Source organism: Cohnella sp. GCM10012308 (genome assembly GCF_042649185.1).
In the GTDB taxonomy this organism is placed as follows: Bacteria; Bacillota; Bacilli; order Paenibacillales; family Paenibacillaceae; genus Cohnella.
Genome location: NZ_JBHRYU010000006.1, coordinates 1 through 115,343, shown reverse-complemented (window position 1 = coordinate 115,343; position 115,343 = coordinate 1). Strand labels below are relative to the sequence as shown.

Below are 115,343 nucleotides of genomic sequence, written 5' to 3'. Positions count from 1 at the left end.
GCAGCATCCGGTAGCCCGCGAAGGGAAAGATCGCCTGCACGGCGCTGTTTTCGAGCGCCCCTTCCAGGGCTCCGCTCAGAATGCCGTGCAGCACCTCCCTCGACCTGTTATAGCTGTGATTCCGGTTCATATCCAGCAGCTTGAGCAGCACTTCGCGCAGCGCCGTCGTATCGACCGGCTTCAGCAAATATTCCACCACGTTCGCCTTCATCGCTTCACGCGCGTATTCGAACATCGGGTAGGCGCTGATGACGACGACGTGAACGGAAGGCCAGCGAATTTGAATCGCCTTGGCCAGCTCGATGCCGTTAACGGAGGACATCTGGATATCGGTGAATACCGTGTCCGGATTCGTCAGCGGCATTTGCTCCAGCGCGGATAGCCCGCTGTAGCATTCGGAGACGATCTCGAAGACGGTGCCGAGCTGTTCGCTGAGCTGCAGGATGCGCGCTCTGAGCTTTTCAATAGAAAAAGGATCGTCGTCAACCAGCATGATGCGCATGAGCATTTCTCCTTATGCCGGGTCCGAAGCTGCAGCGGGCTTACCGTCTTAGAGGCCCTTGCAAGCGGATGCGGACGCCCGAGACGTCCTCCCGGTTTTCGATCTCGTACATAAAATGATCCTTGAACATGAACTTCAGCCGGCCCATCGAATTGGCGACGCCCATGCCGCCTTGGGACATCCCCTCTCCTTCCGCGCTGGAGAGCATTTGCTTGAGATAATCCTCCACCTTCGCGATGACCGCGGCCAGCCGCTGCTCCGTAATGCCGACGCCGTTGTCCTCGATCTGAATGACCCAGTGGGCGGCTTCGACATAAGCGCTGACGACGACCTCCAGGCTGTTCGTGGATTCATTGAAGCCGTGCTGTATGCTGTTCTCCACGAGCGGCTGCAGGATCAGCTTGGGCACGACGAGATTGGTCAGCATCGCATCCACCTCGATCCTGTACTGGAGTTTATCCACGAAGCGGATTTTCATCAGCTCCAGATACTGAATCGTAAAGGCGATCTCCTTCTCCAGCGTAATGATCGGGGATTGCGTGGAGATCGAGTAGCGGAAAAAGCCGAGCAGATTTTGACTTAGCGCGCTTACCTGGTCCAGATTGCGATCCTCGGCGCTGGACTGGATAAACCCGAGCATGTTGAACAGAAAATGCGGGTTGATCTGCGCCTGCAGCATATCGAAATGCGCTTGCAGCTGCAGCGTACGAAACCGGACGGTATCCTCCAGCGAATTTTTTAACCGCTCGCTCATGTTCCGGAAGGAACGGTTGATCAGGTGAATCTCGTCCATCTCGTATTTATTGTCCATGTTAAGCTGCTCGTCGCTCTCGTCCAGACTGATCCGGTCGATCGATTTTTTTAATTCCTTGAGCGGCCGGGTCAGGATTCTAGACAATATATAGAACAGCGCGACCGAGATCAGAATGAGAAGGAGCATCGCCGCGATCGCGACGTTGCGGAAGTTGACCAGAGATGCGAACACGACCTTCTTGGGAACGGTCAGCATGACGGTAAAATCGGATTGCTCGTTCGATTTATAGAAAACATACTGCTTGTTGCCGAACGACGTCGACATGAACGGATAATTTTCCGACGGGGATTGCTGCTTCAATCGTCCGTATTCCCGCTGCTGCGCCTGCGTAAGTCCGTTTTCGCCGCTGTCGGTCGAATAAATGATCTCGTCTCCGAAAAACAGGTTCAGCTGCGCGCCTTTGATCTGGCTAAGCGTCTCCAGATCCACGAGCGCATCCGCCTTCACCATGACCTCGAGCATGCCCGCCCTCGTCTCCCACGGCAGCAGCATCCGGCTGAAGACGAATACGGGCCATGCGTTCGCCGCATTCCAGGGATCTCGCTGCTCGTAGCTTAGAAGCGTCTCCCCGTTGGTCGCCGCGATCCGCTTCAGCTCTTCGTATTGCTCGTAAGGGCCGACGGAGGTGCGGTCGTCCTCGCTGTCGGATATGAGATCGCCCTCCGTCGTGAATATGCGGATATTGACGGCGTCCGGGTATACCGTCGACAGCATCGTGACGAAGCTCTTGAGCGAGCCCCGCAGCTGGTAGCGCTCGTAGAAGTCCTGAGAGCTCGCGAGCCCGTTCAGGTAGTTGACCGCGGGACTGTCGTTCGTGATCGACGACCAATAGAGGAGCTTGCTCAGGACGTCGAACTGGTTGACGCGCTCGTCCAGCCGATCCTTGATTTTCGAGACCGTCTCGTCGAATCTGGAGATCGTATTTTTCTCGATATTATTTTGCAGGTATACGTACATCGGCGTGCAGACCAGCAGAATGATCGCAACTACAATGAGCGAATACGTCAGGAAAAACTTCGTGTGCAGACTGTTCCAAAACCGCATGCCGCTGCATCTCCCCCCAAGCTCGCTTCACCGTGCGGTTCGTATGGAATTGCGCCCATTCTATCACGCCGATGCCGGGTTGCACCACCTCATCCGTTCGTCAGGTTCATATTCCGGATTTATGCGGTCTCATTTCACTCAAGGCTTCAGAAAGATTTTGGAAAACGGGCTTTTTCCTTCGGCCAGCTCGCGGAATGCGGACGGTCCTTCGTCCAAAGGACGGGTCTGCGTCCAGCCCTCGATGGCTACGTTCCCGCGAATTAAAAGAGCGACGGCCTGCCGGAAATCTTCATGGGAATACGTATACGAGCCGATCAGCGAGATCTCTTGCCTCACCAGATGATTCATCGGCAGCTCCGATTTGCCATGGCCCAGCCCCACCATGATGACCGCGCCGCCCGGATCCACCAGGTTCATCGCTTGCTCTCTTGTCGCCTGCACGCCGACGCAATCGATGATGACCGGCATCCCCTGCGGGAACAGCGCCTCGCGCCGATCCTCGATCTCCCGGGGAGAGAGCCCGATCGCGCCTAACTTCTCGGCATGCGCCAGCCTCGCCGGCTGCAGATCGAGTACGACGATGCTGCCGGCCCCCATCTGCCGGGCGGCCGCCACGCACAGCAGCCCGATCGGTCCCGCTCCGTAAATGAGCAGATCGTCAAGCGGCTTGAACCCGAGCTTGACCGCATGGATCGCGACGGCTAACGGTTCGGCCAGCGAGGCCAGGGAAGCATCCATCTCTTGCGGCACCCGGATCGCGTTTTCAAAAGGCACCGCGACATAATCCGCAAAGGCGCCGGGCCGGTGAATGCCGACGATCTTGCGGTTGCGGCAGATGTTGTATTCTCCCCGCATACAGCTCGGGCAAGCACGGCAAGCGATGAGCGGGTTAACGACGACTTTGTCCTCGAGCGACAGCCCGTTAGCCTGATCGCCCAGCGCGGCGACTCGACCGCAAAACTCGTGCCCCATAACAAGCGGCGGCACGCGAACGCTGCTGTGGCCCAGATAGCCTTCCAATTCGCTGCCGCAGATGCCCACGCTTTCTACTTTGACGAGCACTTCATGCGGTTCAATGCTCGGCACATCGACTTGTTCGATCGCCAGCTTTTCCGGTCCCTGGTAAACTAATGCCTGCATGCTTCACTTCTCCTGTCTGTCTGGGCTATTTAGCCAGATATCCGCCATCGACCATCAAATCCTCGCCGGTCATGAAGGAAGCGTCATCCGATGCGACAAATGCCACGACGCCCGACACCTCTTCCGCCGTTCCTTGCCGGCCCAGAATATGAAGCTGCGAGATGCGCGCGTTCTCCTCTTCCGGGTCGATGCCCAGCTGGACGCAGCTGTTCTCGAATGCCTCGGTCCGGATGTAGCCGGGGCAAACGCTGTTCACGCGAATTTGGAAGGGGCTCAGATCGATCGCCCAGCATTTCGTTAATCCGCGAATCGCGAATTTGGTCGCATTGTACGTGGCAAAGCTGCTCTGCCCGACAAAGCCGCTGACCGAAGACAAATTGACGATGGCGCCCGCGCCCGCCTTCTTCATGAGCGGCAAGCAATGCTGCGTAACGAGCGAAGTCCCGATGACGTTGACGTCCAAAATGGCTTTCCATTCCTGTGCCGTCGCATCGATGCCCTTTAAAATAAAGCGGGCCGCGTTATTGACCAGAATGTCGACCTGATCCGACACTTCCGCCACGCGCCTGAAGGCAGCCTCGATCTGCTGCTCGGAAGCGATATCCGCCTGGACAAAATAAACGGGATTGCCAGTCTCTTGCCCGAGGCCGGCCGCCGTTTCTTCGCCGTCCTGCTTCAGATCGAAAATCCATACCTTGCAGCCTTCCTCGCTCAAGCGCCGGGCGATCGCTTTGCCAAGCCCCTGCGCCCCGCCGGTCACGACGGCCGTCTTCCCTTTTAGTCCCCGCACGCTGCTTCCCCTTTCTCCCGGTTATTATTCCGGCGATACGATCTCAAGCGTTGCCTGACCGGAAAGCCCCGAAGGCAGCGGCGCCTGAACCTGCTGTCTTTCTTTATGGGCGTACAGGCGTCTGTCGCGAATCTGCTTGATCTTTTCCGTAAAGTAAGGCCAGTTTTCGGACAGCGGACTGCTTGGCTTCGGCTCCTGCAGCGCCGGATCGAGCATATGGTTGATCCATACGTTCGTGACCTTGATGCTCAGCTCGTTTTCGCCCTCGGCCAGCCGATCCGTCACGTCCAGCCGCCTTGGCGCTTTCCAGAGCACGCCGGCGCTGCGGCCGTTCACGAACACCTCCGCCACCTCGCGGACGTCCTCCAGCTGCAGCCATACGCGCTGACCGGGCAGAAGTACGGGTATCGTTACCTTTTTCTCATAGAGAGCGCTGCCGCAGTAATATTGCACTTCCGCGAACTGCTCCCAGGTTTGCAGCCGGTCCAACGCTTGCTCGAAGCCTGCTTCGGAAATGCGCAGCGTCCAGCGATCCGAGATGTCCAGCGAGCTGGCAACCTGCCGCGCTTGCGGCAGCTCCCCATTGTCCTGCACGCCGTTTGCTTCCGCTTCCGCTGACGCTTCATCGAATACCACCAGCAAGGACTGGAACGGCTCGAACGCCAGCTCAAGGCTTGCCGTCCCGCTCTCCTGGGAGAGCTGGATGCGGCGAAGCGTGTTGCGCGTCATCGGATCGAGCACCGTCGCGGATCGGCCTCCGAATTTAAAGCGAATGCGCGCCTGCCGTTCTTCTTCGCTCACATTCGCCAAGAAGTAAACATGGCCGTCCTTTTGAACCCGATGCACATAACCGATCGATTGCGCAGCCTGGTTCAGCCCGCTTGCCTCGCCTATGGATTCGATCTCGACGTCGGGAGCTTCGGCTTCGTTAAGCCGTGCCACCAGTTGGTCCTCATGCTCGATGACGATCGTCTTCCCGTTCCCGACCGTCTTCCAGACGCCGTCCTCCCGATCGAACAGATCGTCCAATACTTCGCCGAGACGCCGGTTGTTCGCTTCTCTGTCCTTATAACCGGGCGCCGAGCGGGGACGCTCGTCGACGGCGATCAGCGTGCCGCCTGCGGATACGTATTCGAGCAGCTTGTCTGCCGTATCCAGCGGCAGCCGGGTGACGTAAGGCAGGATCATCACTTTGTAGCGGCTTGCGCCCAGTTCGAGCCCCGAGGCGGTCGCGCGGGACAGCTGCGTAACGGCTTCGTCGTTGAGAAAATCGAAATAATAGCCCGACTTCTGCACGGCATTGACCAGGGGTTTGCCGATATGCTCCTCCAGCTTCATCGCCATATGCAGCTCGGCGAGCGGCATGGCGGACCAAATGTCGGCCTGCGGCAAGTAGATACCGACCTCCGCATAGCTCTCCCCGGCCTGCAGAAACGCGGACACCGTATGAATGTAAGAGGACAAAATCGGATAGTATTCCCACCACGTATTGTTATGCGAAATAAAGGAAGAAGCATAAAAGGCCCAGCCCGGCTTCCCTGCCGATTCCGGCGAGTAGGAATAGCCATGGTTAACGATCTGATTGATGCCGTCGAGGAAAACCGCATCGACCGCCGCTTTCATCATCTCCAGCGTCTCCATGAAACGCGGCGAACGGAGCCAGGTGAACGTTTCGTTCGTGATCACGGATCGACCGTACACGTGACCGGCAGATGAAGCCAGCCTGCGATGCACCGTGTTCACCTCGTACTTGTCGTTCGCGCCGAACGTCTCGCCTTCCGGATAGTCGGCAGCCGCGTAGGCCTGCAAAATATCGCCCCAGGTGCCGTGCGCCTGGATTCTGGTTTTGACGCCCCTGGCATGGCTCCAGTCGGTGAAGTTGCGGAAGAAGTTATCGATCGTAAGCTCCGAAAACGTCTTGTAGTAGTCATAGCGGATATCTGCCGTAATCTCCCCGATATTCCCCCATAGCGCCGGCATAAACGGCGTCAGCTCGTAGCCTCTGCGCGCCGCGAATTCCGCGGGCAATATCGATGTCCAGTTGTTGCCGCCGAGCTCGATCGAGTCGCAGAAGAAAGCGCGGATGCGTCCGTGCCCCAGCCGCTCCAGCAAAGGCTCGCCCAATTGCGCGAAGTAGAAGTCGGATACGTCCTTGCGGCAATGGTCGATCGCGTAGCCTTCCATCCCCGGCGCGGGTATGCCCACCTGCTGTTTGTACATATTCGTAATAAAGACGTAAATCTTCCAATGCCCTTCCGGGATCATCACCTTGTTCATGCAGTGGCCCCACTGCCAGCCGTGCAGCCAGGTCGTGCCCAGATGCTCCGTAATATCCCGCAGCGTGTCCGGGAGCAGCGCGCCGTTCTCGAACTTGCCCATGACCGCCTTGATCGGCTCGCCGGGAAGAATCGTCGTGAAGTCCTGCGCGAATTCGGACGGTCCGATGAGATCGATTTGATACGGAATGAGAATTTCCGGCGCCATATCGAACGGAACGAACGGGCCGCCGAACGGCCAGCCGGAGCATAGCGTGATATCGACGAAAAGTCCGAGTTGCTCGGCAGTCGTAAGCGTATAATCGAGAATGTCCATAAACTCCGGCGAGTAATAAGCGCGGTTTTTGATGCCCTGCGCTTCGGAATCCTCCTGAAGGGGGTAGGTAATCTGGATCTCTACCCCGCCCAGGCCGGCCTCTTGCATAAAAGTAAGCTCGCGGCGAACTTCTTCCTTGGTTACGGCCGCGCCGTACCACCACCAACGCGTGAAGCCCTTCGCTTCCGTCGGGGGATTATGCAGCAACGTGAGGCAATCGTCAATATGTGAGATGATAGGCCACCTGCCAGTCGTTTAGTTTGGATGCGATTGCCGGCGTTATTGGAACAGCTTTTCGTCCAGCCGGTCCAGGTCCGCGCGGAGAATCTCGAAATGCTTGCGCATGAAGCGCTTCGCGGACTTCACGTCGCCGAGCTTCATCGCGTCGAGAATCTGCCGATGGAGTGGTTCCGTATCTCTGCCGAATATGGGCGCGTCGACCGCGTCGATGACGTGAACGGACCACAGGTTTTCCAAATCCTCGATCGATTGGAACAGCTTCAGCAGAAGCCGATTGTTAGCGCCTTCATACAACGTTTTATGAAATAAATAATCCTCTTGCCGGGGGATTTCTCCTTGATTCCGTTTTCTGTCATATTCTGTTATAATTTCTTCTAATTGTTCCAGACACGCATTTTGACCTTGACTCACGATTTGCTCAATGGCGTACTGCTCCATCATTTCCCGCAAGTCCAGCATTTCCAGCAGCGATCTTTTCTCGTTCGAGACGCGCAGCTTGAGATCCGCGATTTCGCCGAGAATGGTCTTCTCCGCCCGGAGATACATTCCGCTGCCGGGCTTGATTTCGATCATTCCGTAGCTCTCCAGCTTCTTCATCGCTTCCCGGAACGAGGCTCTGCTGATTTGCATCTGCTCGCAAAAAAAACGTTCGGGCGGCAGGCGATCTCCCGGACTTAGACCGTTATCCACGATGTACCTCAGCACTTCCTCCGATATCGACTCGTGCAGCTTTTGCCGCTTTAAAGGTTTAAGCAAGAAACCGTAGCTCCTATCTCGTATAATTAGTAAGTTGTCTGACCAATTTATTGATAACATATTTGATTTTCGATGAAGTGTCAATCGTTTTATGTGCGTTACACACAAAAAGAGGGAACTTTCCAAGATGGAAGTTCCCTCTCTTCGGTTACCTGAATGGCGCAGAAACCGTATGTCCGATATCGCGCAGCAGCGTCGCTACGTCCTCGGAGAAGTTGCGAACGGGATGCCCGTCGAGCGGCACCATTTGCGAATTGAGCGTTTTAATGCGCGCGTGATATTGCTTGTCGGACGTTACGTGAACGGTATAGCCCGGCTCCGACCGCGCCACCGTTTCCCGTACTTGGTTTTCGACGGCTTTCGCATTTTCTCCTTGCTTGACGTCAATGCCGACAATCGCATCGCGGTTGTGTACGATGACGGTGGCTTTGCTTACGCCCTTGACCTTGTATACGTGTTTGGCGATTTTATCCGAAGCCGCCCGATACGAAGAAGAATTTGCGCCTTCTTTCAAGACGTTGTGATCGGTAGAACCGACGTTGTGTTCGTACGGCTTCACCGACTTCGTTTTCATCTGCCCGCAACCCGTCATCGACAAGACCAGCATCGCCGATATTAAAGCGATTCCGTATGTTTTCAACAAGCTGTCTCACCTCCTGGCCTTAATATGCGCCGTGCTGGCGCCATTCATGCGGCAAAGGTGGAATCATTTCTCGCTTATCTCCCCTGGCGCCCTTGGACATTTTAAATGGCGGGGCGAAAATCCCCATCAAACACTCGGGAGGTTCGACATGAAAAAAACAGTCGCCGCCGTTTTGACTGCATGCATGGTACTGACTGCAGGTTCGGCTGCATATGCTGCAGCGCCTGTTGCCGAGAAAAAGCATGAGCAAAAAATGCACGCGAAGTCGCTTCACGAGAAAAAGATGCACCACAAAAAAATGCAAGAACACAAGCTGAGGGCCAAGTCCGAAAAAGGACACCTCATTACGCCTAAAGCAATGGATAAGGCCAAGAGTCTTCATTCTAAAAGCTTGCGCGCAAAAGATGTGACGGAGCTGCCAAAAACCGGCTTCGGCGGCGCCAGCGAGCAAACGGAATAGAAATAAGGAGGGGTACGCCCTGCCCCTCCTTTATCATTTATGAAAACAATCCTCAAGCTTGCGGTCGTCATCGCGTGCGTAGTGGTCATGGCCGGTTGTTCAGCCGCTAAAGAAAGCCAAGAAAGCCCATCTACTGATCGTCGTGATAATCCATTGCAGGAAATGAAAAACAGAAACATGAATTCAACCGATGGAACTGAAGGCAACGACGCAAACGATGGAACCGAAACCGATATCATCCATAAACCGTTAGACTTGCAAAAACCCAAGAAAACAATCGTTTCAGAAGGCATTGTCCCGGCCAGAATTTATATACCGGCGATCGACCTGCACGCAAACGTCACAGTCGTGAACGTAAAAGATAACGGGCAGATGGACGTACCCAAAGACGACAAAACCGTAGGATATCTGTTAAATGGCGTTTACCCCGGCGCGATCGGGAACGCGGTGATGGATGGACATTATGATAATTATAAAGGCGCCGCCGTTTTCTTTCATTTGAAGCGGCTCAACAAGGGAGATCTGGTTGTCGTTAAAAATACAGACGGAGCGATGGTCGAATTCGCCGTTGAATCCGTACAATCGTTTAAAACCGCGGAAGCGCCTGTCTCGCAAATCTTCGGAAAAACGGACGAAGCCCGTTTGAACTTAATCACCTGCTCAGGAAAATACAGCCGCTCGAAGAAAGAGCATCAGGAGCGATTGGTTGTTTTTGCGAAAAGGGTGGCGTAATTTGGAGAACTCCGGCGTTTGTTGGCCGGGGTTTTACTTTGATGGCAAAACTATTATACCTAAAGGGCTTTGCGCAGGTTCATACTCATCAACATCGAATTCCGGCTGTCGGTATGGCATTCGCTTCGTTGGAGTTTTCACTTTCACCGCCTGCATTTACTTCAGTTACTAAGTAATAATACTGTGAGCGCTTGATAGTTAATACGCCATATATATCGGACTCTTTCATAAAACCAGGACTTCTCTATAGACAAAGTGCGGGAAGGTCCCTAAGAAACTGCCCCTTCAAAGGGGGACTCCCGCACCCCCTAGTTAAGTAAGAGTTTAAATCATTTTTTTAAGCTGGCTTCTAACTTATCAAGTGCCTCCAGAAGGTGCACTGCCGCTTCTCTGGAATTACGAAACGCCAATGTTACCTCATGATCAAGCTTATTCGCCTCTTCTACTGCTATCGCTGCGGCTTCCGTACTTTCTATAGCTTGCCGTATGGCTTCCCGGCTTGCATTAGCCAATTTAGAAACTAATATGTTATCGCTAGAGACAGCAAGCATTTCAGCCGCCAGTGCAGCCATATCCGCCGCGCTGTTCGCATTGTACTGAAGTCTAATAGCTTTTTGTCTCGCCTCGAAAGCCCTGTCATTAATCTCATCGGAGACTTTTCGCGCTCTATTCATAACAGCCATCATTTGATTTAATTCTTGGTAGATACGAAACACCTCCTGCGATAATAACTTTAATTTTAAAATCAAAATAGTAAAAAAGTCAAAAAAAAGGCCGAGAGCCGATGCCCGCGGGCAAACTATGGGTAACAAGAATGTGAAGTTATTAAAAATTTAACGGGAGCGAATTGCCATGCCTCCTTATGCCAGTACCCTTCAACAAATGCTAAATCATGCGGAGGATTTGCGTAAATGGATTACTTTTTACCAAAAGTCCCATGACGAATATAGATTAAAGCAATACGAGAAGTACCTACATGATACGATGACGGCTATCCATAAATTAAAATCCTCTTAAATAATACCTTTACGATGCAGAACGGTAAGTAACCGGTAAAAGTCGAATCTGCCACTCGAATGCATGTCGATCAGCTTGGACTTAACGGCAGATTGTACGTCTGCAGCGGCCTATGCGGGCGGCTCCGCTTCAATCTGCAGTGTTTCCACCTACGCAAGCCGATCGGCGAATACCTTGATCTGCCCCGCCTGTTCCTCTCCAGTTTTTGTAACGTCTCGAATTCCACGCGTTTTTCCTTCGTCATCGGTTCATCAAATCATTGTTCAAACTCGCGCTTCCCCGCCAATATTACAACCTTAATATTCCAACCTTTGTAGAAGAATGGCGCGAGAAATTTGCAAAGAAGGAATTTTCAGCTCGGACATACAAGAACTACGTTGGGCATGTAAATAAACACATCATTCCTTATATTTGCGCACCGACCAGATTAAGACGATGCAAATTGTTAGCTTCGACAACAGCCGAATTCTATGCGCACGTCACAAAGAAGGCGAGCCGGGCGACTGCCGATAAATTTAATCAGTTTGACCTAAGGCTAGAGACAGGCAATTAAAAGTTCGCTCCCACGCCTCGAAACAAGAACAGACAGTCCCCAACACTCGAATCCTTTCCGCTTCGATACAAATAAAAAAATCCCTTATCTCTAAGGGATCTCGTCATTTAAGTTATGGTGCGGTCGAGAGGACTCGAACCTCCACGGTATTGCTACCGCCAGCCCCTCAAGCTGGTGCGTCTGCCATTCCGCCACGACCGCATATTAAAAGTGTTGCTGTTCTCCAAGCGGCAGTGCCGGGGAACTTCTTGAAGCAATCTTACTGCAATCCGTCTTGCTAACCGAAGGTGGTGAGCCATGAAGGACTCGAACCTTCGACACCCTGATTAAAAGTCAGGTGCTCTACCAACTGAGCTAATGGCTCGTACTAAAGTTGGTGACCCGTGGGGGAATCGAACCCCCGTTACCTCCGTGAAAGGGAGGTGTCTTAACCGCTTGACCAACGGGCCGCATTAGCATCGATTCGTTCGTTTACCGCGTTCCCTCTCGGGCGACAAAAATGATTATATAACATGGTTAGCGGATTCGCAAGTACCTTTTTGCAATTTCTTAAAAGTTTTTTTGTGGTGTATGCTAAGGCCATGAAAGGAGCGCCAAACATGACTCAAATGCTTCTATATAATGAATCGACGCAGCGCGTCGAAGAGACCGACATTCGGGTGCCGATCGAAGGCGAAGTCGCCTGGGTGCCGCTGATCGCCGCCTCGCAGGAGGAGATCGAGCGCGTGCTGCGGGACGTGTTCTGCTGCCATCCTCTGATCGTCGAGGACTGCGTCAAGCTGAACCAGCGCCCCAAGCTCGATCGCTACGACAAGCATCTGCTTCTTACATTCTTTGAGGTCGGACAGGACCTGACGACGATCGAGATGGAGCATGTCATCGGCCCCAACTACATCATTACGGTCGCGCCGCAATCCGCAAGCTCTGTGGACGCAGCCGAGCGGGACTTCCGCGCCGCGCCCGAGCGGTTCATGACCTTTTCCGGCGTCATCCTCTACCGCCTCCTAGACCGCTGCGTCGACGACTATGCGGACCTGACGGACAAGGTGGAAAACGTGCTCGACAAGCACGAGCGCGCCGTATTCCGCAATCCGCACGTCAGGATCGCGGGGGACGTCTTCCGTCTTAAGCGGAAGCTGCATACGGTCAGGCGCATTATGGCGGACGAAAAAGCGGCGCTCGCGCAGCTGACCCATCATCAGTTCCCCTACACCAGAGCGGAAGCGGACGTATACTTCATCGATATCTACGATCACGTCTCGCGCGTGCTGGATTCGATCGACGGCTTCCGCGAGTCGCTGTCCGGTCTCCTCGAGCTGCAGCTCAATATGAAGTCGGATCGGATGAACGAGATCATGAAGACGCTAACGATCGTCAGCTCCATCTTCCTTCCCCTCACCTTCGTAGTCGGTCTGTACGGGATGAACTTCCGTGACATGCCCGAGCTGCGCTGGAAATACGGCTATCCCGCAGTCCTGCTCGTCATGGTTGTGATCGCGGGATCGCTCTGGTGGTTTTACAAACGAAAAAAATGGCTGTAACGCTCGCGGCGCCCCTCGTTTCAACGATCCTCGTATCCGGTTAAGCACTAAGTAATATACGGATTCGACAAAGGGGCTATCCGCCATGAACGATCAAAAGCTGCACGACGGTTCCTTATACTGGCCGAAAACGATGTCCTTCTTCCCTACATATCCTTCCCTTCGCGAGCGCACGATGACCCAGGTCGCGATCATCGGCGGCGGGATGAGCGGCGCGATCTGCGCGGCTACCCTCGCAGAAGCCGGCATCCCCGCCGTACTGGTCGAGGAAAAGCGCGTCGCTTCCGCCAGCACGGCGGCCAATACGGGCCTTATCCAATTTTCCAGCGATATCATGATGAGCGAGCTGTCCGACCGGATCGGCGAAAAGGACGCAGCCGCGTTCTACGCGCACTCCCGCAAAGCCGTGAGCGATCTCGGCCTTTTGTCGGCAGCCATTCCCCAGGACGGCGGCTATCGCGTCCGCAGCAGCCTCTACTGCGCCTCCTCGGACGACGACGCGCCAAAGCTGCGCCGGGAATACGAGATGCTCCGCCGACACGGCTACGCGACAGATTGGGGCTTCCCTGAGGGCGTCGGCCGCGACTTCATGGCGCGATATCCGGCAGCCTTCGTAACCCATGGCGACGCCGAGATCAATCCCGTGCGGATCGCCCACGCTTTTATCGCACAGGCTGCGCGGAGCGGTGTCCGCGTGTATGAGCATACGGGAGTAGCGAACGTTCGCAGGAGAGGCGACTGGTTCGTCCTGGACTGCGAGGGCGGCGAGATCCTCGCGCGGACGGTCGTACGCGCGACGGGCTACCTCCCCGGCATCGAGGGCGCTGCCGGGAGCGAGCCGATTCTCCGAAGAACGTTCGCGCTGGCGACGTTGCCGAACTCGGTTCCCGCGGAATGGAACCAGGACCATATGATGTGGGAGACGGCCCGTCCATACTTCTACTTCCGTACGAGGCCGGACGGCCGGATTATCGCAGGCGGGCTGGACGAGGACTCGCCGGATCCCGTGACAGGCGAGGCCGTGCTGCAGGCGCACACGGCCAAGCTGCTCGGGGAGCTAGGTAAGCTGTTCCCGGGCAGCCGTTTCGAAGCCGAGCACGCCTGGTGCGGCGCGTTCGGCGAATCGCCGGACGACCTCCCCTTCATCGGCGAGCATCCGGAAGCGCCAGGTCTCTTCCATGCGCTGGGCTACGGCGGCAACGGGACCGTCTATGCGATGCTGGCCGCAAGCATGCTGGTAGCGCGCATACGAGGGGAAACGCACCCGCTAGCCAGCCTGCTGCGGCCGAGGCAAGTCAACCGGGCAGCATGCGGCAAGCCGGCTGTCAGAAAGGCTTATGGGGTTTAGGTTTAGGTGCAAGCGCATCGACCTCCTCCATAACAAAACAAGCGCTCCGCTGTAATTGTGCGGGGCGCTTGTTATGTGCGGAGCGCCTGTTTATGCGCAGGGCGCCTGTTTCTGTGCGGGGCGCTTGTTTATGTGCGGAGCGCCTGTTTCTGTGCAGGCGCATGTTTATGTGCGGGGCGCTTGTTTATGTGCGGAGCGCCTGTTTCTGTGCGGGCGCATGTTTATGTGTGCAAGTGAAGTTTGTGTTTTGCCGTTCATGCGGGTTGGCCAATCGCCGTCCACGTTGCGCCTACGTCGTACGTTCGCGTAGTAATGCCTGCAAATATACATCTATTTCCGCCGAGATCGGCCCTTTTGGACTGGATTGATGCAAAAACGCAGTTATTTTCCTCCAAGATCCGAATTTCAGGCTTGCGCTTTGAATTTACCTGCATATTTGCATGCATTTCATCACGTGCCGTCGGTCGGCAGAAAATACATGTACAATTGCAGGTTTTTCGGTCCGCAAACATCCGACCAGCTCCGACACGCCAAAAGCACCTTTACCGGTCCACGAGATCTATACATAAAACAAAAAAGGACTGCCTATTCGGCAATCCTTGATCATGTCGCTGTAGTGGCGGAGAGAGAGGGATTCGAACCCTCGCACCACTTGCGCAGTCTAACCCCTTAGCAGAGGGTCCCCTTGAGCCACTTGGGTATCTCTCCATGTTGGCTCCCCGAACAGGACTCGAACCTGTGACAACTCGATTAACAGTCGAGTGCTCTACCAACTGAGCTATCAGGGAACGTTTTCTTCGAAAGCGACATGAATTAATTTATCATACGTGCTTAAATGAGTCAAGCCTTGTGCCAAACTTTTTTTAAATTAATTTTGCGCAGCCTGCCCGGCCAACGAATAGGCCTTGTCCGGCGCGGCTTCTTCGAGCCGAAGCTTGCCCTTGCATCGGCCGCAAACGTACTTGCGCGGGTCGGTCTTGCGCTTGCGCGGGTAGGACATGCCGCAGGCTCCGCATACCAGATGATAACGAACCGGCAGGCTGCGGCGCGCGCCCGGAAGCGCCTGACAATAAAGCGTGGCGCCGACCTGGGCGAGCAGCGTCTTAAACTCGGCGTCGCGGTGGCGGTAGCCCCGTCCGAGCAGATGCAGGTGGTAGTGGCACAACTCGTGCTTAATGATGCGCTCGGTCTCTTCCGCGCCATTGATCTCGAGTTGATGCGGGCTGATCTCGATATGATGGCTCTTCGTAAAATAGCGCCCTCCCGTTGTCCTCAGCCTGGCGTTGAACGCCGCCTTGTGCAGGAAAGGCCTGCCGAACCATTGAAGAGACAAAGCCTCCACCCACTGCTGCAATTCCCGGTTGTCCATTTACGGAGCCTGCCTTCCTGTTAAAGCCTTATTCTACTTGAATTGTAGCCACGGGTTGGGCTACACTGTCAAGTAGAATTTGCCGAGGGGAGACCATCTGACCCATGCCCGACATGACCCACGTATTGCTGCAACGCGCCGACGGCAGCCTCCTGTTCGTCGAGATGCCCGCGTCTCACGCTTATCAGCTTACCGCACTGAATCTAAGACTTCATAAGGAACTGTCCAAGCTGACGGCGGACAACGTCCCTGCGCTGCCCAGAGCCGTGGCGGAGATCGCCAGCCTGGAGCTGGTTGAGGGCGCGGCCGACCGGATCGGCGGCATGGACTACGTCAACGAGCTCGAAGCGACGTTCGCCGCCGTCCGGGAAGGCGCGTACCCGCTCGTATCGCTGCTGACGGAGATTCGCGCCCTGCAGGCGCAGCTTGAGCAGTGGTACGAGGAAGAAGGACTGCTCTAATCGCCAACGATCGACGCGCGGCCCAATTTTTGCCCGCCTTTCGGCAGTCGGACCTGCACGGTTCGCCTTTCCGCTCCATAAGGTATTAGTACAGCATGACAGTGGAGGAGGACGACGGCTATGCCGCAATGGCTGTGCAATCAGATGATGAGGGCTTACCAGAAAAAGGACCGCCGCCAGATCAAGATGCTGAACGACTGCTGGTTTTTCTATTATCGCCAGCCCGCCAAGGATGCGGCCGCAGGCCCTCGCCCCTAACCGACCGTCCCGGTTTGAATCATACGATCTCTAATCATAACAGCCGCCCCGAATGCGGACGCAGCATGCTGCGCCGCATTCGGGGCGGCTGTCTGTCTAGCGTTAACGGCAGCATTAAGCCTCCGCGGGTCCCTTCATCGTCAAGCTGACGCGTCCTTTTTTCAGATCCGCGCTCATGACCCACACCTTGACCGTGTCGCCGACGGCGACGACTTCCGTCGGGTGCTTCACGAACCGGTTGCTGATCTGCGAGATATGCACGAGACCGTCGTTCTTAATGCCGATGTCGACAAAAGCGCCAAAGTCTACGACATTGCGAACCGTCCCGGTCAGCTCCATCCCCGGCTTCAGATCCTCGATATCCAGCACGTCCGTGTGGAAGATCGGCGCCGGCAGCTCGTCCCGGGGATCGCGTCCAGGCCGCTGGAGGCTGTCCAGGATGTCGCGCAGCGTCGGTACGCCGACGCCCAGATCGGCCGCCGTCTCCGCGACGTCCAGGCCGCGCAGACGCTCCTTGACATCGTCGGTGCCGATACGGTCCAGCTTCACCCCGAGCGCCTTGAACAGCTTGTCCACGAAGCCGTACGACTCCGGATGGATCGGGGTACGATCGAGCGGATGCGCGCCGTCCGTAATGCGCAGGAAGCCCGCGCATTGCTCGAATGCCTTCGCGCCGAGCCGCGGCACCTTCTGAAGCTGCTTGCGATCGGTGAACTTGCCGTTCTCTTCGCGCGCCTTGACGATATTTTTGGCCAGCGTGGCGTTGATGCCCGATACGTACGACAGCAGCGAAGGCGACGCCGTGTTGACGTCTACGCCGACATGGTTGACCGCGGATTCCACGACGCCCCCGAGGCTCTCGTCGAGCCGCTTCTGGGAGACGTCGTGCTGGTACTGCCCGACGCCGATCGCCTTGGGCTCGATCTTCACGAGCTCCGCCAGCGGATCCTGAAGCCGGCGCGCGATCGACACCGCGCTGCGCTCGGCGACGTCGAGATCGGGAAATTCCTCCTGCGCGAGCTTGGACGCCGAATACACGCTGGCTCCCGCTTCGTTCACGATCAGATACTGCAGCCCGCGCTCCGGCATTCCCTTGATGACCGAGACTACGAATTGCTCCGTCTCGCGCGAGGCGGTGCCGTTGCCCACGACGATCAGCGTCACGCCATACTGCCCGATCAGCCTGCGGAACAGCGCCTCCGCCTCCGCCTTTTTATTGTGCGGCGGCGTCGGATAGGACACGGCCACTTCGAGCAGCTTGCCGGTATCGTCGACGACGGCCAGCTTGCATCCGGTACGGAAGGCAGGGTCTACGCCGAGCACGACCTGTCCCTTGACGGGCGGCTGGAGCAGCAGGTTGCGGAGGTTTTCGGAAAAGATGGAGATCGCGTGCTCCTCCGACTTCTCCGTCAGCTCGCCGCGCAGCTCGCGCTCGATCGACGGAGCAATCAGCCGCTTGTACGCGTCCTCGGCCGCAGCGGCGAGCGCGTCGCGAGCCGGGGAAGGCCCGCGCAGCGTACGTCTGTGCAGCTCGGCCACGATCCGCTCCGACGGCACGTCGAGGCCGACGCCGAGCACGTCCTCCCGCTCGCCGCGGTTGATCGCGAGCACCCGGTGCGGAGGCAGCCGCTTGACCGGTTCGCTATATTTGTAATACATCTCGTAAACGGATTCCGCCTCCGTGTTTTTGGCCTTGCATTGCAGGACGCCCTGGTCCCAAGTAAAGCGGCGCACCCACTTGCGGATGTCCGCGTCGTCCGCAATGCCCTCGGCCACGATGTCCATCGCGCCCTGGATCGCTTCCTCCGCGCTGCCGACGCCCTTGGCGGCGTCGACATACCGGGCCGCTTCGTGCAGCAGATCGCCCTGCCGCGGCTGCGACAGCAGCCAGTTGGCGAGCGGCTCGAGCCCCCGTTCCTTCGCCACGCTGGCCCTCGTCTTGCGCTTTTGCCGGTAAGGCCTGTACAGATCCTCAAGCTCCTGCAGCTTCACCGCGGCGCCGATCGCCTTCGCCAGCTCCGGCGTCAGCTTGCCCTGCTCGTCGATCAGGCGGAGCACCTCGCCTTTGCGATCCTCCAGCTGCTTCAGGTAGCCGCGGCGCTCCTCGATGGCCCGAAGGACGTTCTCGTCAAGCTCGCCGGTCATCTCCTTGCGATAGCGGGCGATGAACGGAATCGTGTTGCCCTCGTCAAGCAGTCCAGCTACCGTGCGCACCTGCGCAGGCTTAAGCCCCAGCTCGGACGCGATCTGCGCGATCATGCGCTCCGCCGCCAGCTTCGCGTCCGGCAATGTCGCTTCATTCATGGTACGTCGGCTCCCTCTGGTCAAGTCTTGTTCCATCATAACAAAAGACGCTTCCTGCAGGAAGCGTCCCCAAGACTTGCGTTATAACGCCACCGAAGGCTCGTCCAAGTCCGGACAGCGCAGCGCGGCGAGGACAAAAGCCGTCATATCCTCGCATAGCCGCTCCGAATCGGGCACGGGCTCCGACAGCACCGGATCGAAGAAGCTGAATTCGCGCCTGTACGTAATGCCTCCCCATAAATAAAGGAAAGCGCTATCGAGCGAGCGATAGTGAAAGACGCCGCGACGCTTGCCTTCGGACAGCAGCGCCCGGATCTTCTCCCAGATCGGCATCAAATATGCCCGGATGAAATCTCGCCTGCACGTCTCGTTGCCGATCTCGTTTTGAATAACGCGAATAAGGTCAGGGTCCTCGGATTGAAACTTTACGATCTCGCGGATTACGACCTTAAGGCCCGCAACCGGCTCCATCGGCGCGGCGATCGTCTCCCTCACGAGCTCGATCGGGAAAAATTCGTCCATCAACGCTTCGAAAAGCTTGTCCTTGCCTTGAAAATAATAGGACACGAGCGCGGGATTCGTATCCGCCTCGAGACCTAGCGCCCGAACCGTCGTCCCTTCAAAGCCCTGCCGTGCGAACAGCCGCTTGGCGGCCAGCAATATGCGCATCCTTGCATCCAGCTCGTAGGTACTCATGATCCCTCCATACACAAAAAAAGCTTTAGCGCTTCACCGCATTATCTCTATTATGCAGCACAGGACCTAGGTGAAGCAAGCATGCGTTTGTCGAAAATACGGTGTATTTTGTGCAAAAAAAATAGCGGTTCCTCCCCCAAGAAGGAACCGCTCTTAAAAATCGATCAGACCGACGCTGATTAGCAGCGCCTCGTCTACTTTCCTCATCATTTCCTCGTCCAAATGCGTGATCTTGTCCGTGAGACGCTGCTTGTCGATCGTCCGGATCTGCTCGAGCAGCACGACCGAATCGCGCTCCATCCCGTGCTCCTTGGCCTCGATCTCCACATGCGTCGGAAGCTTCGCCTTTTGGATCTGCGCCGTAATCGCCGCTACGATAACCGTCGGACTGAACCGGTTGCCGATATCGTTCTGAATGACGAGCACAGGGCGTACGCCGCCCTGCTCGGACCCGACGACAGGCGACAGGTCCGCGTAGAACACATCCCCGCGTTTGACGATCAATCGCTACACCCCGCTCACGAGCCGTCCGAGCGTGCTCTCTGCGTCTTCCTCGGCATGGAACGCTTCAGATGCCATGTTCAGGTTGATCTTGGCCATCTCCAGGTATCCCCGCTGCATCGCGTCGCGGATCAGGCGTTTCTTTCTGTCGACCAGATACTGCTTCATCGCCTGGCGGACGACTTCGCTGCGATTGGAATTCTCGTTCGCCGCAACATAGTCCACCTCGCGCAGCAGATGATCGGGCAGACTGATCATAATCCGCTTCGTATTGTGCAAATTGGCCACCGAACACGCACCCCCAAAAAATGTCCATCCTGCAATAATTCCCAGTATCTCGTTACGTGAAAAGAAATATACGAATATCATACCATTCGCGCCTTACGCGCGTCATTCCTGCTTGACGACATCAAAAATGTCGAAAGCTTCGACCGAATGCTACTGCTGCAGCAGCGGGTTGACCACGCCGACGACCTTGCCCTCGCTGACGTACACCCTCGGCACGCGGGCCGCGATCATGCAAGTAATTTCGTAATTAATCGTGCCTAGCTTATCGGCAAGCTCCTCTACCGGCAGCACCGCTTCTCCCTGACGGCCGAACAAAACGACTTCCTCGTCAGGCATCCAAGGAGACTCGTCGCCGGAAGACCCTCGTTCCAGACGCACCATGCACTGGTCCATGCAGATCGAACCTACCACGGGATGCCGGCGCCCTCTTGCGAGCACCTCGGCATGCCCGGACAGCATCCGGCTGAAGCCGTCGGCATAGCCGATCGGCAGCGTGCCGATCGACTCGTTCTTCTCCGTGAAGTACCGCGTGCCGTAACTGATGCCTTCGCCCGCCGCGAGCGTCTTGACATGGGCGAGCCGCGTACGCAGCGACATGACCGGCACGAGCGGAATCTCGTCGTGCCGGACCTCGTCGCTCGGATAAAGACCGTACATGCCGATGCCCAGACGCAGCATGCCGCCGACCTGCGGCGGCAGATCGATGCCCGTGGCAGTATTGCCGGCATGCACGATCTGAAGAGGCAGCCCCGTCCGCCGGACATAATCGACGACCGAGGCGAAGCGCTCGGCCTGCATCATCGTATAGCTCTTGTCGTTCTCGTCCGCTCGCGCGAAGTGCGTATATATGCCTTCGACCGCCAGCTGCGGCAGCCTGCAGGCTCGCTCAAGAAAGCGCTCGGCGGCAGGCCCCGGCATAACGCCGAGTCTGCCCATGCCGGAGTCGACTTTGACGTGAGCAATGAGCTTCGCCCCTTTTACGGGCATTCGTTCGATCGCATCGAGTTGATCCTCGCGATACAAGGTCACGGCAATGCCGCGTTCGCGAGCGATCGGAAAAGCGTCGGACGGCGTGAGTCCCAGCACGAGCGCGGGCGTCTCGACGCCCGCGTCGCGCAGCTGCAGCGCTTCGTCCAAAAAGGCGACGCCCAGATAGTCCGCGCCGGCCTCTGCCGCCGCTCGCGCGGACCAGACCGCGCCGTGGCCGTATGCGTTGGCCTTCACCGAGGCGAGCAGTCTCGTGCCCGGCGCGAGCCGCGACTTGAACGCGGTCACGTTGGCACGCAGCGCGTCAAGCGAGATCACGGCAGCCGTCGGCCTGTAATACCCTTCCACGTACGTCACCTACTTTTGCCAGAAAACAGTTTGCTTCCTAATAAGGTAATGTTACCGGGCGCAGACCGTACTGTCAACGCAAGAGCGTCAGCCAAAGCTTGGCTATCCGTCTCTCGGATGCCAAAAAGCCGGTCTTGGGACCGGCTTTTGGCTGTAAATGAGAATTTAATGAGAGAAGGAATTACTTGCCGGATTGGTCGACGAGCGCCTGGGCGACGCGGACCATCTCCTCATGCGGCAGATCGATCGTCGTCAAGCGATAATCCACGCCGTCATACGTCCAGGCCAGCGACTGCGTATCGTCTTCGGTCAGGAAGCCGACGGTGAAGCCGAGGTCGAGCGCCTTGGTCTGCGCGAGCGCCGAGACGGCACGGTCCTTGGACTGCGACTCGATGATCGAGAAATCGTAGGTGCCGCTGTAGCGGAGCATGACGCCTTGCGCTCCGTCGCCGAGCTGCACGTCGAACGGCGCTTCCACCTGCGTCACGCCTTGCGGCAGCATGAGCGGGTCGGGCTCGATCGCCGCCATCTCGACGGCCGGCTCGGCGGTCTTGCCGTCCGTGCCGTCTGCCGGATCTGCGGTCGCCGGGTCTGCGGCCGTACCGGTCGTACCAGTTGCGTCCGGCGAGGCGCCGTCGATCGGCAGCGCGCCGGTCGTGCTGGCATCGCTCTTCGGCGTCGCGAGGTTCTGCTGCATGTCAAACGCGGACTTGTCGAACTTTTTGCCGAACTCGAAGCTGTCGAACTTCACGTCCACCAGCACGTTCGAATTCGTGTCCGTCACCTCGACGAGCTGCGGCGAGTAGTCGCTCTTGTCGAGCCAGATCTTCTGGCGGGCGAACGAGCCGTTCTGGTAATTGCCGGCCATCACGTTGAAGACATAAGAGTCCTTCTCCGCCGCGAACTGGCGCGAGTTGTCGACGGTGATGCTGTGCAGGAGCGTCTGCAGCAGGTACACTTGGCCCTGGTTGTCCGGCCAGTCGCTCTGGAAGCGGTAGCTCTTATTGAGGCTCGGCGTCAGGACGAACACGCCGTCGTCGTTGCGGAGCACGATCTGCGTCACGTCGCGGCTGGCGCTCGTCAGCGCGACGCGGTAATAGTTAGGCTTTTGGTACCATACCTCAACCTTGTAAGCCTGCGGCTGCTGCCCGGTGTGCAGCGTCATGACGCCGCTCCCCTGGTAGCTGTCCATCTTGTCCGACAACTTGGTCAGATCCTTCACGACCGAATCGGCGTTCTTGCCCGCGCCGCATCCCGACAGCAACGTCGCGACGAGCACCAGGGCAGCCGCGATCCACGGCAGCTTGCGAAGCATCACATCAACCCCTCTTCGATTGGTTAGTCCATGCTTCATTCCTATGAGGGGACTTGACCAAATATGCGGACGAGATTGACGAGCTTGGGGGGGCCGACGATCCATCGTGCATTTCTACTATATAATGGACAAACTATTCGGGCGAGCGGCCGCAGATCTTGCTTCGCATGCGCTCGATTAGTTCCGCCGCCGTCATCTCCTCCGCCTCCCCGTCGCCCCGCCGCCTCACGGACACCGTGCCGCGCTCGCGTTCTTTTTCGCCGACGACCAGCATGTACGGCACCTTCTGCAGCTGCGCCTCGCGGATCTTGTAGCCGAGCTTCTCGCTGCGCAGATCGGCTTCGATGCGGATGCCCGCCTCGGCCAGCTCGCGCTTGACCTGCAGCGCGTAGTCGGCGAACGGATCCGAGACCGGCAGCAGCTTTGCCTGCACCGGCGCCAGCCACAGCGGGAACGCGCCGCCGTAGTGCTCGGTGAGCATTCCGATGAACCGGTCGATCGAGCCGTAGATCGCCCGGTGAATGACGATCGGCCGATGCTTCAGGCCATCCTCGCCGACGTACGCAAGATCGAATTTGTCCGGCATCTGGTAGTCGAGCTGGATCGTGCCGCATTGCCAGCTGCGCTTCAGCGCATCGAGGATATGGAAGTCGATCTTCGGCCCGTAAAAAGCACCGTCGCCTTCGTTCAATTGGTATGGCAGTCCCAGCTTCTCCAGCGCGTTCTGCAGACCTCGCTCGGCCTCGTCCCACGTTTCCGCCGTCCCGAGATAGTCGTCCGGTCGCGTCGACAGCTCGATTTTGTAATCGAATCCGAACACGCGGTAAATCTCGTCGATCAGGGAGATCGTCCGTTTGATCTCTTCCTCGATCTGATCCTGGCGCAGGAAAATATGCGCATCGTCCTGACAGAAAGTACGCACCCGCATCATCCCGTTCAGGGCGCCGGAAAACTCGTGCCGGTGAACCTGGCCGAACTCGGACAGCCGAATCGGCAGCTCGCGGTAAGAATGCAACTCGTTTTTGTAGATCAGCATATGGCCCGGGCAGTTCATCGGCTTCAGCGCGAACTTCGTGTCGTCCACCTGCGTGAAGTACATGTTGTCTTTATAATGATCCCAGTGGCCCGATTGCTCCCAGATGCGGTTGTTCATCATGAACGGCGTGCGCACTTCATCATAATCCCGCTTGCCCTGGATCTCGCGAGAGAAGTTCTCGAGTTCCGTCCGAATCGTCATCCCCTTGGGCAGGTAGAACGGCATGCCCGGCGCTTCTTCGGAGAACATGAATAGCTCGAGCTCCTTGCCCAGCTTGCGATGATCGCGCTTCTTGGCTTCCTCCAGCAAGCGCAGATGCTCAAGCAGATCGGCTTCCTTGGGAAAAGCAGTGCCGTAAATGCGCTGCAGCATCTTGTTGTTCGCATCTCCCCGCCAATAAGCGCCCGCCAAGCTCATCAGCTTAAATGACTTGATGCGCCCCGTTGAGGGCAAATGCGGCCCTCGGCACAGATCGGCGAATTCGCCTTGCTCATAAACCGAGATGACGGCATCCGCAGGCAGATCGCGGATCAGCTCCAGCTTCAGCGGGTCTGCGGCGAATCGACGCTCCGCATCCGCCCGGCTCACCTCATGGCGGACGATCGGCAGATCTTCGCCGGCGATACGCGCCATCTCGCGTTCGATGTCGGCCAGATCGTTCTCAGAGAGCGCCCGCTCCAGCTCGATATCGTAATAAAATCCGTCCCGAATGACCGGACCGATGCCCAACTTAACCTTTTCCGCGCCGCCGTATAAGCGACGGATCGCCTGGGCCATCAAGTGCGCCGTGCTGTGGCGGTAGATCTCCAGGCCTTCCTGCTGTTCCAAAGTCAAGATCTCGACCTGCGCATCGCCTTCGATCGGAGCTTCCAGGTCGACCGGTTTGCCGTCGATCTTGCCCGCGATCGCTTTCTTGCGGAGGCTCGGCCCGATCTTTTCCGCCAGTTCGCCGACGGTGGTACCGTCAGCCACCTCTCGCATTTTTCCATCCGCCAACGTTACCTTAACCATTGCACAAGCCTCCTTAGGGTGAATTTGAACGCAAAAAAACGCACAATCCCTCAAGGGACGAGTGCGTTCAGCTCGTGGTTCCACCCTAATTCGACCCGCTCGCGCACGCATCGGCAGCAAGCCGACCCATGACGGGCAAGGTCCTCATCGGTATCCGGTAACGGGGATAAGACGGTATCGCCTACTGGCGGAGCGCTAACGGCCCACGGGTTCGACGCTACGGCTGCAAAGGGGTAATCCGCTTCCGGTCTCCGCAGAGGCTCGCACCTTGCACCTCTTTCTCTGTCCGGTCCATGAAGGGGATCGTGTCTTTGGTCAATGCCTGAATAGATGGGATTGCTTGGCGTTTATTATAGTGCCCAAGGCGGCTCAGGTCAACCGCCAGTCTGCCGGCAAGGTCAAGTTTAAGCTTGTCTTAAGAATTGCCGGAGCGGCTTATATGCTATATTGAGGTTAACGGAATCATGGAAAAGCTTGTTGCGCGGGAGGAAAAAACGGCTGTGAGAGGAACAATACTGCTGGTCGACGACGAGAAGGAAATCATCAAGCTGATGGAAATATACTTCGTGAACGAAGGCTATTCCCTGCTTCGGGCATCGGACGGGCTTGAAGCGCTCGACCTGCTCGAACGGCACCCGGTCGACCTGATCATCATGGACGTCATGATGCCCCGGATGGACGGCATCGAAGCGTGCATGCGCATCCGCGAGACGCGCGAGCTGCCGATCATCCTGCTGTCGGCCAAGAGCCAGGACATCGATAAGATCGCGGGACTTAGCATCGGCGCGGACGACTATGTCGCGAAGCCGTTCAACCCGCTGGAGCTGATTGCGCGCGCCAAGTCGCAGCTGCGGCGGTACAAGCAATTCGGCAGGTCCGGTGTCCGGGACGAAGCGCAGATCGAGATTGACGACCTTGTCATTAATACCGCCACGCACAAGGTCACGGCCGACGGCGAAGAGATCAAGCTGACGCCGCGCGAATTCGCCATCCTGCGGCTGCTCGCCGTCAATCGCGGCATCGTGCTCAGCATGGACAAGATTTACCAGGAGGTATGGAACGAACCGTTCATGGAGTCCAAAAACACGGTCATGGTCCATATCCGCAAGCTGCGGGAGAAAATCGAAAAAGACCCGCAGGCTCCCCGTTATATCAAAACTGTGTGGGGCATCGGGTATAAGATCGATCCGAACGGATAGGCGGCCCGCGCTCGTTCGTCCACTCCAGTACAGAAAGAAGCGTGCCTGGCGTTATGCCCTCCACCTCCGGATCCAAATGGCTGCACTCGGTCCGCTGGAAGTTTCTCGCCGCCGCGTTGGCGAGCGCAGCCCCGACAGCCGCGGTTTTATACGCCTTTTATTTGCTCTCGAAATATTTAATCCGGCATCCATTTTTTGCCGTGCCAATGGCGCCGATCATTAACGGTTTTGGATCTACGCCCGTGCTCGTCGTAACGGGAGCCGCCTCGTTCCTGTTTTTCTACTTTCTGTTCAGCCGCGGCACGATCCGCCGGTTGGAACAGCTCGACGCTTCCCTGCGGGACATGGAAAACGGCGATCTCGGCACCGTGGCGCAGCGCCCCGCGACGGACGAGTTGGGACAAGCCGCGGACAGCATCGACAGGCTGGCGAAGAAGCTGTCCGATTATATGGAGCGCGTTACCGAAGGCTTGCAGGCGGTGGCAAGCGGCCGGCTCGAATATCGGATCGAGATCGATCGCTCTTATGGCGACTTCGCGCGCATCGCCGAGAGCATCAACGCGATGGCGGAGCAGCTGGACCGTTCGATCCGGGATGAGCGTCATGCCGAGAAAACCAAAAACGACCTTGTCACCGGCGTCTCCCACGATCTTCGAACGCCGCTGACGTCCATCTTGGGTTTTTTGGAGGTTATCGAGCAGGATCGGTACAAAGACGAGGTCGAGCTGCGCCATTACGTCAATATCGCCTATGAAAAGGCGCGCACGCTGAAGAAGCTGATCGACGATCTGTTCGAGTATACGCGGATCGGGGGCGGCATGCCGCTCGCGCGGACGGAGCTCGATCTGACCGATCTGCTCCGGCAGCTCGCCGAAGAGTTCGTACCCAGCCTGGACAAGGCATCGATGACCTGCCGCCTCGCCGCGCCAGATGAGCCGCTGGTTATCGAAGGCGACGGCAACCTGCTGATGCGAGCCTTCGAAAATTTAATGTCCAACGCGATTTCCCACGGCGAAGGAAGTCCGTATGTGGACATCGAGATCGAGCGCCGCGAAGATATCGCCTGGATTCGCGTCGTAAATTACGGCGAGCCGATTCCTGCCATGGATCTCCCGTTTATATTCGACCGCTTTTACCGCGGGGACCGCTCCCGCACCTCTGGCGGCACGGGACTTGGACTCGCCATCGTCAAGAGCATCGCCGAAGTGCACGGCGGAAGCGTCCGAGCCCGCAGCGACAGGAGCCGGACCGCGTTCGAAATAGCGCTGCCTGCCTTGCGCAGCTCATAGCTTTGTCAGCGTTTGTTAAGGGAATGGTAAGCATTCGTGCAGGCTGCCGTTAAGATTCCTCTTTTATACTTGCTAGCAATAGCAAAGAAATGATGAGGAAGGGAAGCATCGGCATGAACACCCTCCTGCTCTTGACCAATATCGCCCTGCTCGCCGCAGGCCACCTCTTTTGGAAAAAGGCGCTTAAGATCGTCGGCGGCTTTAGCCTTCAGCGCTTGCCCGGACTGCTTATGTCCCCATTGTTCTTAATGGGCGCGATCTGCTATGGAGCCGCGACGCTGTCCTGGCTCTCGGCGATGTCTTGGTTGCCGCTCAGCAACGCTTAATCGCTCAGCCGTCCCGCTCTTCTCCCAGCGACGCTGCATGCAGCCCGATCCGCTTAAGCACCTCGGCGAGCGTATGCTTCTCTTCCGGCGAGGCGACGGACAGATTGCGCGAGATCATGGCGACATGCTTGGGGAAAATATCGTCGAACAAAGCGCGGCCTGCGGCCGTCAGCACGGCGTTCGAAGTCCGGCGGTCCTCCTGGCTCTGCCTGCGCTCGACGTAACCCTTTTTCTCCAGCTTGTCGATGACGTACGTGATGCTCCCGCTTGGGATCCCCATCCGTTCGCTGATCTTCTGAATCGGCTGCGGCCCCTTGTTGTACAGCAGCTCGAGGATCATGAAGTTGTCCGGGCTCAGCCCATGGCTCTCGATATCCCGCCCGACATTGCCGAAGATCGCGCGCGAGGCGCGCAGCCAGATACGGAACAACCGCAGATCGTCTGCCGTCCCGTCGTCCGGGGATTCCGTAGGTTCTAAATGTTCTGTTGGCTTCGTCGGCTCAGTCGTTTGCGCCGGTTCTTGCGGCTCAATCGGCTTTGTCGGCTCATTAGACTTCTTCGGTTCAGCCGGCTTCGTCGGTTCGGTCAGCTTCTTCGAATCAGTCGGCTCCATCGAGTTTGTCGGTTCCATCGATTCGCCCTCCTTCCGTTCGCTGAACGTTCGTTATAGGGAAATCCTATTCTTAGGATAATTGAAAGTCAAGCTGCAGAGAGATCGACCGGCGCATGCGTAATCCGAAAAAGGCGTACAAACGCAAAAAGAGCAGCGACGATAAATCGTCTCTGCTCTTGAACTTTAGAGGTGGTAGGCCCTGTGGGGATCGAACCCACGACCCGTTGATTAAGAGTCAACTGCTCTGCCAGCTGAGCTAAGGACCTGTAAAGAACTTTTATAATATAACACAGCCCGAACGAGAATGACAAGCTTTTTTCAAAAAAAGTTTTCTCCTCTCTAACCCTGCTGCGAAGCAGCTAAAGCGGAGCCGAACCGGGAGCGAGCCGGGTGCAAGCCGCGAACGAAGTCCTACCTCAACGACGAACTGCGGACTAGGGAGCAACACCCATTCGCGCAGGGCAATCGGGCACTCTAACGATAATATCGCATCATTCTTGCCACACGACGCTATCCGCGCCTGCATGTAACAAGCACACTCGCCGACATAAAATTTATTTCAGAGGTAAGCGGCCATCAGGGACTCATTAGCGATGTGCCACATCCTTATTTCGCACCAAACGCTCCCCCAGCGCCGAAATAGCGATGTGCCACATCCTTATTCAGAGGAAAATGGCCCTTAGGGACACATTAGCGATATGCGACATCCTTATTTCGCACCAAACGCTCCAATTCGCCGACATAACGATGCGCCGCATCCTTATTCCATTATTTTGCGGCCAGCATACCTTGATCGACCGGTTTCTGCCCCGAAAACGAAAAAAGAGAACGGTGCGAAATTCGCCGCCGTTCTCGTCGTTTACGGGATGGTAGGCCCTGTGGGGATCGAACCCACGACCCGTTGATTAAGAGTCAACTGCTCTGCCAGCTGAGCTAAGGACCTGTAAAGAACTCTTATAATATAGCACGCCCTTCTCCCCCAATGCAAGTCCAAATTCAAAAAATTTTCGGCAGCCGAGCAGACTAAGATTTAGGCTGAAAAAGGACGGCCGGTATGCAGCGAACGCAAGGAGTGAGCAGTTGTTACCGGGAGTGAAGCGTCCGTCGTCACGAATATGTTATGATACGTTTAATTCCTGTCATCTCCTATATAAATATAAAGCGAGTGGTAACGTTCATGGCGACGATTCTAACGGTCGAACATTTGACGAAAACTTACGGGGACAAGGTCCTCTTTGAAGACATCTCCTTCGGTATCGAGGAAGGCGACAAAGTCGGCATCATCGGCGTAAACGGGACCGGCAAGTCCAGCCTGCTGAAGGCGGTCGCGGGCATCGAGCCTGCCGATGCCGGACGGATCAGCGCGGCCGGACGCACGCGCATCCGCATGCTCGCGCAGGATCCGGCCTTCGCGCCCGGGGAGACGGCGCTCTCGCACGTGCTCGGCGGCGATTCGCCGCAGCTCGCCGCGCTGCGCGCCTACGGGGCAGCGCTCGAAGCGCTGGAGCGCGAGCCCGAGCGGGCCGGCCTGCAGGAGAAGCTGATCTCCGCCAGCCAGAAGATGGACGAGCTGGACGCTTGGACGATGGAGACCGACGCCAAGACCGCGCTGGCCAGGCTGGGCATCACGAGCTTCGAGATGCCGGTCGACACGATGTCCGGCGGCCAGCGCAAGCGCGTCGCGATGGCGGCGGCGCTGCTCCAGCCGTCCGATCTGCTCATTCTGGACGAGCCGACCAACCATATCGACAACGAGTCGGTCGCCTGGCTGGAGAGCATGCTGCAGAAGCGCCGCGGCGCCCTGCTCATGGTCACGCACGATCGCTACTTCCTGGATCGGGTGAGCAATCGCATCCTGGAGCTGGACCGCGGGCGCGCCTTCTTCTATGAAGCGAACTACAGCCGCTTCCTGGAGCTGAAGCTCGAGCGCGAGGAGCGCGAGGCCGCCTCCGAGGCGAAGCGCAAAAACCTGCTTCGCAACGAGCTCGCCTGGATCCGCCGCGGCGCGCAAGCCCGCTCCACCAAGCAGAAGGCGCGGATCGACCGGTACGAGGCGCTGAAGGCCAACGCTCCCAAGGCATCGGCCGGCAAACTCGACATTTCGATCGCCTCCTCCCGGCTCGGCCGCAAGATCGTGGAGCTTGTCGAGGTGTCGAAGCGCTACGGCGACCGCACGCTGATCGACGGCTTCAGCTACACGGCAGTGCCGGAGGACCGCGTCGGCATCGTCGGCCGCAACGGCACCGGCAAGTCGACGCTGCTCAAGCTGATCGCCGGCCGGCTGCGGCCGGATGGAGGCTTGGTGGAACTCGGCGATACCGTCAGGATCGGGTGGTTTTCCCAGGAGCAAGAGGAAATGGACGAGAACCTGCGGGTCATCGAATATATCCGCGAAGGCGCGGAGCAGATTACGACGGCGGAAGGCGAGCAAATCTCGGCCGCGCAGATGCTGGAACGGTTCCTGTTCCCGCCTTCGGCGCAGTGGACCCAAATCTCCAGACTGTCCGGCGGCGAGAAGCGTCGGCTGCAGCTGCTGCGCGTGCTGACCGAAGCGCCGAACGTGCTGCTGCTCGACGAGCCGACCAACGACCTGGATATCGCGACGCTGTCGGTGCTGGAGGATTACCTGGACGACTTCCCGGGTGTCGTGTTCGTCGTCTCGCATGATCGCTACTTCCTCGACCGGACGGTCGATCGTATATTCGGGTTCGAGGGCGGCGGCGTTATCCGGCAGCATACCGGCAACTACTCGGATTACCAGGCTTACGCGGAAAAGCAGCTGGCGCTCGAGGCGGCGGCTCAGAACGCGGCGACGGCGAAAAAGCCGGTGACGACCGCTTCGGCGGATTCGGTTTCAGGCAGCGCTGCTGCCGACGCGCGCGCGAGCGGCAAAGCGCTGAAAATGTCCTACAAGGACCAAAAGGACTACGAGCAGATCGACGGTTGGATCGCCGAAGCCGAGGAGCGAATGGCCGATCTGAGCAAGCAGATGGAGGACGCGGCGAGCGACTCTTACCGGCTGCAGCAGCTCACGACGGAGCTGGCCGAACAGGAGGCCAAGCTGGACGGCCTGCTCGAGCGATGGACGGAGCTTAACGAGCTCGCGGAAGCGATCGCGGCGCAGAAGAAAAGCTAAAGGAAACACACGAAGGACCGGATCGATCGGAAGATCGCCGGTCTTTCTTTGTATGTGCGAGGATCTGTCAGGCGAACTTAGTCCAGCTCGACTTTGACTGCCGTATAGGACAACAATCTTAGGCCAGCTACCCAAGCCTTCAAGTTTTTCCCGATCATCTCTTCAGTAAACACGCGCTCCACTTCGCTTCCGTCCACGAGCAGCTTCGCATCCTCAAAAAGGGAGATAGTTAGTGGGTATTCCCTCGCCATGCCCCGGAACTCCCCCGACACTTCGATCATTTTGCGGGCCGTGTCCACTTTTGTCACGACGCCCTTAATATCCGGATCGCGCGTGCAGCACTCGGCGACATCGATCTCCAATGGAAACGCCTCGCCTGCGATGCGGTAGATTGCAGCCCTGACGGCGGCAAGCTCCCCATCGCCAAGCTTCCTTTCCACGTCTCCATAGCTTCGGATCTGCAGCAGCACCCGACGGTTTTCCGCGCTCCCGCCCATCAGCATCACGCCCTGTCCGTCCAAGAGCTCGGCACGGCGTTCGGCGACGGCATCCATCAATTGCGCGAGCCGCTCGTCGGGCCATTCCTCCGTCTCCTCTTCGACTCTCTCGTAGTTTACCCGCACGGTTAACGGAGATCCACCCATCGCGATGCGTGCGCCGAGCGGCAGGCTCATCGATCTGAGCGGGACATAAAGCGTGCCCGCGCTCATTGAAGAAGGCTGGCTTAACAGATATTCCTCGCCGTTAAAGACGAATTTGGAGGCGCCCGCCGTAATCGCCGCTGTATCGCCGTCTATCGTCGCGGTCGCGACATTCGTCCCGTCGTCCCATTTCACCTGTCCGCCAAGCGCGGCGAAAAAGGCGCGAAAGGGTACGAGCGTACGCCCTTGCCGAATCTTCGCGGGAATCTCGACGCTTGCTGCATCGCCGACGTTCACGATCACCTTGACAGGAGTCTGCGCAGCCTTGGCGGCTACGGGTATTGCGCTTACCGCAAACGAGGGAGCGCCAGTAGCCGAAACCGCCCCCGGCACTCCCGGCAACGCCAGCAGCAGTGCCGCCATCATCATCAAGTACGCCCGCTTTCTCATCACCCTCATCCTCCCTCCAACACAGGTTATCTCCACAGCATAGATGGAATTTTTAAACAAAACAAGATGTCGTTTTCCGTTTATGTTCTCAAGAAAGACAGGACAGACCCTTGCGTGCCTCTTGCGAAAATACGATATTATTCAACATAAAGCAGATAAAAAGACTCAGAATTTGCATGCGTTTGCTGCGTCCGACGGTTCACAAAACCCCGGGCAGACGGTAAAATAAAGCTATATTTGGAAGGAGCGGAGAACTCGGATGACGATTCGAACAATACTGCCGTTCGGCGATGAGCTGCTGCGAAAAAAGGCGAAGCCTGCCGATGGCATCACGCCGCGCATCGAAAAGCTGCTGGACGACATGGCGGAGACGCTATATGCGACGGACGGACGGGCCGGACTCGCGGCGCCGCAGATCGGAATTTTGCGACGGGTGATCGTCATGGATTGCGGCGACGGGCTGATCGAGCTGGTGAACCCGGAGATATTGGAAATGAAAGGCGAACAGGTCGGAGCCGAAGCGTGCCTGTCCTTTCCCGGCTATGCCGGCATCGTGAAGCGCGCGAACGAGATCACGATCACGACGCTGAACCGTCAGGGAGAGACCGAGACGATCCGCGCCGAGGGCTTCCTGGCCCGCTGCATCCAGCACGAGATCGATCACCTCGACGGCATCCTCTTCATCGACCACGTCCACGGCGCCACCTTGTACCATGAGGAAAACGGAGACAAAATCTCGATCCATCAAGTGAGGAAAATCGCAGGTCCGGCGCTCGCCGTTCGCTAGTTTTTACCGAATTCTATCCCATGTCGTCCAAAGGGGAATACCCGTCTGATTGCCAACAAACTCAGTTCCATGCTCGGCCGGTTCGCCGGCCAAGGAGCGGGGAACAGCGGCGAGTACACGAAGGTCGCGCTGCTGTTCCTCTATTTTTTCTGCACGGTAGCCGCCTCCATCCTGGGCAGAACGGCCGCCGACGCGCTTTTCTTAAGCCGCTTCGACAACGCCGCGTTGTCGGGCATGTATTTGCCGCAAGCGGCGACGATGATTCTCACCAGCCTCGTCTTCCAGCGCTATGCTCACCGCATCCGGATCGAACGCCTGCTCTTTGGACTGTTGCCTGCCGTCGCCGCCCTCATCCTCGTCTCCCGCATCGGCGTCGGCCTCGAGCTGAATTGGGTTTTTCGCACGATTTATATCGGATACGACGTATTTAATTTTCTGATGATCGTCTGCTTCTGGCAGTTCGCCACGTCCGTGCTCGATCAGCGCAAGGCGAAAAAAATGATCGGTCTCGTCGCCAGCGGCGGCACGCTCGGCACGGTGGCGAGCGGCTTCGGCATCCGTGGCATCGTTCCGGTCATCGGCACCTCCAACCTGCTGTACGTGTTCGCAGCACTTGTCGTTGCCAGCCTCGCTTTTGCGATCGCGATCACCGCGCTCCGCGCCCGCGGCGTCGACAAGGCGGCGAGCGCGAGCGCCCCTTCCGCCGTTCCTTCCAAGCCGGCCGGCGCTCCCGCCGGAAGAACGGACGGTTTGTTTAAAAACGTTCCCCATCTGAAATACATGGTCCTGCTTGCAGCTTCGGTCACGCTGTCGCTGACGCTGATCGACTATCAATTCAAGGTATTGCTGAGAGAGACGCTGCAAAACGAAGCGCTGGCGGGGTTCATGGGCAGCTTCCAGGGCATATCCGGGATCGTCGGCCTGCTCGTTCAGGTCACTGTCTCCGGCTGGGTGCTCACGCGGTTCGGCGTCACGACGGCGCTGCTCGTCTTCCCCGTCACACTCGCGGCCGCCAGCCTCGGCCTTATTTTCCTGCCGGTGCTCGCGATGTCGGTCGTCGCCAAAGGCAGCGACAAGGTGCTCGGCGATACGCTCTACTCCTCCGCCAACCAGCTGATTATGTTCCCGGTGCCGCCGGCTTGGCGTTCCAAAGCCAAAAACTTCATGGAAGGCATCGTACGCAACGGCTCCAAAGGCCTCGCGGCGCTGCTGCTGCTCGTGCTCAGCCATTGGCTCGCGCCGTCGCAATTCAGCTACATCGTCGCGATCTTGCTCGGAATCGGGATCGTCTCCGGCCTTAAAATCAAAAAAGCTTACCTGCAGACGCTGATGTCGACCTTGAAGACCGGGCAAGACGATCCGCAGCGGGCCGAGCTGGATTTTATGGACCCCGCGAGCCGCGCGCTGCTTGCGGAAGCGCTCCGGCAGCCCGACAAGCAGCAGGCGCTGTACGCGCTCCGTCTGTTGAAGGACATCGATGCGTTCGATCTCCGGCCGTATCTCCCCGGGCTGCTGGCTCATCCGCACCCGGAGGTGGTCGGGGAGACGCTGGCATATATCGAACAGCTGAGGCCTGCCGGCCTGGAAGCGCGGCTGCTCGAGCTGCTCGGCGCGGAGAGCGAGCCTGTCCGGGCCAAGGCCATTCTCGCGCTGGCGGCCTATATGGACGAAGCGCATCTGGATGAGATCACCCGCCGGCTCGAGGACGGCTCGGCCGATGTCCAGGCGGCTGCGATCGCCGCGCTGGTCAAGTATTTCGGAATCGAAGGGATGTACCGGTCGGTAGGCGTGCTCAAGCGGCTGACCGAGAGCGAGGTCGAAGCCGAGCGGATGGCCGTCGCCTCTTTGTTCGGGCAGATCGGAGTGCCTAGCTTCTACAAGCCGTTGCTCGGTCTGCTGCGGGATCCGTCGAGCCAGGTCGCCGTTCGCGCGCTTGATTCCGCGGCAAAGCTGCGCGTGACAGCCTGTATCCCGCCGATCGCGGATCGTCTGGCGGACGGCGGCGCGCGGCGCCACGCTATTTTGGCGCTCGCAGCCTACGACGAGTCGGTCATCGTTCCCGCGCTCCGCGCTTACCTCGGCCGCGAGGATATCGCCGTCCATCTTCCGGCCGTATTCGAGCGTATCGGCACCCAGCTGGCGAGGGACACGCTGCTCGACATCTACGAATCGGCGGGCTATGCGCTGCGCGACCGTATACTCGAATCGCTGCTTCGCATGCAAAAGGACCTGCCCGCCGTGCCGGCTGCCCAGGCGGAGCGATACGCGCGCCTCGAGCTCGCGCTCGACGAGCAGTACGGCGAACATGGCGCCGCCGTCGTCGCCCAAGCTGCCGGCTCCGAGTTGTCGGGCAGCATAGCCGAGATCCGCTCGGGCATCGTCCGCCGGATCTTCCAGCTGCTCTCCCTTCTCTATGACGAACGCGCGATGCAAGCCGTCTACGCGAATTGGACCGAGGGCGACGGCCAGCGGCAGGCCAATGCGATCGAGGTCGTCGACCAGACGGTCCAAGGTCAGCTGCGCGGGCCGCTGATCAAGCTCATGTCGGCGTCCCGGGAATTGAGCGCCTCGAAGACAGCGAATGCCGCCCCGCACTGGGCGTGGCTCGCTGCGCAAGGCGACGCTTGGCTCTCTCAGCTCGCGGCGTACGAACGAGCCAAGCAGGAGGGCATGCCCGCAGATCCCGGAGCGGCGCTGCAGGCCGAGCAGGTTCGGCTGCTCAAGAAAATCAGCCTGTTCCAGGGCGTGCCGCGCGCCGAGTTGGCGGCGTTGGCGGATACGCTTCAGCCGGTGACTGCGGCAGCCGGCGACGTAATTATCCGGGAGGGCGAGCCGGGCGACTGTCTGTACATGATCGAGAGCGGCAAGGTTGGCGTGTTCAAAGGCGACGCGCGCGTGCATGAGCTCGGGAGCGAGGAATATTTCGGCGAGATGGCCGTGCTGACCCACGGCGCGAGGACTGCCACGATCGCGGCCGAGGCGGATGTGAGGCTGTGGAAGCTCGACTCCGACGTCTTCTACGAGCGTATGATCGACCGGCCGAGCATGGCGGTCGAGATGATGAAGCTGCTGTCCAGGCGGATCAGGGACGCGCTTGGCGCAGCGGGTGCGGGCGCGGCTGCGGCTGCCACTGTCGCTGCTACTGAGCCAGGTTCCAATCACGCCTCTGCCTCGTCCGCATCAAGCGCGGACGAGGCAGAGCGCGAAGCGGCTGCCGCCGGTACGGGGCGTACCGGCAATTCGAACGCGGACGGCGCTGGTAAGGGACGCTCAAGCGATCCGAACGCGGACGGCGCCGAGCCGCTGGCTGCCAACGAGACGCTGCCCGGAAATGAGGCGCTATCCGGCAACGCGACGATCGTCAGACGCGTGCTGGTGCTTCAGCAAGTGCCGCTGTTTCAGCATTTGAGCACGGAAGGCTTCCTCGATCTCGCGCAATTGGTGCAGGAGGAGGAATACGGACCGGGCAAGACGATCTGCAAAACGGGCGAGTACGGAGATACGCTGTATGCCGTCGTCGAAGGCGCCATTGGCGTTCGCCGGGACGGCCGCGAGATCGCGAACCTGGGGAAGGGCGAGTATTTCGGAGAAATGGCGATCATCGACAGCGGCCCCCGCTCCGCGGATTGCGTCGCGATCACCCGCGCTTCCCTGCTCGCGCTGCGGAAGGAACAGCTCCAGGCCTTCTGCTTCCGTGATGCGCAGGTACTGCGCGGCATGATGCGGGTGCTCTCGGAGCGGCTGCAAGGCATCGCATAAAAAGAGCAGCCGGGCGATCGATCGCCCGGCTTTTTGCTATTCGCTCTGCTATTTGCTGTTAGAGAAATCGATCGGGGCGCCTGCAATCCAAGGCGCGCTAAAACACAAAAGGGATGAAGCAGAACGATTCCTGCCTCATCCCGAGATATCCGGCAAAACCGGCTAACGTACACGCCATCCCGGCCTTCACGGCCCAGTTAGCCGGAAAAACCGGTTAATGCACACGTTTTCCCGCCAGCGCGGCCAAATTAGCCGGAAAATCCGGCTAACTCACACGCTTTCCCGCCCGCACAGCCGACTTAGCCGGAAAAACCGGCTAACTCACACGCTTTCCCGCCCGCACGGCCGAGTTAGCCGGAAAAACCGGCTAACGAACATGCCATCCCAACCCGCACGGCCGAGTTAGCCGAAAACCTGCGATCACTCCGGCAGCTTGATCTCGACCTCGCGGCGCTGATCGGAAGAACGCAGTACGCCGTCGATGATCGCCTGCTGGATCAGGATCTGCTCGGCCGGGATCGGAGCCGGACGGCCGTCGCGCACGGCTTCGGCGAAGTCGCGGACCTTTTCGTAGAACAGGTCTAGCGAATGTCCGATCAGCGGTACCGCCGTCGAAGTGTGTCCGCCGAAGTCGTCGTGATACAGCGTCATGCTGCCGATCGCGCCGTCCCAGACGCCGGACCACGGGCCGGAGCCTGCAGGCGTGACCTTTAGGCCGGCATCGGTGCCGAGGAACATCGTGGCGCCCAGCGTATCCATATGCATCGCCCAGGAGATCTTGAACTGAAGCACCAGGTCGTTGTCGAAGCGGACCATCGCTACGCCGAAGTCTTCGACCTCGAACTTCGAAGCTTCCTTATGGTAGAGCGGGTTCGTGCCGAAATGGTTCGACGTGAACGCGGATACCGATACCGGACGCGGATAACCGAGCGTGTTCAGCGCCATGTCGAGCGAGTAGCAGCCGATGTCCGCCATCGCGCCGGCGCCCGCGAGCGCCTTGCTGATGAACGTGCCGCCCGGCATGCCGCGCCGGCGTCCGCCGCCCGTTTCCGCATAGTACACGTTGCCGAGGCGTCCGGATTGGATAATATCCTGCAGCAGCTTCATGTTCGGATCGTAGCGCGGCTGGAATCCGATGGACAACATGCCGTCGTGGGACTTCACCGTTTGCACCATGTCCAGCGCTTCTTCAAGCGTGACCGACATCGGTTTTTCCAGCAGCACCTTTTTGCCTGCGCGCACCGCGTCGACGCTCGTGCGGTGATGGGAAGCGTTCGGGGTACAGATGCTGACCGCATCGAGATCGTGCGCGAGCAGCTCGGTATGGCTGTCGTATGCGCCTGCGCCGACGAGTCCTTCACGCTCGGCGAACTCGCGCGCCCTGCCCGGCAGCACGTCTGCGACCGCCACGATGTCTACGAACGGCAGCTTGCGGTAAGCCATGACGTGGTAACGCGCGATGCCGCCCGTTCCGATAATGCCGACTTTAATTCTCTTTTCGCTCATGATGTTCCGTCTCCTCTTCCGGCGCGCCGGGCTGCCTTATGCCGTGCAAACGGCGATAAGCCGATGGCGTCATGCCGAATTTATGTTTGAATACCGGGTATAAATAGTTCGGATTGCCGTAGCCGTGACCGGCCGCGATCGACTCGACGGGACTTGACGAGCTGAGCAGCTCCTCCGCGATCCGCTGCAGCCGGACATGCTCGACCCAGTCGCGGAAGGCGGTCCCGCCCTCGCTTCGGAAAATCCGCTGCAGCTGGCGCGGACTGACCTGCACCCGCTCGGCGACTTCGTCGAGCGAGATCGGCCGGGCCGCGTTGTCCTCGATATACTGCACCGCGAGACGAAAACGATGGTCGTTCATGTCCCGCGCGGGAATGCTGCCCGCGGCTTCGGGCGCGGCGTGCGCGCGGGCGGCGCGCAGCAGAATCTGCACGATGTGCTGCTTGAGCGTCGTGTAGAAGCCGACCGGCTGGTCTTCCCAGGCCCGGTAAGCGTCCAGAAACGCGTTCATCCCGTGATAACGGTCCAGCGCCGGCACGGCGGGCATCGTCTGCAGCAGCGCCAGGCACTCGTCCGCGTCGTTGCGCTCCAGCGGGTCGCCCCAGCCGTCCTCCGACGCGGCATCGTCCAGCCGGTTGATCTCGCAATGCAAGCACAGCTCATACATCTTTTCTTCGGGATCGGAGCGCTGTTCGTGCACGACGTCCGGCCCTGTCAGATAGAAGAGGCCCTCGTGCAGCGGGTAGGCCGTATCTCCGACGATCAGCGTGCCTTTGCCTTTGGGAATAAAATGAAACTCATATTCGGAATGCTTATGCGGCGGGATCACCTGACCCGGCGCGAACTTCGTCAGATGGCAGCGCAGCACCCGAATGCCGAGGCCGCCCCACCGGAACCGAAGGTCCAGCCGATCCAGCGCGTCCCAGCGTCGTTCCATGCGCGCGAAGGCGAACAGCGGCTCGCCGGTACGGCGCTCGGTCTGCGGCGCTTCGGTCCGGTTCGGGGCTTGGCCGCTCATCGGCGATTAGCCCTGCAGATCGGACAAGCGCACGGATTTGCCTTCGACCGCCGATTGGTTCGCAGCTTCCATTATGCGCGTCAGATCGAGCGCGAACGCAATATTTTCAGTCGCCTCGGTGTCCGATTCGATATGGCCGACCCATTGCTCGAACGCGAACGGCAGCCGATCGCCTACGGGAACCTCCGTCCATACCTTTTCCGAATCTTGATTGCTGCGCACCAGAATCTTTTCCTCCGGGAATCCGTACAGCAGCGTGCCTTCGGTACCGTGGAGCTCGATGGAGAACGGCGAGTGGGCGTTCACGAAGCCGGCTTCCGCGATGCCGACCGCGCCGTCCGGATAAGCGAACACGGCAACCGCGTTGTCCTCGACCTCGCGGCCGCTGACGAAGCCGAAGGTAGCGCTTACGGACTCGGGCAGGCCGAGGAATTTGCGTACCAGGTATACCGGGTGGCAGCCCAGATCGATGAGCGCGCCCCCGCCGCATTGTTCCTTCGAGTAGAAATGCGCAGGCAGCCAGTTCGCGGTAGATCCGTTGTGCGACAGCCTGACGCGCGCCAGCGTCAGCTTGCCCAGCTTGCCGGATTGGATCACTTCCAGAATCGATTGCGTATAGCCGTCATAAAGACGGGGCAGGGATACTGCCAATTTAACGCCGGCATCGCGTACTGCGGAAGCGATCTCGCTCGCTTCGGATACGGTTGCGGCAACGACTTTTTCGGTGAAAATATGCTTGCCAGCACGCGCCGCCTTTACCATGACGTCTCTGTGCATATTCGTCGGCGCGTCGACGACGACGGCGTCGATATCGTCACGCGCGAGAAGTTCGTCCAGATTCGCGATAAAAGGAACGCCATACTTGGCGGCCTTCTCTGCGCCTCGATCAGGCAACTCGTCCCAGATCGCTGCGATCTCCGTATTCGGATGGCCCAGCACCTGCTTCGTGTAATCCTCTGCATGTACGTGCCAATAGCTTAGCATCCCGATTCGAATCATTTTGACTGCTCTCTCCCTTCAAATATACGACACTACCACAAGATATCATGGACCAATACCTTATTTAAATGCAATTTGGTGTCATCATGACTATAATTATACGACATAACACCTCTTCATTTTAACTGAAGTCCCGATTGTGTTAAACTTCGCGGTAGACGCCTTTTATATGGAAAAGAGAGAAGGAAACCAGATGAGCGAGCAGTTGTCGCACGATAAAACGCGAATCCGCGATGCCATAGACGCCTATTCCCCCAAGCTTCGCGAGCTGGCCGCTTTTATCGCGGCGCACCCCGAGCTCGGCCACGAGGAGAAGCTGGCCTCCGCCCGCCTGACCGAAGCGCTGGAGGAACTTGGCTTCGCCGTACAGCGCGGGACGCTCGGTCTCGAGACGGCGTTCATCGCGGAGTACCGGTCCGCCAAGCCGGGACCGACGATCGCCTTGCTGGCCGAGTACGATGCGCTGCCGGAGATCGGTCACGCCTGCGGCCATCATCTGATATGCACGATGGCGCTCGGCGCGGCTGCGGGGCTGGTCCCGCTGCTGGCGGAGACAGGCGGCATTCTCCGCGTCTACGGCACGCCGGCCGAGGAGACCAAGGGTGCCAAGGTTGACATGGCCGCGGCCGGGCTGTTCGACGACGTGGACGCCGCGCTTATGGCGCACCCGTACTTTGGCTTCGAGCGCTCGGGCTCTTCGCTTGCCATGGACGCGCTGCAATATGAATTTTTCGGCAAGGCGGCGCATGCCGCGGCTAATCCGGAGGACGGGATCAACGCGCTGGATGCGGTCATCCAGCTATTTAACGGCGTCGGCGCGCTGCGTCAGCAGACGCGGAGCGACGCCCGCATTCACGGTATCGTGTCGCACGGCGGCGTAGCGCCCAACGTCATCCCCGATTACGCCGCCGCCAAGTTCTACGTCCGCGCGAAGAGTCGCGCCTACACGGACGAGCTCGTTCGCAAGGTGAACGCCTGCGCCGAGGCCGCCGCGCTCGCGACGGGCAGCAGGCTCGCCGTCAGCAACTACGAATATTCGTACGACGAGCTGCGCACGAACGAGGCGCTGTCGGACGCGTTCACCGCCAACCTGATCGAAGGCGGGGTCCCTGCGGCGTCCATCCAGTTCGGGCAGGACCACGGATCGCTCGACTTGGGCAACGTATCGCTACGGTGCCCGGCCGTTCACGGCTACGTTCAGGTCGTCGACGCCCCCTACGCGCTGCATTCGGTTGAATTCAGGGACGCCGCTCAGCTTCCGCGTGCGTACGACGGCATGGTATTCGCAGCCAAGACGCTCGCCCTTACCGCTTACGACGTGCTGACCGACGGCGCGCTGCTCTCCCGCGTACGCGCGGAGTTCGCGGCGGCCCCGCAGAAACAGTAACGCTGCACAAAGAATGTTGATACGTTAGAAAAATTCGCGTCCCAAGCGTTACCGAGGCAGGCTCGGCCGCGGTTGGGACGCGTTTTTGTTTGGCTAATTTTCACGTTGTTTGTAAATTTATTATTATAATTAAGGATATAATTACTAATTTTTAGCTATATTTTAATAATTATTTTACAAACCCTCTTCTCATTCGACCGCACATTCCCGATAATTACAAAGCAGGGTTTTAGGCTGCTCATTTACATCAGGGAAATAAGGAGCGATCGACGATGTTTGTCTCAGTAAAGGTCCGTTTAATTTTGCTTTTCGCAGTACCTTTGCTGCTGTTTGCCAGCACGGCCGTGTATTTGCTCCAATTAATCGGCTCGAACACGAATCGATTGTCCGAAACGTTATACGAGACCGCCTACCGTTCGACGGTATCCGTACTCGGCTCCGACCGGGATATGCAGCAGGCGCTGTCCGATTATTTGCAGCTCCGCTACGCCAATCTGCCGCCCGAAGACGAAAAGGCGACGCTCGCCGATTACCGAAACAAAGTAAAAACGATAAACACGGCAATCGCCGGAGCGCTCGATATCATCAAACGAGGCGGCTTGGAAAACCTGGCGCATCCGCAGACCGGCCAGACGATTAGCGAGATTATGGTGAATTTCCAGAACGGATTCCGCGTCTGGTCGCAGCAAGCGTCGGTTACGCTGCAGCAGGCTCAGATCAAGCCCGAGCAAGAGACCGCGCTGCTCGCCAAATTCCGGCAAGGCCGGGACAGCGTCGGCGCCTTCGGGGACATCATGACCCGATATGCGGAAGACGAGACCGGCGTTATTCGCAAGGATACGCAGTCGACGTCCACCTCCGTCTACACAGCGCTCATCGTGCTGTGGATCTTGTTCATCGGATCGGGCGCTTACCTGATCCTCACGCTTAACCGGACGATCCGCAACGTGCTGCGCAAAACCCGTTCGGTCGCGGAAGGCAATCTGGCATTCGCGCCTCTCGAAAAGTACGGACGCGACGAGCTTGGCCAGATCGACCAATCGGTCGACGCCATGATCGCGCAGATCCGCGGACTCGCGGAGAGCATTTCCTCGTACACGCGCGTCGTCGAAGCTTCCTCGCATACGCTGGCAACCGGTGCTGCCGAATCTGCCAAGGCCACGCATGAGACGGTCGCCCACATCGGCGAGGTGCGGACGCAGACGCAGGTTCAATCCGCCATCGCGGAGGAGACCAGCAGAGCGATCGAGGAAATGGCGCACGGCGTCGGACGCATCGCGGACAGCATGGGGACGATCTCCGGACATACGTCCGAGGCCGAAGACATCGCCGAACAAAGCAGCGTCAAGGTGCGGACGCTCAGGCTTCAATTAGAAGAGGTCCTCGCCTCCGTCAGAGAATTGTCCGAGATCGTCGAGCAGCTCCGGGACAAGTCGGGGCGCATCGGCACGATCGCGGACGACATCACCGGCTTCGCCGGACGGACGAACATCCTCTCGCTCAATGCGTCGATCGAAGCCGCCAGAGCCGGCGAGCACGGGCGCGGCTTCGCCGTCGTCGCGGAGGAGATCCGCAAGCTCGCCGCAAGCTCCATGGAATCCGCGCACGGCATCAACGCGCTGATCGCTGATACGCAGCACGGCATTGCCAGCGCGGCCGAGCACATGGACGCCACGCTCGCACGCTCGGAGACAGGCGGCGCGATGATGGACGAGGTCGAGCGGAACTTCACGGAGATCGTTCGCTCCGTCAAGCAGGTGGCAACGCAGGTGGCCGAAGCCTCCGCTATCACCGAGCAGATGTCCGCAGGCTCCGAGGAGGTCGCGGCCAGCATGGAGCAGGCTTCCCGCTCGGCGCAGGACAACGCGAGCAAGACGAATCTCGTCGCGGCCGCCGCCGACCGGCAGCTCTCGCTCAGCCAAGAGATCGCCAGCGCCGCGGCTTCGCTGCAGCAAGTCGTGGGCAGCCTCACGGAGGCGGTCGGCAAGTTCAAGTGGTAGTCGCTGTTCAGCAACAAAAGAAACGTTACTGTGTGCGACAGTTGCTCCAAGCTAGAAATACAACGTTACAACGGCGCGGTTCAAGTTGGGACAGTCTGCAAGCGACAAAAGCAACGTTACTCTGTACAGCAGCTGCTCCAAGAGGGGATTGCAACGTTACAACGGCGCGTTTCGGGTTTGGATCGTCTACAAGCAACAAAAGCAACGTTACTGTATGGGCAACTGCTCCAAGCGGGAAAATGAACGTTCCAACGAACCAGTAACAGCGCGAAAAAGCGGGACCGATCGGAGTTATCTCCGTTTCGGTCCCGCTTTGCATCCATGTATATCTATTCCCTCGCAACCTCGTCCGCATAAGCTCTCGCGAGCTTGGCCAGCGCCTTGAAGTCGCCGTCCGCGACGAGCTTCTTGTCCACCAGATTGCCGCCCAGGCCGACGGCTACCGCGCCGGCGTCCAGCACGGACCGGATGTTCTGCAGGTTCACGCCGCCTGTCGCCACCATCGGGATGTGGTTCAGCGGCGCGCGGATTTCCTTGAGATAACCGACGCCGAGGCTGCCGAGCGGGAATACCTTGACGGCGGACGCGCCGGCCTTGTAAGCCGCCACGATCTCGGTCGGCGTCATCGTGCCCGGCCACACCTCGATGCCCTGCTCGACGCCGAAGCGGACGACCTCAAGGTCGAGGTTCGGCGAAATGATGTACTCGGCGCCCGCCGCGGCGGCTTCCTTGGCTTGGCCCAGGTCGAGCACCGTGCCGGCGCCGATCCGCATGCGGCCCTCGTAGCGCTCGCGGAACCGCGAGATCATGCCGAGCGCGCCGTCGGTGTTCAGCGTCACTTCGAGGAAAACGACGCCGCCCTCTGCCAGCGCCTCCGCGGTCGCGTCTCCCTTATCCTCCGGAATGCCCCGGATAATGGCGACGATCTTGCTCGCCGCCAGCGACTTCATCAGCTCGCTCTGCTCTCTGCCCGTCGTCATCGCGCCAGCCAACCTCCGTCCACGCACAGCACATGGCCGTTCAGATAGTCGGACGCGGAAGAAGCGAGGAAGACGACCGGTCCCTTCATGTCCTCCGGCTGGCCCCAACGTCCTGCCGGAATGCGGTCGGTAATCGACTGGTAGCGGGCCTGGTCCGCGACGATCGGCGCCGTGTTGTTGGTCGTCATGTAGCCGGGCGCGATCGCGTTGACCTGGATGCCTTTGCTCGCCCATTCGTTGGCGAGCGCCTTGGTGACGCCTGCGACGGCATGCTTGCTCGCCGTGTAGCCGGGTACGTTGATGCCGCCCTGGAACGTCAGCATCGAGGCGATATTGATGATCTTGCCGCTGCCGCGCGCGATCATATGCCGGCCGGCCAGCTGGCTGAGGAAAAAGACCGCGTTCAGGTTCAGATCGATGACGTCGAACCAGTCCTGGGCCGCATGGTCCGCTGCCGGCGTGCGCCGGATCGTGCCCGCGTTGTTCACGAGAATATCGATGCTGCCGAAAAACGAGAGCGCCTTCTCGAATACGCCTTCCAGCCCGTCGAGCTCGCTCAGGTTCGCGGAGATCTGCTCGATCGTGCCGCCCGCCTCGCGGACGGCCGCTACGGTCGCATCGCAGTTGGAGGACGCGACCGCGACGATCTTGGCGCCCGCTTCCGCGAGCCCGAGCGCCATCGCCTGTCCCAGTCCGCCGGAAGCGCCGGTGACGAGCGCCGTCTTGCCGGTTAAGTCGAACAACATGGCTATATCATTCCTTCTCTTGGTTGATTAGTAATCTGACGCCGGCTTGCCTGTATTGGGAAGCCACTTCGGGCGAGAGCCCGGCATCGGTAACGATCGCCTCGACCTCGGTCAGCTGCGCGAAGGTGAACAGCGCGCCCTGCCCGAACTTGTGATGGTCCGCCGTCACGAAGGACTGCTGGGCCGTCTCGATGAGGGCGCGCTTCATCTCGCTGAACTCCCCCGTGTAGATGGTAAAGCCGGAGTCCGGCTGAACCCCCGTCGCCGCGAGAAACGCCTTGCGGATATTGAGCTTGCGCACGTAAGCGACCGCATCGGCCCCGACCAGCATATTGCGCACGCGATAGCCGCCGGGCACGACGAGACGAATGGCCTCTTTGCGGACGAGCTCGCTGATGATAATGATGTCGTTGGTCACGACGGTCATCGGCTGGTTCGGCAGCTGCCGGGCCATCTCCTGCATCGTCGTGCCGCCGTCGAGCGCGACGATATCGCCTGGCTCGATCAGGGACACCGCCAGCTTCGCGACCTCCGCCTTTTCGGCGGCATGGCGCGCGATAGGGTTTTTGAGCGACAGAATGCCAAGCTGGTCCGCTTGCGCGAGCATCGCACCGCCGTGCATGCGCTGCAGCAGTCCCTTTTCCTCGAGCTTGGCCAGGTCCTCGCGGATCGTTTTTCCCGTCACCTCAAGCCGTTCGCTGAGCTCGGCCACCGTCACCTCGTTCGCGGCCAGCAGCATCTCCATGATCATCTCGTGTCTGCGCAGAGGGTTCATTGCCGAATCTCCAATCCTAGCGATTTCCTTCTATTTTATATCCTTCATGGCGACCGGATCCATATCCTCGAAAATTTGATTCTCGCCCGCCATGCCCCAGATGAACGTGTAGCTTGCCGTGCCGACGCCGCTGTGAATCGACCAGCTCGGCGAGATGACGCTCTGCTCGTTGCGCACGGCCAGGTGGCGCGTCTCCTGCGGCTCGCCCATCATATGAAAGACGACGCCGTCTTCGGGCATGTCAAAGTAGAAGTAAACCTCGGAACGGCGGTTGTGCGTGTGGCTAGGCATCGTGTTCCACATGCTGCCGTCCTTCAGCAGCGTCATGCCCATGACCAGCTGACAGCTCTGGATGCCGCCGGTGTGGATGTAACGGTAGATCGTGCGTTCGTTCGAATTGGTCAAGCTGCCCAGGTGGTTCGGCGAAGCTTCGCTGATCGCCGCCTTCACCGTCGGGTACGTCTTGTGCGCCGGCGTCGAGTTCAGGTAGAACTTGGCCGGCTGCGCGCCGTCATCGCTTGCGAACAGCACTTCCTTGGCCCCAAGTCCGATATAAAGGCAATCCTTGTTCGCCATCGCGTAGGTCTCGCCGTCGACCGTCACGCTGCCCGCGCCGCCGACGTTAATGATGCCGATCTCTCTGCGCTCCAGGAACGTCGCCGCGCCGATCGCCTTCGCATCCGCTTCGAGCTTGACGGAGCCCTTCACCGGCAGCGCCCCGCCGACGATGAAGCGGTCGACATGCGTGTATGTCAGCGTCAGCTGGTCCGGCTTGAACAATTCTTCGATCAGGAACTCCTCGCGCAGGCGCGCCGTGTCGAATGCCTTAACTTCGCGGGGATGGGATGCATAACGGTTTTCCATCGTTTTAAAAACCTCCGATTGTTTGTTTGTGTTCATATAAGTTTGTATATGTTTATATTAAATCAGGATGCGTTCATTTACAACCTTTATTCCACATAAAAAGTCATAACAAAAACAGGGCTGCCCCTCAGATCATAGGAATGACCTGGGGACAACCCCGTCTATTCTTCGAACACGCTAACGCCGTTTAATGCGACGTCCAATTCTCAATGCCGCTCTCGAACACCTCATAGGCGTGCGGTACGGAAGCTTCCATAACCGCATTGTAGCCCCAGTAGTCCGGCGCGACATCTGTCCACTTCTGCACAGCCGGTACGGACCAAGGCTTGCGTCCGGTCAATTGGTTGAAGATGACATCCGCTTCAACGCGCTTGATCGGCGCATTCGGACGGAAGGTGCCGTCCGGATAGCCCGAGATCAAGCCTTGCTGCTGCAGAATGCCGATCGCCTTTTCAGCCCAATGTCCCTTGGCATCCGCAAAGGCGTTTTCCGATTCGTTACTCCACTTCTTCACATTCAGCAGAATTTGCGCCAGCTCCGCTCGCGTCACTTGCTGGTTGGGACGGAACGTTCCGTCCGGATAACCGACCATCCACTTCTGCTTCGTGACAAACGCGATCGCCTTCGCCGCCCAGTGCGTTCCCTTTACGTCAGAGAACGATGCGGACGTCGTTTGTCCTGCCGCATCGGCGAACAGGCGGCTTAGAATAGCAGCCGTCTCCGCTCTCGTCATGCCGCGCTCCGGAAGGAAGGACCCGTCCGGATAGCCCACCATGTACGGCTTGTGATTGCCGGAGTCGACGACCGTCGGCTGCATCGCGAAGCTGTAATGCACGATCGACTGACCGACGTGAATATTGCCGTTCTTGATATAGCTGTCGTCTCCTTGCTGTTCGTCCCGCGTGTCCTTGCGGCTGTCGAACGTGTCGTAGCCGTCTTTCTCGGCCAAGATGTAATAATCTCCTTCGGGGAAAACCATCCAGCCGTATTGACCGCCGTTGACCGTCGATTGCGGATCACGGTTTTTGTTCGGCGCAAAGTCCGGCAGCTCGGGCAGCACGACCATCGTTCCGGGCGTCCTTCCCTTCGAACGGTTCAGCTCCGTGTCCGCCCAATACAGCGTGACTGTGGCGCCGTCGATCGTTTGTTCGGTCACCGAATCCGTCACAATGCCGTACGGATCGATGAGTCCCGCTTCAAGCTTGGCGGTTCCGTCGTTGTTCACCGTCAGCTTACCCGCGCCTCCGACCAGCTTCTCGCCTGTCGGCGCCACGAGGTTCAGGTTGACTTTGTACACGCCCGCCGGAACATTCGTCAGGTTGAAGGATCCGTCGGCGCCGATCGTAATGTCCGGAATGCTCAAAGGCTTGCCGTCCTGCGTCTTCAGCGTCGCCGACAGCGACAGATTGGAACCTACGATGCGCGTAATCGCAGCTTTAGCCGATTGATTGATCTCGCTGGGGTTGGAGTCCAGAACGAGCGTCGTCGTGGTCGTCGCAGGTGCCGGATTATTCACGACCGGCTGTGCCGCATCGCGAATGATCTTGACTTCGTATTGCTCCGGACCGCACGCGCCCGCCATCGTAGCCGGCCCCGTGAATATCGGGGAAGCTACGCAGACCGTCGTCGTGTCCGCTGCGATGGCGACCTGATGGGTCGCAGTCCGGCTTGTGCCGCTCGACACCCACGATTCGGCAGTCGTGTTGCCGTCTACGCCGAAATCAAGTTTCATAACGTCCATTGCCGTCCCCAGATCTACAGTCTGGACTACGCTAACGCTTGTCGTGCTGTTCGGAACATGTACTTCGTATGTCGTCGTACCGTAGCTGAACGCAGCAGGCGACTTCGTCAGCACCGTACCGCCGGCGTCCTTCACGTCAAGGGCGGTGATGGTCGCCGTCTTGAACGTTTGCGTATTCCCATAGACTTTCGTTCCGGCTACTTCGGCATAAGCGCGGAAATAGTAAGTGGTGCCGCGTTCCAGATTCAATACCGATCCATAGATGGAGTTGCTCGACTGCTGAAGTTCGCGCTCTTCGGTCGTTGCGTAATTCGCGAAGTTCGCTTCCTTCGAATATTCGAATCCGACCGGCGTAAGCGCGGCTGCATCGTACACCGAGCCCGTAAAGAAGGCTTCCGTATCGGTATTGTACGCGTTCGCGTTCGTGGTCACCGTTGGCGGTACAACCTGCGCCGCATCGCGAATGATCTTGACTTCGAATTGCTGCGGATCGCATGCCCCCCCGCTCGCCGCTCCCAGCCCCGTAAATACCGGATAAGAAACACAGACCGTCGTCGAATCCTTTGTGATGTCGACTTGGCGCGTCGACGTCCGGTTCGTGCCGCTCGACACCCATGGTTCGGTAGCCGAGTTGCCGTCTACAACGAACTTCAGATTCTGAAGAGCCGTTGCCGTCCCTAAGTCGACAGTCTCCGCTACGCTCACGCTTGTCGTGCTGTTCGGAACATGCACTTCGTAAGTCGTCGTGCCGTAGCTGAAAGTAGCCGGAGACTTCGTCAGTGTCGTGCCGCCTTCGTTCTTCACGTCAAGAGCGGTGATGGTCGCCGTTTTGAACGATTGCGTCTCGCCATAGATGGTCGAGCCGTCAACCTTGGCATAAGCGCGATAGTAATACGTGGTGCCACGCTCCAAATTTTCTGCCGATCCATGGATATCGGCACTGAGCGGCAATGGTAATTCTACGGTCGTATCGAAATTCGCGAAGCTCTCATCCTTCGAATATTCGAATCCGACCAGCGTAAGCGCAGCTACATTGTTTGCCGTACCCGCGAAGAAGGCGCTTGTATCGGTATTGTACGCCTCCGCGTTCGTGGTCACCGTCGGCGGAACCACCTGCGCCGCGTCGCGAACGATCTTAACCTCGAATTGCTTCAGACCGCATGCATTCGGTATCGTTGCCGGCCCCGTGAAACTCGGGTAAGCGACGCAAACCGTCGTCGTGTCCGCAGTAATGCTGACCTGACGGGTTGACGTTTGCGTCGTGCCGCTCGGCTCCCAGGACTCGCTAGCCGTGATGCCGCCTACCTTGAAGTCTAGATCCTGAACGTCCATTGCCGTCCCTAAATCTACAGTCGCGGCTACGCTCACTGTCGTCGTGCTGTTCGGCACATGCACTTCGTACGCCGCCGTATCGTAGCTGAACGCAGCCGGAGACTTTGTCAGCGTCGTACCGCCCGCGTCCTTCACGTCAAGCGCGGTCATGGCCGCCGTCTTAAGCGATTTGGTCTCGCCATAGATGGTCGTGCCGCCGACTTCGGCATAAGCGCGATAGTAGTACGTGGTGCCACGCTCCAGATTCGATACCGACCCATAGATGGAATTGTTCGACTGCGACGTTTGATGCTCTTCGGTCGTTTCAAAAGTCGCGAAGCTCGCATCCTTCGAATATTCGAATCCGACTTGCGTTAGCGCTGGCGAATTATTCGCCGCACCCGAGAAAAAGGCGGACGTATCGGTATTGTACGCGTTCGCGTTCGTGGTCACGGTTGGCGCCGCATCGCGAACGATCTTGATTTCAAATTGCTTCAGACCGCATGCATTCGGTATCGTTGCCGGCCCCGTGAAACTCGGGTAAGCAACGCAGACCGTCGTCGTGTCTGCAGTAATGCTGACCTGGCGGGTTGACGTTTGCGTCGTGCCGCTCGGCTCCCAGGATTCGCTAGCCGCGATGCCGCCTACCTTGAAGTCAAGATCCTGAACGTCCATTGCCGTCCCTAAATCTACAGTCGCGGCTACGCTCACTGTCGTCGTGCTGTTCGGCACATGCACTTCGTACGCCGCCGTACCGTAGCTGAACGCAGCCGGAGACTTCGTCAGCGTCGTACCGCCGGCGTCCTTCACGTCAAGCGCGGTCATGGCCGCCGTCTTGAGCGATTTGGTCTCGCCATAGATGGTCGTGCCGTCAACCTTGGCATAAGCGCGATAGTGGTACGTAGTGCCGCGTTCCAGATTCGATACTGATCCATAGATGGAATTGTTCGACTGCGACGTTTGATGCTCTTCGGTCGTTTCGCTATTCGCGAAGTTCGCATCCTTCGAATATTCGAATCCGACTGGCGTTAGCGCTGGCGCATTATTCGCCGTACCCGAGAAGAAGGCGCTCGTATCGGTATTGTACGCGTTCGCGTTCGTGGTCGCGGTCACGGGTACGGATGCGAAGCGAACCTTAACGAGAATCTTTTCAAGTCCCGGTCCATTGCCCATTTGGAAGTAAATATCCTGCGCCGTACCGTCTTCAATATCTAAAGAAGCGTCTACGCTGCGTGGCGAGTACGAACCCCAGGTCCAGTTCATTGAACTCGGCTGATCGCCAACATGCTCCACCGTCTGATAACCGGGAGCATCTTCGCTTGTAAGGCTGCTATTCGTATCATTTTGATAATAGATCGTCACGGTAGAACCGCCGGGCACCAGCGTGTACACGCCATTGCCGTCATCTGTCAGATTACCATTGGAGACGGATAGTTCAGATCCGAGCGCGGGCGTTGTTACCGATTGTACCGGACCGGGTTGGCCCGCTAAGGCGTTGTTGAGCGGAAAACCGGTCAGGAGCATACATGCTGCGATGACCAAGCGCAATGCGGCGCTTAATGTTCGTCGATTCATAAATAGATACCTTCCTCCAATGATGTAGTAGGGCTCCTGCTGCTTAATTCGCCAAACCAAATGCAATTGCCATTTCCAGCGTATTCACGCTTCCCAGTCCTGCTGTCATAGAATAGGAACCACCTCCCTCAACGACAGCTTCCTCGGAGCTCGAATCTACGCGGTTAAATGCCGGCTGACCCATCAGACCGTAAAGCGTCTCATGAATATCGCCAAGTCCTCGCTGCAGCCCTCCGGCGATGTTCGCGAAAATGCCTGCCATATAAGGCGCGGCGACGCTTGTCCCCGTGGCCGGTACCCAGGATCCCTCTCCTGTCTTCGGGTCGGTGACGAAGATCGGCGGACCGTCTTTATCCGCAGTCGGCGATCCGGCTGCCGTCACGATCGATGGACCGACGATATCAGGCAGCATGCGGTATTTTCCGCCATCCGAATTCCCCTTTAACGAGGCTGCAGCAGCGGACTGATAGCCGGGAGAGGGATAAAGGGTACTCCAGCCGCCTACCGACAGCGGCCATTCGCGTTCGGATACGCGCTTGGACGTCGGATCGGCAGTTATTACAGTTCCGCCGACGGCTACGACATTCGGGAAATAAGACGGAGACGCCACACTCGAATTGTCATCGCTCGGACCGTTGTCTCCCGTATAAGCAAAAACGGTCGTTCCCCGTCTGCCCATCTCTTCAATAATCGCGTAGGAGAGCTCGTCATCCCGCGGGTTCGGCGCTCGCCCCCACGAGAAAGTAACAATCCGGGCTTGTCCGTCGTCCAAAATTTTCTGCAAGACAAGATTGAAAGGTACTGCGGGTGGTACGGAATACACATCGATTACCGCATCCGGAGCAACTGCGTGCACCACGTCGATGTCCAGCGTCGACTCCACGTGTCCGATGGCCGACGCGCCTTGATGCACGGCACCGCCAAAGAGAGGAATAACGTTAATGGTGGGTTTGGGCAGATTGAACTGTTTGGAGAACACTTCGATGTCTGTGAGCTCGAATGTATCAAATGTCACGATGGCTACGTGGACGCCGCTCCCCGTGTAGCCCCGCTTATGCAATTCGGAAACGCGGTAATAATCATTGATCGTCGCCCATTTGTTCGCCTCGGCCGCATCCGGTCCAAAAGGCGGATTATTGTGAGAGCCCGGCTGACAGGAGGTCAGAATACATAGCGCGATAACAACAATAAAAATAAACTTTTTTCCAGCCTTGCCGTATGTCATTCCCATCGTCTCCATGTATTTGAGTTAACTAATAATCTGACATAATTCGACATGGTATATAATGGATTTTGATTCTTGAGGACTATTTACATTTTTCGACATTTTCATCATAGAGAATTGGGACATTTATGTAAAGATAAATTTGCAATTTGCTTCAGTAGCGTCGTTACTCGAGGAAAAATCGTATTTTTTACATGCCCATGCCGAGCATGCACAAAAAAGAGAGGGCAGTTGGATTGCCCTCTCCTAAAGCGACCTTATAGAATCGATACAAACCTCTTAGTCTCTGGCCGTACGCTTTTCAATCGCGTCCAGCCTTCGCCGCAGCTCCACGTTCTCAAGCCGCAACCGATTCAACTCGGTTTTGTTCGCCTCCACAAGCAGCAGAAGCGCTAAACCCGCGGTAAAACCGAAGGGGCCGATCCAAGCCGCTTCATGCGAGGTTAAAAGTCCGACCAAAAAAAAGACGAGGCCTGCGATCATTAAAAGGATGGCAACGACGTTCGTCTTGCGAAACGCCTCAAACATGCGGAACCTCCTCCTCCTCTCCGAGCTTTGCGGCAATGTATTCGCGTCCCAACCTCCGTACGAGCACGATCAGCCAGATGCCCGCCGCAAGCTGGCCTAAGCCTGCAAGCACCGTCATGAACGCCGCGAATCCGGTATAGCCGTTCAAGCCGAACGGCAGAACGAACAGCACGACGATGCCCGTCGCGAGACTTAAATTCCATGCCGAGCGTAAGGATCGGGCCAAGGCTTCGAGGCCGCTCGACGCCGCCGTGCGTGCGAAGCCTTCGCACAAGCCGTACAGCAGCGCGAGCGTGCAAAGCACCGAAAAGCCGATTGCCGTCAAAGCGGGCATTGCGTATAAACGATCCGTCTGCGAGATCGTCATTGCGGCCGGCATCGCTCCCGCAAGTTCGGCGATCGACAACACCAGCATAACAGCCGCCGCCAGCTTGGCGATCCCGAATCCTTGTCGGCGATCCGGGAAGCCGTATAAACCGAGCAGGATCAAAATGAATCCAAGCGCATCCGGCAGCACGTCGAAGCTGTTGATCCGAAAATCGAACAGCATAAGGCCCAGTCCCCACGCAATCTGCGAGCAAGCGGTCCTCATTCCTTCGACCTCCTCTGCGCCTTGACGTATTCGCGAATGGCCGTCTGCGTCGGATAAGGCTGCCGCTCCGTCGGCATCATTTGCTCCCGATGAATGCCTGCCTCATCCGTATATTCGAGCAGAAGCCGCATCGCGACGGGCTGGAGGTAGAGCTGCGAATTCGGCGGAACCGGAAAAGCCATGTTCAGCGATAACGACGATCCGGCCCCGATCGCGCTTGGCAAGACGACATTCTCTTTTCCAACGTGCAGATCATACGTGAAGGCCGAGCCGAGCTCGCTCAAAAAAGCGGAGCTTAAGCCGTTTACCATGACTGGTTGATCCACCCGGAACGAAGCCGTGCTTGTGCCGTCGCTTGAGCTTGAGGAGCTGAATTGGCTGATGGAGTCGCTGCTCCTCCAGTCCTCCCGATACACGATCATCTTGCCGATATCCGACGTCCCCCGCGTACCGTCGCTGTAGTTAACGTCGACCGAACGGATCGTCAGCGGCGCTGCCGCCCCGGACGGCGAATCCGCATCTTCCGGGCCAGGCTCGAAATGTCCGATCAGCCGATAAAGCTTCTGGCTTCTGAAGGTCATATATTCGGAGATCGGATAAAACCGCAGCGCCGGCAGCCCCTCGATCGACACCGACACGGGCAGCCGCTTGTCATCGTTGTTGGCGATATAGTACAGCATGAAAGAGTCCCCGGGCGAATCGGTCACCTCGATAAGATGCGATAAAAAGCGTCCTTCGGGCAGACGGTTCGCCTCGTGCGCGTATATGTTGCCGGCCCAGCTTGCGACCAAGACAACGACGATCATCCATCCTATGTATGCCTTCCGCAAACGATCTCCCCTTTCGCCTCGCCTGTCTTCAGACTGCCTCAACCGTCAAGCCGCGTCCACGTCGTCCTCACGTACCCGAGCTTCATCCCGGCCCGGTCCATATTCCGATGGCTTTGGGACAAATACGCGCACTGACCCACGGCGATCTCGCAGCCTCTCCGGTGCGCTTCGTCGATTCTTGCATCCAGCAGCCGCCGATGGAGCCCTCTATTCCTATATTCCGGCAATACGGCCGCGAAGGTGAACGAGGCTTTGTTATTCCGGGTAAAAAGAACGCCGGCGGCGGCAGCGACACCGTCTGCGTATGCGAGATAGAACTGCCATCCCGGCCGGCCGTGCAGCACCCGGTTATTCGCGGCGACGGACGGAATTCCCGCATCCGGCAATCCCGTCCCTCTGCAATGAATCTCCGCGTACAGCTCCAATTGATCCTCCCGCAGCGCTTCGATCGAGATCCCGCCCGCAGCCGGTGCCGCTTCCCTCTCTTCCCGCCGTTCGGGCTGCACATACATAGACGTATGAATGCCGGACGGATAAAATCCCGCCTCCGTCAATTTCCTGAGCAGACTCGAACTCGCCAAGGCAGGCACCGCTTCGAACTGAACGGCACGCCCCCTGTCCCGATAGATCGCGACGATCGCATGGATCTCGTCCGCATCCGTCTCGGCGAGCCCTTTGACCGTGTTAAAGGCGGGCCATGGCATCGTCTTGCTGTAAAAGCATACGGCATTGCCGAAACGCTCGATCTCGATGCCTTCGGGATTGCCGGGTCTGTCCCGGATAGCCTCCATGCGATCCATCATGAATTCGATCTCGGAAGCCTCGATATCTGAAATGAGCGCAAGCGAGGGCTGTAGTGCGTTCGTCAAGGGGATCCCTCCAGCAATAAGGGTTATCCCCTGATTTTACCACTCCCCTTCGTTAACCGTCCCGTTTTTTTGACCGATCAACCTGCTTTCGCCGAGAAACGCGAAATAACGAACACGAGCGGGACGTATAAAAACACCAGAAATTCTCCGGATTTCGCGTACAATTCAATCATTCTCCTCGTATCTCCGGGGTCGTTGTCGATATAGAAAATAATCGTGAACAGCGCCAGCGCGCCGGCCAGTGCGATCCGTGGCCTCACCCGCAGCTGCTGCTTCAAGCTGTGGCAGGCGGCCCACAAGCCGAGCGATATGTTCGACACCATCTTGAGCAGCCATAAATTCAGCACGACATATTCGAGACGCTGCATCAGCGGTACGTGAATAATGGAGACGATGCTGAGCGTCGGCCAGACGGTCTCCTTGAGCTGCTGCGGACTGAAGAACATCAGCGCGAGCAGCAGCATAACGAGATAAATGAAGGCGGCGGCCCCTGCCGACATATAGGCCCATTTGGCGGAGCGGGCGCCTTCCTTGATGAACGGATAGACGGCCATCAGCGCCACGCAGCCCAAAAATTGCCGGGCCATCAGCCTGGTCGAGCCGAAGATCGCCTCGACACTATGATCGAACGCCGGCATCAGGTTTTGCGGATGCAAAAAGGGATAGACGAGCGCCGTCTGCGGCAGAACGAACAAAAAAATGCTCAGCGTCCCCCAAAAGCAAATGCCCGCGACCGTCTGAATGCCTCCGGACACCGTATAATACAGCAAACCGAATACGCAGAGCACAAGCGGCCACTGATTCATTTCCGGAAATATCCACACCTCGATCACATGCAAATAAAAACGAAGCGTCACGAACGCGCCCCATAGAAAATAAAGCACAAAACAAAGGTTGAGGACCGCGCCGATCGCCCGACCGAAATACCGTTGGTTTACCGCTACGAGATTGGCTCCCTGAGCCCCCTGACGCGCGAGAATGCCGTACATCATCCAGATCAGGAGGGCAATGAACAGCGACGCAGCCAAGACGGCGATCCAGGTATCCTGCTCGGATACGGCCGCCGCGTATCGCTGAAAATCCATGAGTCCCGCTCCGACCAGACTGACGTAGAGCAGAAAAAACAAATGGACGGCCGACAGCGTGTACTTGTCGCTCTTCGTCGTTTTGTCCAAGGGCGCCGTTCCTCCTCTCGCCTTAATCGATCGTCCCGCTTTGCATGAGCTTCGCATTCACGCGCACTTCTGCCTTCATCGTCGGATAGGCCGCATAGAAGGCTTCGCTGTCCCAGCTTCGGCGGTGCGTCCGGACGTAATCGCCGAAGCCGGCGGGATCTATGCCAAGCTTTTGACACTTCTCAATGAAATCGGACATGCCCGTCTCGATGAAGCGCTCGATCGTTTGCTCCAGCTTCGCGGCTTGCGAGTCATCCTCGAGTCTTATCGTTTCCGCGATGCTTTTGATGCCTACTTTCATATGAAGCGCGATCTTGAAGGATGGCACGGAGCCGTTTGTGCGAAGCGTCCACGAAGGACGGGAATTTAAAATGCGCAGGAGCAAATATTGATCGGCTCCGCCCTTCTGCTCAAGCGGAACCAGCAGCATGCCTGCGCGCGTTTTCTCGGACAGAAGCTTCAGATAAAGCGTCTCCGCGCCTTTGGCGACCGCGACGATCCGGTCGCCCTTGAACAGGGCGACGCCTCCCGCTTGCGGCTTATGCCGGCTGTCCATCGTGATGTAGGGCAAGAAGAAATCGCGGCCTTCTCCGTAATAGCCGTACATCACCTCTTGCAAATTTTTGCCGGGCAATTCGGCCGTTCTCGTGTTTTGCGCGATCATATTCATAAGGAACAGGGTATCGTCGGAATCGGCGGTCGCCGCCATCGCCTCTCTCGCGGTCGTATCCGAGACGGCTAGCAGACAGCGGTTTTGAATCTTTACGTCGCGGGACAAAATCTTCAGCACGTTGGCGATTCCCTGCTCGGCATACGATCTGCCGAACATCATCAGCCTCATCTGGCCGTATTCGATCGGTTTGTTCGTTTCCTTGTTCAGCAGAGGCACCATGTCGAAGCTGTTGTTCGACTCCGCCTCAAGCAGCTTGACCTTGGTTTTGTCCTCCTCCGTATACTCGCCGACGAGCAGGCTCGTGAGGATCTTCCCCTCCTGCCTGTCGTAGCCTACCGTCTGAACCAGCGAGATCCGGTCGACGATCTGCGAGCTGCAGCAGCCGCCCAAGACGAGCGTCATTGTGAAGAGCGCGGCGATCCGCCGGACCGTTTTCCATACGCCTCGCATGCCTTTCTCACTCCTCGTCAAAATCGTTGCTTCTCTTCTCGGGCGCCGGCTTGTAACGCAGCATCGACGCAGGCTTCAAGTAAGACGGCCGCGAGCCGGTGATGGAATAAGAAGACCGCACCAGACTATCCTTGAGGTCCTTGGCCCGGACGGGGAAGAACGGGACGGTATACGGATAACCGAGCGATCGGAGCTTGGACAGATGCACGAGCAGGAAGCAGACGCCGATGGCGATGCCGAGACTGCCCCAGATGGCGGCAAGCAGGATGATGGGAAAACGCAGGAAGCGGATCGCATTGGACATTTTGTAGATCGGCGTGACAAAGGAGGTGAGTGCGGACAGCGATACGATGATGATCAAAATGTTGCTCGTCAGGGACGCCTCGACCGCCGCTTGTCCGAGAATAACGCCGCCGACGATGCCGAGCGATTGTCCGATGCGGCTCGGCAAGCGGGCGCCGGCTTCGCGGAGGAACTCGACGGTGATCTCCAGGAACAGCACCTCGAGAAACGGCGCGAACGGCACGTTCTCCCGCGAGAAGATCAAGCGGCCGAGCAGCTCCTTCGGGATGACTTCGTAATGATAGGTCATCAGCGCCACGTAAAAAGAAGAAGCGAACAACGAAAAAATGACGCCGAAAATGCGAATGACCCGAAAAAAGGACCCCAGGATCCAGGGCATGAAGTAGTCTTCCGGCGAGAGGAAAAAATCGAACAGCGTAGAAGGTCCCGTGATGAAATAAGGGGAGCCTTCGCTGATTACGGCCACCTGCCCCGTAATCAGCGCGTAGACGACCCTGTCCCGGCGTTCCGTCGTCGTGAACAGCGGGAAGGGCGTCCTTGAATTGTCCGCGATGATCTGGTCGAGCTGCGAGGTGTCGAATACGACGTCGAAGTCGATGTCGCGCAGACGCTTCTCCATCTTCGCGACATTCTCGTCGTTCGCGATGCCGTCGATATACAGCATGGCGACTCTCGAGCGGGAGACGGAGCCGACGACGATCTCTTTGAGCAGCAGATCGGGCGTATTCAACTGCGCGCGCAGCAGATGGATGTTCGTATCGAGATCCTCGATGAAGCCGATCTTCGGGCCGACGACGCTGAACTCCATGTCCGTCTCGTTGCTCGCCCGCAGCCCCTTCTTGGCCGGCAGCGGGACAAGGGCGCACGCTTGCTCGGGGTCATTGCCGGGATAAGCGAGCAGGTAGCCTTTGAAAATGAGCTTGCGCACGCGCTGCGGATCGGGATCCGACTCGATGCCGTCCATCGGGACATGCGCGAGCAGCGCCTTCAGATCCGCGCTCTCCTTGGCCTGCGTCGAGCCTTGCAGCGCATGCAGAAGATGGCCGAGCGCTTCCTCGTCGATCAGCGTTTTATAGTAAGAGAAGCTGAAGTTGATTTTTCCGGTCGTTAAGGGCGTCGTCACGAAATCGACGGAGCGCTTGCAGCTGTCCAGGACGGCCGTCCTGCTATCGAAATGCTGTTCTGGCATAATCATCCCTCCGTTGGCCGGCCGTTCCCGCCTTTTCCAGTAGTATCCGGTTATCCGAAGCCTTTATGCACGGGCCAAGCCGCGAAAAAGCTCCGCCTGCCAGGCTAAGCCTGAGGGGCGGAGCTTACGGATGAATCTTTACTTAATTAACCAGTCGGACCGTGAGCTGCACGTTGGCGCCCGGATCGGGGAGCATCAACGTTCGCTCGCCGATGTCGCCGCGCCATGCCGGGCTGCCGCCCTGCTCGCCGGACGCTTCGACTGCCTCGATCCGATATCCGTCGTTCAGATACAGACCGATCGACAAGCTCTCGATGCCTGGCGGCAGGACGAGATCGATGTCTATTGTAGTCGCTGCGCTTCTGCTTACGCTTAACGAGAGCGGGCCGAGCACGGTGCCCAGCCGAGACGCCCGGACGGATTTGCCGACCTCGAGCCATTCCGCAGGCGCGCTCGGCAGCAAATGCAGCCTGCTGCCCTCTAAAATGTAAATGGCGTTCAGGATCATCTCCATAATACGTCCGTTGCCGCTGCCGTTCGGCTGCCACGGAGACAGCCACGGGAGCTGCGGGCTGAAGCGCTCGTGCACATGATACGTATCGAGCGTCGTCGAGAACGCCATCGTCGAATAGAAGTAACGCAGCGCCTTTTCCCGTTCGCCGCGCAAGCTCCAGGTTCGATGCCAGATCCGTTCCGACTGATTCATGTAATAGAGATCGATCGGCGACCCCGCATGGCGCTCCTGAAGCGCCCCGAGACTCGGATCCTCCATCTCGGGCAGGAGAATGGCGAACCAATCGTTCATCGCGTACTTCTGACGCATTTTGTACTCGATCTCGGGAATCCGCTCGTCGAAGGCGTCGATCAGCCCCGTATCGATAAGGCTTACCGGACCGTCCAAGGCATAGAGTGCGGTTCGCACGTCCGAACGGGTATACGCCTCGTTCGGCATCCACCGGACGCCTTCGGCGTCCGTCTCCGTTCCCCGCTCGATCGCCTCGAGTATGCAGCTTCGATAATCGTCCGCTTCGCGTGCATAACGGGGGCTGTCCGGATGTCCGAGCTCGCTCAAAGCCGCGGCCATGCCGCTTAGGCCCCGCCATGTCGTGACGTCGGAGAAGAAGTAGTGGCCTTTGTCCGGCCAATCGTGCACGCGCCCTTGGGGCAGGAGTCCGTAGTGGGCGACTTTGTCTCCCGCTTTGTCCAAGGTTTTCGTGGCGGCGCGTTCCCGGCATACCCATTCGCAAGCCTTGAGAACGATTGATAAATGCTGCTCCAGCCATTCCCGGTCTTTGGTAACCCGATAATAGTCCGCGAGCAGCCCCAGCACGGCGCCCGTCTCGCACATCCAGAAAATATAAGCCCGGAAGGAGCCTTCCGGGGATACGATATCGCCTTCGGGACCGACGCTGTTCTCTTGGGTGCTCAAAAAATAGTTCAGCGTTTGCTTGACGATACCCGCCTGTCCCAATCGGGTCAGCATACGCAAGTAGGCGGAAACCTCCCAGGTGTAAACGACCGTGTAGTCGTTGAACCCGCCTTGCCCCGGCAGCGCCGAGCCGTCCGCGCGCGCAGCGATCAGTTGCAGGGCGTTGGTCCGGGCGGTATCGAAAATCGTCTGAATGACCGGCTCCGGCACCTGAACCTGGACTTCATCAACGATATAGCCGTCCCACATCGACCGGCTTGCCGCAATCGCCGTCCCTTCGTCCAGCAATGGGACGGTGTCATTCCCTTCAGCCTGTGCCTGCCCCTGTTCGCCCACGAACGTATCGCGAACCTCGACCTGTATATGCTTCGTTTCTCCCGGCGCGAGATTCATCTCGAAGCTTAGGAGATGATTAAAATCTCCCGCCCGGCTCAGGTAGGTTACGCGCGAAGCCGCGTCGGCGTTATAACGCAGCAGCGTCGAGCCGTCGGCTTGCAGCAAGCTGCCCGAGGTCGCGTCCAGCGGCTCATGCGCTAGCGGCATCCCATCCTGCCACGGCTCGGCCAGACTTTGAAAAGGCACGTAGTCCTCGTTGGCATGCTCGTAAAACCGCTCGTGGCTCGCTTCGGTGTTCTGATAGAACCAATGCCCGGTCCGCGACCGCGTCGGATGGATATTGGTCACCTTCAAGTATTGATGAATGCGCATGCGGCCGTCCGCGCCGACGGTCGTCAAGCTGGTCAAGCGGTGCCTGAAGTCGCCGTCGACATAGGACGAGAACAGGATCGGCGCCTTCGGCGAGAGCAGCGCCTGCTCGACCTGACGAAATTCCAGAAACCGCGGCTGCTCCGCCGAACCGGTCAAAAAGCCGTGGCCGCGACGCAAGTCCCCCCTGCGTCCCAGCGCATCCTTGACGATGACGGTGCCGTCCGGACGCACCTCGGCCAGCGTGGCCGACAACGGACCGTGAATGTAAACTCTTTTCGACCGCGTCCGCGGATACAAGCCCGATACGCGGTTCCAATCGGGTTCTTTTGCCCCTATACTCATGCCAGTTCCAATCCCTTCAACGCTTCTTGGTATTCGCCCGCAAGCCTGTCGAGCGGCAGGAGACTTTCCTTCATCCCGCCCGGACGGTTGCGGCTCAGCCATATCCGTTCATAATCGCTCTTGATCTGCGTCAGCTCCCGCAGCATGGCGGAGAGCCGCGCCTTGCGCGCCGCCGTATCATCCGTTGCCGCGTGCTTGTATAGGCCGAGCTCGGTGCCATGCAGGATTAGCGCGACCGCATTCTCGTACTCGGCGATGACGAGCGCCGCATCGTCGCATGCCGGCGCCGCCGTCGCAAGCTCCCCCCGAAGCGCGCTCACGCACGCCGCTACGCGCTCGAAGTCCGATCGCGTCAGATCCGGTAGCGCTAGCCGGTCCAGATCCCGGTTCGCATCGGTAAGCTGGTGGTAATACAACGTTCTGAAGATGCCGCTCCCATCGAAGTTCGTCTTCTGCTCATGCAAGTAATAGTTGCCGAGATCGAGCGCGAACTGCCCCAGCCGGTTGTTGCGATCGAGGAAAACGAATCGGTCGAGGTAGCCGGAGATATCCGCGTCGATATTCCGGTCCACGCTCCAGCTCAGCGCCGCGCCATAGACGAACCCGGGATAGCTGATCGGCAGATGATGCCAATGATGCGGCGAGCCCCAATCCGTATTCAGGAACCCGATGGCTCCGAACTGCTTGCCCCGCTGGGCGGCATTGCGCAGATTCGACTTCATGTTGTCCGTCAGGCCGCCGATGGTGTTCCAGCTCGAGGTGCCCGGACACACGAAATACGGAATGCCGTGCTTCATCAGCGTCTCGCAATGCGCGGGATCGGGATCGTCCGCCGAATATCCCCACTCCAGCGCGATGAGATCCTTGGGCAGCCGTTCGATCAGCTCCGGATAGGCCGCGATGATTTCCGCCCAGAACATCATTTTTTTGCCCTTTTTGCCGACCAGCGCATGCAACTTCAACAAATATTCCAGATAAACGATGCCTTTGCCCCGACGCTCGCATTCCGCCTGGCTCTGTCCCTGGCCCAATTCGAACGTTTCGTCGCAGCCCACGTTAAAATAGTCGGAAGAAAACGCGGGCAGCAGGTCGTCGAACGTGCGCTCGAGAAAGTCGAATACGGCGGGATCGACCGGATTCAAGGTCGTCGGATGATACCGCCCCCACGGCGCCTCGCAGCCGTCCGGGCATTCTGCGAGCGCGTTGAACTCATCGCGAATCAGCCAGGGCGTCATATGCCCGAAGCTGTTCTGATTCGGCACGAGATCGATGAACCGTTCCGCGCAGTACCGGCTCAGCTGCTCGATCTCCTCGGGAGCAATCGGCGTGCCCGCCTTCCAGACGTCCGGAAAGGACGGATACGCATACGAGAATCCTTCGATATAAAGCTGCAGCTGGTTCAGCTTGAGGTCCGCCATCAGATCGACGACGCGATACAGCGTCGCAAGCGTCGGGATGCGGTCTCTGCTGATGTCGAGCATGATGCCGCGAGCCGCGAAGTCCGGATAATCGCAAATGCGAAGGCACGGCAGCGGCACCGCATCCGGGCGCGCCCCTAAGATCTGCTTCAGCGTGCTGACGGCATAGAACGCGCCGGCTTCGTCCTTATAGCCGATCGATATCCCGTCCCGTCCGATCTCCAGCCTATAGCCTTCCGGCGGAAGACTGTCCTCCTGCTCGAAACGCAAGCAGTCCTCCGCCGACACGCCATCGCATGCGATGGACAACGCGCTGCCTGCAAGCTCTTGAACAAGGCGCTGCGCTCGCTGCGCGATGTCCATCATTCTCTCGCCCGCCGCCGACGGCAGCCGAATGCGGCCCTCACGCGGCAGCGCGTATTCCCCTTCCTTATACAGCAATTGCTGCGGATGGGGGAGTAACAACATGTTCTCTTTTGTCATCGTTTCTGCTCCTTGCCTTATTGAGACGCCGGTTCATAAACGGAAGGCAGCGATACGTAGTCCACCGCGATCGTCCCCGTGCCGGCGCCGTTATTGGACAGGTCGAACCGAAGCTGGCGGACCGTGCCGTTCCACAGCGGTTCGTCGTCCATGCGAATCGCGTATACGCGCGCCGCGGCGTCGAAAGGAACGACCGTAAACGTTTTTTGTCTCAGCTCGCTCGCGCCCGTGTCGGTCGTCCGCGTCCAATAGATTTTCGCTTGCGTCGCGGAAGTGCCGTTTTGCATGCGCACGAGAATGACGCGGTGCGCGTCCGCGGCAAGTCCCAGGTTATCCGGCGTGTAAATGAAGGGGTCGGTCCCCGTTATCGTCTGCTGCATGACGCCCCCCGACACCGCGACCGTCATATCGTTCGCCGTATTCCATCCCGTTAGGTCGCCGTTCGTCTGGAAATCCCAATGCAGGTCCGCCGCGCTTCCGAGCCGGATATAATCGATCGAGAACGAGCCCGTGCCGCTGCCGTTGTCGCTCGGATCGACGCGCAGCTGCGTAATGGTATTCGCCCAGGTCGACGTGCCGCTCAGGTCGATCGCATATTCCCGATACTGGTTGTCGTTGGGTACAATATCGAACGTCCGGGATTTGCTCTCCGACCGCGTTCCGTCCGATTGCGTGGTCCAGTACAGCTTGCCTTTCGTTGCCGTGGTCGCGTTTTTCATGCGGATGACGAACCGTTGGTTGACGGCAGCGTTCTCGGCAATGCCGTACCTCGTGACGAACGGATCGGTGCCGCCGAGCGTCCCCTGCAGATAGCCTCCAGATACGGCCAGTCCGGTAATGTGATTCTCCGCGACCCAGCCTTCCGAGTTGCCGTCGGTATTAAATTCCTCGCCGACCCGGCGATAGGATACCGCCGCCGCCGCGCCAAGCTCGTCGATCTGGAATCCGGCGTTCCATACGGCGCCGCTGTTCGCCCTGAACCACACCTTGATCTTGTCGACCGACTGGCGACCCGGCCAGCGGGAGACGTCGAGCCCTAACCGGTTCCAGCTATCGGGCGTTATGGCGCTCAAGCCTTCGACGATGCGGTCGCCGCTGTAAAGCCGCACCTTCACCTCGTACTTGGTGGCGCCCGTCGCGCCGCCGAACGCATTGACCGCCAGATAGAAATACGGTGTCGATGAGAGATCAAGCGGCGTGCCGAACGTTTTGACCAGCCCTTTCCATCCCGCAGCCCCGTGGGCGGCCAAAGAGGTATCGAACGATGCCTGTAGCATCCCGCTGCCCGCATACGGCGTGCCTGGCGCGTTCGCGGATACGGTCGCGCGGGCCGCCTGATTCGTATAATCGGCCGGCTGCCATCCCTCTTGATCCGTATTGAAATTAGCGATAGACAGGTTGCTTCCGCTAGTCGCCGTAATCGGCGCCAGCTTGGTCGTGGTCTCCGGCGTCCGGACGTTCAGACGCGTCGCGTCGAAGCCCGGAATGATCTCCGACCAATCCGACACGCCGATGACGAGCTTGGCGAAGTCCGATACGTTCGCGGATTCCGAGGTATCGATCCACTTCATGACGTTCCATATTTTTTTCTTGGCCGCCGGCTCGTTGGCGATCGCCGAAGCGGCATTGCCGGTCCAAATGCCCAGATTCAAGCCCGATTCGAACTTGTTGTCCACGTGCCGATGCAAAATAAACGAGTCGATGCCGTCGTTAAACAAAGCTTTGTAGTAAGCGTAGGCGTAAGCCGCCGCCTGCACGCGCTGATCGCCTGGATCGTTGGCGTCGGCGGAGTGGAAGCCTTGCTCGGACAATATGAGATGCCGCTGGGCGTTATTGTACTGATACTGCGGCTGGTTCAAATACTGCGTCAGCACCTGGATGTTTTTAAACGTGATTTTCTGCGTATTGAAGCTGTCCGTCGCCGTCGTGTCGTTCCAGGTGCTGGGCACGAAGATGTTTTCGGGATAAGGGTGGTACGCGACGTTCCACGGGAAATTGCCGGCGGCGGCCGCTTGCGCGTTCAGCTCGTCGAGCAGCTGCTTGCCCTGGAAATTCCCCGCCGAATCCGCGACCGTCCACAGATGATCGAGCGACACGTACACGCGGGCGTTGCTGTAGGCCTTCTGCGCGGCCGTATGGACGATCCTTAACGTACGGACATAGTCCTTCACGAATTCCTGCAACGTTTTTGCGCCCATGTTGTACCATCCCGTATGGGTGTTCACTTCATTGCCGACGATAAAATTCACGGCCCGCCCGTACTGCCGGTCGGTTCTCGTATAACGCTTCACGATAAATTCCGTCACGGCCTTAAAATATTTTGAATTCGCGTCCTTCGTATTGAAGGCCCCGACCGTGCCGCCGTTATTATCCGGATGAAGCATCAGATTGGACGGCGCGGTGATCCCGTTCGGATAGATCAATAAAATGAGAGAAACGACGATGCCGTTATCCGATAAAGACTTCACGTCGCGGTCGAAGGCTTCGATCGTGTCCTTGTCGATATAGAAGTTTTCTCCGTCCATCGCGTAGGTGATCGTGCCGCTGCTGGCGGCCGGACGCAGAATGTTGCCGTAATCGAAGTTTAATGCCGCATGTCCGATGCCAAGCTCCTGCGCGTCGTCGATCAGCTGCACCTGCAGCCCTTTTTTGGTCGCGGACACCGGGAATGCCTCATTGCTGGCGGCGACGCCCGAGAAGGTTGTCACGTACTTGGCGTCCACGGGCGTCAGCGTTCCCGATCCGCTCCGCAGCGCGACGGCAAAGCGATCGTAAATCAGGTCCTTCCCGGCGGGATCGAACCGGTCCGCGCGAATCGTGAACGCATAGCAGGCTTCCGCGGTTCCGGAGCCGACCGCTTGGCTGACCAACGGCGATTTCGATCCCAGCACCGGCGCGCTCGGATCTTCGTACGGCTCCAGCGCGAACAGCTGCAGGTTCTGAACCGCGCTCGTCCGGGTCCAGCCTTCGGCGACGATCTCAGTACTCGTGGCCGTAATGCCGTTGATTCCGCCGACGCCCGCAGACACGCACGGCACAGGCGAGACGACAGCGCCCGCTGCCGCCGCCGTTCTCCCGAACCAGGGTGTCACGCTTCCAACCGCCAACGCCAAAGCCAAACCTGCCGTCGCCCATCTCATTTTCGTCATCGATATTCTCCTCCGCTACATTTTTAACGCGCCTTGGGACACGCCTTGAATGTAATACTTCATGCCGAAGCTGAACAGCAGGACAAGCGGAAGCGACGAAATCGCGTAGGCCGCGAATTCCACCCCCATATTCGATACGCCGAACTGGTTTTTGAACTGGGTTAACCCAACGCCGATCATCTGGATCGAATTGGACTTGATCGTGAGCAGCGGCCAAATGTAATCGTTATAAATGTTGAGCGAGGTCATGATGAAAATCGTCATCAATACCGGCAGAGACAGCGGCAGCACCATCCGGACGAATACGACGACTTCGTTGGCGCCGTCGATTCTGGCCGATTCGAACAGCTCGTTGGAGATGCCCGCCATGAAGCTCCTGCACAGGAAGATGCCGAACACCTGTCCGACTGCCGCCGCATTGATAATAATGACCCATGGCGTATTGAGCAGTCCGAGATCCGCGTAGAGCACGTAGGAGGGAATAAGCGTCAGTACGCTCGGCACCATCATGAGGGCCAGGATCAGCATGAACAGCGTTTCTTTTCCCAGAAACTTTTTTTTGGCGAACGTATAGCCCGACAGCGCGGACAGGAACACCACGAGCGCGCCGCCGACGAGCGCATACAGGACCGTGTTCATCGTATAACGCCAGATCACGGCAAATCCGTCGCCATAATTACTGAAGTTCGGCGGGACCGGCAGCGCCCAGAAATCCCCGTAAATTTGCGCGTTGTTTTTCAGGGAAGAAATCAGCATAAAACAGATCGGCGTCAACGTGAGCAGGACGAATAAGCCCAGTATGAAATAAAGCAATCCTTGCCGAATCCAGCTTGCGCGGGTAAGCATGTTGAACGTCACCTCGAGTCTAATCCGCTTCCGTCTTGATAAACTTCATGTTCACGATCGTCAGGATGAAGATCGCCGCGAACATGGTCACACCAAGCGCCGACGCGTAGCCCAGATCGTTGAACTTGGTCGCCGCGAAGTACATCTGCAGCGCGGGTACGTAAGTCGAATCCATCGGACCGCCCCCGGTCATGATCAGGATCGTGCCGAAGTCCTGGACGATCGCGATGACCGCCAGCACGACAAGCAATTTGATCTGGCCGGCCAGCAGCGGCAGATGGATGGATCGAATGATGCGCGGCGTCTTGGCCCCGTCCATCTTGGCTGCTTCGATCACCTCCTCGGAGATTCCGATTAATCCGGAATACAGAACCAGCAATTGCAAAATGCCCACGAACGGGAAATTGATGAAAATGAGCGCCCAGAGCGCGGTCTTGGCTTCGCCGAGCCAAGGACGCGTCCATGAGCCGAGCCCCAATGCTTCGAGAAGCTGATTGATCATGCCGTTGCCCGGATCGTACAGGTTCTGCCAGATGAGCAGGATGCCTACGGTCGGTACGACCATCGACAGGACAAACGACGTGCGGAACCAGTACTGCGCCTTTTTGTTGCGCAAATGATAGATCAGCTCCGCCACGATAAGCGGCGGGACGATCGCCTTGACCAATCCCGTAGCGATCAGAATCAGCAGATTATAAGCGCCTTTGCCGACATAGGGATCGGCGAATATCCGCTTGAAATTGTCCAGCCCGACGAACTCGCTGCGCGCCACGGGATTCCAGTCGTACAAGGAGTGGAACAGCCCGGAAAAGGCCGGCGTGTACATGAAAACGCAAAGCAGCGACAGGCTTGGAACGAGCATCAGGTACGAAAATTTATCCTTCCACAAGCGCGCCAGCACCTGCGGCTTGCGGCGCTGCAGCATATAGACGGCAACGATCAGCGCAATCGCTCCCGCCGCGATCAGGCCGATCTTCCAGGCTTGGTCCCGGGCGGCTTGCGCCTTTGCGGACGCCAGCAAACCGTCGATCTCATAGGCGTATACCTGCCCTTTGTCGGACGCCGCATACAGCCGCCTGCCGTCGCCGCTGAACTTCACCTGTTGTCCGGCGCCCGCCTCCTTGGCCGACCACAGCAGGCTGCCGTTCGTCTTCAGGATCGCGTAGTTGCCGGCAAAATCCGCCGCCGCTACGTACGCGCCAGCCGCATCGAGGTGAACGGAGGTCAGCTGGTCCTTCATGATACGGCTGCCGATCGGCTGTCCGTCGCGATCGAAGACCGACAGCTTGTAGTCGGAGGTGCCGACCGCCATCGTGCCGTCATCCGCGACGCTGACTGCTTTGATCGCTCCGGCCATCGGCGTCTTGGTCACCGTCTCGCCTTCGCGGTTCAACAGATAGACGTATTGATCGGCTGCGCCCACGACGATCCAGTTGCCGCTGGGCGACAAGCCGATATGGTCCATGTAGATCCCGATCGGAATCTCGCGCACGACCTCTCCTTGCAGATCGAGCAGGTACACCGCATCGCTTCTGTACAGCGTGATCGCCACGAGCTGTCCGTCGCCTGTAGCGACGAGCGATTTGACCATCTTATTGAAGGTATGGGTCCAGACGTTGTTGCCCTGGCCGTCCACCATATACACGTTCCGGTCGTCCGAAGCGACCAGCAGTCTTCCGTCGTTCAGCAGCGCCACGTCAGTGACTACGTTATTGGCCTGCGCCTCGAATAGCGGCTTGCCGTTCCGGTCCAGCACGACGGCAACCGCATCCTGCGTGCCGACCGCCACGCGCTCGCCGTCTTCGCTCACGGATATCGAGTTGATCGTCAGCTCCTTGTCCATCTTCCACAGCGCCTCCGCAAAGGCGGGCTGCGCGTACAAGAACAGTAGAGCAACGATGATGATCGCTAGTTTTTTCATGACATCCCCTTCGGCAAGCTCAAGTTGAGCGCGATGCCCCGCCCGGCTTCAGCGATGCCGGACGAAGCATGCGGGCAATGATGTTATTCTCTGACCGGCGGCTTGCGTTCCGGATTGTCGAGATCGGACATTTCCTTCTTGTACTGCTTCATCATCTCGGGGAACTTCTTGTCGATGTCGGCTTGATACTGGGTCAAAAATTCGTCCACCGTGATTTTGTTGTAAAAATACTTGGAAATGAGGCCTACGAAGCTTTGGACGGACGGCTGATAGTCATACAATCCGCGGGACAGGACGTTACCCGGGCTCGGGAGGCCTTCCGAGTTGCCGATCGCCTCGAAGGAGGAGAATGCCTTTTTCATTTCGTCCGGCAGCTCGATGTCGTTCAGCAGCGGCGCGCCGCTAAGCGAAGCGTCTTTGGAGTTCTGGACCGCCTCCAGGTAGACCTTGTACCCTTGCGGACTGGTCAGATACATCATGAAGTCCATATCAAGCGCCGTCTGTTCGGCATCCTTCTTCACGAAGCCGTAAGCGCCCGTGAAGATATGAATCGTACGCGCCGGCGCCTGCACGTTCGGTCCTTCCATGGACGGCATGCCGAAATAACCGAATTCAAAGGGCTTGATGCCCGCTTTGTCCGACGTCGATTGCGCGTCCGCGAAGTCTTTGGGCAGCTGCCAGTAGGAGGAGGGCAGCGCGACCATCGTGGCGGCTTTACCCGTCAAGAACAGCTTGTACGCCTGATCCTCCGTCATGCCGAGGAAGCCTTCGGGCGCATAGCCGAACAACGTTCTTAAGTTTTCGAATACCTCGCGCCAGGCCGGATTGCCTTCCAGCTTGTAAGGACCGGTATGATCCTTGACGGCCTTCAGCATTCTAAGCTCGTTGGTGGACACGTTCACCTTGGCGTCGTTGTACGAATCCGACGCGTCGTACGACCATTTGTCGTCGATATCGGGCAGATAGGTATAATCCTGGGGCTGCGAGCGTACGAGTTCGATGTAATTCCGGAAGTATTGGTCCGGATAGATCCGCATCAGCCAGCCGGCTTGCCCGCTCCAGAGCGAGAGAGCGTTCGCGCCGATGGCGAAAGGCGTGATATTCGCCGCTTGCAGCTTTTCGTAAATATCGATCAGCTCATTGAACGTTTTGGGCGTCTCCGTAATGCCCGCTTTGGCGAAAAGCTCCTTGTTGTACATCCACAATATTTGCACGGATTCGTAGCTTAACGATTGAATGACGTCGAGCTTGGGATCCTCCAGGTTGATTCCCATGCCCGCCAGATTGAAGCTGTCCTTCCAAGCCTTGCTCGTGTACGGATTTTCCTTCTCCAGCCACGGCTTGAAGTCGACGAACTTCTGCGCCTCCGTCAGGTCCGCGTTTTCATTCGTCTGGACGAAGTCGGCTTCCGGCACGCCTGCCGCATATTGCGCCTGGAGCCAGTCGCGGTAGCCTTCGGCTGGCTTGATGTCCACGTTGACTTTGACATTCGGATGCAGCGCCTCATAGGAGGCGGCAACCTTCCCCCACACCTCCGCCGATTGTCCGCGAAGCGAGATGCGAATGTTCCCCTTCAGCGTATCGGCCGGCTGCGTCTGCGGACTCGCCTGACTCGCCTGACTCGATTGGCTCGCCGTCGCTTCCGGACTTGCGCTTGGCGAGGCGCTTGCCGACCCCTTTCCTTCATTGCCGTTCGAACAGGCGGATACCAGCAGCGCCGATCCCGCCAGCACGCTTAACCATTTAGCCTTTTGTCCATGTTGCACGCTGCACACGCTCCGATCTTTTTTTAGCTTTCATGAACGCTGTTTGAACGCTTTGAAACTGAACCCCGTTGAAGCGGTAATGGCGTTGTATTCCGGCTTGCCGGCGTTGCGATCACCTCCTTCAATGCATGCGCTTGCTTGAATTATCAAAATATTCTGTCTATTTATTCGAGTACGTTTCCTGCTTGAATCCTACATTGGACCTTGTCACGGATCGTTAGACGGCCGCGGCCCGCTTCGCTGCGGCCTGTCTCTCGCTCCTCCGTTACTTATTTCTCAAGCGCCCGCAGCTTTGCGATCGCGGCTTGATGCGCTTCGTTCCAAAAATCGTACACCTGCTTCTCGCCCAGGCCGATCAGCTCGTTCATCATTTTGCGCTTGCCCTCCGCGAAGCTGGCGTCGTCTCTGGCCAGGATGAGCTTGGGCACGGCCTGGTTCAGATACGTATTGATCTTCTCGGACATGCCCTTGATCTCGTCAGGCTCGATCGTCGGCATGAAGCCGATCAGCTCGTACACCGGGCTGTTCGTGTATTGCACCCCCTGGGGCAGGATGTCTGCCGGCAGTTCGACGCCGTAATAGGAAACGGCCCGTTTTGCGATCGTGTTTTCGGGCTTGGCCAGCTCGTCGATCTGAACCGCGCGGTTGAGCGCAATCTGAATCGGATCCCCGGTTCCCGGAATACGCGCGTTCATGTCCAGGCCCAAATTGTTGAGGAACTTGCGGTAGCCATACTTGAGCGCGGCGTCGGGATCCTTCATGTTGTTTTCATAGGCTTGCGTATAGCGATATGCGCCATTTTCCATCACCCAGTCCACGCCTTCCACGCCGTTCGCGACCGTCATCGCGCCATGAACGGAATACAGCCAGTTGATCAGCGCCATCGCGCGTTCCGGATGCTTGGCATCCTTTGCGATCGCGATCACGTTCGAATTTCCGAATTTATAGTTGAAGGTATGATACTGCCTGGACGGCATCGGCAGCGGGCCGAACCAGCCTTTGTCCAGAACCTGCTTGGACTGCAGGTACTTGTTGCTCCCCTCGAACATTCCTCCGTTAATCGAAGCCAGCACTTGTCCGGTATTGTACTTCCGGGCGGCCTGATCGTATTTCTGCGTAAAACTTTCCGGGTCCAGCAGTCCCATCTGATACGCCCGATTCCAGAATCGGACGTCGTGCCAGAATCCGGAGTCTTCATCCAGGTACATGTTGAGGGTCTCGTAGGTGTCCACGTCGGTCTGGACGACGTTGGCCGGACCGCCGTACAGGTAGGTGCCTCCCTGGTTGGCGACGCCGAAGTTCATCGTATTGTAGCCTTGCCCCCAGTCGAACCAGGTCGTAAAGCCGTAGTAGGGCTTACCGTCTTCGTTGGTGGGGTGCAGCGCCTTCATGGCCGCCACGACCGCCAGATAATCGTCGCTGTCCTTGATCTCCGGATAGCCCAACTGCTCGTAATAATCCCAGCGCAAGTAGACGCCGTTCCAGAGCGGCTCGGGCTGCGCGGCTTCGCCCTTGATGTTGACGCCCAGGAACTTCAGCTCGCCGTCGCCGTAAATGCTTTTGAACGTTCCCAGCACTTCGGCCGGCACGTTTTTCCGGATATCCGGGCCGTACTTCTCGAGCAGCGGCTCCATGTCCAGCACGAGATCCTTCATTTGGCCGATGTACTTTTTGTTGACGACCATAATGTCCTTCAGGTCGTCCGTCGACAGGATGGCGGCGAGCTTCTCGTCCGTCGGCCTCGTCTCCATGTCGATCCGGATGCCAAGCTCCCGTTCGATTTGCTTCGCCACGGGGTCGTCCTGAATGCCGCGCGGCGGATTGCTGCCCATCACGGCGCTCCAGAAGCTGATCGTGACGGGCGCCTTGCCGTCGTCCACGAGCCCGGCATCGGAAAAGTCCGTCGAACGGCCGGCGCATCCGGCCATAGCGACAAGCGAGGCCACCATGATAACCCGCCAGCACTTTTTTCCCCGTCTCATTTCGGCCTCTGCCTCCCCCCGCTGCTTGACTCGCAAGTCTATGATCACATCTTACATGCGCGCCCCGTGCCCGTTCAATTCTAAAAACTATTGATCTTTATAATAATTATGGCGGCGCCGGAAAAATCGCCGTCAACGAAAGGATTAAGGGGAATGCCAGCGAATCCATAGCTAAACGTCACCATGAATTCGCCCAATCGAGGTGTTGGTCATCTTCAAACAGCTCTATGAGCGTCTGCTCAAGCAAAAATTTTTGAATCGACTGCTGATCGCCTACACGCTGATCGTCATCGTCATCATCTTGTTTTTCAGCATGACGATCCTGGAAAATACGAATCGCGCCCTTCGCGTCGATGCCACCAACAGCCAAGTCCAGGCGATCCAGCGGGCGGCCAACTATTTCGAGCAAAAAGAAGCGACGATCAAGGTGTTGATCCAGCAGCTCTATTTAAATCCGGAGCAGAGCCAGGACATGCTGGAGTATTTGTCCAAAAAAATCGATACGTTCGACGAAGAGGACTTTTCCCAGTCCAGCCCGATCCGGTACTACCTGGACTCGGCAGCCTTTCAGGACGAAGATATTATGGATGCGCTGATCTATAAGAAAAACGGGCAAAATCTGCTCGTCCGCTCCAATTATATGTCGCTCAATAACGATGAATATTTAAGCCGCAACATCGGGCTTTACGATGCGATGGACGATCACTTTTACGGGCTGACGCTTACCCCGACTTATCTGCAGGGCTACTCCTCTCTGCCGAAGAAGCCGATCTTCACCCTGTCGGGCAACATCCGCGGCGGCATCGGTACGACGACGTTCGACCGCAGCATCGCCATCCTGTCCGTCAACTTCAATACCGAGCGCATTGCCGGCTTGTTCGGGCAGCTGATCGACCGGAAATTCCCGATGACGCTTCTGGTGCTCGACCAGGAGGGCAGGGTGGTCATCGACACGTCGAATCGCTATTATGAAGGCGTCTATCCCTACTTCGAGCAAGTGAAAGAAAGCCGTCCGGATGCCCGCCTGGACGAAGTTAGCATGGTTCAGACCATACATAGCGAAAAGCTAGGCTATTACGTTACGGCCGTGCTGCCGCATGCGGAAATCTACGACAAAAGCCGTTCCACGCGAAACCTGATCGTGCTGATCGCCCTGCTAAGCATTATTTTCGCGATCGTGCTCGGCGTCATCAGCATCCGTTTTCTCGCCCGCCGCATCAAATTCATTAACAAGGCCATCCAGAAGGTGCAGGTCGGAGACTTCACTTACCGGATTCCGATCGACGAGACCAAAGACGAGATCAGCAATATCGCGGTGAACTTTAATCAAATGTGCGACTGGATCGTGAACTATATCGAGAAGGGTTATCTGTCCGAGCTCAAGCAAAACGAAGCCCGCCTGTACGCGCTTCAGTCGCAGATCGATCCGCATTTCCTGTACAATACGCTGGAGATCATCCGCATGGAGGCGCTCGCTTCCGGCAACGAACAAGTCAGCCACATTATCGAAATTTTGTCGCAGCTGTTCAGGAACAGCATCAAGGGCGACCGCTACGTACAGATCAAGGACGAGCTGCGCTTCTGCGAGAATTACCTGGAGCTGTACAATATCCGATATGCGGATAACTTGTTCGTGGAATATCAGATCGAGGCGGACATCCTCGAATTCGGCGTCATGAAGCATCTGCTGCAGCCGATCCTCGAAAATTGCATCGTCCACGGTCTGAAGCCCCACGTCGCCAACAATCATATTACGGTCAAAGGCTATCGCGAGGCCGACGATATCATCATTGAGATTGCCGACAACGGAAAAGGCATGGACGGCGCCGAACTGGAAAAAATCAAGCGAGCGCTGGCCGCGAGCGACATCCCGGACAGGCAGACGATCGGCATCATGAACGTTCATCAGCGGATTCGGCTGGCCTTCGGGCCGGCATACGGGCTGAGCATCGACAGCGCCAGCGATCAAGGAACCGCCGTCGCGCTGCGCATGCCGGCCAAAAGCAAAGAGGAGTTGTTAGCGGATGCTGAAAGCTATCATCGCGGATGACGAACCGGCCATTCTCAAAGGACTGCGCGGGATCGTGCAATGGGAGGATTACGGCATCGAGATCGCGGGTCAAGCCTGCAACGGCATCGAGGCGCTGCAGCTGATCGAACGCGAGCAAGCCGCGATCCTCATCACGGATATTCAAATGCCGGAGATGAGCGGACTGTCTCTGATCAAGGAGGCCAAGCGGAAAGGGTATCCGATCCGATCGATTATTCTGAGCGGTTACGACGACTTCGAGTACGTGAAGGAAGCGATGCAGCTGGGGATCGAAAATTATTTGCTGAAGCCGATCGTTCGCGACGAGCTATGCTCCACGCTCATGAATCTGGTCGAAAAAATCAATCAGGATTTGGATCGGCAAAACCAGCTGCGGAGCGACTCGCTGATCCTCAGAAACAACATCTTGAACCGCTGGCTGACGAACCATATCAGTCCGGCCCATCTGAGAGAACGCTCCGATCTGCTCCAGATCGATCTGAATGCCGGCCAATACCTGGTCTGCCTGTTCAAAATTTTATACGAACGACATCATAACAGCTCGCATCGGGAGCTGATCAACTTCGCGAGCGAAAATATATGCAACGAGGTGTTGAACCGGCACGGCAAGGTCATTACCTTCTGCGACATGAACAGCCACGTCGTCGCCTTGTTCGACGATACGACGGAGCTTGGACCCGGGCCGATACGCGCGCTGTTGACCGAGTGCGCGGCGACGATCAACAAGCTGCTCAAATGCGACGTATTCATCACGGTAGGCAACCGAGAGCGCAGCTGCGACGAAGTCCATAGCAGCTACGCCCTGGCCGTCGAATTGATGAATTATTCCTTGCTCATGCCGCCCAATTCTATCGTCGATCACGAGCAAATCGCCAAAGAATCGTTCGTGAACAACGAACGGATCCACTTGGACGACGAAAGGTTCCAGCAGGCGTTGGCCGAGAAAAACCAGGATGAAGCTTGGCGCTATATCGATGACGTATTCGGCCGGATCGTGCATTCCGGCGAGGCGCCGCTGCTCCGCGCTTATCCGCTCGTCATGGACATGCTGTACCGGATCCTGAACGCGCTTCGTCAGATCAAAGTCGACGCAGGCACGCTGTTCGATATTCAAGATACGGTGTTCATCCATCTCATGCGCGCCAAATCGCTGGAGGAGCTCCAGTCCTGGCTGAAAACGATCGTCGCCAAAGCGATCGACAAAATGAACGCCGCCGACGAAAATTGGAATCCGATGATCAAACGCGTGCTGATCTACCTGGACGCGCATTACGCGGAGAACGTGTCGTTAAAGACCCTTTCTCTCGCCTTTAACGTGAACGCGGCCTATTTGGGACAGTTGTTCATTAAAGAAAAGAGCGAGACTTTCTCCAGTTATCTGAATACGATGCGGATCGAAAAAGCGATCGGGCTGCTGACCGAAACGAATCTGGAGCTGCATGAAATCGCCGAAAAAGTCGGCTATGCCAATCAAAGCTATTTTAATATCATTTTCAAAAAATTAACCGGCCTGTATCCCAGCAAGTATAGGCTGGATGCCCGGCATGCTGCGCCTCGGGAGTCTTGATACATACGCGCGGCCTCATGCCTCAAGCATTCTAAGAATAACCGTCACTGCCTCTGCGCGTGTTGCAGGCGCATTCGGGGCAAATTGGTTATGCGTGTTTCCCTTCATGAGGCCCAGCTCCACGGCCGCCTTTACGGAGGGGATCGCCCATGCCGGTATCCGATCGAAATCCGCGAATGTTAATTGAATATCGGAGCCTGCTTCTTTGCCTATTGCCCGCACGAGGATCGCCGACATTTCCGAGCGCGTGATCCATTTGCTCGCACCGAACGTATCGTCTGCGTAGCCGGTAATCAGCTTGGCTTCCACCGCTGTTTGTACATACGGCTTTGCCCATGCAGGAATCTCTTTATTGTCATTGAATGCCAGACCATTGCCGTCGCTTGTCTGCATTTGCAGCGCCCGAACGATCATCGCCGCAAATTCCGCCCTCGTCACTTGAAGATTCGGCTTGAAGGTGGCATCCGCATAGCCGGTGACGAAGCCCCGCTTTACGGCCTCATAGATTGAAGCTTGGGCCCAGTGTTTCTTGATATCCTTGAAAATCAGCAAATGGGAATCAGCCGCTACCGTTGCCGCTACTTGAGGATTAAGCGTAACGACGTTCAGCTTGGAATCGACGAGTTTGATATCGCCAAGCTTGATGGACGTCGTCCCGGATCCGATACGTTCAAAGGTGATCGCTGCCAGCTCCGCGTCCCCTTTCTCGCCGCCGACCTCTCCCACCTTCGTATGCGCGATCCGGATCGTATTGGCGCCAAGGATCGGGTTTACCGAAAAACCTTTAATCGACGTTTCCGCCTTGCTAAAGGAAAGTATATCTTCATCATAAGACAATCCTAAATCATAAGCGTACAGATCCGTAAGCCCGTGCCCCAAAATAGTCAGCTTCACGGCTCTGTCCGAATAACTAAGCTTAAGTTCGAAAGTAGCGTTGGCTTCCTTGGCCGCAACGGTTCCCTGGGACACGCCAATAGCAAGGATGACGATCGACAATAGCTGGATTAACTTGCGTTTTAGCATGCGACTATCCCTCCATGAACTGAGGAGGAAGGCGCCGAAGCGCCTCCCCTCTTTTCTTTCGCAAGTGCCGATCGTTTATTGCTGCAGCCACTTCCCTACGATCATGCGCGCGACTGCCGCCAATTCGAGGATCGTAATCTCGTGATTGTCGAACAAGTCGGCCTTCTCTACCTGATCCCAGCCAAGCTGATCTTTCTTCACGCCGTAATATTTAGCGATGATCGACAGATCCTGAATCGTAATGGACGTCGCTCCAGGTACAAGCGTCACGATTTTTGAAGCAAACGTCGATATTGCAGCGTTCAATGCCGCCGTCGCTGCATCCACCGTCGACTGCGAGGCGCCGCTACTGCTCTTCACGGCGTTCGCCGCTACGATGGCCGCTTGCAGATTTGTGATGGCAGCCGCCGGATATTGACCGACTTTGTTGCCTGCGGTTGCCTTTGCAGCTTTGGCTTGGGCTGCGGCAATCGCTTGATTTAATGCGCCCCGATCGACCGAAGGCGTCGTCGTCGGATTCACGCTTGCTCTGAAGGTGCTCGCCGCCGTCGTTAAGGTCGATACGGCCAGGTCCACTTCGGATTGCGTTACCGCACTAAGGTCGCGAACAAGGATGGCAGCGTTAATCGCCGCCTGAAGCGCTGCCTTCGCGCCTGCCGGATATTGGCCCGGCGCCGATCCTTCCACTGCAGCGCTCCATGCTTGCTGAGCATCCAGAATGGCCGCATTCAAGGCTGCTTTATCGATCTGGATGGCCGAGCCGCTGAAGACGGTTACTGCCGTATCCAATGCGGCAAGCGCCTGAGCGACGTCCGCCGTCGTTGCCGCTCCGTTCTGCGCCACGGCCGATGCAAGATCGATTGCGGCTTGCAGCGTCGCTTTGGTTCCATTCGGATATTGTCCCTGTTGATTGCCTTCGGATGCCGCGTCATGCAGCGCTTGTGCGGTCCCGATAGCAGCAATCAATGCCGTCTTGTCTACTTGAACGACTAGAATGTCCGCCTTGGCCTGAGCGGTGTCGAGCAGCGAATAATGGCCCTCGTCTCCGACCATTTCCTGCTTGGTTACCGCAACCGTCGTCGTGCCGGCTGCCGCATCCGCCCTAGCATTGCCATGCAGAACGAATAGAGGTCCGTCGCCTGTCAAGAAGGTTCCCGTGAGTCCCATAATGATCAGGATCTCCCCGGTGTCCGGCTTGACGGCCGTCTCGACAACCTGAAGCCCCGCACGCGAAGACGTAATTGCGCCTTCATCCAGTACGTTGACGTCATCGTTCAATGAGGTCGCAAACGCGATCACGGCCGGATCGTACTTAAGCTCCACGCTCAGCATATTAAAATTATGCGCCAAGCCGTTTACGCCGACTGTAAGGTCAACCGATTGACCTGCGTACGCTGGCACTGCAGGGCCGGCTAAGCTTGCGCCCGGCTGCAGCGCGGGTCCTTGCGGAATGACGACTTCCTTATCGGGGCTGGCGTTAAGGGAATCGGTTGCGCGATACCTGACAAAATACGTGCCGGCGCCGAGTCCCGCAACCTCCTCTTCCGTAATGGCGGTATAGGTTTGCGAGCCATCCTTTCTGTACTCCATGGCCGTCGTTACGCCGGTAAGCTTTCCGTCATTTCCGTTGACGACGGTCGGCTGTACCCCTGCCGGCGTCGTCGGCGCCTGCTGATCCTGCTTGGCCGCCGCCTGGGTCACTTCCCATTCCCACAAGCCGACGCCATTGCCGTTCCGGGCTTTTTTGGTCATCGTCACGCGGAGCGATTTAACCGCCGGCGCCGGGTTGAATTCAAAGGTATTCGAGGAACCTACAGGCGTCGTCAGCGCGACGATGCCCGTGCTGACGGTTCCCGCCGTCACCCATTCATTCGTTTGGCTGTTCAAAGGAATGTATGAATACGTGTACTTGGTAGGCGCTTCAATGCCGCCGTTATCCGTCCACAGCATCAGATTGGAGCTCTGGAGCGTTGCGCCTTGCGGCCAGTCGTATTGCACCCATTCCTCGGCGCTCGTATTGCCCCACGAACCCCAATGCGGGTTGGTGGCGGCCGTTTTTAAACCGTCGTTAACCGCAGGGAGACTCTCCCACGACGACGTGAAGCTGGCCGACAGGCTGGCCGCGAACGCCATATTTTTATCGCGCGGGCTGAGCAGCCGCAGATCTGTCCGCAGCTTTTCAATGGCCTGGGCCACGTCCTCGTCCGTCGCTTCCTTGTTGCTCATGACCGCAGCGGCGCCGGCCTTGGCGGCGGCAATCGGCGCAAGACCCTGATCGATGAAGTTCGCGGCTTTTAAGGAGTTCGCAAAGTTAATCATCTGCGCAAGCTGCGACTTATCCGTCGCTCCCGTGTAACCGTTGACCTTCCATTCCAGAATGCCGATCCCGACGGTAAGCGGCTTCATGTCGATGCGAGCGCCCGTAATATACGCCGGCTCGAAGGTTGTCGTATTGTACTTATTTAACGCGTTACCAAGTCCCGCTACGCCTCTTGGCGTATACCATTTTCCGTCCGCATCGCGAAGCTGAAGCTTCATATCGGCCGGTTGAAAATTGCCGGAGCCGTCCCGGAACACATAGACGTCCATCGACGAGGCAAGGAACGCCTCATCCCACTGATAAATGACCCATGCCGGTTCTCCTTCTTTTCCCCAGTTGTGCCAGGCACTATTAGAGGCGCCTTTCGTTGGCGAGAAGTCGGACGAACTCTTCGGATCGTAGCCATTGTTCATCGCTTCGGGATACCCGTCGCCGCCCGAATAGCTGGCGGATGGCTTTGCGATCAGCGCGTTGTTTTGAGGCTGCGCTTTGACGACATAGACAGTGACGCGTACCTTCAGATCGCTGTCTACGATATGACCCTCGACGACGAATTCGCCTGGTTTCGCATAGCTGGCCGGATCGACCTGATTCCATGCGATCGCGCTTTTCCGATAGCCGTCCTCGAGCAAAATATCCACCTGTGCGGGAAGCGTCGGAGCCGCGTTAACGGAGGTCACGACGCTAACGGCCTTGTAGGCGCCATCGGTGTCTTTTGCGATATTAATCGTTACATCCTTGCTCGACACCTTGCCTTCATCGGCCGCCGTAAAGGTAAATACATAAGTGCCGGCCTTGCTTATTCGCGCGTATGCATCGGTTTTGCCGCCATTGATAAATGTAACGTCCGCTGCGCCCTCCGGCTTTTGCTTAACCGTCCATCCGTACGTCCAGACAGGTTCGGATACCTCGCTGTACACCGGATCCGCGGTCGCCTTGCCGGACAACACGATAATGCTGCCGTTCGAAGCATCCTGTACCGCAGTCACCTCGCCGATGGCCGGAGGCTGTTTTTCCGGCGGAGCGGCCAACGTGAAGGTCAGTTCATTCGAACCGCTCTTTTGCCCGTCATTGGCGGTAAGTCTGACCGTATAAGCGCCTGCTTTGGTGCCGTTTGCCCGCGTGATCGTCGACTTCGGATTGGTAAAGCTCAGCTTGCCGCCTTCCGGCGCGCTAACCGCTTCCCATTGATAGGTCAACGTGCCGCCAGGAGCGCCGTCGTCGGTCACGGTTCCTTCCATGACGAACGGAATCATCGCCTGCGGGTCTTGCGTCGTCAGCTTTGCCGCAACCTGCGGGGCCTCGTTTTCGCCCGTATCCGTCTTTTCAATGGTCAAATCAGCCGTCAGCGCACCGCTCATTTGGAACATGGCCGTGCCTTTATTGTTCTGAACATAGAACTGTCCGGCGTTATTGCCGTCCAGCTTCAGGGTGTAATAGCCGTTCTCGACGCCTGCGCCATCGAACGTAATCTTTGAAGCGTGCTCGCTTTTGGCAAGATTCGAGAGCTGCAAACGATAGGCCTTGCCGTCTTTTTGAATTTCCGCATTCTCGATTTTGTCGCTTTCCGAGACGAGGTAGATCTTTTCGTCGATAAGGTTGATGCGTTTGCCAAATCCGTCCTTGGGCGCGATCCGATAAGTGCCGTCCTCTTCCGAGACCGAAGCGCCGTATCCGAAAAGACCGAATACCGGATCGGTGACGATATCGGAGCTGATCCGCAGCAGCGAGCCGTAGAGCCCTTCCTCCGATTCGCCGGAGAAGTCCTGCCAGCCGTTGTTCATCACGCGCGTGCCGCCGTCGTTTACGTTTTTGGTTCCGGTTCCGCCCTTCTGGGCGTTATATCTCCAGGAGATGCCGCCTACGGACAGATTCGAGATCTGCCCCATGTTGACGGCATTGAAGTTTGATATTTTCGCCGCATAGTTGCGCTGCTGAGCGACGGCGGCTTGTTCCCCGGTTCTCCCGTCATTTTCATAGCGTAGCCAGTCATCCATAATGGAGCCTGCCAACGAAGCGGTATATTGGAAATTCCACCAGCCCTCGCCGGCGCGGAATACCGGTACGGAATAGTAGTACCAGGTCGGCTGAATGCCCCGCATGGCTCGCGTTTTCAAATCGGCCAAGCCCATGCTTTTCAATGCAGCGTCCGCCCTCGCGTCTTCAGGGTAATAGGTGCGCAGCGCCTTGGCCGCGGAATAGGCCCCTTCTTCGCCCGTATTGTCGTATTCGAATTCCGATCCGTAAGGATAAGCGGCGTTGGTCACGTTCCGTCCTTTGGTTTGGGCGAATTTCTTTTTCAGATTTTCATACTCGGTCAGCATGCCTTCTTCCTTTAACGCCTCGATCATATCCGGAATCTGCTGCTCGCCGTAGAAGCCCGTCGCTCCGCTCGAGACACGGTTGTAGTAGATGCCGTACGCCTTTTCCAGATAGTATTGCGGCGTCTCGCGATAGTCTAACAGATGGGGATAAGCCTTTTGGATCCGATACATGTTAAAGTAGCCGGTGGATTCCATCATCTCGGAAAACGTCCGTACGTAGGGACTTGCCGAATTCGTGTAAACGCCTGAATCTTTGAGGTAGTTCGCGACCGTAAAGGTTTTCTGCGTATTTTTCATATAACTTTCCCACATGTAATCGATCAGGTAGTTCTCAATGGAGCGTATCTCGTCAGGATCGGGATCGAGAACATTTTTCATTGTCATAAAATTGATGTTATCGTGGCTCCAGTCGTCTCCCCAATGGCTGGTCGTCGTGTCCATGCCGGTTGTCAGGTACCAGTCGCGATAGTTGCCAAAGGTCGGACTTGTCGGGTCCTTGTCCTGCGTTTTCTCGACCATGAATTCGGAGTGGGCTTGCGAGGTTTGATCGAGCTCGGCGAGAATATTGAATTCGAACTGCGTGAACTTATCCAGTTGCTCGGAGCCGCTTTTCAGCTTGTAATTCACGCGTACGCTGTTATTGCCGATGCTGCCGAACTTGAGCGAATAAAGATGATGCTGCTCGCCGTTCACGATCTTGGTCTCCACGAACTGTACGGATTCCGAATACCCCGGATTCCCGTCGGGAAGTCCGCGCCCGGCGCGGGAGTTGTTAACCATGGCGCTTCTGGTCTGGCCGGGCTTGATATCGGGGATATGCGCCGCATCGAACGGATCGTTCTCTTGCACGGACTGGATGTCTACCGACTGCACGTCGATGAGGCGATCGTCGTAATGCAGATCCAGCATGACCGGCATATTGATCGCAGCCTGGAAGCCCGGCAACGCAACGACATCGATCATGCCCGACTTGTACAGGTTGGAGCGAAGGTTAGCCTCGCGGTCTTCCATCGAAGTTGAAGCGTTATTGGGACTTTGCGCATTGGCTTGCGGACTGTTGTCGCCTGCGCGCACCGCCGAAAATTTAAACTTGTACGTTTTTTGCTGATCCGGCGCCAACACGAGGCTGGTCGTATCCTTAAAATATCCGCGGCCGGTCTTCTGTATATCCTTGGAGTGGATATAGAGCACGTTCAGCCCGGGAAACCAGCCGCCGCTGTCGCCGACCCAGTTGGAGTACAGGCTTCCGTTGCGCAGTTCGCCCGTATCGCCCAGCCAGTAGTCCACATATTCGATGCGGGCGCCGCTTTCCGGCACCGGGGCAAACATCATGAAATTCCCTTCGCCGCTCGTGCGGATCGCATAGGAATACCCGCTGTCGGCACCGGCAAAGTTATGTACCGTCACTCGGTTGTCGTACGTATCCGATACGGATAAATACTTGTTGTTCCATGGCATCGGCAAGCCGATATCGCCGAACTCCATATATTTTCCGCTTTTGTTTTTCACCGTAATTTCCCATAGCAGCGAACCATCGTCCGTATCCATGTCGAAGACGGACTTCACGTCAAAACCCTTCATTGCCCGGGCAGCCGTGGAATCGAGATTTTGTCCGATATAGTTGACTTCCACCTTTTTGCCGTCCGTCGAAGCCTGCTTCGTAATGTAAGGGTTGGCAGGGTTGATCGTCGTATATTTCGTCGATCCGCCGGCCGCCAACGTTTTGTTCGTATCCACTTCTACGAAGCCGGATCTATCGTTAGGGAACTGCCCGCTGTCGCCGGTACGATAAGAAAAAATCATCTCGCCCATCCATTGGTGCTGAACGTCGTTCTGCGGCGACGTATTGTTGGGCAATACAAAATTGATAGGCTTGCCGCCTTTGTTGGTCGGGTTGTTCTGAATATATAATTCTTCGATCTGGCCCAGATCGCCGATCTTGGCGGAGAGACTGGCATTGGAAATGCCGTTCGCCGCCGCCGCTGCCGAGGGCACCGCATTTATTCCCAAAGGCAGCCCGCCGAAAAATAACGCGGACGAAGTGGCCAGCGATATCAGCTTTTTAGTTGTCGTTTTCATTTTGACCTCCTGGTTACATGGTTTATTTAAATTAGAATAGAAAGCGCTTTCAAAATTGGCTCGCAAGGAAACGCTTTTAAACCCACCTCCCTTTGAAAATCAGCCCCGCCAAATTGTTTTCAAATTTCAGTTCGGCAAATTCACAGTCTCCAGCCATTAAGCAATCGCTTTCATAAATATTTTATATCCTGCAAACCGCCCAAAAAAAGTATGATATTCAATCACTTTTTTAAAATTTGCAACCTATTTGCGCCGCCCCGCATATCGTCACCGCATCTCCTCGCCTGCGCCGCCTTATTGCAGCAATACCTGCAAATATACATCTTTATTCGCCGATGTCGGCTCTTTTAGACTGAAAAGATGCAAATATACATTTATTTTCATTCACCGGCCGCATTTCCGGCTTCTGCTTTGAATTTACCTGCATATTTGCATCCTTTTCATCGCGCGTCGTTGATCCGAAGAAAATACCTGTACGAATGCAGGTATTTCGACCTGCAAAACGACCGAATAACGCCGACATGCTAGATACGCGCTTCCTGCGCACGAATCGTCGCCAAATTTTTGAGGAGCGAGTCGAATTGCTCGATGTTGGTGAACGGCCGCCGAACGCAAAAAGAGCGGATCGCTCCGCTCTCGTTTGTTGTATAACGTATTTTTACAGCCGCTCGATCATTCTCATGATCAGCACGGCCGCTTCCGCCCGCGTGACAGAAGCGAGGGGCGCAAATTGGTTCCCCTCTTGCCCCTTCATTAACCTGGCTTGCTGCGCGGATGCCACCGCCGCCTTCGCCCACGCCGGAATGTCGTTCGCATCCACGAACGAGAGCGCCGTCTCCGACGTTTGCGGCAATTGCAGCGCACGCGCCGCAATCGCCGCAAGCTCCGCCCGGCTCATAAGCGCTCCCGGCCGGAACGTTCCGTCCGCGAAGCCCTGTATCAGCCCATGAGCCGTCGCTTCCGCAACGGACGAACGCGCCCATGCCGGAATGCCTGCCGCATCCGCAAATGTCGTCGGCTCCGCGCTTTCAGCTGCGCCGTTGCTCAGCTTCAGTGCACGGCTGAGCATGACCGTGAATTCCACGCGCGACACCTGCTGGTTCGGACGGAAGGTGCCGTCTTGATACCCTGTCAGAATTCCTTTACCGACCGCCGCTTCGATCTCCGTCTTCGCCCAATGACCGGTTACGTCGCTAAGCTGGATAGCAGGCTTTTCCGGCTGGGTAGTTTGTTCGGCAACCGAGAGGACGGCGAACGCAGCAAATCGGCTCGTTTGAGCGCTAAAGACATCTCCGTTCAGGCTCCCGTCCATCTCCGTCCACTGACTTGCCGCCTCGTCGTACGCGAACAGGGCGGCTCTGCGGCCTTCGCCGATCGTTGCGGAATCGAGCTTGATTTGCAGCGACATCTGCAATTGGAGCGTTTCGTCTATATTTTTGCTTAAACGGAAAACCATGCTCAGCGCCTGCGCATCGCCGGGCAGACGCAGCTCGTTCGCATCAAGCCTTTCTAACGTCAGCGAAAAGGGTCGGCTCGCCGCATGGACCGTAACAGAAACGTTGCCCTTGTCTCCTATACTTGCCGCGCACACGCCGATCCCGCAGTTGACTACCATGCGAGAGGGATCCGATGGCGTCGGAATTGGAGCGAAGTCTACCTGCACACGGATGATCGCCTTCATGCCTTCCGGGTTCGTCGATCCAGTCGGCGCTGTCAGTGTGCCGACGAATGTGTACGCGCCCGGCGTCTTCCCGTCGTATGCCGGTGTGCCGCCGTTCCACATCACTGTCGCCGGCTTGGTTTCCCCGTTGCTTAACGTTACCTCAACAGTGGCGGGCAATCCCGCGTCCTCCAGCTTCGTGCCATATGGCACACGGATGTCGGCGAATGTGCCTACCGATGATACGGTCGGCAACGCTACGATAATGTTGACGCTCACCGTCTTGCCGTCCGGATTCGTCGATCCTGTCGGCGCCGTCAGCGTACCGACGAATGTGTACGTGCCCGGCTTCGTCCCGTTGTACGCCGGTGTGCCGTCATTCCAACTCACCATCGCAGATTTGGTTTCACCGCTGCTCAGGGTTACGTCTACCGTTGCAGGCAGTCCGGCGTCTTCCAGTTTCGTGCCGTATGGCACACGGATGTCGGCGAGCGTGCCTACCGATGATACGGTCGGCAGCTCCACGATGACGTTGATGCTCGCCGTCTTGCCGTCGGGATTCGTCGATCCTGTCGGTGCCGTCAGCGTGCCGACGAATGTGTACGTGCCCGGCTTCGTCCCGTCGTATGTCGGCGTACCCCCGTTCCATGTCACCGTCGCCGACTTGGTTTCCCCGCTGCTCAGGGTTACGTCTACCGTTGCAGGCAGTCCGGCGTCTTCCAGTTTTGTACCGTATGGCACACGGATGTCGGCGAGTGTGCCTACCGATGATACGGTCGGCAACGCTACGATGATGTTGACGCTCGCTGTCTTGTCTCCCGGATTCGTCGATCCTGTCGGCGCCGTCAGCGTACCTACAAACGCATACGTACCCGGCTTTGTCCCGTCGTAAGACTGCGTGCCGCCATTCCATGTCACCATCGCAGAATTGGTATCCCCGCTGCTCAGCGTTACTTCTACCGTTGCAGGCAGTCCGGCGTCTTCCAGCTTCGTGCCGTATGGCACACGGATGTCGGCGAGTGTGCCTACCGATGATACGATCGGCAACGCTACGATAATGTTGACGCTCACCGTCTTGCCGTCCGGATTCGTCGATCCTGTCGGCGCCGTCAGCGTACCGACAAACGCATACGTGCCTGGCTTTGTCCCGTCGTAAGACGGCGTGCCGCCGTTCCATGTCACCGTCGCCGATTTGCTTTCCCCGCTGCTCAGCGTTACGTCTACCGTTGCAGGCAGTCCCGCGTCTTCCAGCTTCGTGCCGTATGGCACACGGATGTCGGCGAGTGTGCCTACCGTCGATAGGGTTGGCAGCTCGACGATAATGTTGACGCTCACCGTCTTGCCGTCCGGATTCGTCGATCCTGTCGGCGCCGTCAGCGTACCGACAAACGCATACGTGCCTGGCTTTGTCCCGTCGTAAGACGGCGTGCCGCCATTCCATGTCACCGTCGCCGACTTGGTTTCCCCGCTGCTCAACGTTACGTCTACCGTTGCAGGCAGTCCGGCGTCTTCCAGTTTCGTGCCGAATGGCACACGGATGTCGGCGAGCGTGCCTACAGATGATACGATCGGCAACGCTACGATGATGTTGACGCTCGCCGTCTTGCCGTCAGGATTCGTCGAACCAGTCGGCGCCATCAGCGTACCGACAAACGCATACGTACCTGGCTTTGTCCCGTCGTAAGACGGCGTGCCGCCGTTCCATGTCACCGTCGCCGACTTGATATCCCCGCTGCTCAGCGTTACATCTACTGCAGCGGACAGTCCGGCGTCTTCCAGCTTCGTGCCGTACGGCACAGGGATGTCTGCGAGTGTGCCTACCGATGATACAATCGGCAGCTCGACGATAACGTTGATGCTCGCCGTCTTGTCATTTAGATTGGTTGATCCTGTCGGTGCCGTCAGCGTGCCGACGAATGTGTACGTGCCCGGCTTCGTCCCGTCGTACGCCGGCGTGCCGCCGTTCCATGTCACCGACGCCGACTTGCTTTCCCCGCTGCTCAGGGTTACGTCTACCGTTGCAGGCAGTCCGGCGTCTTCCAGTTTTGTACCGTATGGCACGCGGATATCGGTGAGCGTGCCTACCGTCGATACGATCGGCAACGCGACGATGATGTTGACGCTCGCCGTCTTGCCGTCGGGATTCGTCGATCCAGTCGGCGCCATCAGCGTACCGACGAATGTGTACATGCCCGGCTTCGTCCCGTCGTATGTCGGCGTACCCCCGTTCCATGTCACCGTCGCCGACTTGGTTTCCCCGCTGCTCAGGGTTACGTCTACCGTTGCAGGCAGTCCGGCGTCTTCCAGTTTTGTACCGTATGGCACGCGGATATCGGTGAGCGTACCTACCGTCGATACGATCGGCAACGCGACGATGATGTTGACGCTCGCCGTCTTGCCGTCGGGATTCGTCGATCCAGTCGGCGCCATCAGCGTACCGACAAACGCATACGTACCTGGCTTTGTCCCGTCGTAAGACGGCGTGCCGCCGTTCCATGTCACCGTCGCCGACTTGATATCCCCGCTGCTCAGCTTTACATCTACTGCAGCGGGCAGTCCGGCGTCTTCCAGTTTCGTGCCGTATGGCACACGGATGTCGGCGAGTGTGCCTACCGATGATACGATCGGCAGCTCGACGATAACGTTGATGCTCGCCGTCTTGCCGTTCGGATTCGTCGAGCCTGCTGGCGCCGTCAGCGTACCTACGAACGCATACGTACCCGGCTTTGTCCCGTCATACGCCGGCGTGCCCCCGTTCCACGTCACCGTCGCCGACTTGGCATCCCCGCTGCTCAGCGTCACACTCACCGCGGTCGGCAGTCCCGCGGCACCTAACGTCGTACCGTACGGCACATGAATATCCGTCAGCGTGCCTACCGTCGACACCGTCGGCAGCTCCACCACGACATTCACGCTCGCCGTCTTGCCTCCCGGATTCGTCGAACCCGTCGGCGCCGTCACCGTACCTACGAACGCATACGTACCCGGCTTCGTCCCATCATACGCCGGCGTACCGCCGTTCCACGTCACCGTCGCCGACTTGGCATCCCCGCTGCTCAGCGTCACACTCACCGCGGTCGGCAGTCCCGCGGCACCTAACGTCGTACCGTACGGCACATGAATATCCGTCAGCGTGCCTACCGTCGACACCGTCGGCAGCTCCACCACGACATTCACGCTCGCCGTCTTGCCTCCCGGATTCGTCGAACCCGTCGGCGCCGTCACCGTACCTACGAACGCATACGTACCCGGCTTCGTCCCATCATACGCCGGCGTACCGCCGTTCCACGTCACCGTCGCCGACTTCGTTTCCCCGCTGCTCAGCGTTACACTCACCGTAGCCGGCAGCCCCGCGGCACCTAACGTCGTGCCATACGGCACATGCATATCCATCAGCGTGCCTACCGTCGACACCGTCGGCAGCTCCACCACCACATTCACGCTCGCCGTCTTGCCATCCGGGTTGACCGAACCGGCAGGCGCAGTCAGCGTCCCAGTGAAAACATAGGTCCCCGGCTTCGTGCGATCATAAGCCGGAGCGCCTCCGTCCCATGATACAGCCGCCGGCTTCGCCGTTCCGTTGCTAAGCGACACGTTGACAGTGCCGGGCAGTCCGAGCCCGCTCTGCATCGTACCGTAAGGTACGCGAATATCCGACAACGAGGCGACGGATACAATCTTGACCGCTTTCCAATGCGCATAAAGCGTCGCGCTGCTCGTGTTCGTAATCGAGCTGATCGGCGTCGTATCCGTAAACGGAACGCCGTCAAGCGTATACCAACCGTCAAACTCGTAACCCGAAGGACTGGGGCTCGTCAAGCTCAGCCCTGCGGCTTGCACCGTCGAGGCCAATACATGCAGCGAGGCCGGCGGCGTGCCCGGTGCGCCATTCAGGTTAAACGACAGATCGTAGGCATTGCCGCTGACCGTCACGCCCGTTACCGGGCTGCTGATCGTACCGGTATTCTGGATGGTCCCGGCGCCGCTAAGCGAACCGGTGCCTTCAATCGTTCCCGAATTTTCGAACGTAATTCCGGCCGGGATAACGAGTCTTTGACCGCTCGGTATTACGATCGTACCGCTGTTGCTCAAAGAACCGAAAGTGGAGTTGGTCGAGCCCGGACCGATTGCTGAGAAGCCAGAAGAATTGCCGGTAGAAGGCGTAACAACGCCCCCGGTGATCGTCACCGCTGCGCCGGGTGCGCCATATCCGCCTCCAATTCCCGCACCGCCGTTATTGCCGGTCGCATTGACGGTACCGCCGGTGATCGTCACCGTTCCGCCCGCCCCTTGCAGTCCGCCGCCGATGCCGGAACCGCCGTTCCTGCCGGTCGCATTGACAGTCCCGCCGTTAACGGTCACCGTTCCGCCCGCTCCGTTCGCGCCCCCGCCGATGCCGGACGAGCCGTTGCTGGCTCCCATTGCATTTATCGTGCCGCCGTTGATCATGATGGTTCCGGCAGCTTTCTGATAGGCCGATCCGATGCCGGCGCCGTAGCCGCCCGTACCTCCCGTTGCGTTCAACGTTCCGCCGCCGAGCGTGTCTACGATCGTGAGCGTCGTACCGGCAATAACCCCGATCGCAGCCTGATCGCTTGCTGCGGGTGCCGTAATCGACAGCGTATATCCTTTCAGATTTAACGTTAGACTTTTCCCCGGTGGCAGAGCGATCGTACCCGACGTTTGTGTAATATGATCGCCTAACACGATCGTATCGCCGCTAGGTGCATTCGCAAATGCATCGGTCAGTTCGTTCCAAGTCGCTACCGTCCGGTCGGCTGCATATATAGGCCCGGGTCCGATAGCCAGAACGCCGCCGCACAACAGCATGAGACATAGACAGCCGAGGAGCCATCTCCTTGAGATTCTGGAAAATGTCGACTGTCTTCCGGCTCGATTCATCATCTTCTTCCTTTCTTTGAAAAAATAATATAGAATTCGCCGATATTCATTCAAAGCGCCCCGGGATAAACAACCGGAACGCTGCCCATTCTCGTTTTGTCGAAGCATCGTAGTATATTCTACCATTCATTTAAGAACTGGGGCATAATATGAACGATAAGTTTCAAAAATGGACTTCTTTCCATATAAAAGAACCCTTTCGAGACACTTCATGTGCCTCTGAAAGGGTTCTTCCGAACCGCTCATATGGTCGCCGCCCGGCATGCGCAATCGGGAGAAAACCCGGGACCGATTTTCCGATTCCCTCCCGCTCTTTAATTCGAAGGCGCGAGATCCTCCATCCCTAGAATGACGAGTTCCATCTGATCAAATGTATTCGGCACTTGCAAGCTGAGCGCCTGAAGCGCTTCGTCATAAGACCAGCTCCCGCCGGATTCCTCTAAACTAATTTCCCCTATCAAAATGGCTTTTGGTGCGAAATGCATCGATTTGACTTGAAGCTGAAGAAGCTGGCGCTCGTTCTTCATCCCTTTGGACAGATAAGTCAGCCTTAATGACAGCTTGTCTTCACTGAATAGAGCCGTTGACTGTAACAGGTTGTAAACGCCGCTCTCGTAAGCGTATGTACGCGCATCATCCTCGTACCATTGACCGACGGACGTCGTACCTGGCGCTCCGGCATACATGCGCAGCGTTACGTTCGCCGACTCGTTCATGGCTGGCTTCCACTGATCCTCCGCAAGCTCCGGAACCATGCTTCCCGCCTTCACATACAGCGGCAGAACGTCCATAGGCGCATGAGCCAAAATGGTGCGGCCGCCTTCATGGCGTTCGCCCGTCCAATAATCGATCCATTCCCCGGCAGGCAGATAAACCGAGCGATATTCCGTGCTTGGACGCAGGATCGGCGCAACAAGCAAGCTCGTTCCGACCAGGAACTGATCGCATAGATTATAGACGCTGCGGTCGTTCGGGTACTCCAGTATGAGCGGGCGCATGATCGGCAGACCGGTCTTATGCGCTTCATAGAATTGCGTATACAGATAAGGAAGCAGCCTGTAGCGCAAACGAATATACTTGCGGCATATATCTTCGATCTGCGGACCGAACGACCACGGCTCTTGGCGTATCGACTCCAGAACGCTATGATTGCGGCAGTAAGGGAAGAAAACGCCCGCCTGCGTCCAACGCGCCAGAAGCTCCGGCGTGGTATTGTGGGCAAAGCCGCCGATATCCGGTCCGGAGAAGGGCTGTCCGGATAAACCCAGGTTAAGCACCATCGGGATCGCCATGGCCAAGTGCTCCCAGAAGCTGCGGTTGTCGCCGGTCCAAGTGGCTGCATATTTTTGTATGCCCGCATAACCTGCGCGTGTCAGCACGAATGGGCGCTCCCCGTCCAGCTGCTTCTTCAAGCCTTGCTGGGTCGCCATCGACATCAGCATGCCGTAAAGATTATGAAGCTCGCGGTGCGTTTTCATATCGCCGTCGTTGCCGTGAACGACATCCAGATCCATCGTTTTCGAAGCGTTGAACACGGCAGGCTCGTTCATGTCGTTCCAAATGCCGTGAATGCCGAGCTCCGTATAATAACGATGCTTCTCGCCCCACCAGGCGCGCACCTGCTCCTCCGTGAAGTCTGGGAAGGCGCTTGCTCCCGGCCACACATTTCCGATAAACACTTCGCCTTCCAGCTTGCGACAGAAATAATCCTTCTTCGTTCCTTCAATATACGGCGCGTACTCCGGGTCCTTCTTGACGCCTGGATCTACGATCGGAACAATCTTGATTCCCATGGCGTCCAGTTCGTCGATCATCTTTTGGGGATTCGGGAACCGCACCGGATCAAACGTGAATACGCGGTACTCGTCCATGTAGTGAATGTCCAGGTAAATGACGTCGCAAGGAATGTTCTTGCTGCGGAAGTTCCGTGCGAGCATCATAACCTCTTCCTGGTCCATGTAGCTGTAGCGGGATTGATGGTACCCGATGGCCCAGGCCGGCGGAAGATCCATTCGCCCCGTCAGGCCGGTGTACCGCTGTACGACATCCTTCAGTTCGGGCCCGTACACAAAGTAATAGTCGATGGTGCCCGCATGGACCTGGACCGTATAAGCAATATCGCTCGTGTGCATATCGAACGTGGAACGTCCCGGATTATCGAGGAAAATGCCGTAAGCAGGCCGATCGTAACGGAAATGAACGAGAAACGGAATCGATACGTACAAGCATTCGATCTCGGGCACATGGGGATCGAACACGTCCGAGTTCCACATGTCGTACTTCTCGCCTTTTTTGTCCAGAAAGCTCGTCTTCTCTCCCAGACCGTAAATGTGGGAGTCCTTCTCCATCGCTTTACGGAAACCGTACTCGCCTCGTCCCGCCCTGTACAGCTCTTGTTCCCTGGAGATTAGTTCGCCGCCGGCATCGTAAAAATCGATCCGGGCATTCGCTTTGTGCACGACAACCGTAAGCGCAGGCAACACCAGCTTGTACTGTTCCGGCCCCTCCTCCAATCGCGCGTCAACCGCTTCATAGGCTTCTTTTTGAACCGCAATCGTCGACTTCAAATCGCGCGCATGGTCCAGCAGCAGCTTTACGCGGACGACATACGCATTGACCGGCTGCAGCATAATCGACGCATGCTCGCCGCGGAATACATAGACGCCCTGTTCGTTTTGAGCCGACTGGATCGCGCCGACGTGCCAATCAACCTTGGGAGCTTCCTGATGTTCGATTTTATCGGGATGAATCGTTTCGCTAGTTTGCACAATATTATCTCCTATTCCTTCTGATCATTAAATGAACGAATCCACCGTCAGCCTTTAACCGATCCAAGCGTAATTCCTTTTACGAAGTACTTTTGGAAGAAAGGATAAATGAGCAGCAACGGCAGCATGGAAATGAAAATTTTTGCCGCATTCAAGGTCTGGTTCGACATGGTTGCTAGCCGCTTGGCCGATTCCGCATCGATTTTGGCAGGATTAAGCACGATTGTCACTTGACGGATGTACGATTGCAGCGGATAATTTTCGTTTTTCGTCATTAACACAAGCGCCTGGAAAAACTCGTTCCAATGTCCAACGATCGTAAAGACGAGAATCGTCGCCATAACCGGCGTAGATAGCGGCAGGAAAATCCCGAACAGGATGCGCCACGGGCCCGCACCGTCAATCAAAGCGGATTCTTCCATTTCCTTCGGCAGATTCCGGAAGAAGTTCATGACGAGAATGACGTTAAAGACAGGCAGCCCGCCTCCAAGCACCAATCCCCAAATGTTATTGATCATGCCCAGCGATTTCATCGTCATGTACCAAGGCACCAGGCCGCCGCTGAACAGCATGCAAAAGATCAATGTCCACATGAGGATATTTCTAGGCTTGAATTCCTTGGCGGTCTTCGATAGCGGATAGGCCATGAGCAGCACGACGAAGAAAGCAATGATCGCTCCGAGGACGACCCGCTCTACCGAGATGAAGAACGACCTGAAAAACTGTCCGTCCTCGATGATGGTCGCGTACGAATTGAACGTTAAGCCCTTGGGCCAGAAAAACACGTCGCCTCCCGCTACGGCCGCTCTGTCGCTCAGGGATACGGCGAGCGTATACCAGACAGGCAGGATGCATAGAAGCGTTATTACGACCAGCAGAACTTTATTGACTCCGTTAAACAGCCTGGTGACAGCGGAACGATCCTCTACCATTGTGATCACGTCTTTCTGTTAAAAAATTCTGTAGTTCGCAAAACGGTAAGCTAGCGTGTAAGAAACCGAGATGAGAACCAAGCCCACAACCGATTTAAGCAAGCCGACCGCCGTCGCAAGTCCGTATTGCATATCGATGAGACCCGCCCGATAAACCCAGGTATCGATAATATCGCCGGTTGAATATACCGTTGGATTGTACAGATTGAATATTTGATCGAATCCGGCATTTAGAATATTTCCGAGACTAAGCGTACCAAGCAAAACGGCGACCGGTAAAATACTCGGAAGCGTAATACGCGTCAACCGTTTAAACTGGGATGCGCCGTCAATGGCAGCCGCTTCGTACATTTCAGGGTTGATGGAAGTTAAAGCAGCAAAGAAAATGATGGCCGCAAATCCGAATTCCTTCCAAATATCGCTGAAAACAACCATCCAGGGAAATATATTTGGATTCGCGAAAAACAGCATCGGCTCCGCGCCGAACATAGAGAGAACCTGATTAATCGGGCCTGAGTAAGAAAAGATATCCAGCATGATGCCCGCAATAATAACCCAAGACAAAAAGTGAGGCAAGTACACGATCGTTTGAACCGAACGGGTAAACAACCTGTTCTTCACTTCATTTAACATAAGCGCGAAAACTAAAGGAACGATCAGGTTGCCGAGCATTTTAAACAGCGCGATCACGATCGTATTTTTGAATATGACTTTGCTGTCGTCGAGCTGGAACATGTACTCGAAGTTGTCCAGACCGATCCACTCCGACTTGAATATGCCGAGTCCGGGATTAAAGTCCTTGAAGGCCATCAGCACGCCGTACATGGGAAGCAAATTATAAAGCGCGAGCCAAATCAACCCGGGGAGGAGCATCAAGAAATAATGTTTAGAAACGCCTCGGTTAAGCATATCCATTCTCCTTAACAGGATCATCAAGGCGAGTGAAGTTGCCACTCGCCTTGAACATGATCCTTTATTTCAGTTCGTTGACTTCTGCCGTGATTTCGTCTCCGCCCTGCTGCTTCCATTTCGTGACGAAGGTATCGAATTCGTCGACCGGAGCGATTCCCATAATGATTTTCAGGAAGGTCTCGTCCTCCAGCTTCTTCAGGTTGGTCCACTTCGTTTGCATCGTTTTCGTTTGAGCCGTGGCGATACTCTTCACGTAGTTGACGTTTGCATCTACGAACGTGGATCCGCCGTTCAGATGCGCGTAGACGTGCGCGAAGAAGTCCGGATCCGTTTTTTGATCCCAGTACTGAATGTCATAATTGTCGAACGGCTCTTTTTTGATGTTCTTCACGTGCGAGGAAAGCTCGTACGTAAAGCCATAGTTTGCTTTGTCGACTTCCTCAAGCTTCATTTCGCCCGTAAGCACCTTCTGCGTCGTTTTTACGGCGTACTGCAGTTGGTCGCCGAAGCCCATGATCAGGAACAACGGAATTTCCTGGGAGGTCATCTCTTTGCCTACGGCCGTCTTGTAGCTCTCCGGCTTTTCGGATACGTGCAGATTCAGCATTTTGATGATGGCTTCCGGGTGCTCGTATTTCTTGTTCACGACGATGAAGTTGCTGCCCGTCGCCTGGTTGGAGTTGAATACGCCCGCATCGTCAAGCGGAGCGGCATAAGGTCTCCAGTTGGCTTCCGGATTGCTCTTGATCGAATCCTGCAGATCGTACGGCGACCACCAAGGTCCGAAGAAGATGCCCGCTTGCCCGCTCGTCAGCGCTTCTTTCGTGCTCTTTCTCAGGCCGATTTCTTTGTCGAGGATCCCTTTGGCGTACCAGTCGCGCATCAGTGCCAACGATTTCTTGGTCTCGGCCGTCGTCGAGCCGTATACGGCATTGCCGCCCGCATCCTTCACCCAAATGCCCGGGTAGGCGTCGTTCGCGAAGAACAACGGAGAGAAATTCATGAAGTGGTCGCCGGACGACAGGAACGTGGAGTACAACGAACCGCCCTGCTGCGTACCTACGATACCGAGCGTATTTTCTCCGCCCATCTTGTTATCCTTGAAGGCTTTGGCAATATTCTCGAGATCCTGCAGCGTCTTCGGCGCTTCGAGTCCGAGCTTGTCGAGCCAGTCTTTGCGGATCCAGGTCATCGGCGCCGAAGGCAGCGTCGTCTCGGGCAGCGCGTACAGCTTGCCGTCGAACGTCACGCCTTCAAGCAGGCCCGGGTTTGTCTTGTAAATCTGCTTCAACCGTTCTGCGCCGTACTTGTCGTATACTTCCGTCAAGTCGGCCAGTTGTCCGGCCTTCACCATTTGTCTCAGCTGCGTTTCGTTAACAAGCATGGCATCCGGGAGGTTATTGCTTGCGATCGCCAAGCTTACTTTTTGGCCGTAATCGGCAGGAGCTGCTTCCCATTCGTGCTTCACGACGATGTTGTAGGAATCCTTCAGCCAGCGGGTATAGATGTTGTCCTCGGCCGTGTCGTTGCCTTCGTATTTGTAGGTAGGATCGACCCCTCTGCCGAGCGATACCTCGACAGGCTCCGCGAACTTGCCCATCGGATCGACGGCCGCCTCCGATGGTGCGGCGCTGCTCGAGCTGCTGCTTGCCGCAGGGCTCGCGCTGCCGGCTGCGTTGTTGTCCGCGTTGTTGTTGCTTGCGCATGCGCCCAAGCTGAACGCAACGGTCAGACCAACTGCCAAGGTCTTGAAACTCTTATTCATTTTCTTTCCCCCAGATGGTTTATTAACTTCGCATCCTTGCAGATTTATTATAGTTCGTCATGCGCATAGTCCGCGTTAGAAGATCCATGGCAAATGAGGATGACAATCCGATGAAGATGATAAAAACAAAAAATTCGTCCGAAAACTGTCTAACCTGTTTTCGGACGAATATCTACTTGGCTTGCGTTTATGTTTAACTATGCTTGTCGTGCATGCCCGCTTGCCTGTAGTCGCTCGGCAGCACGCCGACATGCTCGCGGAATAATCGGCTGAAATATTTGTCGTCGTTATAACCGACCTGCTCCGCTATCCACTGTATGGTTTTGGTCGTATTCAGCAAGTAATGCTTGGCCCGCTCCATACGGATCTCTCTTAAATAATCGGTGTACGTTTTGCCTACGATCTGCTTGAAGCATTGGCTGAAATAGCTGCTGCTCATATTGACCATCTGCGCCATCTCTCCTGCCGTCAGCGATTGGCTCATCATCGTCTGGGCCAGATTCGTCGCCTTCGCAATGCTGCTCTGAATCTCAAGGGAAAACTGCGGTTTTATATTCGCCTGTCGGATCGCATCTCTTGCGCCGCTCAACCAAGCTTCAAATTGCATAAAATACTGGAACGAATCTTCCATTACAATATGGATCCCCATCGTTTGGCCGTACAGCCTGTTCCATTCGTCCGTCAGCGAGAAAAACAATCGGGTCAATCGAATCGGCGGAAGCTTGAAGGCATTCAGTTCCTGAAGCATTTGTTCGAAAATGCGGTCGTCGTACACCCAATCCGGTGACAACCATTTGCTTTTCAATTCATTCAGATCATGACCGCTATCCTTCCCGATGTTCACGATCTCGTCCCGCCGGATGTCAAGAAGCGTCCGCGCCGGATCATAATCATAGAAAAAGCCGTTCCGGCGGTAAGTCCGAATAAGCTGCACGATCGCCTTGCGGTCCAGTTCCAACAGATCGCGAAAACAGACAAGGGCATGGCCGGCGCTCGATGTCCAGGCGGTAGTGGGCATATCGTTCCAATACCATACCCCCATTTCGACCTCGACGGCGTCTTGGGGCAAGGAGGCGTCCCATTTCGGATCGTCGCTATGATGATTCAGCGTATAAACGACATATACCCGATCGACTTGACTTCTTTCCTTTTGCTGAACCCCTAATTTCTTCTTATCCAATAAAGATGCGATTCTTCCCAGCACGTCCTCGAATTGCTCTTTCTCGAGCTGCGTTTTGGCAATATAGTCGATGGCGCCAAGCCGCAGTGCCTCCTGCACGTATTCGAAATCGGTATGAAGCGTCAACACGACCACTTGAACGTGCTGGTGATGCTTGCTTACTTCTTTCATTAACTCAATGCCGGACATGACCGGCATCGAGAGATCCGTCAGCAGCAAATCCACCTTGTTATTCTCGATAAACTTCAGCGCATTTTCGCCATTATTGGCTTCCCCTACGACTTCCATTCCGAATTCCTTCCAAGGCATGAAGTTGACCAGACCGATACGAACCATTTTTTCATCGTCGACAACCAGGACGCGAATCATGATTTTTGTTCACCTCTATATACAGGCAGGCTTAAGGAAACGGTCGTACCGCTGCCAATCTCGCTTTTTATCGTAAACTTCGCAAGGTCTCCATAGTTTGACTCCAGTATCCGGATTACGTACTTCATGCCGATTCCCATTCCTACCTTCTGGCCGTCCGGAGGATCGTCATTCAGGAGCTGCCGGATTTTTTCCGGTGTCATCCCGATCCCGTTATCCTGCACTTTAATTTCCAGCTCTTCATTTAACCGAATATCGACATGAACGTAACCGTCATCGCTGACGCCATGATAAAGCGCATTTTCCACCAACGGCTGAAGGATGAACCGCGGGATTTCCAGCTGCATCGCCTCCTCGTCCACGTCGATATCGACATCGAACTGGAAGTCGTATCTGATTTTCTGAAGCTGCAAATATTCCTTCAACGCTTCGATCTCGCCCTGAATCGTCGTTCCCCCGCCCATTTTCCCCAAATTATATTGCAGCAGTTTATTGAGAGAGAGCGTCAGCTTGTCGATTTCCTCCTGCCCGTTCATCATCGCCAGCCAATGCACGGTATCGAGCGTATTCATCAGAAAATGCGGATTAATCTGATACAATAGTTTTTCTACCTCTAAATCCGCCCTTCTCTTTTCTTTTTGTTCAATTTCCCCGTACAGCTCCCATACTTTCTTCTTCATCACGCGAATCTTAAAGAGGAGATAATCGAATTCGGGTATATTCGTTAATTCGGTATTATCCTTGGCATTGGATTGAACCAGATTTTTAATTTCCATGTTAAATCGCTCGAGCGGCTTGTAGACCATTCTCGATAAAAATATGGCGAGACCGATCGCGGCCAATTCAAATAACAAGAAATATAACGCGATTTGCATAAACCATTGATTTTTCTCCCGATTCAATTCCTTTTCGGGCACGATCGACACGAGACTCCAGCCTTGATTGCTCGTTTCTTTATGCCAAACGGATTGCCCGTATATGCCGGACGTTACTTTTTTGTCGCCGCCGGGAAATAAGCTGTTCAGAGGAAAATGCGCTTCATCCTGGGTGTACGTAATTCTGCCTTCATTGTTGAGAATGAGGAGATTGCGCGATCTGCTGTCCGAGGATTTGGATTCCAATAGCTTCTGAGCGATATTAAAGCCTGTCTCCACATACAAGTGTATGTCCTGATTGGCCACGTTTACCTTGCGCATAATGCTGAAAACCAATTGGTTCGACGATCTATTATAGCTTTTATGCGGACCGAAATAAGTAATCTCCGGATAGCTTTCCATAATTGGAAGTAACTTTGGGTCAAAGGTTTCTCTGACCATGAAATTTTCAAAATCGTATTCGCCTGTATCTTGATTGTAATACAACGTCAAGCCGACATTAGGGTTTGAAAAGGTAACGACGTTCAGCTCGTATTTCATCTCGTTGCGAAGTCTAATAATCTCGAATCGGCTCGTCTCCTCCTGCAGCTGCTCTAAGATCTTGTTCGTCCCACCTCCGAAAGCGAGCTGCTGTGACACATGATTCAGGTTATTTAAAGTATTGTCCAAAATCAGCAAATCTTGCTTGAGATTGCTCTGAAGAGAGGTCCCGACTTTATTGGCGAGGATCGAGTTGATGGTAAAGAGCGAAGCCAATCCCAGACATACGAAGGGGATCAAAACGATCAGGAAAAATATTGAAATAATCCGGTGCTTGAACGTGAATTGCCGAAACCGCTTGGATATAAAACCTAATTTCACTAGCTTCCCTCCCGATCTCACCTTATATTATCACGGATTTCGCTCATCGCTTACATCTAGATAAGCAAGCCATAAACCCCGTACCTTTCGGCATAGGGTTTATGGCTGCAATCATTAGATATTCAAAAGGGTGTAGACGATCTGCGCGGCTTCTGCCCGCGTCAGGGAAGTCTGCGGCATGAAGACATTTGCGCCCTTGCCTTTCAAGAGACCCAGCGCGCTCGCCTGCGACACGGCATCCCGAGCCCATGCGCTGATGTTTGCCTGATCCGAGAATGCGGCGCCTGCCGCCGGTACGCCGCGATTCCCGCTTCGGAACGCATAGGCGCGCATCAACATCACTGCAGCTTCTTGCCTGGTAATCGTCTTGGCCGGTTCAAACGTTTGCGGGTCGCGGCCGGTTACGATTCCCGCTTCATATACGGCCGTCACCGCTTCCGCATACCATGCGTCGCCCTTGACATCCTTGAACGGATTCGTGCCCGTCGATTGGAGACCAAGCGATCTGGTCAGCAGCGCCGCGAATTCCGCTCTCGACACGGAACGATTCGGCGAGAATTCCGTGTCCGTCGTTCCATTTACGATTTGCTTCGCGGCAAGCGACTTGATGGCCGGAGAAGCCCAGTTCGATTCGCTTACGTCGTTGAAGCTCTTATTGACTTCCAATACGGCATACGTGCTGAAATGACGAACCTGCGCGGAAATGACATTGTTGTCGATCGAACCGCCCGCATACTGAAGCTGATTTTGATCGCCGATGAAGTACACGCCCGTCAGATCCTTGTTGAACGCTCCCTCCAGCGCAAACCGAAGCGTGAGCGGCTTAGCGAATTCGCCGATCTTTTTCGCTTCGTTGCCCTCGGTAACGATGGACAGCGAGAAATCGTACATTTGTCCGACTACTTTTACGGAATTCCGATTCAGTAGTCCGGCATTTTGGAGTTCCTCCGCTTTCGATTGCGAGACAGGAACGACCTGCAGCGAAATTTTCGTTTTGTCCGTCGGCTGGCCTGCCGCGCTCAATTGCGCTGCGCGGAGAACTTCTGCAGGGAGCTCAATGGAGATGGCATTAAACTGGATCCGGATCGGCTTGCTGCCGGTCAGGTCGGCAGCCTGGATCGGAAGCAGAACCTGCGTCGCATCCTTTGCTACGCTCAGAACCTGATCTCCGCTTAACCGCTTCAGATCTTCGTCATTAAAGGTCGTAACGACTTGGTTGTCGCCGGCCGGTGTCGGTGTCGGAGTCGGTGGTGTCGGTGTCGGATCAGGTGTGATGACCGGACCTTGCGTATTGACGGCCTTTTTAAACGTATCCGCCGCCGATGCCAGCGCTGTCAGCGCATCGTCCAATTGCTGCGCTGTAACCGTCCGGTCGCCGTATACCGTTTCGGCCGAGGCGATGGCCGTTTGCAGCGGAGCCTTGGAGCCCGTCGGATATTGTCCCGGGCTTGCGCCCTCGACTGCCCCGTCCAGCAAGGCTTGCGCTGCGTCGATCGCTTGGCGGAGCGCCGACCGGTCTTCGATCGTCATCGACTTGACGACGACCGTGAAGATTTTCTTATCGGTCGCTTCTCCCTTCGTTACGGTTGCGGTCAAGGTCACTGTCGCGTCTTCCTGGCCAACGGCCGGACGAACGACTTCACCCTCCGCACTAACGACTTTAGGCTTGTCGCTGGACCAGGAGATGGCGGCGCCGCCAACTCCCGAAGTCGGCAGCGTCACGTTACCCGTGACGAGCGCCGCATCGTTGCCCTCGGCGTAGCCCACTTCGAGAGCCGCGACGGCAGCCGATACCGCTTCTGCGTCCAGGTCTCCCTGGAGAACCCAGTGCGCGTTAAGGCTCGTGACGGACGCGGTCGACCAGTTGCCCTCGAACACGCGGACGCCGCTGCTGTTGTAATACTGCTGGCCTTTTCCGTCCGTGTTTTCATAGTAGCCTCTGAACACGTAGCCGGCTCTTTCCGGCGGGGCGATGCCGATCGGCAGCTTGCCGCCGTGAGAAACCGATACGCTTGCCGTACCGCCCGATCCGCTCTGCGGATCCAGCGCAACATGGTAGCTGTTCGCCGCGAAGCGGGCGTATAGCGTCAGATCGCCTACGGAGCCTTCAGCGATGCTGTTGAGCTTGGAGCTCGGCTTGAATTGCGGATCGGTGAACCAGCCGATGAAGGAATAGCCTTCCTTCGGGCTCGGCGCGATCAGGTCGAGCGCCGGCGTTACGATCGTATAGACGGCCGGCTCGGTGCCCGGCATGACTGCGGATGCTGCGCCGTCCTTATAAGCGATAGCGTAGGATATCAGGTTCCACTTGGCGTAAAGCGTCGTCGACGCCGCCACCGTATCCGTGCCGAAGTTCCATGCGTTCTTGAACTCCGAGTCTTTGTACCAGCCGCCGAACGTATAACCGTTTCTGACCGGCGGTTGCGGCGCTGCAATCTTGGTGCCGTATACGACGTTGGCAACGGACATGACCGGGCTACCGCCCTGGGCATTGAAATCGACCAAGGCTTTGTCCGCATCCAGCTTGATCCATCCGGCGTAAAGGGTCATCGCATATATGTTATCTTCGCCGAGGGTGTTGACCACCGGCTTATCGAAATCGTAGACCTGCGTCATCGCCGCATCGGTGTACCATTTCCCGTCGAACAGATAACCGCTGCGCGTAGGATCGGTCGCCGGCCGGGTCGCTTTTGCGCCGTCCCGGACGTATTGATTGGCGACCGCGCTGCCGCCCGACGTGTCGAACATCACGCCGTTGCGTCCCGGCGGGAAGATGCCGCTGGCTGCGTAGCCGATATTGTTGCCTGCGGCAAACGCCGTGTCCCAGTTGGCGCGTGCGTTATTGCCGGTATCGGACGAGCCGTTGATGTTAAAGTTCGATGCATTGGTTCCATAAAAATACAATTGCTCATTATTGAGCATGGAAGCGGTAATCGCCGGTTGATTGGATTGCTGTTGAACGTCCGCATTGGTGCGGGTGTTGAAGATAATTCCCCCGACGGCAGCCCGCGGCATCTTAATCATGTACCAATGGGTGTCGACGCCGTTGAATTTCATTCTCGTCATCGTGCCGCCCGGCCATCCGCCGAACAGCTCGGGGTTGAACGTGTAAGCTCGCACGCCGTAGGTGAAGCCGGCCCAAGCCTGGTAATTCGCATTGCGGTTGATGGAGAAATAAACGTTAACGTGCGTCGGCTCCGCGATCGGCGGTTCGACCGCTTTTTCGGGCTCGACCCTCGTATAAGTAAATTCCCCGGAAATCCAGTTCCCGCCGGCTGCCCGGCCCATCAAGGTTACAGTGATAGGATCGTTATAATTGCCGCTCACGGTGATAGTGTCGTCGTTGGCAAAGCTCGCAGCGACGCCGTTGTTGACGGCATACATGGCATCGGTCACATTAACCGCCGACAGCCTGAGCTTCAATTGATTGCCCGTAAAGCTGTTGCCTGCGATTACGTCGTCATCGCTCGGCAAGGCGGCCAAAATGGCGGGCGTTGCGTTCTCCCTGTCCATGAGGACCACGAGGCCCGGGTTAGGATTGGTGTCGGTATTCGATGCTTTGGCAGGGTTGCCGGGAAGAGTCCCGCTGATTCTGCCGTTCGCTACAGTGAACACGTTGCTTGGGTTCAGTACGTTCACATAGGAGCCGTCCTTCAGGAACTTCACCGGCACGCTGCCCAGTACGCGGTCGGTCTTGCTGGTGTTGACCAGCACCGCGCCGCCGCCGGCTTCGGTCGTGCCGCGCTCGATCATGACGGCATTGTTGCCGAGACTTACCAGATTCTCGTCGCGTCCAGCCATCGCGTTGTGGAACTTGTTGACGGCCACGACCTCGGGATGCGTCCATTGAGGCTTGCTGTTGGCGACGTTGTCCGCGGTCCGCACGCTGCCTCGCTGCGTACCGTCGGCGTTGACATTACGGGCGAAGAAGAGGGGCGAAGCGTCCTTCCGGGCGGCGATCATCGCCCAGCCCTGTCTGATCTGCTTCGGGCTGAAGCTCAGGGACTCCCCTTCGTTGTTGTAGGTATCGTGGGATTCTACCCAAGGCACCAGCCGGTCGGCCGTCAGGCCCTCGGCGCCGTAATCCGCCCACTTGTCTAGACGACCGATGTCCCCTACCTCGAGGACGCCGCGTACATCATGTCCGTACTTGGAAGCGGTCAGGTCGATATACTTGGCATAGCCTTGCATCCTGTCCATGTTGGGGTCTCCCCCTTGCAGCACCTCGCCGTACTGGAAGTTGACCTTGCCCTTCTCCTCCAGGTACGCCTTGGCGGCGCCGGTCACGTTTTTCACGTAATCGCTGGCGAACTTCCCGTCGGCATATTTCGGATTCGCGGCGCCTGCGGCGATGCTCGCCGGGGAGGGCGCGTCGTCGTCCAGCTCGATGTGCTTGATGGCGTCATAGCGGAAGCCGCTCGCGCCAGCGTCGATGATATCCTTCAAATACGCGATGTAGGAATCTTGAACGAACTTGGAGTGCGTGTCCAGATCCCTCAGCCCGCTGATCATCTCCGGTTGGGTCAGAAGAAAACGGTCATTATACCCTACGTTGCCGGTCACATTGTGGAAATACGTGCTGTCGTTCCACGGGGCATCCGAATTAGCGGCGGCGCCCATGTGGTTCGCGATCACGTCGACGATGACCTTGATGCCGAGCGCGTTGGCTGCAGTGGTCAGGCTGACGAACGCGTCCCTGTCGCCGAACTTGTTGCCGTTGCCGCCGGCGACCATGTTGCGGGGCGTATAAGAAGAAGCCCAGCCGGCCCCCCCGGAGGAGCTGCCCATGATCGGCGACGTCTGGATCGCCGTGTACCCTGCGTCGGCAATCGCCTGCAGGTTTTCCTGTATGACGCTTAAATTCCAGTCAAAGGCATGCAAAATAACGCCGTCCCGAATGCGTTCCGGCGTGGCGTTGCCCGTTGCGGCGGCCGCCTCCGCGACCGGCGCTTCTATCGGCTCGTCTGCGTAAACCGGATTTGAAGCCGTGACAAACGGGAACGAAACGACTGCCATGCACCAGATCAGCACATGTGCCAAAACCTTATTCCATTTCCTGCTCAAGTTAATTCCCCTTCCAATCTTTTTATATTGCCACGTAAATATATCACCTCCGTTTTTTTTTCGAGGTAGATATCGATTGCGAATGTGGACGAATATTAAGCGATTACAATAAATCCATGCGAAATGTTTCTATCCTTTTTTCGTCGGAATGCCTAACCTTGATCTAAAATGCCGAAACCGCCTAAAAACAGGGAGCAGCGCCGCGAAGGCCTGCTCCCTGTTCAAATGGAAGTAGATTTTCTTTAGATTAAAATTCTACTGGACTCGCAACCTGCAGCAAGCTTCGCGCGAGCGCCTTACTGCTGAACGAAGAACCATTGCTCCGAAGACCATGACGTATCGGACGGGACGGTCGTTCGATCGCAGGTAACGTATCCGAGCTGCGTCTCATTATTGATATAACTGTTGTTCGAGGCGCTCTTGATCGATTTGGCCGTCGTCGTCGCGGATGAGCTCGCAATCGTCCAGTGGCTCGTGGCGTCGCTTGCTGCAATCGCCGTGCTCTCTACGTTGGTCGCTCCGTTTTTGATATTGATATACTCTCCCGTTGCTTTGTTGCGAATCCGCGTATAGCTGCCGTAGGTTTCCAGGCTCCATAAGTACGAATCTCCGGTCCCGCTGCCGTAATTGACCCGAGTGCCGCCGTCATAAAGGAATTGGGTGTCCTTCCAACGGTTCTGAATACGGTAATAAGTCAACGGCGCACCGGTCGTCGTCGGCGACAATACAGCATCGCCGAAGTTGACCGTATTCGTCCAATTGTCGATCGTACCGTTCCATACGAGCTGGCTGTCGCGGGTGCCGCCGTTGTCGTCATCGTTAATGCCGATATCGAGGCCGATCGTCGCACCGCTGGATGGCGTAATGCCCAGATTGCTCCAAGGGATCGCCAATTCCACGCTGTAGCCGCCAGCGATCGCAGTCCAGCCGTGCAGCACGCCGGACGTATTGCCGTTCTTTTCGAACAAGGCAGCGTTGTTGTACCCTTTGATAAACTGTCGGTCGTTGGCGTCGTACGTCGTAGCGTGGTTGTTGCCGGGATCGACGTAAATTTCCACCGAATCGTCTTCCCAGCCGTTGGCCGAATCCTTGTACAGGTTCCCGTCGAGCACTTTGACGCCGACATACAAGTAGTTGCTGTTCCACATGACGTCATAAGTAACCGTGTTGTTCGGCGTGCCGCTCACGACTTTGTTGACGCCCGTATCTACCGTCCAGCCCGACTCGCTGAGACTGCCGTCCACCGTAATCGGGCCGGTAATGTTCAATGCCGTTGTCGTCCCCGAAGTTGGATTGTTCGCGATCAGATTGACGACCGTGGCATGCGCAGGCTTCAACGTACCGTTATAGCGTACAATACCAAAGAAATCTTCCGGATTGGAGACGTTCGTACCCAGATCCTTATACGAATACATGAAGTACGGCCCGCCCGCAAAAGAAAACGACTTCCAAGTGTTATATGCGCTTGCGATATATTGGGCTTGCTGCGCTTCCGTGACGCCATTCGTCGTGCTCGTCGGAAATCCGTTCTCCGTCACCCACAGCTTTTTGCTGCCGTCTCCGTTTGCGACCATAACGTTGTACAACTCGGGCGTCTTCAGCAGCCAGTTCCAACTCGTCATGACTGTAGGGTCGTTCGGCCAAGTATACGGATGCACGCCTAAAGCGTCGAAGTAGTTCTTCCCTCCGTTCGCGTATATGCCCGTGACATAGTCCAGCATCGACCAGTCCACACCGTTCGTCGCGGCCGGCGATAATCCTGTCGATACGACGGTGACGCTCGCCCCCAATTGCGTCGCGGCTTGCCGAATGCCGTTTGCGCCTGGTATCAGTATTTTATTAACGTAGTTCGCCGGGGAAAAGCCTTGAATGTTCGCCTCGTTCCACATTTCGTATTCCGTGATGCCTTTCGGAATATACCGAAGCCCAAGATTATATACAAAGTTCTGGAAGTTGGTCGCGCTCATTGTGGCTGGCGTGCCCGCCCAACCGGGAAGATGGGAGATAACGGGTAGGATTTTGAAGCCCTTGGCAATCGCCGCATTGACGACGCGGTCCGTCTGCGACCAGTCATACGATGCGGATCCGCCCGACTGTATGAACCCCCAGCTGAAATCGAAGCGAACGTACTTTGCGCCGGTAGCCGCCATGCCATCCAGCCAGGCGTTCATATCGGTATCGCTCATCGTTAAGATGGAATAACCGGTTGCGAATCCGAAGTTGCCGTTCGTGGGCGCGGCGTTCGCGCCATTCGGAGCGATCGACAAGAACGGCAAACAGAGCATGAATGCGAGTAACCAGACCGAAAGACGTTTAAACATAAGTTCAGCTCCTTTTGCTTTTTTGAAAGCGTTATCAAAAATACGGTGACTTAAAGCAAGGACGCAGCTGTAACTCCTACATCAACGTAATCGAATAGGCTCGCCTCCCGCAGTAAAAGGATAGAACTTGCTTGCCGCAATGTTGCGCGGATGTCGCCATGCACGCTCAGTTTAACAAGGCGGATTAGATATGGCGATGACGGATCCTCATGTCGTAATGATGCATCCACCAGAAAATGAGTTAAAAGCGAGTGCCAAGAGCGCTCTTCTTTTTACGAATTCGTTCTGGTCTTCATAATACATAAAAAAAATAACCCTAAAGAGTCACGGAATGTGGCTTCTGTAGGGTCCCTCTATCCTTTAAACCATCCTCTGGCGCTGCGCCTCGAACAGCAGCACCGTGGCGGCCATCGCGACGTTCAGCGACTCGGCATATCCGGTCATCGGGATGATGATCGGCCGATCGATGAGGGCCTGTGCGTGTGCGGACAGCCCCGCGCCTTCGTTGCCGAATAGCAGCCAGACATCGCCGCCGGTCAAGTCGATCTCGTAGCAGGACAGCTCCGCCTGCAGGCTCGTTCCGTACAAGACCGCGCCCTGCCGCTTCGCTTCGGGCAGGAGCTCGCTCAGATCGGCCTCGATCGCCGGCACGCGGAAGAGCGCGCCCATCGTGGCACGCAGCGTCTTGGCGTTGTACAGGTCGGCCGTGCCTTTGCCGAGTACGACGGCCGCAGCGCCGCTGGCCGCAGCGCAGCGCACGATCGTGCCGACATTGCCCGGGTCCTGCACGCCGTCGAGCACGACGACGGGGCCGCGACTGCGCACAGCGCCAAGAGCGCCGGCGTCCTTTCCCGAGCCGCCGCCGAACAATTCGTCCCGGCCGACGCTTCGCTTTAGCGCCACCGCGAATACCGGCTGCGGCGTCTCGGTCTCGCTGCACTTGGCGATAATGTCCGGCGAGACCGGGATCCACGCCGTCTCAGCGGCCTGCCCGACTCCCGATCCGCCGCGCTCCGCGTGAGGCAGCAGCTCCTCAGGCAAGCCGAAGCCCTCGTCGAAGACGACCGCCTCGAGCGGCCATCCCGCTTCGAGCGCTTCCTTGACCAGGTGGACGCCCTCGAGCTTGAAGCGTCCGCTCTGCTGCCGGTATTTGCGCTCGGACAGCTTGGCCCATCCCTTTACGCGAGGATTGGCGACGGAGGAGATCGCTTGCTCAAAGGCTGGCATAGGCTTGCTCCAATTGGGTCAGTTGACCGTTGTTGCCGACGATGACGAGCACGTCGGTGCGCTGCAGCGGCTTGTCGGCTCGCGGCGTCACGTCCATTTTTTCCCCGCCGTGCTTGATCGCCATGACGTTGCATCCGTATTTTACGCGAAAATCAAGCTCTCTAAGCGTCTTGCCCGCCATATTCGAAGGGACCTGCAGCTCAACGATGCTATAGTCCGGGGAAAGCTCGATATGCTCGATAATGTTGGGCGAGATCAGATGGTGCGCGACCCGCAGTCCCATGTCCCGTTCGGGGAACACGACTTTGTCGGCGCCGATCTTGTTCAGCACCTTGCCGTGAAGCTCGTTCTGCGCCTTGACGATAATGCGGGGCACGCCCAGGTCCTTGAGGACCAGCGTCGTCAGAATGCTCGCCTGGATGTCTTGGCCGATCGCGACAACCACGACGTCCAGATTGCGGATGCCGAGCGCCTTCAGCGCTTCCTCGTCCGTCGAATCCGCCGAGACGGCGTGGGTGACCACGTTCGCCATTTCCTGCACGCGCTCTTGATTCTCGTCGACCGCGAGCACTTCGTAACCCATTTTCGCCAGATACTGCGCGACGCTTGAGCCGAAGCGCCCGAGACCGATGACGGCGAATTGCTTTTTGCCCTTGGCCATGCCGAAGGTTCCTCCTCGTTCTTGCCTTGCCGGCTTCGCTTTTCGTGTTTTCCATTATAACACGGACCCGCGCGCCGGATAACAGCCCCTCGGCTCGGAGACGCTATAATTCGCGGCGGATTCGGCTATGCCCCGGTCTGCGGACGACCGCTTCGAGGAGGATCAGAACCGTGAACGTCACCCTGCGAGAAGCCATTTTCCAACGCGTCGAAGGCAAGAGCAAGGCCGAGCTGAGAGCCACGATCGAGGATTCGATCGGCAATGCCGAGGTGACGCTGCCCGGTATCGGCGTGCTTTTCGAGATGATCTGGACGCATAGCACCGAGGAAATACGCGAGCAGCTTGTCGACACCCTGCATGCCCAGCTAGCGACGAGAACGGGAGCGGCGAATACCGCCACCGCCCCCACGACCTGATTCACGACCTGATTACTTACATGCGAAAATCCCGCGTCTGCGAAACGATCGTCCCTTCGACGATCGTATCCGTAACGACAGGCACGGCGCCGATCGTCCTGACGACGAGCAGGTCCGCAAGCTTGCCCGGCTCGATCGAACCCGCGCTTGCCGCTTGACCTAGCGCCGTCGCCGGCTCGAGCGATGCCATCCGCACGGCTTGATGGAGCGGAATGCCGTCCGCATACATGCCGAATAACGATTGAAGCAGCGACGCCGGATGATAATCCGAGCAAACGATGCCGGCGACGCCCGCCCTGACGGCTTCCATGGCCGTCAGGTTTTTGTCGTGCGAGCCGCCTCGCACGATGTTCGGAGCGCCTACGCATATTTTCATCCCTTGTCCGGAAGCGTATGCGGCCGTCTCAAGATTCAGCGGAAATTCGCTGATCGATGCGCCGAGAGCCATCGAGCGGTCCACCTGGTCCGGCGTATCGTCATCGTGGGAAGCCACCGCGATGCCGTGTTGCCTAGCAAGCCCGGTAAGCTGTCGCAGATTATCCCAATCGATCAGCGCCCGGCGCGACTGCAGCTCCTCGACGATCCGCTCGCATTCCTCCGCGTCGACGCCCTGATTTTTCATCACATAACGATGGAAGGCGCCCGGACGGCGGTATTGTCCCTGACCCGGCGCATGATCCATCAACGACAAATAATCGATCTGCCCCTCGCGAATGAGGCGTTCCGCCAGCGGAAAGCCGGTCAGATGGGATACTTCGTAACGCAGATGGACGCGATGGCGTATCATCGACCGCTGCGCGCTGAGCCGCCGGATCGTGCCGATCATCTCCGACACGAGATGCTCGCCCCGAAGGCTTAGACCCACGCCAAGCGACAGCGAGTGATACATCGTCGTGATGCCATGCCCGGCGAGCTTGCGCTCGAACTGCAAGAAAGCCATCTCCATCGGAAAAAGCGTGTTCGGCCGCGGCTCCGTTTCCTTTTCGATCGCATCGCAATGAATATCGACCAGACCCGGCAGGACATAAGCGCCCTCCGCATCGATCGTCGTCACGTCTCCGCCGGCGCCGCTTGCGCCGCTGCGCCCGATCCGGGCGATTCGTCCGTTCTCGACGAAAATATCGGCTTGCTCCACGCTCCCGGGCAGCACGACTTTACCATTACGAATCCACAGCTTTTCTCCCATTGCTCCGCTCTCCCCCGACTACTCCTTATACGATAAGGATAGTATTTCACATACGCCCTCAGGTGAGCAACTTTGAGCGTTGGGGGCATCGAACCTGGGTCCGGTGGTCAGTCCAATTCGGCCCGGGAGAATAAGTCCCGGATCAGTGCGTCGTCCTCGCAGGCTGCCTTGAAGGCGCGGGCGAAGCGGACGACCGCTTCCCGGTCGCCGGAATAAGCGCTGAACATGTCAGCCTCGGGATCGAACCGGACGACGCCGGACAACTCGGGCATCCGCTCCTCCAGGAACACGGCTGCCAGCGAACCCCAATCGTAGCCGCTTCCTTCGAAGCCTTCGTCCTCGCGCGTGCGGAACAGCTCCTGCTTGTAAATGCCGGCGCTCAATATGACGGAGGCGCTGTCGCCGTACCGAACGAGCTTAAATGGTGCCAGCTCCTCGTCCAGCTCGCGCTCCTCTTCGCCGCTACGTCCGGCCGCCGCGGCTTCGTTTCTCAACTCCGCGATCACTTGCGCCGCCGCTTCGTCGGTGAACCGCAACCCGCCGTTATCCGGCTCGATCATTCCCTTACGTATCCGGTCTTCCAGCCAATCCGACACAAAATCCGGCGCATAGCCGTTCGTGGAAAATCCTTCGCCGAACACGAGCATGTCCGGATAACGCTTCAGATAAGCTTCCTGGTCTGTTTGCGGATACGCCTTGGTATACAGCCAGAACTGCACGTCGTACATCAGGTTCGACAGCCTGTCGGCATGGAGGGAAAAGTAGCCTTTTTCTGCCACGATTTTTCTGCCCACGGCCCGGATCAGCGCCTCGATCGCTTCGAATTCCGTTACATTGCCGCACAGCTCCGCCAGCAGCGGCGTAAACTGGCCGTCGGTTACCCGCATCAGATCCTGCTCCGCATCCTCGGCAGAGGTGTCGTACACTTCTTCGTTCACCAGTCCGCGGATAAAGTCCTCGAAGCTCGAAGCAAGGAACGTGATGCGGTAATCCTGCTCCTGATCGACATGGATGACCTGGGGCTCGCCTTGCGGTCCGCAATCGCGGTAATCGAGCATGACAACGTCGTGGCCGGCTGACGGGCAGTCGCACACTACGACGCCGATGTCGGGATACCCCCACTCGCCGATCATGAACGGGCTTCCGAATTCTCCGCTCAGCGAATAGCTTTTGTCCCGCCCGATACCCATGATGGCCGTAATCGCGATATGGTCATCGGCCCATGAAGTCGGCCCTTTCGTCGGAAAGCACGTATTGCGCGGGATGCCGCCGTTTTGCAGCTTCATCAGGTGAATGTATGCGGCCGGCAGCTTGTACCCAAGCTCCTCCTCCACCTCGGCGATCAGTTCGTCCGTCGGCGGATCGGACACGTAGCTCTCGCGCGCATAATCGCTGTCTTCCCAGAAATCCGAAAAGTCCAATTGCTCGAACGGCACTTCCGGATCACTGCCCGCGGACGTCGGCTGCAAGGCGAGCCGCTCGGCTTCCGCGCGGCTCAATCTCAGCAGCTGCAGCGTCAGCTCGTCCGAAGGATCCAGGCGATCCGCCTGCTCGAACGCCGCAATCGCCTCTTCGTACCGATCCAGATAGTAGTAGGAATACCCGGTGCGAAAATGCCACAGCGCGTCTTCGGCGCCTTGATCCGCCAACGACAGCAGCAGCGTCAGCGCCTCCTCGTAGCGATCGAGATTGTTGTAGGCTCTGGCCAGGTGGCTGGTTAGCGCGTAGTCCCGCTCTTCCGGGGGAATTTGCTCGATCCTGTCGACGATATTGCCGTAACTGCTCTTGCGATGCCAGGCATCCAATTGCTCGATCAGGTCTTTGTCCACGGCCTGTGCCCTCCGATTATGTATAGATTTGGATGTTTCAAAACAGAATCAATTGCTTTTACCCAAATTCGGCACGGTTCAACATCTCGATTGGTGCGGAATGCCTGTCGATGACCTCATCCACCAGCCGTTCCGATGGGTTGCGCTATAATCCCGCATTGCTCTTTTTCTATAATTCCTGCAAATATACATCTATTTCCGCCGATATCGGCCCTTTTAATCAGGATAGATGCAAAAGCGCATCTATTTTCCTCCCTCTGCCCCATTTCCAGCTTTTACGTTACATTTACCTGTATATTTGCATGTATTTTATCAAGTGTCGTTGGTTCATAGAAAATACATGTACGGATGGGTAGCGTCAAGAAGTTTGTGTAAGTAAGGCATCTCATCGTTATGCGCATGTAGATGTCGAGAAGTTGGGGGACGCAGCTCAAGCGAAGGCGCGGGAGTTCTATTCCGCTTTTTCCATTGCATGAGCAGGGTATCGTTCCTCAAACATCTCAGCGAGTTTTTTCTTTACAACAGGATCGCCAAAGCCGCGGATGACGCGGTTCTCGAAGCGTTCGTTGTAGTCCACGGCTTCGAGATAAACAATCTTTTCGGCAGCGTCCATGTTGGTCAGGCTGTTCATCGGTTTCAGACGTTTTCGGATTTCTTTGTTCATCCGCTCGATTGGATTGGAGGTGTAGATGGCGTCCTTGATTAAAGGCGGATATTTGTAGAACGTAAGCAGCGTCGGCAGCTGCTCCTTCCACGCTTTCATTTCTTTGGGGTACAACTTTCCCCATTTGGCGGCGACAGTGTCGAAGGCGGCGAGAGCCAAGTCATGGTCCGCAGCCGTGTAGATGGTCTTGAGATCAGCAATCACATCCGCTCGGTGCTGGACGCGGATCTTGGGGAAAGTGGCTCGGACCTTGTGCACGACGCAGTGCTGCACGTCGGCCTTCGGATAGGTCTCGCGGAAGGCCTCCTCGAGCCCTGACAAGCCGTCAAAAACGCCGAGCAGCACCTCGGTGGCGCCGCGGTTGTACAAATCCTTAAGTACCTCGCGCCAGCCGTTTGAGCTCTCCTGGCCACCGACGTAAAAGCCGAGGATTTGACGGCGTCCGTCCTCGTCGACGCCCATAGCAAAGTAGATGACTTCGCCGCTCACGGTGCTGCGTTTGAGCTTGACGTAGAGACCGTCCAAGTAGATAACAGCATAACGCTTTTGCAGTGGACGCTGCTGCCAGGCCTGGATGTCTTCGAGCACGGTTGCCGTAATGTTGCTAATCGTTGTAGGCGAATAATGGCTGCCGAACATACCCTCAATAAAACGAGCCACGT

General features: G+C 57.2%; 75 protein-coding genes and 7 tRNA genes (1 of these 82 running past the window's edge). 17 read left to right on the top strand and 65 right to left on the bottom strand.

The genetic code is table 11. From position 1 onward, the window contains the following. The 7 genes from ACFOTD_RS09895 to ACFOTD_RS09865 all read right to left on the bottom strand — a co-directional run. A protein-coding gene (locus ACFOTD_RS09895; protein ID WP_378118157.1) for a response regulator transcription factor crosses the window boundary here: on the bottom strand, nucleotides 1-502 show its beginning. The gene continues 1,052 nt to the left of window position 1, outside the view; 502 of the gene's 1,554 nt are visible here — the first part of the coding sequence; its start codon is at nucleotides 500-502; its stop codon lies beyond the left edge, outside the window. 40 nt (nucleotides 503-542) lie between these two features. Continuing rightward, nucleotides 543-2,360, bottom strand: a complete 1,818-nt coding sequence (locus tag ACFOTD_RS09890; RefSeq protein WP_378118155.1) for a sensor histidine kinase — start codon at nucleotides 2,358-2,360, stop codon at nucleotides 543-545. A 138-nt stretch (nucleotides 2,361-2,498) separates the two neighbouring features. Further along, on the bottom strand, nucleotides 2,499-3,500 hold the full coding sequence (locus ACFOTD_RS09885) for a zinc-dependent alcohol dehydrogenase (RefSeq protein WP_378118153.1): 1,002 nt from the start codon (nucleotides 3,498-3,500) through the stop codon (nucleotides 2,499-2,501). A 25-nt stretch (nucleotides 3,501-3,525) separates the two neighbouring features. Beyond that, on the bottom strand, nucleotides 3,526-4,290 hold the full coding sequence (locus ACFOTD_RS09880) for an SDR family NAD(P)-dependent oxidoreductase (RefSeq protein ID WP_378118151.1): 765 nt from the start codon (nucleotides 4,288-4,290) through the stop codon (nucleotides 3,526-3,528). A gap of 24 nt (nucleotides 4,291-4,314) precedes the next feature. Continuing rightward, on the bottom strand, nucleotides 4,315-7,089 hold the full coding sequence (locus tag ACFOTD_RS09875; protein WP_378118149.1) for a glycosyl hydrolase: 2,775 nt from the start codon (nucleotides 7,087-7,089) through the stop codon (nucleotides 4,315-4,317). A 72-nt stretch (nucleotides 7,090-7,161) separates the two neighbouring features. Further along, on the bottom strand, nucleotides 7,162-7,878 hold the full coding sequence (locus ACFOTD_RS09870; RefSeq protein WP_378118147.1) for a FadR/GntR family transcriptional regulator: 717 nt from the start codon (nucleotides 7,876-7,878) through the stop codon (nucleotides 7,162-7,164). 148 nt (nucleotides 7,879-8,026) lie between these two features. Then, nucleotides 8,027-8,521, bottom strand: coding sequence for a YhcN/YlaJ family sporulation lipoprotein (locus tag ACFOTD_RS09865; RefSeq protein WP_378118145.1), 495 nt, complete (start codon nucleotides 8,519-8,521; stop codon nucleotides 8,027-8,029). A gap of 148 nt (nucleotides 8,522-8,669) precedes the next feature. Here ACFOTD_RS09865 and ACFOTD_RS09860 point away from each other — a divergent pair, with 148 nt between their 5' ends. Both ACFOTD_RS09860 and ACFOTD_RS09855 read left to right on the top strand, forming a co-directional pair. Then, nucleotides 8,670-8,981, top strand: a complete 312-nt coding sequence (locus ACFOTD_RS09860) for a hypothetical protein (protein WP_378118144.1) — start codon at nucleotides 8,670-8,672, stop codon at nucleotides 8,979-8,981. Nucleotides 8,982-9,020: 39 nt separating this feature from the next. Further along, nucleotides 9,021-9,713, top strand: a complete 693-nt coding sequence (locus ACFOTD_RS09855; RefSeq protein WP_378118142.1) for a class F sortase — start codon at nucleotides 9,021-9,023, stop codon at nucleotides 9,711-9,713. 329 nt (nucleotides 9,714-10,042) lie between these two features. Here ACFOTD_RS09855 and ACFOTD_RS09850 read toward each other — a convergent pair whose 3' ends face one another. The 4 genes from ACFOTD_RS09850 to ACFOTD_RS09830 all read right to left on the bottom strand — a co-directional run bounded on the left by ACFOTD_RS09850 (nucleotide 10,043) and on the right by ACFOTD_RS09830 (nucleotide 11,732). Then, nucleotides 10,043-10,429, bottom strand: a complete 387-nt coding sequence (locus ACFOTD_RS09850) for a hypothetical protein (RefSeq protein ID WP_378118140.1) — start codon at nucleotides 10,427-10,429, stop codon at nucleotides 10,043-10,045. Nucleotides 10,430-11,398: 969 nt separating this feature from the next. Continuing rightward, a tRNA-Leu gene (locus tag ACFOTD_RS09840) sits at nucleotides 11,399-11,484 on the bottom strand. An 87-nt stretch (nucleotides 11,485-11,571) separates the two neighbouring features. Then, nucleotides 11,572-11,647 (bottom strand) — tRNA-Lys (locus tag ACFOTD_RS09835). Between the two features lie 10 nt (nucleotides 11,648-11,657). After that, nucleotides 11,658-11,732: transfer RNA gene (locus ACFOTD_RS09830), tRNA-Glu, on the bottom strand. Nucleotides 11,733-11,882: 150 nt separating this feature from the next. Between ACFOTD_RS09830 and corA the strand changes: the two genes are divergently transcribed. Together corA and ACFOTD_RS09820 are read left to right on the top strand one after the other, a co-directional pair. After that, nucleotides 11,883-12,824, top strand: a complete 942-nt coding sequence (gene corA / locus ACFOTD_RS09825) for a magnesium/cobalt transporter CorA (protein WP_378118138.1) — start codon at nucleotides 11,883-11,885, stop codon at nucleotides 12,822-12,824. Nucleotides 12,825-12,909: 85 nt separating this feature from the next. Continuing rightward, entirely contained in the window at nucleotides 12,910-14,172 is a 1,263-nt protein-coding gene (locus ACFOTD_RS09820) for an NAD(P)/FAD-dependent oxidoreductase (RefSeq protein WP_378118137.1), read from the top strand. Between the two features lie 617 nt (nucleotides 14,173-14,789). On the opposite strand, the gene ACFOTD_RS09815 is transcribed toward ACFOTD_RS09820, so the two are convergent. The 3 genes from ACFOTD_RS09815 to ACFOTD_RS09805 form a co-directional block, all read right to left on the bottom strand. After that, a tRNA-Ser gene (locus ACFOTD_RS09815) sits at nucleotides 14,790-14,880 on the bottom strand. Between the two features lie 4 nt (nucleotides 14,881-14,884). Then, nucleotides 14,885-14,960, bottom strand: a tRNA-Asn gene (locus ACFOTD_RS09810). Nucleotides 14,961-15,040: 80 nt separating this feature from the next. After that, the gene (locus tag ACFOTD_RS09805) at nucleotides 15,041-15,541 is read right to left on the bottom strand and encodes a SprT family protein (RefSeq protein ID WP_378118136.1); all 501 of its coding nucleotides are present in this window, start codon (nucleotides 15,539-15,541) and stop codon (nucleotides 15,041-15,043) included. Nucleotides 15,542-15,645: 104 nt separating this feature from the next. Between ACFOTD_RS09805 and ACFOTD_RS09800 the strand changes: the two genes are divergently transcribed. Both ACFOTD_RS09800 and cmpA read left to right on the top strand, forming a co-directional pair. Continuing rightward, the gene (locus tag ACFOTD_RS09800; RefSeq protein ID WP_378118134.1) at nucleotides 15,646-16,002 is read left to right on the top strand and encodes a hydrolase/acyltransferase; all 357 of its coding nucleotides are present in this window, start codon (nucleotides 15,646-15,648) and stop codon (nucleotides 16,000-16,002) included. Between the two features lie 120 nt (nucleotides 16,003-16,122). Further along, the gene (gene cmpA / locus ACFOTD_RS09795; RefSeq protein ID WP_277565602.1) at nucleotides 16,123-16,260 is read left to right on the top strand and encodes a cortex morphogenetic protein CmpA; all 138 of its coding nucleotides are present in this window, start codon (nucleotides 16,123-16,125) and stop codon (nucleotides 16,258-16,260) included. A 114-nt stretch (nucleotides 16,261-16,374) separates the two neighbouring features. Here the strand turns inward: cmpA and ACFOTD_RS09790 are convergent, their stop codons facing one another. The 7 genes from ACFOTD_RS09790 to thrS form a co-directional block, all read right to left on the bottom strand. Next, complete coding sequence (locus tag ACFOTD_RS09790) at nucleotides 16,375-18,564, bottom strand: Tex family protein (protein ID WP_378118132.1); 2,190 nt, start codon at nucleotides 18,562-18,564, stop codon at nucleotides 16,375-16,377. Between the two features lie 81 nt (nucleotides 18,565-18,645). Beyond that, nucleotides 18,646-19,260: a TetR/AcrR family transcriptional regulator gene (locus ACFOTD_RS09785; protein WP_378118130.1), complete on the bottom strand. Its 615-nt coding sequence runs from the start codon at nucleotides 19,258-19,260 to the stop codon at nucleotides 18,646-18,648. 153 nt (nucleotides 19,261-19,413) lie between these two features. Beyond that, a complete protein-coding gene (locus tag ACFOTD_RS09780) occupies nucleotides 19,414-19,764 on the bottom strand; it encodes a type II toxin-antitoxin system PemK/MazF family toxin (protein ID WP_090114400.1) in 351 nt (116 codons plus the stop codon). A gap of 3 nt (nucleotides 19,765-19,767) precedes the next feature. Then, the gene (locus ACFOTD_RS09775; RefSeq protein WP_090114402.1) at nucleotides 19,768-20,049 is read right to left on the bottom strand and encodes a CopG family ribbon-helix-helix protein; all 282 of its coding nucleotides are present in this window, start codon (nucleotides 20,047-20,049) and stop codon (nucleotides 19,768-19,770) included. A gap of 150 nt (nucleotides 20,050-20,199) precedes the next feature. Beyond that, complete coding sequence (gene alr, locus ACFOTD_RS09770) at nucleotides 20,200-21,384, bottom strand: alanine racemase (protein WP_378118127.1); 1,185 nt, start codon at nucleotides 21,382-21,384, stop codon at nucleotides 20,200-20,202. Nucleotides 21,385-21,565: 181 nt separating this feature from the next. Next, nucleotides 21,566-22,699: a LolA family protein gene (locus ACFOTD_RS09765; RefSeq protein WP_378118401.1), complete on the bottom strand. Its 1,134-nt coding sequence runs from the start codon at nucleotides 22,697-22,699 to the stop codon at nucleotides 21,566-21,568. Nucleotides 22,700-22,832: 133 nt separating this feature from the next. Then, nucleotides 22,833-24,746 carry a threonine--tRNA ligase gene (gene thrS, locus ACFOTD_RS09760; RefSeq protein ID WP_378118125.1) on the bottom strand — a complete coding sequence of 638 codons (1,914 nt, stop codon included), beginning with the start codon at nucleotides 24,744-24,746 and terminating at the stop codon, nucleotides 22,833-22,835. A 464-nt stretch (nucleotides 24,747-25,210) separates the two neighbouring features. On the opposite strand from thrS, the gene ACFOTD_RS09755 reads away from it, so the two are divergent. From ACFOTD_RS09755 to ACFOTD_RS09745, 3 genes are all read left to right on the top strand, one after another. Next, nucleotides 25,211-25,945: a response regulator transcription factor gene (locus tag ACFOTD_RS09755; RefSeq protein WP_378118123.1), complete on the top strand. Its 735-nt coding sequence runs from the start codon at nucleotides 25,211-25,213 to the stop codon at nucleotides 25,943-25,945. Nucleotides 25,946-25,998: 53 nt separating this feature from the next. Then, nucleotides 25,999-27,234 carry a sensor histidine kinase gene (locus ACFOTD_RS09750; RefSeq protein ID WP_378118122.1) on the top strand — a complete coding sequence of 412 codons (1,236 nt, stop codon included), beginning with the start codon at nucleotides 25,999-26,001 and terminating at the stop codon, nucleotides 27,232-27,234. Between the two features lie 113 nt (nucleotides 27,235-27,347). Next, entirely contained in the window at nucleotides 27,348-27,560 is a 213-nt protein-coding gene (locus ACFOTD_RS09745) for a hypothetical protein (protein ID WP_378118120.1), read from the top strand. Nucleotides 27,561-27,564: 4 nt separating this feature from the next. Here ACFOTD_RS09745 and ACFOTD_RS09740 read toward each other — a convergent pair whose 3' ends face one another. From ACFOTD_RS09740 to ACFOTD_RS09730, 3 genes are all read right to left on the bottom strand, one after another. Continuing rightward, nucleotides 27,565-28,191, bottom strand: a complete 627-nt coding sequence (locus ACFOTD_RS09740; protein WP_378118118.1) for a MarR family winged helix-turn-helix transcriptional regulator — start codon at nucleotides 28,189-28,191, stop codon at nucleotides 27,565-27,567. Between the two features lie 172 nt (nucleotides 28,192-28,363). Beyond that, nucleotides 28,364-28,439 (bottom strand) — tRNA-Lys (locus tag ACFOTD_RS09735). Nucleotides 28,440-29,040: 601 nt separating this feature from the next. Beyond that, nucleotides 29,041-29,116: transfer RNA gene (locus ACFOTD_RS09730), tRNA-Lys, on the bottom strand. Nucleotides 29,117-29,350: 234 nt separating this feature from the next. On the opposite strand from ACFOTD_RS09730, the gene ACFOTD_RS09725 reads away from it, so the two are divergent. Beyond that, nucleotides 29,351-31,309, top strand: a complete 1,959-nt coding sequence (locus tag ACFOTD_RS09725) for an ABC-F family ATP-binding cassette domain-containing protein (protein ID WP_378118116.1) — start codon at nucleotides 29,351-29,353, stop codon at nucleotides 31,307-31,309. A gap of 77 nt (nucleotides 31,310-31,386) precedes the next feature. Here the strand turns inward: ACFOTD_RS09725 and ACFOTD_RS09720 are convergent, their stop codons facing one another. After that, a complete protein-coding gene (locus ACFOTD_RS09720; protein ID WP_378118114.1) occupies nucleotides 31,387-32,400 on the bottom strand; it encodes a copper amine oxidase N-terminal domain-containing protein in 1,014 nt (337 codons plus the stop codon). 259 nt (nucleotides 32,401-32,659) lie between these two features. Between ACFOTD_RS09720 and def the strand changes: the two genes are divergently transcribed. After that, nucleotides 32,660-33,187 carry a peptide deformylase gene (gene def, locus ACFOTD_RS09715; protein WP_378118112.1) on the top strand — a complete coding sequence of 176 codons (528 nt, stop codon included), beginning with the start codon at nucleotides 32,660-32,662 and terminating at the stop codon, nucleotides 33,185-33,187. Nucleotides 33,188-33,256: 69 nt separating this feature from the next. Beyond that, nucleotides 33,257-36,946 (top strand): Npt1/Npt2 family nucleotide transporter, encoded by a 3,690-nt coding sequence (locus ACFOTD_RS09710; protein WP_378118110.1) that lies wholly within the window; start codon nucleotides 33,257-33,259, stop codon nucleotides 36,944-36,946. A 420-nt stretch (nucleotides 36,947-37,366) separates the two neighbouring features. On the opposite strand, the gene ACFOTD_RS09705 is transcribed toward ACFOTD_RS09710, so the two are convergent. Genes ACFOTD_RS09705 through ACFOTD_RS09695 form a run of 3 tightly spaced genes read right to left on the bottom strand, consistent with a single transcriptional unit; the run spans nucleotide 37,367 to nucleotide 40,469 of the window. Further along, nucleotides 37,367-38,452: a Gfo/Idh/MocA family protein gene (locus ACFOTD_RS09705; protein ID WP_378118108.1), complete on the bottom strand. Its 1,086-nt coding sequence runs from the start codon at nucleotides 38,450-38,452 to the stop codon at nucleotides 37,367-37,369. Further along, a complete protein-coding gene (locus ACFOTD_RS09700) occupies nucleotides 38,433-39,470 on the bottom strand; it encodes a helix-turn-helix domain-containing protein (protein ID WP_378118106.1) in 1,038 nt (345 codons plus the stop codon). The genes ACFOTD_RS09705 and ACFOTD_RS09700 overlap by 20 nt, the downstream gene beginning before the upstream one ends. 6 nt (nucleotides 39,471-39,476) lie before the next feature. Then, nucleotides 39,477-40,469 carry a Gfo/Idh/MocA family protein gene (locus ACFOTD_RS09695; RefSeq protein ID WP_378118104.1) on the bottom strand — a complete coding sequence of 331 codons (993 nt, stop codon included), beginning with the start codon at nucleotides 40,467-40,469 and terminating at the stop codon, nucleotides 39,477-39,479. Between the two features lie 193 nt (nucleotides 40,470-40,662). On the opposite strand from ACFOTD_RS09695, the gene ACFOTD_RS09690 reads away from it, so the two are divergent. After that, the gene (locus ACFOTD_RS09690; RefSeq protein WP_378118102.1) at nucleotides 40,663-41,856 is read left to right on the top strand and encodes a M20 family metallopeptidase; all 1,194 of its coding nucleotides are present in this window, start codon (nucleotides 40,663-40,665) and stop codon (nucleotides 41,854-41,856) included. A 272-nt stretch (nucleotides 41,857-42,128) separates the two neighbouring features. Further along, nucleotides 42,129-43,856: a methyl-accepting chemotaxis protein gene (locus ACFOTD_RS09685; protein ID WP_378118100.1), complete on the top strand. Its 1,728-nt coding sequence runs from the start codon at nucleotides 42,129-42,131 to the stop codon at nucleotides 43,854-43,856. Between the two features lie 329 nt (nucleotides 43,857-44,185). On the opposite strand, the gene ACFOTD_RS09680 is transcribed toward ACFOTD_RS09685, so the two are convergent. From ACFOTD_RS09680 to ACFOTD_RS09585, 20 genes are all read right to left on the bottom strand, one after another. Continuing rightward, nucleotides 44,186-44,836 carry a bifunctional 4-hydroxy-2-oxoglutarate aldolase/2-dehydro-3-deoxy-phosphogluconate aldolase gene (locus ACFOTD_RS09680; RefSeq protein WP_378118098.1) on the bottom strand — a complete coding sequence of 217 codons (651 nt, stop codon included), beginning with the start codon at nucleotides 44,834-44,836 and terminating at the stop codon, nucleotides 44,186-44,188. Next, nucleotides 44,833-45,582, bottom strand: a complete 750-nt coding sequence (kduD, locus tag ACFOTD_RS09675) for a 2-dehydro-3-deoxy-D-gluconate 5-dehydrogenase KduD (protein WP_378118096.1) — start codon at nucleotides 45,580-45,582, stop codon at nucleotides 44,833-44,835. The genes ACFOTD_RS09680 and kduD overlap by 4 nt, the downstream gene beginning before the upstream one ends. 7 nt (nucleotides 45,583-45,589) lie before the next feature. Beyond that, nucleotides 45,590-46,357 (bottom strand): DeoR/GlpR family DNA-binding transcription regulator, encoded by a 768-nt coding sequence (locus ACFOTD_RS09670; protein ID WP_378118094.1) that lies wholly within the window; start codon nucleotides 46,355-46,357, stop codon nucleotides 45,590-45,592. A 30-nt stretch (nucleotides 46,358-46,387) separates the two neighbouring features. Then, on the bottom strand, nucleotides 46,388-47,221 hold the full coding sequence (gene kduI, locus ACFOTD_RS09665) for a 5-dehydro-4-deoxy-D-glucuronate isomerase (RefSeq protein WP_378118092.1): 834 nt from the start codon (nucleotides 47,219-47,221) through the stop codon (nucleotides 46,388-46,390). 187 nt (nucleotides 47,222-47,408) lie between these two features. Beyond that, complete coding sequence (locus tag ACFOTD_RS09660; protein ID WP_378118090.1) at nucleotides 47,409-51,848, bottom strand: S-layer homology domain-containing protein; 4,440 nt, start codon at nucleotides 51,846-51,848, stop codon at nucleotides 47,409-47,411. A 43-nt stretch (nucleotides 51,849-51,891) separates the two neighbouring features. Further along, nucleotides 51,892-53,073 carry a S8 family serine peptidase gene (locus ACFOTD_RS09655; RefSeq protein ID WP_378118088.1) on the bottom strand — a complete coding sequence of 394 codons (1,182 nt, stop codon included), beginning with the start codon at nucleotides 53,071-53,073 and terminating at the stop codon, nucleotides 51,892-51,894. A 279-nt stretch (nucleotides 53,074-53,352) separates the two neighbouring features. Next, entirely contained in the window at nucleotides 53,353-53,601 is a 249-nt protein-coding gene (locus ACFOTD_RS09650) for a hypothetical protein (protein WP_378118086.1), read from the bottom strand. Further along, nucleotides 53,594-54,193: a hypothetical protein gene (locus ACFOTD_RS09645; RefSeq protein WP_378118084.1), complete on the bottom strand. Its 600-nt coding sequence runs from the start codon at nucleotides 54,191-54,193 to the stop codon at nucleotides 53,594-53,596. The genes ACFOTD_RS09650 and ACFOTD_RS09645 overlap by 8 nt, the downstream gene beginning before the upstream one ends. After that, nucleotides 54,190-55,023: a hypothetical protein gene (locus ACFOTD_RS09640; protein WP_378118082.1), complete on the bottom strand. Its 834-nt coding sequence runs from the start codon at nucleotides 55,021-55,023 to the stop codon at nucleotides 54,190-54,192. Before ACFOTD_RS09640 ends, ACFOTD_RS09645 begins: the two co-directional genes overlap by 4 nt. A 38-nt stretch (nucleotides 55,024-55,061) precedes the next feature. After that, entirely contained in the window at nucleotides 55,062-55,892 is an 831-nt protein-coding gene (locus ACFOTD_RS09635; RefSeq protein WP_378118081.1) for a GNAT family N-acetyltransferase, read from the bottom strand. 77 nt (nucleotides 55,893-55,969) lie between these two features. Continuing rightward, nucleotides 55,970-57,067 carry a GerAB/ArcD/ProY family transporter gene (locus ACFOTD_RS09630; RefSeq protein ID WP_378118079.1) on the bottom strand — a complete coding sequence of 366 codons (1,098 nt, stop codon included), beginning with the start codon at nucleotides 57,065-57,067 and terminating at the stop codon, nucleotides 55,970-55,972. A gap of 22 nt (nucleotides 57,068-57,089) precedes the next feature. Continuing rightward, nucleotides 57,090-58,190, bottom strand: coding sequence for a Ger(x)C family spore germination protein (locus ACFOTD_RS09625; protein ID WP_378118077.1), 1,101 nt, complete (start codon nucleotides 58,188-58,190; stop codon nucleotides 57,090-57,092). Between the two features lie 7 nt (nucleotides 58,191-58,197). Continuing rightward, nucleotides 58,198-59,682, bottom strand: coding sequence for a spore germination protein (locus ACFOTD_RS09620; RefSeq protein WP_378118075.1), 1,485 nt, complete (start codon nucleotides 59,680-59,682; stop codon nucleotides 58,198-58,200). A gap of 142 nt (nucleotides 59,683-59,824) precedes the next feature. Next, nucleotides 59,825-62,161, bottom strand: a complete 2,337-nt coding sequence (locus ACFOTD_RS09615) for a hypothetical protein (RefSeq protein WP_378118073.1) — start codon at nucleotides 62,159-62,161, stop codon at nucleotides 59,825-59,827. Continuing rightward, a complete protein-coding gene (locus tag ACFOTD_RS09610) occupies nucleotides 62,158-64,062 on the bottom strand; it encodes a beta-N-acetylhexosaminidase (RefSeq protein ID WP_378118071.1) in 1,905 nt (634 codons plus the stop codon). The genes ACFOTD_RS09615 and ACFOTD_RS09610 overlap by 4 nt, the downstream gene beginning before the upstream one ends. Nucleotides 64,063-64,079: 17 nt before the next feature. After that, complete coding sequence (locus tag ACFOTD_RS09605; protein ID WP_378118069.1) at nucleotides 64,080-67,211, bottom strand: DUF5722 domain-containing protein; 3,132 nt, start codon at nucleotides 67,209-67,211, stop codon at nucleotides 64,080-64,082. A 15-nt stretch (nucleotides 67,212-67,226) separates the two neighbouring features. Then, nucleotides 67,227-68,057 carry a carbohydrate ABC transporter permease gene (locus ACFOTD_RS09600; RefSeq protein ID WP_378118067.1) on the bottom strand — a complete coding sequence of 277 codons (831 nt, stop codon included), beginning with the start codon at nucleotides 68,055-68,057 and terminating at the stop codon, nucleotides 67,227-67,229. A 19-nt stretch (nucleotides 68,058-68,076) separates the two neighbouring features. After that, entirely contained in the window at nucleotides 68,077-69,978 is a 1,902-nt protein-coding gene (locus ACFOTD_RS09595; RefSeq protein ID WP_378118065.1) for an ABC transporter permease subunit, read from the bottom strand. Between the two features lie 83 nt (nucleotides 69,979-70,061). Beyond that, a complete protein-coding gene (locus tag ACFOTD_RS09590; protein ID WP_378118063.1) occupies nucleotides 70,062-71,744 on the bottom strand; it encodes an ABC transporter substrate-binding protein in 1,683 nt (560 codons plus the stop codon). A gap of 269 nt (nucleotides 71,745-72,013) precedes the next feature. Further along, nucleotides 72,014-73,726, bottom strand: a complete 1,713-nt coding sequence (locus tag ACFOTD_RS09585; RefSeq protein WP_378118061.1) for an extracellular solute-binding protein — start codon at nucleotides 73,724-73,726, stop codon at nucleotides 72,014-72,016. Between the two features lie 205 nt (nucleotides 73,727-73,931). Here ACFOTD_RS09585 and ACFOTD_RS09580 point away from each other — a divergent pair, with 205 nt between their 5' ends. Both ACFOTD_RS09580 and ACFOTD_RS09575 read left to right on the top strand, forming a co-directional pair. Then, nucleotides 73,932-75,776 (top strand): sensor histidine kinase, encoded by a 1,845-nt coding sequence (locus ACFOTD_RS09580; RefSeq protein WP_378118059.1) that lies wholly within the window; start codon nucleotides 73,932-73,934, stop codon nucleotides 75,774-75,776. Then, the gene (locus ACFOTD_RS09575; protein WP_378118057.1) at nucleotides 75,751-77,343 is read left to right on the top strand and encodes a response regulator; all 1,593 of its coding nucleotides are present in this window, start codon (nucleotides 75,751-75,753) and stop codon (nucleotides 77,341-77,343) included. Before ACFOTD_RS09580 ends, ACFOTD_RS09575 begins: the two co-directional genes overlap by 26 nt. 15 nt (nucleotides 77,344-77,358) lie before the next feature. Here ACFOTD_RS09575 and ACFOTD_RS09570 read toward each other — a convergent pair whose 3' ends face one another. The 14 genes from ACFOTD_RS09570 to ACFOTD_RS09505 all read right to left on the bottom strand — a co-directional run bounded on the left by ACFOTD_RS09570 (nucleotide 77,359) and on the right by ACFOTD_RS09505 (nucleotide 110,586). Next, nucleotides 77,359-78,366: an S-layer homology domain-containing protein gene (locus tag ACFOTD_RS09570; protein WP_378118055.1), complete on the bottom strand. Its 1,008-nt coding sequence runs from the start codon at nucleotides 78,364-78,366 to the stop codon at nucleotides 77,359-77,361. A 75-nt stretch (nucleotides 78,367-78,441) separates the two neighbouring features. Next, entirely contained in the window at nucleotides 78,442-85,089 is a 6,648-nt protein-coding gene (locus tag ACFOTD_RS09565) for a DUF5695 domain-containing protein (RefSeq protein ID WP_378118053.1), read from the bottom strand. Between the two features lie 325 nt (nucleotides 85,090-85,414). Beyond that, a complete protein-coding gene (locus tag ACFOTD_RS09560; RefSeq protein ID WP_378118051.1) occupies nucleotides 85,415-85,612 on the bottom strand; it encodes a hypothetical protein in 198 nt (65 codons plus the stop codon). 135 nt (nucleotides 85,613-85,747) lie between these two features. Next, the gene (locus ACFOTD_RS09555) at nucleotides 85,748-91,579 is read right to left on the bottom strand and encodes an Ig-like domain-containing protein (protein ID WP_378118049.1); all 5,832 of its coding nucleotides are present in this window, start codon (nucleotides 91,577-91,579) and stop codon (nucleotides 85,748-85,750) included. A gap of 386 nt (nucleotides 91,580-91,965) precedes the next feature. Then, on the bottom strand, nucleotides 91,966-94,419 hold the full coding sequence (locus ACFOTD_RS09550) for a glycoside hydrolase family 31 protein (RefSeq protein WP_378118048.1): 2,454 nt from the start codon (nucleotides 94,417-94,419) through the stop codon (nucleotides 91,966-91,968). Nucleotides 94,420-94,466: 47 nt separating this feature from the next. Further along, nucleotides 94,467-95,351, bottom strand: a complete 885-nt coding sequence (locus ACFOTD_RS09545) for a carbohydrate ABC transporter permease (RefSeq protein ID WP_378118046.1) — start codon at nucleotides 95,349-95,351, stop codon at nucleotides 94,467-94,469. An 18-nt stretch (nucleotides 95,352-95,369) separates the two neighbouring features. Next, nucleotides 95,370-96,260 (bottom strand): ABC transporter permease, encoded by an 891-nt coding sequence (locus ACFOTD_RS09540; protein ID WP_378118044.1) that lies wholly within the window; start codon nucleotides 96,258-96,260, stop codon nucleotides 95,370-95,372. Between the two features lie 64 nt (nucleotides 96,261-96,324). Next, the gene (locus ACFOTD_RS09535; protein ID WP_378118042.1) at nucleotides 96,325-98,028 is read right to left on the bottom strand and encodes a type 2 periplasmic-binding domain-containing protein; all 1,704 of its coding nucleotides are present in this window, start codon (nucleotides 98,026-98,028) and stop codon (nucleotides 96,325-96,327) included. A gap of 193 nt (nucleotides 98,029-98,221) precedes the next feature. Further along, nucleotides 98,222-99,577 carry a response regulator transcription factor gene (locus ACFOTD_RS09530; RefSeq protein ID WP_378118040.1) on the bottom strand — a complete coding sequence of 452 codons (1,356 nt, stop codon included), beginning with the start codon at nucleotides 99,575-99,577 and terminating at the stop codon, nucleotides 98,222-98,224. Beyond that, a complete protein-coding gene (locus tag ACFOTD_RS09525) occupies nucleotides 99,574-101,130 on the bottom strand; it encodes a sensor histidine kinase (RefSeq protein WP_378118038.1) in 1,557 nt (518 codons plus the stop codon). Before ACFOTD_RS09525 ends, ACFOTD_RS09530 begins: the two co-directional genes overlap by 4 nt. A gap of 297 nt (nucleotides 101,131-101,427) precedes the next feature. Then, entirely contained in the window at nucleotides 101,428-106,377 is a 4,950-nt protein-coding gene (locus ACFOTD_RS09520; protein WP_378118036.1) for an InlB B-repeat-containing protein, read from the bottom strand. A gap of 296 nt (nucleotides 106,378-106,673) precedes the next feature. Next, nucleotides 106,674-108,698 carry a sugar-binding protein gene (locus ACFOTD_RS09515; RefSeq protein WP_378118034.1) on the bottom strand — a complete coding sequence of 675 codons (2,025 nt, stop codon included), beginning with the start codon at nucleotides 108,696-108,698 and terminating at the stop codon, nucleotides 106,674-106,676. 360 nt (nucleotides 108,699-109,058) lie between these two features. Further along, nucleotides 109,059-109,925: a TrmH family RNA methyltransferase gene (locus ACFOTD_RS09510; protein WP_378118032.1), complete on the bottom strand. Its 867-nt coding sequence runs from the start codon at nucleotides 109,923-109,925 to the stop codon at nucleotides 109,059-109,061. Further along, the gene (locus ACFOTD_RS09505) at nucleotides 109,912-110,586 is read right to left on the bottom strand and encodes a potassium channel family protein (protein WP_378118030.1); all 675 of its coding nucleotides are present in this window, start codon (nucleotides 110,584-110,586) and stop codon (nucleotides 109,912-109,914) included. Before ACFOTD_RS09505 ends, ACFOTD_RS09510 begins: the two co-directional genes overlap by 14 nt. Before the next feature lie 170 nt (nucleotides 110,587-110,756). On the opposite strand from ACFOTD_RS09505, the gene sspI reads away from it, so the two are divergent. Further along, on the top strand, nucleotides 110,757-111,002 hold the full coding sequence (gene sspI, locus ACFOTD_RS09500; RefSeq protein ID WP_378118028.1) for a small acid-soluble spore protein SspI: 246 nt from the start codon (nucleotides 110,757-110,759) through the stop codon (nucleotides 111,000-111,002). Between the two features lie 16 nt (nucleotides 111,003-111,018). On the opposite strand, the gene ACFOTD_RS09495 is transcribed toward sspI, so the two are convergent. From ACFOTD_RS09495 to ACFOTD_RS09485, 3 genes are all read right to left on the bottom strand, one after another. Further along, nucleotides 111,019-112,188 carry an alpha-D-ribose 1-methylphosphonate 5-triphosphate diphosphatase gene (locus ACFOTD_RS09495; protein WP_378118026.1) on the bottom strand — a complete coding sequence of 390 codons (1,170 nt, stop codon included), beginning with the start codon at nucleotides 112,186-112,188 and terminating at the stop codon, nucleotides 111,019-111,021. A 107-nt stretch (nucleotides 112,189-112,295) separates the two neighbouring features. Beyond that, the gene (locus ACFOTD_RS09490; RefSeq protein WP_378118024.1) at nucleotides 112,296-114,017 is read right to left on the bottom strand and encodes an Imm51 family immunity protein; all 1,722 of its coding nucleotides are present in this window, start codon (nucleotides 114,015-114,017) and stop codon (nucleotides 112,296-112,298) included. Between the two features lie 451 nt (nucleotides 114,018-114,468). Next, a partial coding sequence (locus ACFOTD_RS09485) for an IS256 family transposase (RefSeq protein ID WP_378118022.1) occupies nucleotides 114,469-115,343 on the bottom strand: 875 nt, incomplete at its 5' end.

Coding starts and splice junctions, on each gene's coding strand:
- ACFOTD_RS09860 (WP_378118144.1), top strand. CDS start 8,670: ATGAAAAAAACAGTCGCCGCCGTTTTGACTGCATGCATGGTACTGACT.
- ACFOTD_RS09690 (WP_378118102.1), top strand. CDS start 40,663: ATGAGCGAGCAGTTGTCGCACGATAAAACGCGAATCCGCGATGCCATA.
- thrS (WP_378118125.1), bottom strand. CDS start 24,746: ATGGTTAAGGTAACGTTGGCGGATGGAAAAATGCGAGAGGTGGCTGAC.
- ACFOTD_RS09565 (WP_378118053.1), bottom strand. CDS start 85,089: ATGAAAACGACAACTAAAAAGCTGATATCGCTGGCCACTTCGTCCGCG.
- ACFOTD_RS09645 (WP_378118084.1), bottom strand. CDS start 54,193: ATGAGGACCGCTTGCTCGCAGATTGCGTGGGGACTGGGCCTTATGCTG.
- ACFOTD_RS09535 (WP_378118042.1), bottom strand. CDS start 98,028: ATGAATAAGAGTTTCAAGACCTTGGCAGTTGGTCTGACCGTTGCGTTC.
- ACFOTD_RS09575 (WP_378118057.1), top strand. CDS start 75,751: ATGCTGAAAGCTATCATCGCGGATGACGAACCGGCCATTCTCAAAGGA.
- ACFOTD_RS09605 (WP_378118069.1), bottom strand. CDS start 67,211: ATGACGAAAATGAGATGGGCGACGGCAGGTTTGGCTTTGGCGTTGGCG.
- ACFOTD_RS09545 (WP_378118046.1), bottom strand. CDS start 95,351: ATGGTAGAGGATCGTTCCGCTGTCACCAGGCTGTTTAACGGAGTCAAT.
- ACFOTD_RS09510 (WP_378118032.1), bottom strand. CDS start 109,925: ATGCCAGCCTTTGAGCAAGCGATCTCCTCCGTCGCCAATCCTCGCGTA.
- ACFOTD_RS09820 (WP_378118137.1), top strand. CDS start 12,910: ATGAACGATCAAAAGCTGCACGACGGTTCCTTATACTGGCCGAAAACG.
- ACFOTD_RS09745 (WP_378118120.1), top strand. CDS start 27,348: ATGAACACCCTCCTGCTCTTGACCAATATCGCCCTGCTCGCCGCAGGC.
- ACFOTD_RS09515 (WP_378118034.1), bottom strand. CDS start 108,698: ATGTTTAAACGTCTTTCGGTCTGGTTACTCGCATTCATGCTCTGTTTG.
- cmpA (WP_277565602.1), top strand. CDS start 16,123: ATGCCGCAATGGCTGTGCAATCAGATGATGAGGGCTTACCAGAAAAAG.
- ACFOTD_RS09685 (WP_378118100.1), top strand. CDS start 42,129: ATGTTTGTCTCAGTAAAGGTCCGTTTAATTTTGCTTTTCGCAGTACCT.
- ACFOTD_RS09620 (WP_378118075.1), bottom strand. CDS start 59,682: ATGCCAGAACAGCATTTCGATAGCAGGACGGCCGTCCTGGACAGCTGC.
- corA (WP_378118138.1), top strand. CDS start 11,883: ATGACTCAAATGCTTCTATATAATGAATCGACGCAGCGCGTCGAAGAG.
- ACFOTD_RS09570 (WP_378118055.1), bottom strand. CDS start 78,366: ATGCTAAAACGCAAGTTAATCCAGCTATTGTCGATCGTCATCCTTGCT.
- ACFOTD_RS09655 (WP_378118088.1), bottom strand. CDS start 53,073: ATGACATACGGCAAGGCTGGAAAAAAGTTTATTTTTATTGTTGTTATC.
- ACFOTD_RS09625 (WP_378118077.1), bottom strand. CDS start 58,190: ATGCGAGGCGTATGGAAAACGGTCCGGCGGATCGCCGCGCTCTTCACA.
- ACFOTD_RS09800 (WP_378118134.1), top strand. CDS start 15,646: ATGCCCGACATGACCCACGTATTGCTGCAACGCGCCGACGGCAGCCTC.
- ACFOTD_RS09615 (WP_378118073.1), bottom strand. CDS start 62,161: ATGAGTATAGGGGCAAAAGAACCCGATTGGAACCGCGTATCGGGCTTG.
- ACFOTD_RS09505 (WP_378118030.1), bottom strand. CDS start 110,586: ATGGCCAAGGGCAAAAAGCAATTCGCCGTCATCGGTCTCGGGCGCTTC.
- ACFOTD_RS09600 (WP_378118067.1), bottom strand. CDS start 68,057: ATGCTTACCCGCGCAAGCTGGATTCGGCAAGGATTGCTTTATTTCATA.
- ACFOTD_RS09585 (WP_378118061.1), bottom strand. CDS start 73,726: ATGAGACGGGGAAAAAAGTGCTGGCGGGTTATCATGGTGGCCTCGCTT.
- kduD (WP_378118096.1), bottom strand. CDS start 45,582: ATGTTGTTCGACTTAACCGGCAAGACGGCGCTCGTCACCGGCGCTTCC.
- ACFOTD_RS09785 (WP_378118130.1), bottom strand. CDS start 19,260: ATGAGTACCTACGAGCTGGATGCAAGGATGCGCATATTGCTGGCCGCC.
- ACFOTD_RS09890 (WP_378118155.1), bottom strand. CDS start 2,360: ATGCGGTTTTGGAACAGTCTGCACACGAAGTTTTTCCTGACGTATTCG.
- ACFOTD_RS09805 (WP_378118136.1), bottom strand. CDS start 15,541: ATGGACAACCGGGAATTGCAGCAGTGGGTGGAGGCTTTGTCTCTTCAA.
- ACFOTD_RS09885 (WP_378118153.1), bottom strand. CDS start 3,500: ATGCAGGCATTAGTTTACCAGGGACCGGAAAAGCTGGCGATCGAACAA.
- ACFOTD_RS09670 (WP_378118094.1), bottom strand. CDS start 46,357: ATGAACCCTCTGCGCAGACACGAGATGATCATGGAGATGCTGCTGGCC.
- ACFOTD_RS09595 (WP_378118065.1), bottom strand. CDS start 69,978: ATGAAAAAACTAGCGATCATCATCGTTGCTCTACTGTTCTTGTACGCG.
- ACFOTD_RS09530 (WP_378118040.1), bottom strand. CDS start 99,577: ATGATTCGCGTCCTGGTTGTCGACGATGAAAAAATGGTTCGTATCGGT.
- ACFOTD_RS09660 (WP_378118090.1), bottom strand. CDS start 51,848: ATGAATCGACGAACATTAAGCGCCGCATTGCGCTTGGTCATCGCAGCA.
- ACFOTD_RS09725 (WP_378118116.1), top strand. CDS start 29,351: ATGGCGACGATTCTAACGGTCGAACATTTGACGAAAACTTACGGGGAC.
- ACFOTD_RS09495 (WP_378118026.1), bottom strand. CDS start 112,188: ATGGGAGAAAAGCTGTGGATTCGTAATGGTAAAGTCGTGCTGCCCGGG.
- ACFOTD_RS09540 (WP_378118044.1), bottom strand. CDS start 96,260: ATGCTTAACCGAGGCGTTTCTAAACATTATTTCTTGATGCTCCTCCCC.
- ACFOTD_RS09700 (WP_378118106.1), bottom strand. CDS start 39,470: ATGAGCGGCCAAGCCCCGAACCGGACCGAAGCGCCGCAGACCGAGCGC.
- ACFOTD_RS09765 (WP_378118401.1), bottom strand. CDS start 22,699: ATGCTTCGCAAGCTGCCGTGGATCGCGGCTGCCCTGGTGCTCGTCGCG.
- ACFOTD_RS09695 (WP_378118104.1), bottom strand. CDS start 40,469: ATGATTCGAATCGGGATGCTAAGCTATTGGCACGTACATGCAGAGGAT.
- ACFOTD_RS09680 (WP_378118098.1), bottom strand. CDS start 44,836: ATGACGACGGGCAGAGAGCAGAGCGAGCTGATGAAGTCGCTGGCGGCG.
- ACFOTD_RS09555 (WP_378118049.1), bottom strand. CDS start 91,579: ATGCTGTTGTGCGGCGGCGTTCTGGCTATCGGACCCGGGCCTATATAT.
- ACFOTD_RS09610 (WP_378118071.1), bottom strand. CDS start 64,062: ATGACAAAAGAGAACATGTTGTTACTCCCCCATCCGCAGCAATTGCTG.
- def (WP_378118112.1), top strand. CDS start 32,660: ATGACGATTCGAACAATACTGCCGTTCGGCGATGAGCTGCTGCGAAAA.
- ACFOTD_RS09755 (WP_378118123.1), top strand. CDS start 25,211: ATGGAAAAGCTTGTTGCGCGGGAGGAAAAAACGGCTGTGAGAGGAACA.
- ACFOTD_RS09855 (WP_378118142.1), top strand. CDS start 9,021: ATGAAAACAATCCTCAAGCTTGCGGTCGTCATCGCGTGCGTAGTGGTC.
- ACFOTD_RS09740 (WP_378118118.1), bottom strand. CDS start 28,191: ATGGAACCGACAAACTCGATGGAGCCGACTGATTCGAAGAAGCTGACC.
- ACFOTD_RS09710 (WP_378118110.1), top strand. CDS start 33,257: ATGCTCGGCCGGTTCGCCGGCCAAGGAGCGGGGAACAGCGGCGAGTAC.
- kduI (WP_378118092.1), bottom strand. CDS start 47,221: ATGGAAAACCGTTATGCATCCCATCCCCGCGAAGTTAAGGCATTCGAC.
- ACFOTD_RS09790 (WP_378118132.1), bottom strand. CDS start 18,564: ATGAATGAAGCGACATTGCCGGACGCGAAGCTGGCGGCGGAGCGCATG.
- ACFOTD_RS09560 (WP_378118051.1), bottom strand. CDS start 85,612: ATGTCGGCGTTATTCGGTCGTTTTGCAGGTCGAAATACCTGCATTCGT.
- ACFOTD_RS09705 (WP_378118108.1), bottom strand. CDS start 38,452: ATGAGCGAAAAGAGAATTAAAGTCGGCATTATCGGAACGGGCGGCATC.
- ACFOTD_RS09650 (WP_378118086.1), bottom strand. CDS start 53,601: ATGTTTGAGGCGTTTCGCAAGACGAACGTCGTTGCCATCCTTTTAATG.
- ACFOTD_RS09750 (WP_378118122.1), top strand. CDS start 25,999: ATGCCCTCCACCTCCGGATCCAAATGGCTGCACTCGGTCCGCTGGAAG.
- ACFOTD_RS09720 (WP_378118114.1), bottom strand. CDS start 32,400: ATGAGAAAGCGGGCGTACTTGATGATGATGGCGGCACTGCTGCTGGCG.